The following is a 112,884-nucleotide window of genomic DNA, read 5'->3' as shown; positions in this document are numbered from 1 at the left end:
GAAGGCGCCGCCACCCAGAGCGGCGCTTGCTTCTCCCGTGTTCGACCCATCGACATGACGCGGACAAACCTACCATCGTCTCCCGTCTCTGTCGATCGTCCCTTCGGGATAGGTCCACGGGCTGCTACACCTGGCTCGCGCCCCTCACGAAGTGGGCATTCCCGGAGCATGACGGTTCGAGCCTCGATCACCAGCACGCGTTCGTCGTGGAGTATGCGGAGAACGGCGATACCGACCTCGGGTTTCACGTGGACGATAGCGAGGTGACGCTCAACGCGTGCCTCGGGCTCTCCTTCGAAGGGGCCGAGGTGTACTTTCGGGGCGCTCGTTGCGACGCGCATCGGGAGGACCCGGCGAACGACGCGGAGGCGTGGCAATGGCAGCCCGCCGCGGGCCGCGCGATCTTGCACGCGGGCGCCCACCGGCACGGCGTCCATCCCTTGCGATCCGGTCGGCGCGTGAATCTCATCGTCTGGGCACGCAGCTCCAGGCACCGCCGCCTCCACCGAGCGCCCCACGAAGGCCCCACGACGTGGTGCCCGCGGTGCGAGGCAGCCTGAGACATTGACAGGCCAAGCGGGCGCGGCTCTACTCGCGACGTGCTCGTACGTACATGTCTCCTGGTCTTTCTGCCGGTGTTGATCGGCGGATGCTCGGGCCCGCCGCCTTCCTTCAAGGAGGCGGAGAACCTCGAAGCCCAAGCCAACTTCGAAGAGGCCGCGCAGAAGTTCGAGATCGTCTGCGCCGAGGGGCCGGCGAGCCCGGAATGCCAGCAGAGCGGCCCCCGGGCCGCGGGCGCGCTCGTGACGGCCGCGACGAAGGCCGTCGAGAAAAACGAATTCGGCAAGGCTGAGCGCTTGCTCCTCCGCGCCCTCGCCTCCGCGGACGAACCCACGGCCAAGGACATCGAGGCGCGCCTCGGCAAGGAGGACCTGACCGAAGGCGTTCGCTTCGAGCAGGCCGCCGCCGATACGGACAAGGCGCGCGCGTTCGATACGATGAAGGCGCTCGCCGACGGGACCACGCCCGCGGCAGCGCTGGCGAAGGCTTGGATCGAGAAGGAGCGGCCGGGGCTGCTCGTAGCGCAGGCGAAGGCCGCGTGTGGCCCGGAGCATCAGGGCTCCTGCATCGATACGTTCGAGAAGCTTTCGGCGCTGCCCGAGAAGCCGCCTGGATTCGACGAGGCCAAGGCCGCCCACGACGCCGAGCAAAAGCGCACGGAGAAGGCGCGCGCCGAGCTCGACAGGTTCATCGGCGTCTTCATGCAGCGAGGCAAGAAGGACCTGGCCTTCACGTTCTGCATGGCCGAGAAGACCGCCGAGATCGAGGCCGAATTCCAGCGCATTCGCGCCTGCGAGGAAGACATCTACGACGACGGGAAATCTGCCTACGAGCGGTTCGACGCGCGGCAGACGGAGGACTCGCTCTTCCGCAGGCGCGTCGCGGCGCTCGGCGATCCGGGCGTCATTGCGACGTACGAGGCGCGCCGCTCCGGGGCCGTCGCGACGGGCGAGGATCCGCTGAAAGCCCTGAAAGGTGCGAAATGAGCCGACCCATTGCCCAGGCCATCGTGGTGCTCGCCCTCGCGCTCGCGGGCTGCGATGCCGCCAAGGAGCCGATGTCGAAAGCGCGAGAGGCCGAGGCGGCTGGCAAGGTCGCCGAGGCCAAGGCGCTGTATGCCGAGGTCTGCAAGGCCGCCGAGAGCTCGCCGTTTTGCCCCGTGGCCAAGCAACGAATCGAGGCCCTCACGGTCCGGGAGGCGACCACGCTCGTCGCCGAGGGGCAATACGGCAAAGCCAAGGAGCTGTCGGCGACGGTCATGGATGCGCCGGCGAAACGCGCGTTCGAGGCGCTCGCAAAGACGCGGGCGATGAGCAGCGCGGCGGCGTTCGAGGAGGCCAACGCCTCGGCGGACAAGGCCGCGGCGCGGGCCAAGATGGAGGAGCTCGCCGGGCAAAGCTCGCCGGTCGCGGACAAAGCGAAGGAGTGGCTCACGAAAAATGGCCCGGCCCTCCTCCTCGACGAGGTGAAGGCCGCCTGCAAGCCGGACGGCACCGGCTCCTGCGTCGACCTCGGCAAAAAAATCGCCAAGCTCTTCCCCACGAGCCCCGAAGCCGCCGAGGCGAAAGCGCTTGTCGATGCCGACTACAAGCGCCTCCATCCGCTCCTCAAACAGGCGGAGGCGCTGCTCGTGCAACGGCTCGAGATTTCCAACTGGAAGAGCAAATACGACCTCTGCCTGAAGCAGGCCGAGCCCTCCCCGGGCGGCTACGAGATGCAGGTGTGCAAGACGGAGGTGGGCATTCCCGAGGACCGAGGGGATCCCTTCAGCACGAGCTTCCTCGAAGGGGCGTGGAAGAAGAAGCTCACGGAGATCCACGACCCGGGCTGGGTGAAATCCCTCGAAGACCGGTGGGGGAAGATCGAAAGCAGCGGGATCTACGATCCGGCGAGCTTGCCTAAGCCGGGCGAGTCGAAGTAGCCGTCGTCCTCCGCACATTTCGGCGATCGCACGCCCCCCACATTTTCTGTGATCAACGTGCCCCGGACTGGGCATGGTAGAGACGTGGCCCCCGATCTCGCCCATGTCCTCCCTGCGTTCGCCGCGCCTTGCGTGGCCGCCGGGCTCCGTTCGTCGAAACGGAGGGTGAACACGTGACCCTCGTCTCCGACCTGGACACCCTCTTCTCGGGCGCCGAGATCTGCGAGGCGGAGGAGCCTCGCACGGTCGAGGAGGGGTGGGCCAAGGGCGGCGAGGGCGGCGCGGAGAAGGCGCGGCTCCGGGGGATGATCGACGCGCATTTCGACGCCGTGTACGTGGCTCTCCGGCGGCTCGGAGTGCCGGCGGCGGAGCTCGATGATTGCGCCCAGCAGGTGTTCGTCGTGGCGTCGGGGAAACTCGCGGCCATTCAGCCGGGGCGTGAGAAGGCGTTTTTGATGGGCACGGCCGTGCACGTCGCCTCCCACGCCAAGCGCGCGCAACGCCGGCGGCGCGAGGTCCCCGAGGCGGACGAGGTGGCGGACGCGCGGGCGGATGCAGGGCCTCGGCCGGACGAGATCGTAGAGCAGCGACGCCTGCGGGCCCTGCTCGACGAGGTGCTCGCGGCGATGCCGGAGGATCTCCGGACGGTGCTCGTGCTCTTCGAGCTGGAAGAGCTCACGATGCAGGAGATCAGCGGGGCGCTCGATTTGCCGATGGGAACGGTGGCGTCGCGGCTCCGGCGCGCGCGGGAGCTCTTTGCGAGGATTTCAGCGCGGGTCGTGGGGACCCAAGGAAGGGGGCGGCCGTGAGCGAGATGCGCAGGCTGCTCGACGAGAAGGGGGACGACGCGGCGACGGCGCTCCTGCGCTCGGCGCGAGCCGATCGGGCGCCGGCGGCATCCAAGGCGCGGGCCCTCGCGGCGCTCGGAATCGAGCCGGCGCGCGTGGCGAAGGCGCACGAGATTCCGGCGCGGGAAAACAACGGGCCTCGCCTGGCGACCCCGATGCAGCCCGAAAGGCCCGAACCTCGGCCGGTACGGGCTGCGATGGCCGGCGCGAAACGATCGGCGCAGGCGACGCCGCACATATTGTTCCAGAGCGTCCTCGGGCCGACCGGGAAGCCGGTCGGTTTTTTCCAAAAAGGGCGGCTCGGCGCTGGGCTCGTGGCGGCGGCGCAGGTGATGCTCGTCGGAATCACGCTCCTTTCGCAGCCCATGCATCGGCCCGAGGCCTCGGAGGGGCCCGCGGACGAGCCGCAGCAATACCCCGAGCTCCAGCTCGGCGCAGGAATCCCCGCGCCCGCGCCTCGCGCGGAGGCGAAGGGCCACGACGCGGAGCCCCATCGTGTCGCGGCGCCCGCGAATGCTTCGCGTGGCGTGCCGAATGCGATCACGCCGCCGCCGAAGGTGGCCGTGGCGGACGAACCTCCCTCGTCCGAGGAACCCCGCGCGCCCGAGGCCGTGCCTCCGCAGATCGCCAGGGTGGAGAACGCAGGCTCGCCCGAGGTGCTCCCGGCCAAACCCGAGGCGACGAGCGCCGCCGTGCGCCCGTTCGAGCAAGGGACCATGTCCCAGCCGAAGCGAATCGGCGGTCGGGATCCCGTGTACACGCGCGAGGCGCTCCAGGCCCGCGTGGAGGGCACGGCCCTCTTGCAATGCGAGATCACGGCGACAGGCGCGACGAGGGATTGTCGGCTCCTGAAATCCTTGCCGCACATGGACGCCGAGCTGCTCGCGGCCGCGCGTACGTGGCGATTCTCGCCGGCGACGCAGGGCGGAGAGCCCATCGCCGTGCGGTACGTCTCGAAGGTCAATCTCGTTCTGCCGAAGTGAATCGGTCTTGAAATAGGTTTCTCCGGGACGCACCCCGCTCGTCCTGGAAAGGAGGCATTCGTGTTCGAATCGGCCATGGGCCGGTACGAGGGCGCTCGTCCGCACCTCGGCACCGGAGCTCTTCTCTCCATTGGCGTGCACGCGCTCGCGGCGGTCATCGTCTTCGCGATTCCCGGCAAAAAAGCCTCCTCGAACGAGGACGAGCCGGTCGTCGTGTTTCAGGTCCCGCCCAAACCGGCGGCCTTGCTGGGATCCCCGGGCCCCGCGGCGCCGAAGCCCCCACAGGCCGCGCCGCCGAAAACGCCTCGGCCCAAGCGCCCGCAGGTCCCAATCCTGACGAACGAGCCACCCAAGGTCGAGCCGACCGAACCCGAACCAACGGACGAGCCGCCTGCCGCCGCGGTCGGGGACGGTGCGACGGCGCCGGACGGCACGGGCAATGGCGGCGATCCGAATGGCAAACCCGACGGCGTGATCGGCGGGGATCCGACCGGCACGGGGACCGCGTCGCCTCCGCCGGAGCCGCCGCCGACGAACACCACGTTGAGCTGGACCTCCGAGATGGGCCGCCCGGTCCTCCTCGCCGGCCCCGCGCAGCCGCCTTATCCGAGCGACGCGGCGCGACAGCGGATCGAAGGGACCGTCATCGCGCAATGCGTCATTACGACGGAGGGCAGGCTTCGGGATTGCCGCATCCTCAAAGGACACCCGTTCCTCGACCCGGCGGTGAACACGACGCTCGCGCAGCAGCGCTACAGCCCGATGATGTACGGCGGCCGGCCCGTCAGCGTGCGTTACATCCTCACGTTCAAATTCAAGCTCCAGTGACGCGGCGTGGATCGAGGAGACCGATGCACCGACGATCCACCCTGGATCCCGTTTGACTCAATCCAGATCACCATCATGCCCAGCCGTTGCAGCCACAATGGCTTGTTCCAGGCGCAACGCGTCATTCGATCCTCTGGCATGGACGGTGCCATTCGGATAGGATGGAGGGCCTGAACATGCGCTGGAACATTGGCTTGGGGGTTCGGTTCGGTCGGGCGGCGGCGTTTGGCGCGGCGATGTTCGCGTCGGCCTTCATCGGCGGGTGTGGCGGCGAGTCGCCGAACCAGCTCGCGGCGGCGGAGGAGACCTCGACGTCGGCGGCCAATGGGTACACCGACACGTACACGCAAACGAAATTCCCCATCGTCCTTTGCCACGGCATGGCGGGCTTCGACGAGCTGTTCGGCGTGGTCGACTATTTCCACGGCATCGAGTCGTCGCTCGCGTCGGGCGGCGCGCGTGTCTTCGTGACGCAGGTCCCCGCGTTCTCGTCCACCGAGGCGCGCGGCGAGGAGCTCCTCCAGCAGGTCGAGGAGATCGTCGCGGTCACGGGCGCCAAGAAGGTGAACCTCATCGGCCATAGCCACGGCGGCCTCGACATCCGGTACGTCGCCACGATGCGGCCCGACCTCGTCGCGAGCGTGACGAGCGTGGGCTCGCCGCACCACGGCGCCGACCTCGCCGATTTCCTCCGCGACAACATGACGGAGGGCGGCTTCTCCGAGGCCGTGCTCTCGCTCTTCGCGAACTCGCTCGGGACGATCCTCGGCCTGCTCTCCGGCCAGACGAGCCCGCAGAACTCCATCGCCGCGCTGGAGTCGCTCTCGTCCGAAGGCTCCGCGGCGTACAACGCGACCTACGGCGCGGGCTTGCCGGCGGCGTGGTGTGGCGAGGGCGCGCATGTGGTGAACGGGATCCGGTATTTCTCGTGGTCCGGCACCTCGAAGGTGACGAACGTGCTCGACGTCTCCGATTACCCGATGGGCCTCACGGGCATCCTCTACGACGACGCGAACGACGGGCTCGTCGGCCGCTGCAGCTCGCACCTCGGCGACGTCATCCGCGACGATTACAAGATGAACCACCTCGACGAGGTGAACCAGCTCTTCGGCATCACGGCGCCCTTCCAGACGAGCCCGAAGTCGGTCTTCCGCGCCCACGCGAACCGCCTGAAGACCCTCGGCCTCTGACGTCCTTCCGAGCGAAGATGCGCGTGAACCGCCGCCGCATCGCCACGGGGTTCGCCCTCGTCACGCTCTTCGCCGCCGCCGGCATCGGCGCGTGGAGACGAGGCGGGGACGAACCCGCGCGCGCGGGCGACACGACGGCCGAGGCGCGCGGCGGCCCGAGAAGCGCAACGCGAAAAATCTCGACGCCGCCCGTCCGACGCACCGAGACGAACGTCGACACCCGCGAGAAGAGCCCCTTCAAGGAAAAAGCACGCTCGCTGCGCGGCACGGACGAGGACGGGGCCTTGCGCGTCGGGCCCGACGGATCGCTCCTCCTCGGTCCGGAGATCCTGCGCCTCTTCGATTACTACTTCACCACCGAGGGCGAGGAGAGCGACGAGACGATCCGCGCCCGGATCCTGGCGGCCATTCGCGAGCGGGCCTCTGGCCCGGCCGCGCTCCAGGCCGCGGCGCTGCTCGATCAGTATCTTGCGTATCGAAAAGACAAGGACGGCCTCGCGCTGCCGAAGGACGAGGAGGCCGATCCGACGGCGCGGCTCGAAGCGCTGAAGAAGCTCCGGCGCAAGCATTTCGGCGAGGAGACCGCGGACGCGCTCTTCGGCGACGAGGAGCGCGAAGGCGAGGTAGCCGCCGAGGCGAGCCGCATTCGTCAGGACGAAACGCTGACGGCCGACGAGCAGGAGCAAAAGGTCGCCGAGCTCGAAGCGAGCTTGCCCCAAGGAGCGCGCGAGGCGCGCGAAGCCGCGACGTTGCCGCTCCGCGCGCGCGCCGAGGCGGACGCGATGCGCGCGGAAGGGGCGACGGACGAGGACGTGTACACGAAGCGCGTCGAGACCCTCGGCGTGGAGGCGGCCGACAGGCTGGCCGAGCTCGACGCGCAACGCGCAGCGTGGAAAGCGCGGATCGAGGCGTTCCGGAAGGAGCGCGACGCGCTCGCCGCGAAGACGCAGGACGAAGCTGCGTTCAAGGCCGCCGAGCAAGCGCTGCTCGATCGATCGTTCACGCCGTTCGAACAGCGCCGGGTGCGGGCGACGCTGGCCATGTCGAGCAAGTAAACGAAGCCGCACCTTGCGCGTCGCGTCCCGCGCTGGTAGGCGAGCCGCGATGCAAGGGCGTGTGCTCATCGTGGCCGGCTCGGACTCGGGCGGCGGGGCCGGTATCCAGGCGGATCTGAAGGCCGTGACGGCGCTCGGCGCGTTCGGGGCGACCGCGATCACGGCGCTGACTGCGCAGAACACGCGCGGCGTCTTCGGGGTGTTTCCGGTCCCGCCCGCGTTCCTCGCGCAGCAGATGAGCCTCGTGCTCGAGGACATCGGCGCGGACGCGCTCAAGACCGGCATGCTCCATTCGGCCGAGGTGATCGACGTCGTCGCCGACGTGCACGCGCGCCTCGCGAAGGACGTCCCGCTCGTCGTCGATCCCGTGATGGTGGCCAAGGGCGGCGCGCCGCTCCTGCTCCCGGAGGCGCGGGAAGCGCTCATCGGCCGGCTTTTGCCGCGCGCGGCGCTGATCACGCCGAACGTGCCGGAGGCCGAGGTCCTTGCAGGGCAAACGATCGACTCCGTCTCCGCGATGCGACGCGTGGCCGCGGCGCTGCTCGCGCTCGGGCCGAAGGCGGTGCTCTTGAAGGGCGGGCACCTCGAAGGGCCGAAGGTCACGGACGTGCTCGTCACGGCCGCGGGCGAACAGCTCTTCGAGGACGATCGCATCGAGACCACCTCGACGCACGGGACGGGATGCACGCTCGCCTCGGCGATCGCCGCGGGGATCGCGCAGGGGCTCGGGATGGAAGCGGCCATCACGCGGGCGCGGCGGTACCTCCGGCTCGCGATCCAGAAGGCGCCGGGCCTCGGGCACGGGCACGGGCCCTTGAATCACGCGGTGACGGTCGCGCCCTTCGACTGATTATTCGGGGATCGGTGGCTCCGAGAAGCAGCCGATGGTCGTGTCGATCCGGAAGTTCGATTCGCTCGTGTGCCGCTCGGCGAAGAAGAAATCGAGCGGGTAGGTCTTGCCCTTCTCGATGCCGAGCTCGGCCGCGCGCTCGTCGAGGTTCACCGTCGAGGTCTGCGCGCCGTGCACGCCGCCGAGGTCGATCACCTTCTTCCCGTTGATGAACGTGAAGAGGTCGTCGTCGCCCGTGAACGTGAAGATCTCACCGCCCTCGTAAATGAACTGCGTCCGCAGCTCGAGGGTGAAATGGTAGTTGTGGGTCTGGAACTCGTCGCCGAAGCCCTGGCCGTCAATGGGGAAAAACGCCGAGTTGGAGTACGTATACACCCCTTCCCCCGCGGCCATGAGCGGGATCTCGACCGGGATCGCGATGTTCACGCCCTCGACGTCGTTGAACCACTGATCGAAATTGGCTTTGCCCGTAGTCGTGGGCGTCGTCGGGTTGCCCGCATAGACGGGTTTTCCGTCCGCGCCCAGCTCGTTCGTGACGATGCCCTTGTCGTCGCCGATGAAATCCTCGAAATCCGGGTGCGCGATCTGGAAATCGCGCACGGTCGCCTTGAGGATGGGATTGCAGTTCGGATCGCCGCCGCCCGCGCCTCCGCCCGCGCCGCCGACGCCCGAAGGAAAGAGCTCGCCGCCCTCCCCGCCCTGGCCGCCCATGCCGCCCGGGCCCATGCCGCCTTGCCCCGAACCGCCGGCGCCGCTGCCGCCGGCGCCCGAACCGCCCGTGGCGCCCGTGCCGCTGTCCCCGCACGCGGTCGCCGCGCCGAGGAGGCCCATCATCCCAAGGACGAGCGCGAAGCGCCCCATCCGGCCCGCGTGTCGTGTCTTCATCATGGGGGGGATGGTATCCGCGCTTCGCGGGCCCTGTCACGCTGGAGCAAACGCGGAGGCCGTGCTCCGCCCGAACTCAGCCCGCCGAAACGAGCCCCACCGGGCAGCTCACGCCGGTGCCGCCGATGCCGCAATACCCGTCGGGGTTCTTCGCGAGGTACTGCTGGTGATAGTCCTCGGCGTAATAGAACGTCGGCGCTTCGAGGATCTCGGTCGTGATGTCGCCGTGCCCCGCGCCTTGGAGCGCCTTCTGGTAGGCGACGCGCGAGCGCTCGGCGGCCATCTTTTGCAGGAGGCCGAAGCAATAAATGCCCGAGCGATACTGCGTGCCGACGTCGTTGCCCTGACGCATGCCCTGCGTCGGATCGTGGTTCTCCCAGAAGACCGCGAGCAGCGCCTCGTACGAGACCTTCGCGGGCTCGAAGACCACGAGCACGACCTCGTTGTGACCGGTGCCGCCGGTGCAGACCTCTTCGTACGTGGGGTTTGGCGTGAGCCCCGCGGCGTATCCGACGGCCGTGGCGTACACGCCCTTCGTTTGCCAGAACTTGCGCTCCGCGCCCCAGAAACAACCGAGCCCGAACATCGCCTGCTCGGTGCCCTCGGGGAACGGGGGCACGATCCGCGCGCCGCTCACGAAGTGCCGCTCGGGCACGCGCATCGGCGTGCTCCGCCCGGGGAGGGCCTGCTCCTTCGTGGGCATCTGCAGCTTGCGAGGGTCGACCTTGAAGAACATGGGCGTATCTTGGTGCGGAAGGCTCCGCACGGCAAGATACGCCCATCGGAAGCGTGCCGCTCAGCTCGGGTCGACCACGCGACCCACGAAGAGCACGGACTTCGTCGCGATGTCGCGGATGAAGAACAGGAACGGCTTGTCGAACGTGATCGCCGCCGGCTCGGGCGCGCTCGTCTCGCCCACGATGACCGCGGTCGCCGCCGCGGCCTCGGTCCCCGCCTCGTTCACCCCGACGAACGCCTGGTGAATCACGTCCGAGATGTAGAGCCCGCCCTTCCCATTGATACCCGAGAGATCGGCCTCGCCCGTGAACGCGACGCCCATGCCGAGGATCTTCAGTTGCTCGACCAGGCTGAACTTCGACTCGAACTTGAATCGCGGCATCCGCGTGTCGACCGAGTGCTCGGAGAGAGCACCAATGACCTCGCTCAGGCGGGCCGCGTCGAAGCTGCTCTCGAACGCGTCGAGATCGTTCGGCAGCACGAGCACCATCGAAAGCTCGTTGCCGTCGTAAGGCAGCTCCACGGCCGCGTAATCCGCGCCCTGCGCGTAAGGCGCCTCGACGTAACCCTGCATCATGGGCACGGAGACCGAGCCGCCCTCGCCCGTCGTGAACGAGGCGTTCTGCGTGTTCTCCTCCTCGAACGGCGTCCGCCACGCCGCATTGAAGTACACGGCGTTCGTCAGCACGAGCCGCGTGCTCGCGTCGATCGATCCCTCCGGGAGGATGTCCTTGATCTTGCCCTCGGTCTTCTTCTCGACCCAGCCGTTGATCAGCGAGCGGGCCTCCTCCGTCCCCTCGATGTAATCGACGACGTTCATGCCGGCGCCGTAATTGAGGCCGAGCACATCGAGAAACGCCGTCTCGAAGGGAAACCCGACCTGGCCCCAGACCGCGTTCGCGATGTTGAGCCGGAAGCCCTGGCCGTCCGAGCCCTGCGCGCCCTTGCCGCGGCTCGCAAACGCGAGATCGAGCGCGTTGAACGCCGGATGGAGCTCTGCCTGCGGCAAGGTGAAGTGCAGCGCCTTCGCCATGTCCGTCTCGGTTTGCCCGCGCGCGCCGGCGAAGGTCATCGCGAGCGCGCTCGAGATCGAGTGCGGGGAATAGAAGAGGTTTCCGGGCTCGCCGCGGAGGTTCTTGTACAGATCGAGCGCGAACGCCGTGTTGCCATCGACGAGCGCGGTGAGGTGGTCGCTCGGGACATTCGGGCTCGTGATCCGCTGCGCGCCGGAGGTCACGACACAGCCGGGTGTGTTCGCGTCGTGGCAATCACCGGTATCCACGGCCCCGGGGGGCTCGGGCGGCGCAGACGAGCTGCAAGCGGGGGCGGAGAGAGAGAGAAGCAGGGAAACAAGGGGGATCGTTCGCATGCTAGGACGTCAAAGCAATCGGCATGCCGCAGCCTGTTCTCCGCGATTCCATGGCGCTCGCGACGAGAGCGCGGCAGGGATGTCGGAGAACGGCTCAGGGTGGCACGCATCCACGCCGAGGCCCGGATCCAAGGCCTGCATCGAGGGCCGAGGTGATGCGCGGCCGGGCGCTCGCCGCCGCGCGGATCAGGGCGCAGAACAGAAATGATCGGCCCTGAAAAACATACAGCCCCGGGGCTCCCCATGAGCCGCGGGGCCGGATCGCCGAGCGGGAACAATCGCGATCGATGTCATGGAAGCCCGCTCCGCCCGTCTCGTCAACTCGATTTCACCCAATGCAATTCTTTTGGCCCGAGGCTCACCGTCGCGTTATCGCCCCGGGCGGAGCACGCCCAGACGGCTTGAACCTTCGCGCAGCGCGGCATGCATTCGTGTGCGTGTCATGAATCGCGGGCGCCGCGTCGGCGCGCCGCCACGGGGGGTCATTCCGGGGCGCGAGGCCCCACCGGACGAAGCACGATACGAGGGTCGCGCCGGAAGGCCCGACCCTGGTAAGGTGGGGGCTCCCATGAAAAAGGCCGAAATCGATGCTCTCGTGCACGCTCATCGGGGAAGCGCCCGCGCCGTGGCCTTCTTGCACGTCCTCCGGCAGCCGGCGCTCGCGCCGGACGATCACACCTTCCTCGCCGAGCACGCGCACGAGCTCACCTCCGCAGATCTCCTGCGCTGGCGCGCGCGCACCTCGTCCGCGGATCGTACGCCCATCCTCGCCGCGCTCGCGAAGCTCGGTACGGACAAACCCGCCGAGTTCGAGCACGAGGTGCTGAACGCCCCCGGGCTCTCCTTCGAGGATCAGGAATGGGAGGCGCTCGCCGACCTCGTCCGCGGAAAGGTCCCGCCCGCGCTCCAGGCGCGTATCGAGCGGAAGGAAACAAGGGCGCCCGCGCCCGTCGTGGTCTTCACGCCCGCGGACGAACCCGTCGATCTCGCCGCGATGTTCGACCTCGACGAAGGCAGCGCGCCCGACGCGTCGGCCTCGAAAGAAGGGGACGGCGCGCTCTTCGGCGGCGGCGCGCTCGGCGACGACCTCGATCTCGGCTTCGGCGACGACGACGGCGATCCGCTCTTCGCCGATCCGTTCGCGGGCCTCACCGTTGACGATGCGTTCGAAAAGGTGAAGACCGGGACGAACGGCGACGAGCGCGCGATGCTGCTCGATTGGCTCGCCGCGCAAGGCGTCGATGCCGCGCAGCTCATGAGCGTCGCGCTCGCCTCGCTGCATCAGGGGCCCGTGGCCTCGCCCGTGGTCGCCTGGATCGGAAAGCGGCTCGTGTCGAAAGCGGACTGGGAGACGAACGGAGCCGCGCTCTTTCTGGCGCTCGTCCAGCGGCGCGCTTTCGCGGAGCTCCAGGAGTTCGTTGCGCAAGCCGCCGGCGCCTCGCCGGAGCTCACCGAAGCGCGGCTCGCCGCGTTCGGCCACGTGCTCCTCGAGGTCACGCAGAGCGCGATCAAAGAAAAGGACGAAGCTCGCGCGGCCGCGACGCTCGCTGCGCTCTCGGCGCTCGATGCGACGGACGAGACGCGGAAGAAGCTCGGCGCGTTGAAACAAGCGCTCCAGGAGGCCCAGGCCTCGGCGGTTCTCGTGACGCTCCTCGATCTCGTCGAGCAGCGCGCCCGCACGCACGGGAACAATCCCACGGAAGGGATGATCGCCGCCGTGCACGCCCTCTCGGACGCGCTCAGCTCGTAGCTCCGCTCAACGCTTCTTCGTCGACTTCGGCTTCGGCCCGTCCGCAGCTTTGCCCGTCGTGGCGTCGTTCTTCGGCGCCTTCTCCGGCGAACGGATCCGCACGGGCACGACGACCCAGTCGTTCGGCTTCAACATCTCCTTCGAGATCCATCCCACGGGCGCGCTCTTCGCGGTCGTCTCGACGAACGCGTACTCGCGGCCCTGGTAGCGAATCTTCTCGCCCTGCGCCGGCACCGCGACGCCGAGCATCGCGTGCCGGTGGGCATTCGAGTTCAGGAGCACGCTGTCCACGCCGATGGAGTCGAGCAGCATGTGCAAGAGCAGCGCCTTCGAATCGCAGTCGCCTTTTTTCCCCGAGACCACGAGCGCCGGCGGCAGCAGGCCGAAGGGGCGATCCTTGGGGATCTCGTAAGGGATCGCCTGGACGAACGAGGTCATGAGCTCGACCGCGTCGAGCGTGCCGAGCTTCGCCTCCTGGATGCGCGCCTTGAAGCGCGCGGCGAGCGGATCGACGTCGGGTTTGCTGCGCTCCGCGAGCGACTCGAAGATGCACTGCATGCTCGCGTCGCAGCCGGGCGGCGGCACCCACTTGAACGCGCCGTCGCCCGCGTCCTGGTATTTGAGGCGCTGCGCGAGCTCGTGGTGCGCGGCGTCGACGTCGCGTTGCTCGTCCGCGGCGAGCGCGTAGCCGGCGCGATAGACGGGTGGTTCGAGGCGACGATCCCGCCACGCATACTTCGTCGCGCCGGACGCCGGCGTCGCTTCGGGATACACCGCGACGCCGAGATCGACGCCCGGCGTCGTCGCGGACGGCTCCTCCTCGCCGCTCGGCGTGAGCAGATCGTTGATGTCGAAGGCGCAGCAGCAGCAGCCCGCGACGAACACGCACGAGGTCGCGGTGAGCGCGAGGAGCGTTCGCCCGCTCATGACGGCGCCATCACCTCGTCGCGCGCGAGCTCGGGCAGCGGCAAGAGACCGTCGAGGGCGGTCTCGAGCCCCGGCGCGGCCACGAGCGCGGTCACCACCATCACCGCGCCGAGCACGAGCGCGGGCGCGACGTTGCCCTTCCGGATCTCCGCGAGCTCATCCACGCCCCGCGTGAGGCGCACGAAGACGAACGTGCCCACGGCGATCGCGGCCGCGCCCACGGCGAGCGAGAACGCGACGTGCGCGAGGCCGTAAAAGACGAACCTGCCGAGCATCACCGGCGCGAGCTTCTGGCCGCGGTACATGAGGTCCATCGCGGCGAACGTCGCCGACACCGCGTGCTGCGCGAGGAGCCCGAGCGAGAGCAGACCCGCGGCCGAGATCACGGCGACGCCCGTGTTGCCCTTCCCGAGCTCCGCGTCGATCTCGCCGAGGCGCAGGGCCCGCCCGAGCACACGCGAGCCGAGCCATACGCCGAGGGCGCCGACGACGATGCCAAAGAGGATCTTGCCGATCCCGATCAGGAAGAGCGCGACGTTCACGGCGCGAGCGTAGCGGAATCGTGCGGCCCTCGAAACCGGCGAACGAGCACGGGACCCGAAGGCCCGGTACCACGGAAAGCGATGGAGTTTCGATCCGTTCGCCCTCCGAGGGCTCGCTCTGCCGCGTCGCCCGGCTCACGGACGAGGGTTCACGCCGAACTCGTCCGGATGTCGCGCGCCAAGCGTTGCGCGACCCGAGCGACGATCGTACGTAGCAAGGACAAAGACGTCCCCTGGGGAGACGCGCGCCCACGAGAGCACCGACCATGCCCGAATCTCACGAAAATCCGCTGCTCGGCCTCGGCTACGAAATTCCTTTCGATCGCATCCGCGGCGAGCATGTGCAGCCCGCCGTGAAAGAGCTGCTCGCCGAGGCGAAGGCGCGGCTCGACGCCCTCGCGGCGGCCGCGGGGCCCCGCACGTTCGAGAACACCATCACCGCGCTCGAACGGGTGACGGAGCAGCTCGATTTCGTGATGGGCGTCGTCGGTCACCTCGAGTCCGTCGCCACGACGCCCGAGCTCCGCGCCGCCTACTCCGCGGTGCAGCCCGAGGTCAGCGAGTTCTTCAGCGGCATCGCGCTCTCCGAGCCCGTATGGAACGCGCTCAAGGCGTACGCCGCGACGGACGAGGCCAAGGCGCTCACGGGGACCCGCAAGCGGCTCCTCGAAAAGACGATCGCCGATTTCAAGCGCAGCGGCGCCGACCTCGATCCGGAGGGAAAGAAGCGCCTCGCGGAGATCGACGTCGAGCTCGCGCAGATCACGCTCCGTTACGGGCAGAACGTGCTCGACGCGACGAACGCGTTCGAGCTCGTGATCGGCGAGCGCGACGGGCTCGCGGGCCTGCCCGAGGGCGCGGTGCTCGCGGCGAAGGCGAGCGCGGAGGCGAAGGGCCTCTCCGGGTATCGCTTCACGATGCAGGCGCCGAGCTACCTGCCCGTGATGACGTACCTCGACGATCGCTCGATCCGCGAGCGCATGTACAAGGCGTACGCCACGCGCGCGACCGAGGGGCCCTGGGACAACCGCCCGCTCTTGCAGCGGATCCTCGTGCTCCGGCGCGAGAAGGCGCGCCTGCTCGGCTTCGAGAGCTTCGCCGACCTCGTGCTCGAAGATCGCATGGCCAAGTCGGGGCACGCCGCGCGCACGTTCGTGCAGACGCTCCGCGACAAGACGCAGACGCACTTCGATCGGGAGAACGCCGAGCTCCAGGCGTACCGCAAGGAGATCGAGGGCCCGGACGCGCCCGCGATCGAGCCGTGGGACGTCGCGTATTACGCCGAGAAGCTCCGCCACGCGCGTTACGATTTCGACGAGGAGTCGCTCCGCCCTTATTTCTCCGCGGAGAAGGCGCTCGATGGAGTCTTCGCGATCGCCTCGGCGCTCTACGGCGTGCGCATCGAGCCTTCACCCGAGACGAAGGCCTGGCACGAGACCGTCTCGACGTACCGCATCGTGGAGCCGAACGGGCACGCGAGCGCGGTGTTTTACGTCGACCTCTGGCCACGCGAGTCGAAGCGCGACGGCGCCTGGATGCAGGGGCTCGTGACGGGCGTGGGGTCGCCCAAGGTCGCCGCGTCGCACCTCGAAGTGCTCGCGGGCAACCTCACGCCGCCCATCGGCGACCGCCCCGCGCTGCTCAACCACCGCGAGGTCGAGACGCTCTTCCACGAGTTCGGCCACCTCATGCACCACGCGTCGAGCTGCGTGGAGGTGCGCACGCTCGCCGGCACGAACGTGGCGTGGGACTTCGTCGAGCTGCCCTCGCAGATCATGGAGAACTGGTGCTGGGAGAAAGAGGCGCTCGACCTCTTCGCGCGGCACCACGAGACGAACGAGCCGATCCCGGCGCCGCTGCTCGAGCGCATGCGGGCCGCGCGCACGTTCCGCACGGCGAACGCGATGATGCGGCAGCTCGGCTTCGCCGAGGTCGATCTCGCGCTGCACGTGGACTGGGATCCGGCGCGAGACGGCGATCCCACGGCGTATGGCCGCGAGATCCTCTCACGCCACTCGCCCGCCCCGCTGCCCGGCGACCACGCGATGCTCGCCTCGTTCTCGCACCTCTTCTCCAGCCCCGTCGGGTATGCCGCGGGGTATTACTCGTACAAGTGGGCCGAGGTGCTCGACGCCGACGCCTTCTCACGGTTCAAGCGCGAGGGGCTCTTCAGCCGCGAGGTCGGCGAGGCCTTCCGCTCGGAGATCCTTGCGCGAGGTGACAGCGAAGATCCCATGGTCCTCTACCGGCGCTTCATGGGGCGCGAACCAACCCTGGAGGCGCTGCTCGAACGCGACGGCCTCATCGCGTCCGGGACGGCGGTGGCCGTTTGATGAGCGAGCGAAACGTCACGAACAAGCAAGCCGACAAAGTCATCCGCGCGATGACGAACGACGGCGCGTTCCGGGTCATCACGGCGCTGACCACCGAGACCGTGCGCGGCGCGATCGCCTCGCAGAACGCGAAGGGCACGGTGGCGGGACGCTTCGGCGAGCTCGTCACGGGCGCGCTCCTGATCCGCGAGGCGATGAGCCCGAACCTACGTGTCCAGGGCATCTTGAAGGGCGCGAGCGGCAAGGGCAGCATCGTGGCCGACGCGCACCCGGACGGCACGAACCGCGGCCTCGTCGGCTTCAGCGGGACGACGGGCGAGGACATGGCGGGTGGCAAGGGCGCGCTGCTCAAGATGATGCGGACGCTGCCGAACGGCTCGCTCCACCAGGGCATCGTGGAGGTCTCGTTCGAGGCGCAGGATGGCGGGATCTCGGGCGCGCTCATGTCGTACATGCAGCACTCCGAGCAGATCGTCTCCACGATCGCCGTGGCCACGCTGCTCGAAGGGGACGAGGTCGTCGCCGCGGGCGGCTACATCGTCGAGCTCTTGCCGGAGGTCGAGCGCGGGCCGCTCATGATCATGACCCAAAGGCTCGAAGACTTCCCGAAGCTCGACGACTTGCTCCGCAAAGGGGACCTCACGCCGAACGCGCTGATCGAGGATCTCCTCTATGGCATGCCGTACACGCTGCTCGCGGAGTCGGACCTCCGGTATGCGTGCCATTGCAGCGAGCTCCGCGTCCTCTCCAGCCTGGCCACGCTCCCGCGCTCGGACATCGAGGACCTGCTCCGCGACAACAAGCCCCTGGAGATCACCTGCGATTATTGCCGAAAAGAATACGGCATTCAGCCTTCGCAGCTCCAGGCGCTCCTCATGGCGAGCTGAATCCCCCCGCACGTCCCGGCCGCTCCCCTTCCGGCCTGCACGACGCCGCGCATTCGCGTTTCGCCGGCTTGACCCACCTTTCTTCGGATGCCACCTCTCCCGGGCACGGGGGGCAACCAATGGATCTCTCTTCCCACGAGCGCGAGGTCACTCGCGTCGCGACCACCATTCGTGTTCAGGCCGGCCGGGGCGGGCCCGTCCGTATCGACAAGGGCGGCGTCTCCCATTTCGTCCCCGTCCCGGGCGATCCCCGCGAGCACGCCGCGGCGATCGACGCCTCCCGGTTCCGGCGTGTCCTCGCCATCGATCCGGAGCGCCGCATCTGCGTCGCCGAGCCCGGCGTCACGTTCGCCGAGCTCGTCCCGCGCACGCTCGAACATGGCCTCGTGCCTGCCGTCGTCCCCGAGCTCGAAGACATCTCGCTCGGCGGCGCGGTCGCGGGCTGCTCCATCGAATCGAGCTCGTACCGATATGGCGGCTTCCACGACGGCTGCCTCGAATACGAGGTCATCTCCGGCGACGGCGAGATCGTCACCTGCTCGGCCGAGAAGGATCCGCTCCTCTTCGACATGATCCACGGCTCGTACGGCACGCTCGGCGTCCTCTCGCGCATCACGTTCAAGCTCGTCCAGGCGAAGCGCTTCGTCCGGATGCAATACCGCCACTTCGACGGCTTCGACGCCTTCCATGCGGCCATGGCGGAGCGCTGCCGCGTGGGCGATTTCGAGTTCATCGACGGCATCGTGCACGGCCCGCGCTCGTTCGTGCTTTGCCTCGGCGCGTTCGTGGACGAGGCGCCGTTCACGTCGAACTATCGCTGGCTCGACGTCTATTACAAGAGCACCCTCGGGCGCACGGAGGATTATCTCACGACGCCCGACTATTTCTTCCGCTACGACGCCGAATGCCACTGGCTCAGCCGCACCGTTCCGGGGCTCGAAACGCGGCCCGTGCGCTGGCTCGTCGGCCGCCACGTGCTCGGCTCGCGCAACCTCATTCGATGGTCGAAGCGCCTCGATCGCGTGCTCGGCATGAAACAACGGCCCGACGTCGTCTGCGACGTCTTCGTGCCGCAGCGCAACTTCTCCGCGTTTTACGAGTGGTACGCGCGTGATTTCGACTTCTGGCCGCTCTGGGTCGTCCCCTACCGCATGCCGCGCCCCTATCCGTGGATCCGCGAATCCCACGCGAAGCACAGGGACGAGCTCTGGATCGACTGCGCGGTCTATGGCAAGCCCAATGACGACCCGCTCGTCGACGGCTCCGAGGTGCTGGAGCAGAAGACCTACGAGCTCGGCGGCGTGAAGACGCTGATCTCGCGCAATCATTACAGCGAAAATCGCTTCTGGGAGATCTACGATCGCGAGCGTTACGAGGCTGCGAAGCGTCGGCTCGACCCCCATGGCGTCTTCCCGGGCCTCTACGAGAAGTGCCATCGCGTCCGCAAAAGCTGACGCTCCGCTCCTCCGTCCGGCGTGATAGTCTCGCGGCCGGAGGAGCTTGCCATGCTACCGTCTCGGACTCTTGTCGCTTGCCTCATGACGTTTGCCGGCCTCGCCGCGCTCGGATGCTCAGACGACGCGGTGACGCCCGCGGGGCCCCCGCCGCTCGCCGTCCCCGAGGGGTGCAACCCCATCGCATTCGAAAACGACTGCCTTCTGCCTTATCCGTCCGATTTCTATCTCCAGGACGACGCATCCATGCCGAGCGGCAAGCGGGTCGTGATCCCCGAGGCCGCGCAGATGAAGGACAAGAACGAAACGCCCTTCGATTTCACGAAGGCGCACCCGATCGACGGGTTTTCGCATCACCAGCCGATCCTCGTGCACTTCAAGGAGGGCGTGAGCACCGAGGGCGTCGTCTTCCACACGGACGAGCCCGAGAAGAGCCTCTCGCCCGAGAGCAAGGTGATCCTGCTCGACGCGACGACGGGCAAACCCGTGCCCGTCTGGGCCGAGGTCGACAAGAACACGCTCGAACCCTCGGAGCGGGCCTTCCTCCTCCGCCCCTTCGTGCGGCTCGACAATGGCAAGCGGTACATCGTCGCGCTCCAGGGGCTCGCGCCGGAATCGGAGGCGGCTGCCGGCCCGCTGCTCGCGCCGCCCGAGGGATTCAAGCGAATCCGCGACAAACAGACGTCCGCCGATCCGGTCCTCGGCCCCATCGCGAGCCGCTACGAAAAAGACATCTTCCCGGCGCTCGTGGCCCATGGCGTCGCGCGCGAGACGCTCCAGCTCGCCTGGGATTTCACGACGAGCAGCGAGGAGGTCAACACGCGTGACCTCCTCACGATGCGGGACGACCTCCTCGCCAAGCTCGAAGCGAATCCGCCGGCCGTGGGCAATGTCAAGGTCACGGAGACCACGCCCGCCGAAAACGAAAACATCTGGCTCCGGATCGAGGGCACGATCAAGGTGCCGCTCTACATGGAGAGCGTCGAGCCGGGCGCGCTGATCCATAGGGACGCGAGCGGCAAGCCGGCGCAGAACGGCGACGCGGACGTCCCCTTCATCCTCCAGGTCCCGCATAGCCTGATGCCCGCGGACGCGAACTTCGAGCCGGCGCGTATTCTCCAGTACGGGCACGGCTTCTTTGGGCTCGCCGAGGAGATCAATTACGGCTTCATGCGCGGCTACGAGAACGAGCGCAAGTACATCGCCGCCGCCGTCGACCTCTGGGGCATGGCCGAGCCGGACATCGAGATCGTGCTGCAAAAGGCCTTCGGCGACCCCGGCACCGTCTTCAGCTTCATCGACCGCATCCACCAGGGCATCATCAATTACATCGCCCTGAGCTACGCCCTGAAGGGCCCGATCGCCGCGCTGCCCGAGCTCCAGCGATTCGACAAGCCCCTCTACGACACGAACAAGCTCTTCTATTACGGGATCAGCCAGGGCTCGATCTTCGGCGTCACCATGCTCGCCGTGAACCCGATCCTCGATCGCGCGGCGCTCGGCGTCGGCGGCGGCCCGTACTCGCTCATGATGTCGCGCTCGGCGAGTTATCAGCAGCTCTATGGCGTGCTCCAGGGCCAGCTTCAAAACCCGCTGACCCTCATGAAGCTGATGGCCCTGAGCCAGGGCACCTGGGACCGCGTCGACCCCATGACCTACGCGCCGCACCTGCTCAAGGACACCTACCCGAACAGCCCACCGAACCGGCACGTCCTCATGCAGATCGGGATCGGGGATCACTCGGTGAACAACCTCGCGAGCCACCTCGTCGCGCGCGCGACGGGCATTCCCCTGCTCGACCCCGCGCCGCGGCCGATCTGGGGCCTCGAGAGCACGACGTCGCCCGCCGACGACGCGCTCGTCGTCATCGACTTCAAGCTCGCGACCGAGCCCGGGCTCGAATGCAGATTGCCCACGGAGGCCGAGAAGAACGACGTGCACGAGGGCGTGCGGCGCAACGTGAAGGTCAAGGACCAGCTCGACCTGTTCTTCCAGCCTGACGGACAGATCCAGAACACCTGCGACGGCGCCTGCGATCCCGAATAGCGGACCCATTGCGTCCGGCCTCGCTCCTGCGCTACGGTTCGTCCGCGCGCAGAGGAGGACCGGGCATGGCGACGTCATACAAGACCAGGGCGACCACGACGAAGAAGACCCCCACCACGAAGAAGGCCGCTCCCGCGAAGAAAGCGGCCGCTCCCGCGAAGAAGGCCGCCGCGCCGGCGAAAAAGGCTGCGGCGGCCCCCGCTCCGGCCAAGCCGGCCGCGGCGACGGGCGGCGGCGAGGCGGCCCCGGCCTTCTCGCTCCTCTCGGACGCGGGGACGACCGTGTCACTCTCCGATTTCGCCGGGAAACGCGTGGTCCTTTATTTCTACCCCAAGGACGACACGCCCGGGTGCACGCGCGAGGCGTGCGCGTTCCAGGACAACCTCGCGACGTTGCAGGGCAAGGGCGCCGTCGTGCTCGGCGTGAGCCGCGACAGCGTCAACTCGCACGTGAAGTTCAAGGCGAAATACAGCCTCGGCTTCCCGCTGCTCGCCGACACGGACGGCGCCGTGCACCGCGCCTACGGGGCGTGGGGGACGAAGACGAATTACGGCAGGACGTTCGAAGGCGCGCTGCGCACGACGGTGATCATCGACGCGCAAGGCCGGATCGCGAAGCGGTTCGCGAACGTGAAGGTCGACGGCCACGCCGACCAGGTCCTCGCCGCGCTCGCCGCGCTCTGAGCGGCCCCGTCAAGCAGGCAGAAACTCGTCGCAGAACAGCCGATAGTTGTCGGCGTTCTTGATCGCGCTCTTCGGGCTGTTCGCGGCGAGGAATCTGCACAGGTTGTAGCCGTACATCGTGACCCCCTCGCTCGTCAGGTCGATCGTCCCGGCGACGTGGTGGCTGAGCTCGTGGACGATGACGCCCGTGTATCCGATGACGTAGTCGTCCTTGAAGGCAGCGACCAACGCTTTGCGTTTCGCGTCGATGTTGACCTCGATCTCCCTGAAGCCGGCCTCCGTCACCGCGTTCTGCTTGGCCACGTCGGAGAACTTCTGCGCTTCTTTCAGGACTGTGGCTTCCGCCTTGGCCTTCTCGTCGTTGAGCTCCATCACCTTGTTCACGGCCGCGCCGTACGTGGGGAGGTCGTAGACGTTGGACCGGGGCCGCCGCCCCGCGTTCGAGCCGAAGAACTTGTCGCCGAGCGCGATCAGGGCTTCTCGCTTGCCGCTGTATCGCTGGAAGGTTTGCTTCTCCGTGCTGCCGAAATCGGGGGTCGCGAGGTAACGGATCACGACGGGCTTCGCGTGGGCGGCGAACACGAGGTTCGAGATGTTCCCCTTCACGGTGTCGTATCGGGCCGCATCCATGGTCCCGAACCACCGCGTATAGGCGGCGCTGCATTGCCCGGCGTCGAGGAGGAGCTTTGCTTTTCCGAGGACGAACTTCGCCGTCTCGAACGCGTCCAGGATGCTCGCCTTCGCGAAGCCCGCCTCCGCGATCTTCGTTTGCAGGGTCGCATCGAGGACGACCGAGCCCGGGAGGTAGGGCTGGCGGGCGATCGCCGCGTTGAGCATCGTCAGGACCTTCGCACCAAAAGCGCCCTGCGGCACTGCGAGCAGCTCCTGTCGAAGCAGACCCACCTGGGCCTCGCTTTTGTTCTCGCACGTGGCCGAGAGGAGCAGGAAGGCGCGCGCGAGCTTCCGATCCGCGGGCAGGGGGCCGTGGGTGTCGAGGGAAATGCGGGCTCCGATCGTCGCCCGGGCCGTGTCCCTGTTCGGCTGCTTCTGGAGCCAGTGGAGCACGCCGAAATACGCGCTCGGGTTCTGCCTTTGCACGCAGAAGTCTTCCAGCGTCTTCAGCGCTTCGTCGAACCTATCGGTGGCGGCCTTGCTCATCCGGATGCTCTCCCCGTGGCCATCCTAACCGCGTTCGCGCGCGAGATCGAGCGCTCCGTACGCCACGAGGCGCCTCCGGCTTGGCGACCTTCGTGGACCTGCGATGCCCTCCCGGAAAGGAGCATCGCAAGTCCACGTCGGTGCGGGATGAGGATTCCGCTCAGCCCCGGGTGGAGGGCTCGGCGGCGGGCGGGGCGGCGTTCTGCTGGTTCTTGCGGCGGGTCGCGGCGCTCTTCTCCGCGTATTGCGCGCGGTACCGGAGCGTCGATTCGAACGTCGCGAGCAGGCCGGGCTTGTCCTCGCCCTTCGCGGTATCGACGACGGCCTTGCCGACCCTGCTGATCAAGACCTCGAGTTTGTCTTCATAATAGGCCTCGCTCTCCCGAAGGACCTCGGCGAGCTTGTCGGCCTCGGGGCGCTGCGCGCGGATCGCGTCGAGGGTCTGCTTGACCTCGACGATCTCGGCATGCCAATCCGGATGGATACGGGCCTCGTCGCCGTGCTCGGGCATCGCCTTCGCGAGGTCGACGAGCACGCCTGCGCAGCCCGGCTTCGAGCGCTTGAGCTTCGGCATATCGCCGCGCTTGAGGTCGACGAGTTTGTGCTTGAATGGCGACGCGTCGACGACACCATCACCCGTGTACTTGCCAATCGAATTCTCGGACATCAAATCCTCCTTGTGCAGGGGAGTGGGCCCTGTGTGCGCGTTCGACGGAGCACGGGCATTCTTCCTTTGGCCAGAGCACACTTTTTCATGTCCGAGTGGACCGTGAACGAGGTCGAAGACCGCGTTCACGCTTGCCGTCGCTCCGTACGCGATACGCCGTTCTCTTCGGCACACGTACGGTTGTCTCCTGCCTGCTTCTCCTGTGCGTGAGAGGCTCGGCCCCCCGCGTCATGAGGAGCGAGCTTCACGACCCCCTGCCGGCGCGCCCGTCGCCCGCGGAGGAAGGGCACGCGCGCGACACGAAGCTCGGCCGCCTCGTCGCCATCAAGCCCCTCCACGGCGGCGGACAAGCCGCGCCCCGCCTGCCACGCGAGCTCGGTGTACAAACGCTCGTCGCGGTTTGTAACGTAGAACCCGCCGACGAAAAAAAATCGACATGGCCTGCATGGAAACGCCTCTGAGCTGTCCAGTAGAGGTGTGACCACCGAACCTGTCCCCTCGCCGTCGTTCCTCGACCTTTACCGGAGGTACGCGGAGTTCCTGCCGAGGTGGTTCCGATATCTTCGGCTCTGCGACCGGGATGCGGCGGATGCCGCGCAAGATGTATGGGCCGAGGTCGGGAAACACCCCGAGCTGATCCCTGCGACCCCGCGCGAGGCGCAGCTCGCGTTGTTCAAGCTCGCGGCGCGTGTGGCCGACCGTCTGCGACACCGCGCGGCGCGGGAAGCCGCCCGGCTGGACGAGACGCTCGCGCCGGACGAACTCGCCCCCGAGGGGGACATCGAAGAGCAGGCCGCCGAGGCTCTCGCCTTGATGGAGGCCCTCGACGCGCTCGATCCGCAAACGAGGCGTCTGGTCGTGGCGAGCAGGATCTACGACCGCACCGATCGAGACATCGCCGAGGAAGAGGGCCTCACCCCGTCCAGCGTGCAATCGCGGGTTTGGCGGACCTGTTCGGAGCTCGGGCGACGGATTCGCGGCCATAGCGACGAGGAAAAGAACCGTCGGCGCGGCGCGCTCCTGCTCCCGGGCCTGCTCGCCATCCGGCCCGAGTTCAAGGCCGCGATGTGCGCCATCTGGGAGGCCGAGGGCCGTTTGCCCTCGTTTGGGGGACCAGGCGGGCCTGGGGGTCCTGGCGAGCCTCCGCATCCCCCGGCGCCACCACCGCCATCCCCACCGAGAGTGCCGGCCACACCCTCCGTCCTCTCCATGGGTCCGGTCGGGGTCCTTCTGGCCCTCCTCATCTTGGTGGTGGTCGTCGGGGTCGCTCCCGCCGGCCTCGTGATGGTCACCCTGCAGTTGGACGACGACGACAAACCCCGCCAGGCTTGCGCGGGTCTCGACGTGCCGCCGTTGGTGTTCGATCGCGACCTGACCGGCGCGGCGCCGCCGCCGCATTCGCATCCCACGGAGGCACCCACGCCCTCTTCGCCGCGCTCCGCGAACTCCGCTTCCGCGTCGACCGTGAGCCCAAGCGGCACGCTCTCCCCGGAGGCGCTGAAACGATTGCGGGCCACGAAACCCCCGCTGAAGCGAGGTCGGGAGTAAGGCCACCCGAATCCACGAAACCACCACGCCCTTCAAGGTGATCATCATGCCCAAACGTCAACCCCAGAGCCAAACCGCAGCCCCCTCGACCCCACGCCCGCGGAGGGCCACGCGCACCACGAAGCCCGACGAATCCAAGGTCGCCGGGGTCCTCGAAGACGATGCCCCGCCCGCGGTGATCCCGACGGAGTTTGCCTTCGGCACCGACGGGTGCCTGTACATCAACACCAAGAGCCTCAAACCAGGGCAAGAGCGGAATCGCGCCAAGTTTGTCGGGTATCAGCTCACGGAAGAAGAGAAGGAGCACGTGATGGACACACTCCACCTCGTCGCGTGGAATGCGACAGCCGGCATCTTCGACCGCAAGAAGCGGCGGGGATGAAGCTTCGTTCCTCCGGCGTGGTTCGTCCCCGGATACGATCGAGCTCGATGCACCTTCGCCTCGCGTGGCTCGTGCTCGTGCTGCTCCTCGTCTCCAGGCTCGCGCGCGCCGACGATGGACCGAGTTCCTCGCCGAGCACGAGCTCCGCGGCCGTTCGCGCCGCGCGCTTCGCGGAGCTCTCGCGCAAGGGCGACAAGGCCCGCGCCGCGGGCAGGCTCTCCGAGGCGGTCGAGGCCTACTCCGACGCGCTCCAGATCCGTGACGACGCTCGGCTCCGCGGCCGTCTCGGGCTCATTGCCCTGGAGGGAGGGGCGATCGCAGAGGCCGTGCAACACCTCTTCCTGGCGTTCATCGACGGACACGACATCCCGCCCAGCGAGCGGCGGCAGATCGTCGCGGCGTTCGAGCGGGCTCGCCCGCAGGTGTGTCGCCTCGACATCACCGTCTCTCACCTCGGCGCGGAGGTGTGGATCGATGGCGAGCTCGAACCTGCGTCGATCGGGAGAAACGATTTTTATGTGTTTGTCAAGCCAGGGCGTCACGAGATCCGCGCGAGGCTGTCGGGGTTCAAGGACGCGGTGCAGACGGTCGATGCGTCGAAGGGAGGGCGTGAGACCGTGCCGCTGCTCGTGCTCGAGCCCATTCCGCCGCCGTCCTCGTCGAGCTCTGCCCCGCCGTCAGCGCCCGCGATGCCCGCGGCGGCAACCTTGGCGCCATCGCCGCTCGCAGCGTCCAGCTTCCCGAACTCCGCGCCGTCCAAGCCCGCAGCGAGGCCCCCAAGCTCGCCGATGGAACGGCGCTGGTCCTTCGGTGCGGGCGGGATTCTCGTACTCGGTGCAGTTTCGCAGCTCCCCGCATCGGGCTTCGTCGTTTCGGTCGATCGCGAGGTGGCGCCGCCCGTGTCGGTTCGCCTCGATGCCCGCGCCGCATGGTCTCCGTTCGAGATCGAAGGGTGGCCTATCCGAGGCGTCACAGTAGGCGTATTGCCTGCCCTTTGCGTGACGCGCACCCTCTTCTTCGGGTGTTTTTTGGGGCATCTCGGCGGCATTGGACATGAGACGAACACCATACGGATGCCGCCATCGTCTGCATGGAGGTTCCGCGGGGGTGCTGGCGCCAGTGCAGGCATCGAGCTTCAGGCATGGGGACCCTTCCAGGTCCGTTTCACCGCTGACGTCGTCGTCCTTCGAGATAGGACGCCGCTACGTTCTGGCAGCATGGAGGAGATATGGAGCGGTCCCAGCGTGATGGGCGGGTTCAGTCTGGCCGCGGTTTGGCGTTCTGGAACCTGAACGTTTTGTGGTATGATAGCCTGTATGAAGACCAAGCCCGCGCTTCTGCTCGCGATCTCGGCGATGACGGGAACCCTCCTCGCGTTCGTTGTGCACGGGTGCAACGGCGACGCGGGAACCAGCTTCCCCTGCGGTCCAGATTTCCCGTGTGTTTACGCTGATAGCTTATGCATTGAGGGGGTCTGTTACCGGCCCGACGCCGGACCGGACGCGAACGACGCCAGCACCTCCTCCGCCATCGGCTGCGCAGGCCCCTGCATCCCGCCCCCCCCCGACGACTGGGACCTCCGCGCGCTCTGGCACGGTCCCTCGACCGAGGCCCCCACACGCTGCCCCGCACTTGGTGCCGACGGAGAGGAGGCCTTCCCGGTCTTCCTCGGCCACGCAGACGTCTCCGCCCCGCCGGCGAACTGCGATCCGTGCAAATGCACCGAACCGACCGGCGCCTGCACTACGCTCCCCGAAACCATCGAGATCCGTTCCGCGATCTGCGATGCCGCGGGCACGAGCTTGCCATTTGGCGGACCGGAAGGGTGGGACGGCTCCTGCACCGATGCGCACGCCCTCGCCGCGGGCGCGATGTGCGGCTCCGCCTTGTGCGCGCAGTCGATTGTCGTCTCGCCCCTCGGGCCTCCCGTCGGCGAAGCATGCGAGCCCTTCGCAGAGCCGCTCCCCGTCGCTCACTACGGCCTGCCCGAGCCCACGTGGAAGACCTCGGCGATCGGCTGCCTGATCCCGACGTGCAACGCCACGAGTCTCTCGTGTCTACCGTCGATCCGCCCCATGCCCGACGCGTTTCACACGTGCGTCAAGCGGACGGGGGAGCACACGTGCCCCACGGGCTGGGACAAGGGCAAGCGGTTCGTCGTGTACGAGGTGACGAACGAGCGGCAAGGCTGGATCGAAGGACGCGCGTGCACGGCATGCGCGTGTGGCGCAGCCGGCGGCGGCGGATGCCTCGCGCGCGTCCGCACGTTCGAGGATGGCGCGTGTTCGAAGCTCCTCTCGGACGACCCAATCGCGTCCTTCGGCGAACAGTGCACGAACGTGTTCCCCACAGGCCTGCCGATCGGCAGCAAGGAGATCACGCCGCCAGCGTATCTCCCGGGCGCGTGCGAGCCGAGTGGTGGAGCGCCGAGCGGAGACGTGCAGGAAGACCCCGAGCAGGCGGTGACCTTTTGCTGTCGACCGCCGGATACATGAAGCGGCGGCCTTTTCCTCCGCGAGGGAGCCGCGCTCAATAGGAACAGGTGAGGCGCGGCTCCAGGCGGGCCGCGTAGTTCCAACCCCAGTTGCTATCCCAGTTGCCGTGGGATTCGGCCGCGACCTGAATGTCCCACGCGTTCTGCGCGCCATTCTGGTTGAACGCCCAGTAGAACAGGTCCGCCTCCGTGGGCGTCATGTCGCCACAGACCCATTGCCCGCTCGAATAGGGCGGGAACGTGAGCCCGTCGCAGACCGAAGACCCACCATATCCGCCATTGCTACACCAGACGCAATTACGCGGGCCCGAATCGAGCACCACGTACGCGTCGTCATTCGTCCCGGCGCTCGCCGGCAGGAACGCGTCGTTGCCGTTGAGTTGCACGTAGATGTTGATCTCGTTGTCCGGATACATGTCGCGGAGGTATCCGCGGTAGGCGACCGTGAGCAGGGCGTGGGCATCATAGAGGTCCACGCTGTTCCGGAGGATCTCGAAAGGTCCGGTCTCGACGCTGTCGACGATGCCACAGGTCGGATAGCTGGGCGGATACATCGAGGCGTCGGCCTCGCGCGTCGAGAGGCCGAGTGCGAGCGGGAGTGCGAGCAGGAAGAATTTGGTTTTCATGGGGAGATCCGGCCTAACGAACCCCACGGCCGGCGTCAAGGGCATGACCCGTGAACGGGGTCCGGGGACTCCGATCACGGGCTCGCTGACTTCGATGTCGAAGGGGCAGCACTCCGATCACGGGCTCGCCGACTCCGATGTCGAAGGGGCAGCACTCCGATCACGGGCTCGCCGACTCCGATGTCGAAGGGGCAGCACTCCGATCACGGGCTCGCCGACTCCGATGTCGAAGGGGCAGCACTCCGATCACGGGCTCGCTGACTCCGATGTCGAAGGGGCAGCACTCCGATCACGGGCTCGCCGACTCCGATGTCGAAGGGGCAGCACTCCGATCACGGGCTCGCCGACTCCGATGTCGAAGGGGCAGCACTCCGATCACGCCGAGCGCCGCTGCCATCGTCTGCACGCCCGCAGCGTGCCATAGGGCCGGCCCGATCGCCCGCGCAGCGGAGGCGCCCCGGGGCGGGCCTCGTCAGAGTTCCGCGACCCGCCCGCCCATCATCACCTTGCGGACCCCTTGGAGGACGACGTTGATGTCCGCCAGAGGGTCGCCCTCGACCGCGATGATGTCGGCGTAATAGCCCACGGCGACCTTTCCGACCTCGTGCGCGGCGCCGATGCTCTCGGCGCCATGGAGGGTGGCGGCGCGGAGCGCTTCGAGTGGGGTCATCCCGGCCTTCACGAACCAGGCGAGCTCCTGCGTATTTTCACCGAATCCAGTGAACACGGCGTCCGAGCCCATGGCGATCTTCACGCCCATCAGGTGCGCCTGGGTCACGCTGGCGAGGTTCTTCTTTATGTACGCGTCGAACTTCGCCTCCATCTCGGGGGCGTAGCCGAAGAACACGAGGTTGTCCTTGTAATAGCGGTTGTGATCGACGGTCGGCACGTAGATCGTCCCCCTGTCGATCATGTTGCCGCAGTCCACCACATCGAGGCCCTCGGGGTGCTCGATCGAGTCCGGGCCGGCCATGATGGCGAGCCGGGCCGTGTCCTCGTGGTACGCGTGGATCGCGATGGGCAACCCCTCCTGATGGGACGTGTCGACGAGCAGCTTGAGCTCGTCGAACGTGAACGTCGGCACGCAGTCGAGCGTCTTGTCGCTGCACCCGTCGGCCCACACTTTCACGAGATCGGCGCCGCGCAGCACCTGGAGCTGCACCCAGCCCTTCAAGGCATCGGGGGGAATCGCGCCCGGGTATTTTTGATTGGAGATCCCGCCGATGGAGTTGTACATCCGCGGGCCCGGCGTCTTGCCGGACCTGATCTCGGCGCGCAAGGGGTTCAGGATGAAGTCGCTGCCGCCCTTGTCGATCGCGGTGGTGACGCCGGTCTTGAGCGTCGCCAGCGCCGCGCCTCGGGCGAGGTCCAGGAGCTTGTAGGGGTTGTTGTTCATCAACCAGGGGGCCCGGGTCCACGGGAGCGTGCCCGGCGCCCGGTCGGTCTGGTAGGTGAAATGGACATGGGCATCCACGAGGCCGGGGAGACCGGTGTACGCCGTCCAATCGAGGACGCTGGCCCCGCACGGGATCTGCTTTTCATCCGTGCCGACGTAGCTGATTCGATCCTCGTGGATCACGACGATCGCCTTGTCGAGGACCCTGCCATCCTCGGGATTCACGAGCTTGCCCAGCCGAAGGGCCTTGTCGTTGCTCGTGCATGCGCCGCCGCCGGTGTCGCCGGGGGGGTTCTCCTTTCCCGGGCCGCAATGGACGGTCGCGAGGAGGGCGAAGGCGAACGAGGATCTTTGGAATGCTGTTTTCCACATGGGAAAGCTCGGGCGACCACGGACCGGAGCAGCAAGGACCGTACCGATCCGGCCGACGGCTCTCCGGGTTTCGCGAGGCTGCCAGACAAGAGGCGCCCCGCGCAAGCTGTCGCGGGCGCGCAACAATTGTCACGCGGCCATGACGGCCCCCGTGACGTCGTCATGACAGAAACGCCGTCACACTCCGGGAGGCCCGAACGATGTCCGGGCGTGCGAAGCCTGGTCCTGCTCCCCGTGCTGTCCCTCCTCCTCGCCTGTGGCGCCGCGCCGCCCGCGGCCCCGCTCGATTCATCGGCCCCGGAGGCCGGCAAACGCGCCGCCGTGCACCCGCCGGGGTGTCGTGGGTCGGGTTCCGCCGTGGCCCCGCCTGGGTCCAACGAAGCCACGCGGCAACGAGCCGCGGCGGCCGCGCGAGCGACGGACGGCTGGGGCAAGGGCTATCGGGCGCTCCAGCCGCCGCCGGGCTTCCACGCCGTGCCTGTCGCGAAAAACGTAGACGACGGCGCCGCGGACGAGGACGAGGACGAGGTCGAGACGCCCGCGAACCTCGTGATGAAGTACGCATACGACGATCACGAATTCATCTCGGTCGTCGTCGAGGTGTTCGACCACCGGGCCGCGCGGCCGGAGGGGCAAAGCCTGTTTCGTCATGCGGTCAGGTCGTTCGACGCGAATGGCGAGGACGTGACCGACGAGATGGCGGACGCGAGCTTCGTGAACTGGTTCGACCGCGTCGCCGAGCTTCGGGACGAGAAGGGCCGGCGCATCGTGGAATGGGCGTACGTCGAGAAAGGCTGCGACCGCGCCGAGCTTTACGAGCGCTTCATCGAGGAGGGGGAGCATCTCTGGCACGTCCGCATGGAAGTCATGCCCTCGGCGCCCGAGGAGGATCTGCTCCGCTGGATGGCTCATTTCTTCGACGCGCCGCTCGCGGGCCCCGCGCCGGCCGATCGTCGGGGCCTGGCCGGGAAAGAGACGACGCGCTGACGAGCCGCGGCTTGTTCGATCTCAGGAGGCGAGCGCCACCGCATCAGGACCGGCCGGAAAACGGAGGGTTCCCGTCGCGTCGTTCGCGGCACGCCATACCCCCTCGGCCACGTCGGACGCGCTCGTCACGGCAGTGAGCTGCCCGAAAGAAGCGAAGATGCGCCCTGCAAAAGGCGCGTACGCCTCGGGGATCAGCCCTTCCATGCGGGCCCCCCCGTTGCTCGTGAAGCTCGTGTTCGGGCAATAACCCGGCTCGACCAGCTTGACCCGCACGTTGAATGCCTCGAGCTCGAATGCGAGCGACGCGGTGAACCCTTCGATGGCCATCTTGCTCGCCGTGTACACGGCCACCAGCGGCATGGGCGCGAGCGTCGCGCTCGACGTCACATTCACGATCACGCCCGACTTGCGCGCGCGGAATTGGGGGAGCACGGCCTGCGTCATGGCCATCACGCCGAAGGTGTTGGTCTCGAACACCTCGCGCACCGTGGCCATCGGCGTGACCTCGAAGGCGCCCAGGAGCCCGATGCCCGCGTTGTTGACGAGCACATCGATGGGCCCACTCGCCTCGAGCGCAGCGGCGATACGCTCGGGCTTCGTCACATCGAGCGCAAGGACGCGCAGCCGGTCCGAACGGGGGAGAACGTCCTCGCGCGGCGTTCGCATGGTGGCGACCACGTTCCAGCCCTGCGCGTGGAAATGGCGCGCGGTCTCGAGGCCATAACCCGAAGAGCAACCCGTGATGAGCACCGTCTTCATCGCTCGACTCCTTTGCCGCAGCCCGCGGCGTTCATGGGGGAGAACGTAGTCGCGACATGCCGGACGATCTACCATGGAGAGTCCACGTTTCATTTGCTAGAGTCCGGAACGTGAACGATCCTCTCTCGGAAGTCATCACGCTGCTTCAGCCGCGCGCCGTGTTCTCGAAGCGCATCAGCGGCGCCGGTCGTTGGGGGGTTCGCTACGAGGAGTTTGGCCAACCGAGCTTCTGTGTCGTGCTCGAAGGCCGCTGCCTCCTCGCGGTCGACGGTCAGCCTGCCGTGACACTCGAGGCCAATGACTTCGTCCTCCTGCCGGCGACGCCGGGTTTCACGCTGTCGGGCTTCGAACCGGTGCTGCCAACGCGCATCGACCCCAAGCTCACGCCCGCGCCGACGGGGGAAGTCCACCACGGCACGCGTGGCGCCCGCCCCGACGCGCGGCTGCTCGGCGGTTATTTCGTGTTCGACTCGCCGGACGCGGCTCTGATGGTGTCGCTCCTGCCGGCGCTCGTGCACGTGCGTGGTGTCGAGCGGCTCTCGGTCCTCGTGCGGCTCGTCGGCGAGGAATCGAATGCGCAGAGATCAGGGCGCGACCTCGTGCTCACGCGGCTCGTGGAGGTGCTGCTCATCGAAGCATTGCGATCGACCTCCGGCGACGACGCGCCGCCGGGGCTCCTGCGCGGGCTCTCCGATGCGCAGCTCGCGCCGGCGATACGCCAGATGCACGGTCAGCTCGCGCGCTCGTGGACCGTGGCCCAGCTCGCGAAGACGGCGGCGCTCTCACGCTCGGCGTTTTTCGAGCGTTTTACCCGCACCGTGGGCCTGCCGCCGATGGAATACCTGCTCGCCTGGCGAATGGCCGTCGCGAGGGATCTGCTTCGCCACCAAGACCTCGGAATCGCCGAGGTCGCCGAGCGCGTCGGCTACGGCTCGGCGAGCACCTTCAGCACGGCATTCAGCCGATACGTAGGACAGCCGCCGAGCCAGTATGCGCGGGCTGGATAGAAGTCGTCACATCCACCATCCCGTAGGGCCATCAGCTCCACGCGTTCGGCGAGAAGTTCGCGAGATGCCAGCGCGCTCTCTCGGATCCGAACGCGCGCGTTATTCGGCGGGCGGGCCGAGGACGTAGCGCGGCTCGTGGACGAGCGTGACGGCCATCGCGCCGGAGCCGTCGTTGACGGGCGTCGGCAAACCGCCGCCATCGCCGAGGTACCCGGAGATTCCGGCACACGCGATCGCGCCGCTCTCGAGCCGCGCGCACAGGCGCCCGCTGCCGCTCGCGATCTCGATCGGCTTGCCGGCGAAGGACAGCGGCTCGCCGCCGAGCACATCCCTGAACTTTCCCGCGCACGTCACGCGGCTCGCGCCGTCGACCGCGCAGACGAATCCGTCTCCGATCGCGACGTCGCGCGCGCGCTCGAACGGCATCTTGGCAGGACCGTCATCGAAATCGGCGCCCCAGCAATATGTGTCGCCCGTGCGTGTGATCGCGCAGGTCGTCACGCGGTTCGACTCGAGGTGGACGACGCCATCGAAGGCCGCCACGCGGTGCAGAACGCCGTCGTCCTGCTCTTTGCCGTGTGGCACGCCGAGGACGCCAAAAGAATTGGCGCCCCAACACCACACCGCACCAGCGGCATCGGTCGCGCACGAGAACCCGGAGCCGGCCGTCACGAGCGTTGCTCCGCGAATCGACACCTTGCCCCGCGCGTATTCGCCGCCCGCGCCCGCCGGCGCCCGCTTCGCCTCGCGGCCGCCAGGATTCGCGAGCACCGGCGCCACGCCGTGCGAAAATACGGGTGCCACGCAAACGACCTCACCACGAACGATGGCGCAGATGTGGTAGTCGCCGACCGCAATTCGTGAGGCGCCCGCGAGCGCCGCGACCTCTCCGCTCCCGCAGGCGTGATCGTCGCACAGCGCGGTGAAGATTCCTTCCGTGCAGCGGACGGTGCCTTGCGAGAGCGTGCACGTACCTTCCATCGAGGTCGCGACCTGGTCCCCGCGTTCGAACGGTAGCTCGACGGCCAGAGCCGCGTGCTTGCTCTCGCAAAGATTCATCCGACCACGCTTCTCGTCGCGCCCCCAACACGCCACGCGACCGCCGTCGAGGAGCGCGCACGTGTGGAGCTCGCTCGCGACAAGAGCCGTGGCCTTCGCCGACCGATCGGCGAGCGGCGCCGCGCAGCCAAGCGGCGGCGCGCCGGTGAGCGCGGGAGGCGGCGGCAGCGAGGGCGCAGGAACCGCCGGATGCTCGGGCGCGCCCCCGCATCCGGCGGACGCCATGAGAACGAAGGCGGCGGCTGTGCAGGAGCGAGCGAACTGGATGGAGGCGAAGGACGGCACAGGCTCGGGAGGGTAGTTAGCGCGGAGAACGTTTGCAAGGCCGCCTGCGGGCCTGGAGGCGGCGGTCAAGGAGCGGGGGGAATCGCGCCGGATGAGAGGCTCCACGGCGCAGCGAAAATCCATCGGCCCCACGGGACGCCCCCCCACGGGCATCCCTCTCCGCAATCAGTTCCCGTCAGAACGCACAAACCTCATTCGACGCCCGCATCGTGCACACCATCTCGTTGCACCGGAGCGTGCCGAGGCAGTCTCCGTCATCCGTGCACGCCTCGCCCTCGATCGCCAGCCGCTTGCACGTGCCGGCGTCGCAGAAGGAATATTGCAGGCACTTGTTGTCGTCGGTGCACGGCTCGCCGTCCTTCGGGAGCTGCACGCATTTGCGGTCCGTCGGGTGGCAATAATCGTCGAACCGGAAGCACGCGCCCTGCTTCAGCGAAGGGTTGCACTGGCCGCCGCGGTTTTGCAGGAGGTAGCAGGTCTGCGGATTGCCGCCGACGTCGCAGCGCATCCCGTCCTTGCATTGGTCGACCCCGTCGCACGCGTCGCCGTTGCCCCCGCGCGCCTTGCACGTGAACGGCATTTCGGCCTGATCGCAGTAGGCCGACGCGACGCACGGGTTCGTCGTGCAGTCGCCGCCCACCGCCACCAGCGCCGGCCGCTTCGTGCACGCGCCGAGGCAACACACGCCGTCGCCCGTGCACATCGACGTGTCGCAGAAGCTGTCGCCCGCGCACTCCTCCGCGAGCAAGCACGCGTCGCCCTCGGGCACCGTGCCGACGAACATCCCCGCGCACGCGTCGGAGGAGCCCTTCAGCGCCGAGGCGCGCGTGTCGCACGCATACGCGCGGACCGCCTCGACGCACGTGCGCCCCGCCGCCGGGTCGTACGTCACGCGCCCGAGCACCGCGTCCGTCAAGAGCTGGAGCGTCGACTGCGCGTCGCCTTGCGTCGCCTCGCACGTCGCCTTGTCCGGCGAAAGCCCGCACCGCACGTGTTGCTCGCACGTCGCCAGCGCGAGCTCGTCACGCAGCGCGTCGAGCGGAATCGGACCAGGAGGCGCCGGGCCCTCGTCCCCGCACGCGGCGAGCGGCGCGGCGAGCAGCAAGAGCGCCGAGAGCCGAAGCGCGAGCCTGGTCGTGATGCGAGGCAAAGAGAAAGAACGTGAGTGGTTTTGCATGATGCGCGAGTGTACCGGCCTCCGCGCCCTGGAAAAGGTTTTCCGCGCGGGCCCGGCCTGGAGTAGCTTCCTCGCAGGAGGTCTCCCCCCATGGTTCGCTCCCTCGCCGCCCTCACCTTCGTACTCGCTCTCTTGCCGGCCTGCGGCCCGGCGAAGGAACCCGAAACGCCCGAGGGAAGCGGCGAAAACGCCGCGAAAGAGGCCGCCCCCGCGGAGACGAAGCCCGCGGAGGAGACCCCCGCGGCCGAGGCGAAGCCCGAGAGCGAAGCGCCCGCAGCCGAGGCGAAGGCGCCCGAGCGCAAGCCCGCCGAGGCGAAGGCGCTGAGCGAGTCGGAGTCGCTCGCGAAGGAGATCATCAAGGGCGGCGGCCGGCGCATCGGCTGGTCCGCGTCGAAGAAGCTCTTCGTCGTGCCGATGGAGAAGCGCACGGAGTCGACCGGGAGCCTCGACATCCACTTCTACGGAGACGACGGGCAGAGCCGCGATCCGATGCGCATCTGTCAGCCCGGCGAGTGCGAGGAGCACCTCGACGAGAAGGTCGCGGAGGTCCTGCCGAAGCTCGCGGCGAAGCTCGAAGAAGGCGGGTTCGTGGCGATCCGCGGCATCGGCTGGCCGGACAACCGCGACGACCTCGACGTGTCGAGCCTCTCGATGAAGCTCAAGTGGTCGAAGGGCAAGATCGAGGGCGTGAAGGAGGGGGAAAAAAAGACCGTCGCGTTCACGGCCGTCGGCGGCAGGCTCGACATCTCGGCGCTGAAGGCGATCTACATCGTGCCCGACTCGAAGCTGCTCGGCGTGTTCGGGACGCCCTCGAAGCCGGGCTTCGTGCAGACGTTCCACGTCGTCAAGATGCCCTGAGCGTCCTGCCTCCCCCCCAACCCCTCTCCGTCCGGGAGAGGGGCGTCGGACACATTTCCTCTTCTCCAGGGAGAGGGAGCTGGGGGTGACGCGGGGTGACGCGAAGACCATCGTTCCGTAGCGCTCGGTGATGTCCTAGGATGCGCGGTCATGACCGACGACATCTCCGAGCTCACAGCGAGGTATACCTACGGCACCTGGCGCGCGCAGCGCGGCTGGAAGCCCCTGCACGTCACGAAGGCCGAGGGCTGCCATTTCTGGGACGCCTCTGGCAAACGATACCTCGATTTCTCGTCGCAGCTCGTCTGCTCGAACCTGGGCCACCAGAACCAGGCGGTCATCGACGCCATTTGCGCGCAGGCGAAGGAGCTCGCGTTCATCGGCCCCTCGTACACGTGCGACGTCCGCGCGAAGGCCGCGCAGAAGATGCTCGAGGTCATGCCGAAGGGGCTCGAGAAGTTCTTCTTCGCCACCTCCGGCACCGAGGCGAACGAGGCCGCCATCAAGATGGCCCGGCTCTACACGGGCAAACACAAGATCATCGCCCGTTACACGTCCTACCACGGCTCGACCGCGGGCTCGATCGCCGCGACGGGCGACCTGCGCCGCTGGTTCGTGGAGCCGACCGGGAAGATCCCGGGCGTGATATTCGGGCCCGAGGCGAATTGTTATCGTTGCCCGCTCCAGCAAAAGCAGGGGACGTGCGGGACGGCCTGCGCCGATTACCTCGCGTACATGATCGACCACGAGGAGAACGTGGCCGCGATCCTCGTCGAGCCGATCGTCGGGACGAACGGCGTGCTCGTGCCGCCCCCGGACTACCTGCCGAAGCTCGCCGAGCTCGCGAAAAAGCGCGGCGTGCTGCTCATCGCCGACGAGGTGATGACGGGCTGGGGCCGCACGGGCAAGTGGTTCGCCGTGGAGCACTGGGGCGTGACGCCCGACATCCTGACGACGGCGAAAGGCGTGACGAACGCGGCGGTGCCGCTCGGCGTGGTCGCGACGAGCCGCGCGATCGCCGATTTCTTCGACGACAACTACTTCGCACACGGCCATACCTACGAGGCGCACCCGCTCACGCTCGCCCCCGCGATCGCGGCGATCAACGAGTACAAGCGGCTCGACCTCATCGAGCGCTCGGCGAAGATGGGCGAGCTGCTCGGGCAGAAGCTCAAGGCGCTCGCCGCGAAGCACCCGTCGATCGGCGACGTGCGTGGCCTCGGGCTCTTCTGGGCCGTGGAGCTCGTCAAGGACCGCACGACGAAGGAGCCGTTCAACACGCCGCAGGACAAGGCGGCGCGCAAGCCGCTCGTCATCGACGCGGTCGCCGCCGAAATGACGAAACGCGGCGTGACGGTGCTCGCGTGGGTGAGCCACCTCGTGATCGCGCCGCCGCTCATCGTGACGGAGGAGGAGCTCGACGAGGGCATCGCCGCGCTCGACGCCGCGCTCACGATCGCTGACGAAAAGCTCGCGTAGCCCGAACCCCGGATGACGGATCTCGCGCCCCCGACCGAGGCTCCACGCTCGCTCGCCTCCGGACGAAGCGCCCTCGCCGTTCCCCCGGCCGAGGGCCTCGCCCGGAGGACGATCAGCGACAACCTCGCGCGCGAGATCCTCATCAGCGAGCGCTTCCGGGCGCAGCTCCTCGCAGGGGCGTTCGGCGGCGCGCTCATCGCGTTCCTCGCGCTCTCGGCGTCGTACCCCGGCGCGATGGCCGAGTTCTTCCACAGCCGGCTCGACCGCGTCCGCGTGGGCCTCTTGCTCGGCGGATTCGCCGCGTACGAGCTCGTCGCGCTGCGCGGGGTCGAGAAGCTCATCCAGAGCCGCAAGAAGCCGCCCGCGGCGCGGCGTTACGTGGACACGCTCGTGGAGACGAGCCTGCCGACGCTCGCGATCATCTATTACATGTCGATCGTCGAGCCGTTCGAGGCGCTGCTCTTGCCGCCGGCGTTCGTCTATTTCGTATTCATCCTGCTCTCGACGCTGCGGCTCGACCCGAAGCTCTGCATCTTCTCGGGAATCGTGGCCGCGACCGAGTATACGCTGCTCGCGTTTTTCACGCTCCAGGGCGCGACGGCGAGGGCGGGGAGCCCGCTCGCGTCGGCGGCGCATCACCTTGGAAAGGCGCTCATCCTGCTCGGGAGCGGCGTCGCCGCAGGGTTCGTGGCGCGGCGGCTGGAGAAGGGGTTCCGGCGGACGCTGGAGTCACTCGAAGACCGCGGCCGGATCCTGAGCGTGTTCGGGCAACACGTCTCGCCCGCGGTGGTGGAGCAGCTTCTCGCGCAAAAGGCGGACGTCCGGAGCGAGCTGCGCGAGGTGTGCGTGATGTTCCTCGACGTCCGCAATTTCACGGCGTTCGCGGAGCGAAAGAGCCCGGAAGAGGTCGTGGGGTACCTGAACGCCCTCTTCGATTTCATGATCGAGAGCGTCAACGCGCACCACGGCATCGTGAACAAGTTCCTCGGCGACGGCTTCATGGCCGTGTTCGGCGCGCCGCTGCGGGGCGACAACGATTGCAAGAACGCGATCGAGGCGGCGCTGGAGATCGTATCGAGGCTCGAAGCGCTGGTCGCCGACGGATCGATCCCGGCGACGCGGGTCGGCATCGGGATCGCGTCGGGCAAGGCGCTCATCGGAAACGTGGGTTCGTCGGAGCGAAAAGAATATACCGTCATTGGCGACGTGGTGAATGTCGCCTCCCGCGTCGAGGGGCTGAACAAGGAGCTTGGCTCGCAGATCCTCGTGACGGCGCGGGTGTTCGAGGCGTGTGGGCTCGATCTGCCCGAGGCCGCGGCGACGGCGCCGCTGCACGTGCGTGGTCGAAAAGAGCCCGTCAGGATCTTTCGGTTGGCTTGACGATCCGCAGGCCGGCCCGCCCGAGCGGGATTTCCGCGGCGGAGAGCGCCTCGGCGAGGAGGACCACGAGCTCGCTCGCCGCACCCACGCCGGCGCGATGCGTGGTGACCCGATAACAAGCGCCTTCGGCGTCGAGCCGCACGAGCTCGACGCGCGGCCGGCTGCCGACCGCGCCCGCCGCCTCGCGCAAGAGCTCGCGCGCTTCGTCGTCGAGGGCCACCTTTTCGAGCGTGACCTCGACCGAGACGGGCGGCTCCGGTCCGAGGAGGCGCGTGGGCCTTACGAGCGAATAAAGGTGCGGGATCCGAAAGGTCCCGTCCTCCCCTTCGAGCTCGACTTCGAGGAGCGAGACGGCGCGCACCCTGCCCGCGCGGCCGCCAATTTCGGCGTGATCCCCGACCGAGAGCCGGCGTCCGTACACGACGACGATGCCGACAGCCGCGCTGGCCGCGACGGGCGTGGTGGAGAGCGCGAGCGCCGCAATCACGGCCGTGCCGGCGCGCACGAGGGCGCCGTCGTCATTGCCGAGGACGAGCGGGGCGGCGACGAGGAAAAACCCGATGACGACGGAGGCCCGGACGAGGATGCTCGTCGGCGCGGCGAGGTCGGCCGGGAGCCAATCGAGGGTCGTTTGCCCACGCGCGACGCCCTCGAAGAAGAGGCCAATGAAGCGGACGAGGACGATGAGGGCGATCGCGGCGATGACCGCGACGACGAGCAAGGGGAGCGAGCCGATGAGGCGCGCGAGGAGCGAATAAAGGGGGCCAAAGACGAACCCGCTGAGGCGCTCGGCATAACCACGCGTGGGCTCGAAGAGCGAGAGGCCGATGAGGACCCAGCCATAAGCAATGCCGAGCCGGAAGAGGATACGCCCGGCCTTCGTGGCGATGAGCATGGCGGCGCGGAAGGACTCCGGCCGGACGACCTCGATCGATTGCAGGCGAATCGCCGGGATCCGCTCGGGATGCTCCTCCAGGAAGGCGCGCGCCCGGTCGGCGATCTGGCCGATTTTGCGGGCGAAAAAGAGGGCGACCATGCCCGAGAGGACGACGAGCGCGACGGAGAGCAAGGTGAGGAGCGCGGCGCTTCGCGATTGCTCCTTGGCGAGGGCGACGCGGACGCGGCCGGCGACGTCCTCGGCGAGCGCGACCACGCTGGGCTGGCCGGAGGCCGCGGCGTCGTCGGGGCCGATGGTGACGATCGTTCGAGTGCCCACGAGGACGGCGGCTTCATCGCCGCGCCGCTCGACCCGCACGGCGGCCTCTTCGCCGCTCTCGGCGGCGGCGCGGAGGGCCATCGTGGCGGCGCGCGCGCGCTCTTCGGGAGATTCGCCCGCGCGGGGGACACGGAGGGAAAAGAGGCGCGCATCACGGAGGCGGACGGGGGCGCCTTCGGGGATGGGAGGGGCGGTGGAGGCCGAGGCGGAGGGGGATGCGGGAGCGGAGTCGGAGGCGGAAGCGGAAGCGGCGGCGGGTGCGGGAGCGGCGGCGGAAGCGGAAGCGGCCTCGGGCGCCAGCACCGCAGCATCGGGCGCTGCGTGGGCGCCGATCGGCAGCGCCAGGCACATCAGCGCGAGGAGGACGCCTCGGAGCGGGCGGAACGGGGGCACGTGGCAAGCTTCGGCCGGCGGGCCGGCAAGGTCAAGTGCGACGGGCGATTACTGGCAGATGCAGGTCATGCGCTTGCATGCGTATTGACAGAAGCATACACCCAAGAACCCCGGACCCACGACGCCGCCCTCACTGACAGAGGCAGGTGATGCGCCGGCACGCCTCGCCCGACCAACCACACGACGCCTCCACGGCGCCCGCGGTGAACGACCTCGGTTTGTCCACCTCGACGGTGCACGCCGTGCCCTCGATGAACGTACAATCATCGGTCTTATTGTCGCAATTACCCCAACACGAAATGAAGGCGCAACACTCCTGAACGGGAGCCTTGCACCCGCCGCTGCCATTACAAACCCACTTACCACCACACGGCGCGCAGATCCCCCCGCAGTCGACCTTGAGCTCGGCGCCGTCCTGCAGGCCATTCTCGCAACGACATTTCCCCCCGAAACAGACGTCCGACTCTCCACAATCCATGTCGGGGTTCGACCCGTCGATCACCGGCGCACACACGCCGTTCGCTTGCCCGGTCTTCTGGTTGGAGCAAGCCATGCACTTGCCGGAACACTCGTTCTCGCAGCAGACCCCGTCGACGCAGGAGCCGCTCGTGCAATCGATCGCCTCCTGGCAAGCCGACCCGTTCGGCTGTTGTTCGAGGGGCTTGCAGAACATGTCGTCCTTGCAGCCGAATCCAGGGCTGCACATCATGTCGCATACGCCGTCCGTGCACGATCGGCAGCCCGTCTCGCAGGGCGTCCCGTTCGCCGCGGGCTCGTGCACGGTGACGCCGTCCTTGCAGATGTCGTCCTTGCAAGAATCTCCGTCGTCCATCGGATCCTGAAACGAGAGGGTGACGACATTCCCATCGCCGTCGCAGACCTCGGCCAGGCAATCCCCCTTCACGGTGTCCGTGACGAGGGTCCCCCGGGGCGTGTTGACCCGGAGGCAGACGCCTTCCGCCGTGCACGACCATTTCACGCACGGTCCGTCGTCTCCGCAATCGGTGGCCGCCGTGCACCCCGCGCACGACCCGAACCCGTCACACACGAGCCCTTTGCCGCAAGGTGCGTCGTCCGCCACGGGCACGAAGAGCGGCGTCCCATCCACGCACTTGTCCTCGGTGCACTCGCTCGCATCCTTGGGGGGCTGATCCGACGCCGGCTTCGAGACCGCGTGGCCCGCTCCGTCGCACGTCACGTCCTGGCAATCGTCCACCGGCTGGCCGAGGGGTTTCACCCCCGCGGGTTGCACGTTCACGAACGTACACACGTTCTGCTCGCACTTCCGCGTGCCGCAGAACGTGTCCTCGCCGGGGCAATCCTCGTCTTTGCTACAAGGGATCGGCGGCTTTCGGTCGAAATCGTATCCGAGCGCGATACACCCGCCTCCGACGAGGGCGACGATCGACGAGGCAAGGATGGAGCGCAGCGCGCGGTGCGTGCTCGTGGAGGACATCAAAAGCTCCCTCGTACCCCGACGAAGCCCGGCCCCACGAGGAGGGACTGCGTCGGCCCTGTTTTTTCCGCCTGCTTCTTGTTGGCCAGCAGGTAGAGCACCGCTCCGGCGCCCGCCCCGGCGATCCCCACGCCCCACGCGACGGTGTTCACGACGAGCAGCGTTTGTCCGCTCTGGGCCGCTTCGTACGCGTCTTTCGTGGCGCAGCGCCCGCCCCCGCAATTTTTCTCGACGTCGTTATACGTCGAGACCACGAGCCCGCCCGTGATGCCCGCGGCGACGAACCCGAGCGCCCCGACGCCGAGCAACGAGACCGCCGCGATACGCCGCTGCCGGATGCTCAAGAGATCCGCCGGCGTGAGCCGCGGCGGCTCGACGATGACCTTGCCCGCGCTGACGAGCAGCTCCACCTGCTCCGCCTCGCCGACCTCGACGAGGTACGTCTCCTCCGTGTGCTTGGGCGCGAGCACCGCAATCGTGCGTTTGCCCGGATTGACGGGCAGCGCGACGCCGACGCCCTCGGCCTCTTTGCCGTCGATGGTGACGCGCGTGTCCTTCGGCAGCTCCGTCTTGGGCTTGATCGTGAGGAAGGGGATGCGCGGCTCGATCTCCGCGAGCTTTTTCTTCGAGGGCGCGAGGCGCGGGTCGCCGGGGTCGAGGACGACGATGCCTTCCTTGTAATAACGCATCGCCGTGACGAGGCGCCCCTCGTGCTCCTCGCATTGCGCGAGGTTGAAGAGGGTGCCGGCGCGGCGGACGAGCGCGAGGCTCTCCTCGAACTTGGGGCACGCCGCGGCGTAATCGTTCCTGTCGATGGCCGCGCGCGCCTCTTTGAAGAGCTCCTCGGCGCGGAGCGCGTCGTCGTCGGTCTTGTCGGCGGCCGCAGGGCGCGCGAGCAAGGACACGAGGAGGGCCGCGCCGATCCCCACGACGCGCAGCTTGCGTCGGTCCCAGGTCGAGCGGTCGTTCATCGAGGTCACCATTCGCTGAAGATGTCCTTCGAGCCGCCTTGTTGCGGCGGCTTCGTGCTCTTCTGTGGGGTCGGCGTGGGCAGGGCGCGCGTCCCCGCCGTCGCCTTGGGCGCGGCGCTCGCCGAGGGCGCAGGCGTGGGCGCGGCGGCGAGGGTCGCCGCGGATGCAGGCGGCGCGAGGGCCGCGGAAGGTGCAGGCTCGGGCACGGCGGCAGGAGCAGTGGTCGCCGGGGTCGTCGTCGCTCCGCGGACGCGGACGAGGAAAAACCCGACGCCGCCGAGCACGAGGGCCGCCGCGAGCGAGAGGCCGACGAGGAGGGTTTTTCGGGAGGGCAGCGGCGACGCGGACGCGTCGCGCGAGAACGGCGCGCTCGTGATCCGCGCCGCGCCGGGCCCCTGCGCGCCGCCGGTCGCAGGCCCCATCGTGATCGGCGGCGCCGGCGGCATGTGCTGCATCGCCGCCTGGAGCGCGCGCTGCATCGTGCGCGCGTCGGGCCAGCGGCGCTGGCGATCGAAGGCGAGCGCGCGATCGACGACCTCGCAGAAGGCAGGCGGGAGGCCGGGCACGATCGAGCCGATCGGCGGTGCTTGCCGTGTCATCGCGGCGAGCAGGACCTTGTTCACGGTCTCGGCCTCGTGGACGAGCCTGCCGGAGAGCGCGTAGAACATGACCGCGCCGAGCGCCCAAAGATCGGTGCGCGCGTCGATCTCGGCCGTGTGCCCGAGCGCCTGCTCGGGCGGCATGAAGGCCGGCGTGCCCATGATGCTGCCGACCTCCGTGGCCCGACCCGCGCCCCCGACGGCCGTGTTGTCCCGCATGCGCGCGATGCCAAAATCGAGGATCTTCACGGCGCCCGCGCGCGTCAAAAAGACGTTCTCGGGCTTCATGTCCCGATGCACGATGCCCTTGTCGTGCGCGGCCGCGAGGACGTCGAGCAGGCGCTCCGCGACGAACGCGACCTCGGACGGATGCAGGCGACCGCCGAGCTGCGAGCGCCCGCGCTCTTCGAGGTTCTGCCCTTCGAGGAGCTCCATCACGAGGAAGACCGCGCCGTCCTCTGCGCTGTCGTCGTCGAGCACGGCGACCGCGCCCGGATGCTCGATCCGGTTCGCGACGTAGCCTTCGCGCAGGAAGCGATGGCGCGCTTCCTCGTCGGTGGCGAACTCGGGGCGGAGGAGCTTCACCGCGCCGCGCTTGCCGTTCCGGTGCGTCGCCGCATAGACGCACGCCGTACCGCCGACGCCGAGCAGGTGGTCGAGACGCCACTTGCCGCGCAAGACCTGGCCTACGCGCGCCCGGGCTCGCTGGAAGACGTCGTCGGCCACGTGCTCCATCGTGCCGATCGAACCGTCTCGCCGCGAGACTGTCAAGACTAGTGCCGGCTTTTCACGGGCGCCGGGCTCACTTCTTCTTTTGCTTCGCGAGCCCTTCGAGAATCTGAAGGAACCGCTGGCACTTCTTGCCGACCTCGAGCCCGTAGGCCGCACGACCGTTGCAGAGCTTCTCGGCGCGCTCCATGGCCACGGCGTCGCCCTTGATCGCCCGTGACGCGACGTCTTCGGCGTCCGGCGCGATGCCCTCTTTGTAGGCCGTCTCCTTTTCGAGCTCCTTCGAAGCGAGGGCCTTTTTGAGGTCCTCCGAGATCTCCGGCACGTCGGCCCACGCCGCCGTGGAGCGCGCCGCGCCGCGCGCGTACGCGAGCCAGATGCGGCCCTTCGCCTTCGTATCGCCGCACGGCATCTCGGACTCTTTGGCCAGGAGATCCGCGGCGACGAGCTTCCCTTCTGCGGCGCGTTCGAGCTTCTCGGCGGCGCCCTTCGCGGTCGCCTTGTCCTCCGCGGAGAGCTTGCCCGACTCGACGGCCTTCACGAGCGCGTCGCACGAGGCCTCGTACCGCTCGCGCGCCCGCCGCTCCTCACAGGCCTTTTTCTTCTCGTCGATCCGCGCGAAATGCTCGGGCAGCGCGTGCCGCTTTTCTTCCTCGTCGATGTCCGTGATCGAGCACGGGTCGGTCGCGGCCGTGATACGCGCGTCGAGCTTCTGGCGCGCGGCGGCGATGCGGCGCTCGCGGATCATGAACGCGCCTGCGACCGAGCAGATCGCGAAGATCAAGAACACGAGCGAGACACGAAAGAGCTGCCGGCGCTGCAGGTGCCGATGGACGAGCCGGCTCCGATCGATGAGCTCCCCGGCCTTCTCCATGGCCTCTTCCCAGGCTTCGAGCTCGGCCGCGAGCACCTTCAGCGGGCCCACGAGCGCGCGCTCGCGCGAGAAGCGGCGCGCGACGTTCGTGAGCGTCTGCGCGGCGCTCTTGCGCTTGGGATCAACCTCCATCGTGGCGCCCGCGAGGCCCGTGAGCAGGCCTCCGACGGAGACGGCGTACTGATCGAAGACGGTCTGCGCTTCGACGCGCGCGCGTTCGAGCTGCTGGAGCTGGCCCATGTACCCGGCCCACGGGAGGATCGCCTCGACGTCGCGGGCCTTCAGGCCGAGCCGCTTCGCCGTGACCGCGACGGCGGAGGTGAGTGCGCCGAGCAGCCTTTCGTGCGAGACCTCCGCGAGGCCCTGCGGGACGCGCACCTCGCGAAAACACTCGAACGCCCTGTACGTCGGGGCGAGCGCCAATTCGCTCAGCGTGTGGCCGAAGTCGAGTCGTGCGGCGGTCAAGGGCTCCCTCGCGGTTCGCGGGAGACCGGATGGTACGGGGGTTCGAGACCCAGCGCAACGACGCGTTCGTCCCGCGAAGCCAAGGGTCTACCCCTCCGCGTACGGCCCTTGTACCATCCGCGCCGATGCTGCCCCGAACGATCGCGCCCCTCGCGGGTTTCGCCCTCTCGATCGCCCTCACGTCGCTCGTCGGATGTGACGAAAAGAAGCCCGACGCCGCGGCCCCGAAGCCGAGCGCCGCGCCCGTCGCCGCGGCCCCGAAGCCGAGCGCCGCGCCCGTCGTCTCTGCCGCACCGGCACAGGCGCCCACGTCCGCGCCCACGCCGAGCGCCGCGGAGCCGGCCCCGCCGCCGAAGAAGAAGGACGTCGTGTGCTCGAAGGACGCGACAATCACGTTCACGGATCCGAAGTTCGAGGCGGTCGTGCGCGTGCAGGCGCAGAAGCCCGAGGGCGCCTTGACGAAGGCGGATCTCGGCAAAGCGAAGACGCTGAACCTGACCGAGGCGAAGCTCGACGAGCTCGACCCGTGCATCTTCCCGCTGTTCACGTCGGTGAAGGGCCTCTACCTGCCACCCGGGAAGATCGACGATCTCAGCCCGCTGAAGACGCTCACGACGATCGAGTCGCTGCGCATCGCGGCCACGCAGGTCAAAGACCTCACGCCGCTCGCGGGCCTCGCGAAGCTCGATCGGCTCGACATCGGCCGCACGCCGATCAAGGACCTGACGCCGCTGTCCGGGCTGACGAGCCTGACGGAGCTGCAGATCGACGAGACCGAGGTGACGGATCTGACGCCGCTCTCCAAGCTGACGAAGCTCGAGATGCTACAGATGAAGCGCACGCGCGTGACCGATCTCGCGCCGCTGAAGGAGCTCAAGAGCCTGAAGAACCTGCACATCGGAGGTTCGGCCGTGAGCGGTCAGGCCGTGATGCTGGGGATCCCGGGGCTCAAGGTGCACGACGAGTGAGGCGTGAGCGGCTCTCCTAATTGACCTTGACGACCGGCGCGCCGAGGGCGGCCCGCGCCGCGCCGGTCTCCGCGTGGATCACGCGGATCTCGCGCTGGGGGTGGGGCACGTCGACGCCGCACTCGCGATATGCCTCGAAGATCGCGCGATAAAGGCCGAGGAGCGTCTGCTCGTACTCGGGGACGGGCACCCAGGGGCGCACGGAGACGGTGAGCGCGGAATCACCGACCTTGCGAACGCCGATGAGCGGCGCGGGCTCTTTCAGGACGCGCGGGTCGGCGAGGACGGTCTCCGTCGCGACGTCGATCGCTTTGCCGATATCGGAGGCATATGCAATGCCGATCTCGATGTCGAGCTGCCGCTTCGTCCCGTAATTGTGCAGGATTTCTCCGGCGATCTGGCGGTTCGGGATGACGATCAGCGATTGATCGGTGTGGCGGAGGGTGGTCGAAAACAACGTGATGTCGACGACCTCGCCGTGCTCCTTGAGGACGTCGATGTATTCGCCGACCCTGAAGGGTTTGAGGAAAAAGATGGTCATGCCCGCGATGAGGTTCGAGAGCACGCCCTGCATCGCGAGGCCAATGCCAACGCCGGCGACGCCGAGGCCAGCGATGAGCGAGGCGACGGGGACGCCGATCTTCTCCGCGGCGATGACGATCGTGGCGCCCACGACGACGAAGCGGAGCAGGCGGACGATGAGGCTCCGGAGCGCGACGTCGATCGTGGTCTTCTTTTCGAGCCACGTGTCGAGCATGCGGGTGAGGTATCCCGCAGTCTTGAACCCGACGAGGACGATGACGGACGCGCCGAGGATCTGAAACCCGTACCGCACGGCGAATTCGACGAGCGTGGTCTTCAAGCTCGTGAGGGTCGCGCTGACGTGGTTCATCGTTTCCTGCATGGGCGCGATGGTCGCACCGCGGCCGCGGGAACGTCAACGCGCTCCGGAGGTGGTGGTGTGCTCTCTCGCGCGCGGGTGGCTACACGTCCCCCGACGTCACCGCGTGGTCCCAGTACATCACGCCGCCCTCCTTCCATGTGACGAAGCGGACCCAGCCGTCCTGGGAGACGACGATCACGAGCGCGCCGTGAATGTGCTGGCAAAGGCGATAGGCGGAGCGGTGCCTCGTCCCGACGGTCTCCGTCGGCTCGATCGAAAAACGCGTCCCTTCGACGTCCAGCGCCCGCCTCACCGACGGCACCTCGGACAAATCCCCGCCGATCTCGCAGCCGAACCCGAGCAGCTCGAGGCGCCTCGTCAATACGACGGCTCCATCCACGTCCGCGAGGCCCGCGATCAGGGTCGAGAGCTCGGAGACGGCTTCGTCGAGACTCACGAGGTGCGGGTCGGTGCTGGACTCGTAGAAGTCCCAGCCGACCGACGCCGAGTGCGAGGCCCACGCCTTGCTGCGCCCCGCGAGCACGTCCATGGTCGCGAGGAACAACGTGCGATAACGACGCCGCGGCTCTCCCTCGCTAAACTCGTATTTGATGCGAAGCAGGTCCGCCGCCTCGCCCACCTCGCCCGGCGGCAGGATGACCAGCGTGCCGCCGTGGTGCGCCCGGCGAATCGTGGTGATGAGGCGCTTCAGCATTTGCCAGGTGATTCGCCGCGTCACTTCGGGCTCGAGCTCCGCACCGGGGGCGCGCGCGAAGGGCCGGGCCTCCTCGTGCAGCGCCACGAGCTCGGCGTGCACCTCCTCGAATCCCTCGGAAAGCCAGCGCGCCTCGAAGAGGTCCATCGCCGGCCCCATGAGCCTGCCGCCCTGCAGCTCGCCCAGCGTGATCGACCCCCTCGCCACCGCGAGTTGCCCCGGTCCCGACGCGCGAATGACGAGCGCCCACGGCGGCAGGCTCGACCACGAACCCCGCCCGCCTTGCGCCGCGTGGAGCCAGCGGGGACCCGAATGCAGGATGCCCCATATCTCGAATCCGCCACGGCCATCCTCGCGCACGCCGATGAGCGCGCGGTGGTATTTGATGGCCGGCGACAGCCGCCGCAGCTCGTGCGCGTCGAGCGAGCGGGTGCGCGTGAACACCAGGCGGTGCAGCCCCCAGGGTGGGCCGGCTTCGGCCGGATACCCCTCGGCGTCCCCGAGGATCAAGCGGAACGTGACCGGCCGCTCCTCCTCGCGGAGCAGGCTCGCCTGATAACAGATCGAGAGAAGCTCCTCGAGCGCCTCCTGCCCCGGGAGCCGTGAACTCCCGACCGCTGCCACCTCGTCCCATCGCTCACGCACGAGCCTGGCGAGCTGGGGTGGATAGGAATGCAGCACAATCGATCGTAAGGCCCGCGGGACGTCCTCCCAAGGGGGCACGCGCCGCGACGGCCACCTCAGCGGGCGGCCGGTCGCCGAGGTCCCTCGCCGTCGAACGGGAGCCGCATCGTGAACGACGTCCCGCGTCCACGGGCGCTCACGACGTCGACGCTCCCGCCGTGGGCCTCCGCGACGCCGCGGACGACGGCGAGCCCGAGCCCCCAGCCGCCCGGCGACGCGTGCTCGTGGCGCGCGCGGGTAAAGGGCTCGAACAGCGTGGCCTGCTCGTCCGCGGGGATAGGCGGGCCCTCGTTGTGCACCTCCACCTCGACTTGGTCCGGCAGCGACCGCACCGTGAAACGCACCGGGTCCGCCGATCCGTATTTGAGCGCATTCGACGCGAGGTTCCAGAAGGCTCGTCGGAGCTCCTCGCAACCAAAATTTCCCGTCGTGGGCCCTTCGGGCGCGACGACGACGAAACGATCGCCGTGCTGCTGGGAGAGCTCGGCCACGAGGTCTCGCACGATATCGAGGACATCGCAGCGCTCGCGTGCAATCGGGAGGCGCTCGCCAGCCTGGACGCGCTGCGCGTCGAGCAGGTCGCTCACCATGCGCTCGGTGCGGTCCAGGCTCCGGAGGACGGTCGATGTCCAGCGTTTGAGCTTGGGGTCTTCGGTCGAGCGGTCCGCCATCTGCGCGGCCACGCGCGCCGCAGCGAGGGGGCCGCGGAGGTCGTGCACGAGGATCGACGAGAGGACGTCCCGCATCCGCTGCTCTTGGTGCAGCGCCGCGATTCGCTCCTCCAGCATGTTGTAGAGCTCCACGTTCTCGATGAGGAGCGCGAGCTGCTCGGCGATCGCCTCGATGCGCCGCTTCTCCCGCGCCGAGAAAGGCCGATGCTCGCGCAGGCCGACGTACATCACGCCGAGGAGCTCGCGCTGGAGGGGGATACGGACCCCGAGGAGCGCATGGATGCCGCTGTGGCGGAGGTTGTCGGTGACGTCGAGCTCGGTCGTCTCGGCGTCGAGGAGGGTCGTCGTCTCGTCGCACGACGCGATCTTCCCGGCAAACGAGGAGAGCGCGAGCGAGCGGGCGTACTGCGTGAGGCGCTCGTCGGCGATCCCCGCGGACGCAGTCATCACGAGCTTTTCGGTCATGGGCTCGCGAAGCAGGATGGCCGCCGTCGCGGCGCCGAGCGCCTCCATGACGATCGGCATGGCGGCGCCGAGCCGCCCGGCCAGGGTCGGGGACTTGCGGAGCACGTCGGACGGCTCGCCCGTGAACGCCTGTCGTATCAGCCGGGAAAACCGCTTCTCCGATTGCGCGTCGTCGAGGAGGTGTCGGACGAACATATCGGATAGCAGCATGGTCGACGCGTGCACGACTTCGAGGATCCTGTCGACCTCCAGCGGGTCGCACCGCTCCTCGGGCGGCACAGCCGCCCACGCCTGGAAGACGCAGCGGCCGAGAAGCGCGAACTCGCTCTGGAGCTCGACGAGATCAAAGCCGGAACGGAGGCGGGCAGCAAGGTGGCTCTCCACGAGCTCGAGCTGACGGCCGCTCGGCACAGGCCCGTCGGGACCGACCAGGGACGCGAGGTAGAGCGGCATGATGTTCATCAACTCGGGCCGCGAAAGCCCACGCGCTGACGCCGTTTTCTGCGCCTCCTCGGCCCACCGTTCGAGGATGCGGCCTCCTTGCGTCTCGATGATGTGCTTGATCGTCGGCACGAACGCCCCTCCCGCGCGACACAAATAGCACATGTCGCGCGAGGATGGACGCTGCCGAGCCCGCTTGCGCGGGCGCTCCCACGTCCGAGCGAGACACGTCAGGGTGCCGGAGGATCCGGTTCGCTGACGAATTCGGTATCGGTAAAGCTCTTCATGAAAGCGACGAGATCCGCCTTCTCGTCCGCCGTGATCACGAACCCCTTCACGAGCGGATTCTTGTTCGGGTTCTGGCTGCCGATGCCCGCGAAGGGCCCGTCGGGGAGGGTTCGTCCACCCGCGGCATAGTGATCCACCACGTCCTCGAGGGTCGCGACGCTTCCATCGTGCATGTAGGGCGCCGTCAGCTCCACATTCCGCAGGGAGGGGACCCTGAACTTTCCCTTGTCGCGGGGATCCCCGGTGAACTCGAACAACCCTTCCCCGCCGGGCGGATACGCGCCGTCCGCGCCGAGGTTGTAGAGCCCCGTGTTGTGGAAGTCCATCTCCTGGTGCTTCGTGTCGGCGCTCCTGTAGGCGGTCGTGAAGTTCACGCCGCTATGGCAATGGTAACACTCCATGCGCTCGGAGAAGAACAGATCCATTCCCCGGAGAGCGGCTTCGGACATCGCGTCCGCCTTGCCGCCATACGTGTACTGGTCGTACGGCGAACGGCCCGAAAAGAGCGTTCGCTCGTAGGAAGCAAGGGCCTTCGCGATGTTCGCGAAGCCGATCGGCGCCGCTTCCCCCGGGAATGCAGCCGCGAAGGCTTTTATGTAGTCGTCGTCCGCCTTCAACCGGCCGAGGACGATCTCCTCGGCGCCCGTGACCCCGAGCTCCACGGGGACCTCGCCGAACAAGGGCACGAGGGCCTGCTGTTCGAGCGTCGTCAGCGTGGGATTGCCCCAGGTGAGCTGCGGGAACCAGGCGACGTTCGCCAACCCCATCGCGTTCCGCGGCACGAGGTCGCCCGTGGAGCCCGTGGGCTTGGCTTTCCCATCCGCGAATCCCTTCGCCCGATCGTGGCACGACGAGCACGACATCGTCCCATTGCCGGAGAGCCGCGCGTCGAAGAAGAGCCGGCGCCCGAGCGCGACCTTCTCCGCGCGCATGGGGTTGTCGGGAGGAACCCAAGGGTCGGCAAAGCCTGGCGGCAAACCGAAATCGTAGCTCGGCGGCGGCGGCGCCTCCGGCTCCCCTCCGCAGGACGCCACCACGAGCGCGGCGACGAGGCCCGATCTCACTCCACGCGTACGCGCTGCGCCCCCACGTGACATACGTTGCAAGCTCCGGAGATGGTGGGAAATGGCATGAACGCCGTGCCGCCGGCCCCAGGCGCCCGCACGAACGGGAAGAGGGATTCGTCCGGGAAAGGCAAGGGTTCGGTGGAGAAGAAATTGCCGTTGTCGTCGATCTCGAGCGCAAGCACGAGGTCCCCTTGGCCATTCGGCGCCGTGCGCAGCTCCACGGTTCCGCCGGCGAGGGGCACGTCCGCCGGTCCGATCGCGGTCCCCGCGGCCGTGAAGCGCCCTTTCCCCGGGCCGTGCGCCTGGTGGCAATTCATGCAGTTCAGGCCCATGTTGTGGCTCCGCGCCTCCCCATGGGCGCTGATGTTGTCCACGTCGAGCGCCGGATCCCGGACAAACGCGGGATCCCCCGGAGCGGGGACCTCTTCGGGCTCCTCGTCCGCGGGGCCACACGCGGCGAGGGGCACGAGGAGCAAACCAGCAAACAAGGTCGATGCGATACGTGCTTTCACGTCGCCTCACTCCACCCGGAAAGCGGTCTGCTTCCCGCTGCCCGAAGCCTGTCCCTCGAAGGGCAACCCCAGCGCCTCGAAGACCGGCGGGCATTCGGGATCTCCCGAAAACGACATGCAGCCCGAGATGCTATCCGTCATGGGATCGATCTGGAGATCCAGATCCGAGCCGGCGTAAAACGACGCGACGTCGAACACGATGGTCTTCGAGGTCGGATCGAATCCATCGAGGCGAATCTTCGCGTGGTTCGACGCCGCGCAGGAGAAGCCGTCCTTGACGGTCCCCTCGCAAGACGTGGAGCCGAGGTGGAAGAAATACGTGGGGTTCGCCGTCGTGCGAAGCTCGAGCCGCACGAACTTGTAGCCGCCTTTCCACGACCACCACATCCCCGGAATGTTGAGCGGCGCCGGCGCCGTGGCCGCGTCGAGGTGGTTCAGCTCCGGCGGCAAACCGACGTCGAACGCGACACCGACGTATTCGCCGGGCGCGACGTCACCGACGATCTCGGTGCGCGTCTCGGGGCTCCCCGTCGTACAGGTCGCCGTCCCATCTTCGAAATCCAGGAATGCGATGTTGTCGCGCTGCCAGCGTTCGTCCTGCTCCAGCGCGAGCGGCACCTCCGCTCCGTCGGCGCGGACGAGGCGCACGTCATGCACGTACATCCGGAAATCGAGCGGGTTTGCCGTGGACTTCGTGGTGCCGAGGCCCTCGAACGTGGTGGCGCACGCGAAGGGCTCGTCGCCCACTTTGGCGGCGAATTGGAGCGCGACCGTCTGCGGGCTCTCGTCCGCGTCGCCGCCACAAGCGGTCAACGCCACGAGCGAGATCACGCCGAGCGTGGCACGGCGGATCGGGAGTCGATTCATGCATCACCTCTTCGAGCCGGGAGTGTAGGCGGCTACCGTGGGATGGGAACGCGACATGTTGTCGCAGGAAGGAATCCCCAGCGACCGCCTCACATCCGCGCGACGATCGCGTCGACGAGCCGCGCCGCAGCGCCCTCATTCCAGCGGAAATACAGGCTCGGCTCGGTCAGCTCGAGCTCGATGAGCTGGAGCGCGCCGTCATCGCTGCGCACGAGGTCGACCCGGGCATAGAGGAGCGGTTTGTCCACGGCCGCGAAGGCGGCGCGGGCGACGGCGAGCGCCTCGGCCTCGATCGGCGCCGCCGAGACGCGGCTCTGAAACTCCGGCTGCGAGCGGAAATCCCCGGCGCACGGGACCTTCCGGACCGCGTGGCTCGCCTCGCCGTCGAAGAACACGACGCTGAGCTCCCCCTCGGATTCGATCGAGCGCAGGTACGGCTGCACCATCACCTCGCCGGTCGCCGTGAGCGACGCCGCGTGCGCCTCCGCTTCGATCGGGTTCGTCCGCGCGTCGATCCGCAACGCGCCCACCGAGCCCGCCGAGACCGCCGGCTTGATCACGACCTCGGACCAACCACGCGACGTGATGCGCTGCGCGAGGCCCACGGCGCCTTCGCCCGGCGCGAGCCAGAGCGTCGGGATCACGGACACGCCGGCCGCTTCGAGCGAGCGCAGGTAGGACTTGTGCGTGTTTTCGCGGATGACGTCGGGACCGTTCCAGAGCGGCACGCGCGCGTGGGTCCGCTCGGCCCACGCGACGAACGCCTCCCTGCGGCCGGGCCCGTCCCAGTAATCCCACGGGTTGCGAAGCAGCGCGAGATCGGCTTCGTCCCAGGGCGCGGACGGATCATCCCATACGTAACAACGGTAGGAGATCCCTCGCGCGTCGAGGGCCTCGCAAAGCCGCGCGTCGTCGACGTCGAGCTTCGGCAGACGGGCGCACGTGGCGATCGCCAAGCGGGGTCGGTTCATGTCGCCTTCTTGCCTCAAAGCCGCCCGCAAAGCGAGCGGCGCGGGCGCGGCGACGCTTCCGGTGTCATCCTCGGCCCCCCCCATGACCGACGCCGCCGCGCACCTCGTGCCCGTCGAGCAGACCCCCTCGCTTCGGAGGCTGCTCGATCTCGCGTGGCCGATCATCATCTCGCGCTCGGCGCAGGTCGTGGTGAGCGTGTCCGACGCCGCCATGGTCTCGCACCTCGGGCAGGACAGCCTCGCCGCGACGACCACGGGCGGGCTCAACTTGATGGCCTTCTTCCTCCTGCCAATGGGGGTGGTCTTCATCGTGTCGAGCTTCGCCTCGCAGCTCTACGGCCGCGGCGATCACGCCGGGGCCCGCCGCTACGGGTATTATGGGCTCGCCGTGGCTGCGATGGCGCAGCTCCTCTATTTCGCAGGCGCCCTCGTCATACCGCGCGCCGTCGCGGCGATCGGCTATACGCCCGCCGTCGCGACGCTCATGCAGCAATGGCTCACCGTCCGCCTCTGCACGGGCGGCGCGGCGATCGGGCTCGAAGCGCTCGGCAACTATTACGGCGGGCTCGGCAACCCGCGCCTGCCCATGGCCACGCAGGTCCTGTGCATGGTGCTGAACGTCGCGCTGAACTGGGTGTTCATCTCGGGGCACCTCGGCGCGCCCGCGCTCGGTGTGGTCGGCTCGGCGCTGGGGAGCGCCCTCGCGACGTTGACCGCCTTCCTCGTGCTCCTCGGGTGTTTCCTCGCCGGCGTCGGCGAGCACCCGAGCGCCCGCCAAGGCAAGGCGCAGCTCCGGTTCGCCGAGCTCGTGCGCATGTTGCGGTTCGGCATTCCCTCGGGGCTCAACTGGTTCGTCGAGTTCGGCGCGTTCTCCTTGTTCATCAATGTGGTGATCAACGGGCTCGGCACGACCACGCTCGCCGGGTTCATGGCCTCGATGGAGGTGAACCAGGTCGCGGCCATGCCCGCGTTCGGCCTGACGAGCGCGGGGGCGATCCTCGTGGGGCAAGCGATCGGCGCGAAGAACCTGGATCAAGTGCCGAAGACGGTGAAGCTCACGGCCCTCGTGGCGTGTGGCTGGATGGGCTTCGTGGGCCTCGTCTACCTCGTGTTCGCGCGGTACTGCATGCTCCCCTTCGCGCCGCCCGGGGCCGAGCGCGAGGCCTTCCTCGACATCGCGGCGCAGCTCCTCACGCTCTCGATCACGTGGCAGATGTTCGACGCGACCGTGATGACGCTGGCCGAGGCGCTGCGCGCCGCGGGAGACACGGCCTTCACCGCCTGGGTCCGCGGGATCGTGGCGTGGTGTGTCTTCGTGCCGGGCTCGTTCATCTCCGTACGGGTGCTCGGCGGCGGCATCGGGTGGGTCGTCTTCTGGCTCACGGGGTACATCGCGATCATGGCCTTCGTGCTGTTCTTGCGTTTCCGGAGCGGCGCATGGCGCAAGCTCGATCTGGCAGGGACGGAGATACCGGCCCTCTGAAGGGCCGTGCACGAATGAAAGGCGCGGCGGGGGGTGCGTCGCAAATTCGAAAGGCGCACGCGCTCCTCGGCCCTGAATCTCGCGGCGCCGGCCCGTGCACGATTTTCGCTTGTCCCACGCGGGTATGAGCGCAGAGACCCGACGCCCTTCGGAAGAACACCCCCTCGCTCTCTTCCGCGACGCGTTGCTCGCGCAGAAGGACGTCCTCATCGATCGCGCCATCGAACGGACGAAGGCGTTCATCCCCTTTCTCGACGAGCTGCCCCGGGACGCCCTCGTGGACTCGATCGGAGAGGACGCGCTCGCGTATGCGCACGCGCTCGTGGCGGCTGATTTCACTGATCTACGCGCCCGGGCGCGCGGCTGGTGCGAGAGTCAGATCACCCTGGACCAGGGCAGCGCGCTCGTGCTCCAGACCGTCGAGGCGGTCCGGAAGGACTACCTGGAGCTCACGCTCGAAGCGTTCGCCCGGGGCGTCCCCGGCGCCCGCGAAGGCGCGCTTCGGTTGATGGATGCGTTCGGCGCGGTCCACGCGGAGCTCGACGCGTGTTACCACGGCGCGTCGGAGCAGGAGGTCGCGGGCGATCGGCTCTTCCGGAAGTTCGTCGACGCCTCGCCCGATCCGGTGGCGCTCACGCTGCGCAGCGAGGGCGTGCTCTACGCGAACGCGGCCTTCAAGCAGACGTTCGGCGAGGACATCCCAGGCCGAATGCTCGCCTCGTTCGTCGAGGACGACCAGAGAGAAGCGTTCGCGAAGCTGCACGATGCGGTGGATCGGACGGGGCGCGGGCGCGGCGAGATCCGCATGCGGCGCGCGGACGGCGGCGTGTACAGCGCGGATGTGACGGCGTTCGACGCACGCGCCACGGGTGATCGAATCACGGCGCGATTCATGTTGCTCCGCGACAAGGGCCCGCTCGTCGCGGCGGAGGAGGCGCGCATGCAGCTCCAGATGCAGCTCCAGGAGGAGCTCATCGCCTCGCAGGCGGCGGCGATCCGCGCGCTCTCGACGCCGCTCTTGCCCATCGCGCCGGGCGTGCTCGTGATGCCGCTCGTGGGCGCCCTGAGCGAGCAGCGCGCCGAGCAGATGCTCGAAACATTGCTCGAAGGCATCTCGAAGCGGGGCGCGCGCGTGGCGATCGTCGACATCACGGGCGTGAGCGACGTCGACTCGCACGTGGCGCACGGCATCCTGCGGGCCGCCCGCGCGGCGGCGCTGCTCGGCGCGCGGGTGTTCCTGACAGGCATCCGCGGACCCGTCGCGCAGACGCTCCTCGCCCTCGACGCGAACTTCGGCAACCTCGGCCTCGTCACGTGCAGCACGCTCCAGGACGGCGTCGCCCGCGCGCTTCGCGGGACCGAACAGGCGTATGCTCCGCGGCGATGGACCGGTTGATCCTCGCATCCACGTCTCGCTTCCGCCGCGCGCTGCTCGACCGCCTCGGCCTCCCCTACGAAGCCCGCGCGCCCCACTTCGATGAGATCCCGCCCGAGGGCATGGCGCCCCGGGATGTGGCCCGCGTGTTCGCCGAGGGCAAAGCGAAGAGCCTCGAGCCCACGCCGGGCGCGTGGGTCATCGGCGCCGATCAGGTGCCCGAGTTCGACGGCCGCATCCTGCGAAAAGCCGAGAGCCAGGACGAGTGCCGCGCGCAGCTCGCCGCGCTCGCCGGCCGCACGCACATGTTGCATACGGCCGTGGTGCTCTGGTCGGCCTCCGAGGGCCGGATGCTCGGCGAGACGGTCACCGTCGAGCTCACGATGCGTCCGCTCTCGGCGGCCTTGATCGATCGTTACGTCACGCTCGATGATCCGGTGGGGAGCGCGGGCGGGTATCTCTTCGAAAAACGCGGCATTGGGCTCTTCGAATCCGTGCGCGGCGGGGACGAGTCGGCCATCGTGGGGCTGTCCTTGCTCTCGCTCTGCCGCCTCCTGCGCGAAGCCGGGATCGAGCCGCTCGATCTCGCGAGGTGACGAAATGACCCCGATGGATCACGCAGAGATCCTGCGCAAAGGCATCGAGGACTTTCGTCGGTTCGTCAATCCGCTCGTCGCCGCGCGGGTGGTCATGACGGGCGAGCCGCACCGCATGGCGGGAACACGGGACGGAAAGCTCGTCGAGGAGGGCGGGCAGCTCATCGAGGATTTGCACGGCACGCAATCCCTCGGGCACCGGGTCGCGGCCGTGGCGGACGCGGTGCGCGATTGGCTCGCGACCGACGCGCCGTCCTGGTATCCGTCGCGGGTCAATCCATACGCGGGGCGGCTCGGGCGCGCGCTCTTCGAGCGGACGGGCTACGACAACGCGTTTTTCGGGATGTCGGGCAGCGACGCGGTGGAGGCGGCGATGAAGCTCGCGCGCGCCGCCACCGGGCGCCCGCGCGTGCTCTCGCTGCTCGGCGCCTACCACGGCACCACGATGGGGAGCTGCGCGCTCATGAACCCGGGGATGTTCCGGGATCCGTTCGCGCCCCACCTCCCCGACGTCGCGCCCGTCCCGCGCGAGGACGTGGACGCCCTCGCGCGCGCGCTCGCATCCGAGGACGTGGCCGCGATCATCGTGGAGCCGATCCAGCTCGAAGGAGGGGTGTTCCCTTTGTCGGAGCGATACATTGCGGCCCTGTGCGAGCTCACGGAGGCGCACGGCACCTTGCTCGTGGCGGACGAGGTGCAGACGGGCCTCGGCCGGCTCGGGCGATTCCTCGGGACCTCGACGTGGCCGCGCCGCCCGGACGTGATCGTGCTGGCGAAGGCGCTCGGCGGCGGCCTCTTGCCGTGCTCGGCCATGCTCACGCGCAAGGAGATCTTTTTGCGCGCTTATGGGAAGGACATGGCCACGGCGGAGGCGCACAACGTGACGTTCGGCGGCAATGCGATGTCCTGCGTCGCGGCGCTCGCGATGCTCGACCTGCTCTCGCCCGAGGTCCTCGCCGTGGCCAAGGCGCGCGGCGACCATTTTCAGGAGGCGCTCGGGCGCGGGCTCGCGGGCTCGCCGCTCGTCGTGGAGGTGCGCGGCGCGGGGCTCATCGCGGGCGTGGAGCTCACGGCGACGGACCACCCGTGGCTCTCGTTCGAGCATTTCGGCATGGAGGAGCTCCACGGGCATTCGCCGATCGGCCTGCTCGTTTGCCACCGCATGTACAAGCGGGGTTACTACTGCTTCGTGTGCGGTCACCGCTGGAATACGCTGCGGCTCCAGCCGCGGCTCGATATCTCGGAGGCCGAGATCGACGCGTTCGTAGCGGCGCTGCGCGCGGAGATCGATTCGATCGCGGAACTCGTGTAGGGGCGCGCGCCGAAGTTTTTGGAAAAGGCTGCCGCCGCGGAAAGGGCGGCGGCGTCGGCTCCTTCCTTGCATTCACCGCAGTGGGGGAGACCATGCGCATGCCGCGCACGCCACACCTTCCGCGATCCCACGGATTCCGCATTTTGATGAGCGCGATCTTGGCGCTCGCCGCGTGCACGGGCAGAGGTTATGCAGATCCACGCACGGACGTCGCGCCCTTACGGCACGCCGCTCCGTCCCCTGCCCCCGAGCTTCTGCGCTTCGACATCATGTCTGGATCCATTTCCAATCACTTCTATCGCCGCGGCGCGGTCGCGGCGCACCTCCTCACGACGTCCGGCTCCCCCCCCCGCCTCCTCGTGGCGTTTCCCGCGGGCAATGCCGGCCTCGTCCTCGGCTTCGCGCCGCTCGCGCAGCCTGCGGCGTTCGACCTCGCGCCTTCCACCACGCTCGAAGGCGTCGAGCTGCCCGATGGAATGCGCGGCGTCACGGCGCATCTCGCCGCCCGCGCGCCCGCGTTGCGCGTCGACCACGCCCTCTTGGCCGGGATCCGATTTCTGCGCGACGATATGGCCGGAGGCCTCGGCCCTGGGGCGCCCTCACTCGCGCATGAGGTCGATCCCGAACCGCCCCTCACCCTGCGCCGCACCATGCTCGACGGCCGACGCATCGAGCTCCGCATCGAGCCCGTGGAGGGGTCGACGCTCGCGCTCGAAAACAACGATATCGTCCTGCACGCCGGCCCCAGCGGCGACCTTCACTTCTTCGTCACGGCCCTCCACGACGAGCCGCCGCTCGCGCCGTTTCCAGTCGAGGATCTCCTCGATGCGCAGGCAGCAAACGATCCGCAGGCGCGCAAGGCCCTCGCCTTCCTCGCATACCGCGAGAAGTTCCTCGCCGGCTCCTGGCGCTTCTTGACCTATTTCGGGCGTGACACGCTGCTCGCGCTGTACATGCTCCAGCCCGCCCTCGAAGCCCCTGCCATCGAGGCCGGGCTCGGCTCGGTGCTCGATCGGCTCGCCCCGGACGGCGAGGTCGCGCACGAGGAGGCCATCGGCGAATACGCGGTGTGGCTCCATTCCATGGCGACCCCACGCCCCGCGGATCTACGCGCGCCCGTCCTCGATTACAAGATGATCGACGACGACTTCCTCCTCGCCCCCATGGCCGCCGCGTACCTGCTCGACATGCCCGCGGGGAGCGCGCGCGCCCGAGGATTCCTCGCCCGCAAGACGCCTTCGGGCGTGCTTTATCGCGACGCGCTGCGGAACAACCTCGCGCTCGTCCTCGTGCGCGCGGCCCCCTATGCAGCGCACCCGGGCTCGGGGACGCTGGTCGCGCTGAAGCCGGGCCTTCGCGTGGGCAACTGGCGCGACTCGGAGCAAGGCCTCGGGGGTGGGTTGATCCCGTTCGATGTCAATGTGGCGCTCGTCCCCGCGGCCCTGCGCGCCGCCGCGCGCCTCTTCGCGAGCGACCTTCTCGGCCCGGACCCCGCTGCGGCCGACGAGGCGCGAGCCTACGCCGACGCATGGAAAGGGGTCGAGCGCCATTTCAGGGTGGAAATCCCCACGGCGACGGCACGCGCGCGCGTCAACGAATACGCGGTCTCGGTGGGTCTCGACGGTGCCGCCGCCGTCGCATCCATCGATACCCCGGTTCGCTTCTTCGCCCTCGCGCTCGATGCTGCGGGCCAACCGATCCCAGTAATGCATTCGGACACGGCGTTCGTTTTGCTCTTCGACGACCCCTCGCCCGAGGCTCTCACCCTCGTGGCCCACGATCTCCTGCGCCCCTTCCCGGCCGGGCTTCACACGGATGTCGGCATGCTGGTCGCGAATCCTGCGTATGCGGGTGATGCTGCCCTCGCCGCAATGTTCACGCGCGCCGATTACCACGGGACCGTGGTCTGGTCGTGGCAACAAGCCGCGATGGCCGCGGGCCTTTCCCGGCAGCTCGCGCGTAAGGATCTACCCGCCGCCACGCGCGAAACGCTCGTCCTGGCCGAGCGCGTGTTGTGGGAGGGCATCGAGGCCACCCACGCGCGGCGCGCCGAGGAGCTGTGGAGCTGGGAGCCTGCGGGCGGCAAGGCCGTGCTCCTCCCGTTTGGTCAAGCGCGCGGCCACGTGGACGAATCCAACGCGCTGCAGCTCTGGAGCACCGTCTATCTGGCGCTCCGGCCGCCGCCCAGGCATTGACATCCCGTCGGAAGCGGCACGGGCGTCGCAGCTTCCTCCTTTCGTCCCGACCTTTCGCCAGGAGGCCCCCTGCGGAACCTGATCGACGGATTGACGTCATGTCGGCCGGCACAAGGTGCGTTGCAGAGCCGTGCGCCGCTCGATTCAGCGCAGATGGGCGACGACGACGGTTTCCACCCAAATTGCCGACAGAAAAGGGGAGTCGTGAATCATGAAAAAGCTGCTCGTGACCAGTCTCTTTGCAATCGCTGGCGGGCTTTTGTTCCTCCGTACGGCCATGGCGTTCGACGTCAACGCGGGCCCCATCTGGAACAACGCCGACGCGCAGAACAAATGCCCGGCCGTCTGTAGCGGCCTGCAATGGAACGGGCAGTGGACGACCACCGTGCCCAATCAAATGTCGGTCTGCGGCACGGTGCAGGGGGTCGACGTGCCGGTCGGGCCGATCTGGAACAACGACGACGCGCAGACGAAATGTCCGAGCCAGATCAGCCGCGTGACCTGGAGCGGTCAGTGGACGACCACCGTGTGGGGCCAGATGTCGGTCTGCGGCTGCAACCCGCCGCCTCCGGCGAGCTAGCCGTTACCGCCGGAGCCCCGGCGCCTCGTGCCCGCTCGTGGCCACGTATTCGAGGTAGCCGCCGCCGTACTTGTGCACGCCCTCCGGCGTCAATTCGAGCACGCGGTTCGAGAGCTGCGCGAGGAAATGGCGATCGTGGGAGACGAACAGCATCGTCCCCTCGAAATTCGAGAGCGCCTCCACCAGCATCTCCTTCGTCGCGATGTCGAGATGGTTCGTCGGCTCGTCGAGGACTAGGAAATTCGGCGGATCATAGAGCATCCGCGCCAATACGAGCCGCGCCTTTTCCCCGCCGGAGAGCACGCGGACGGGCTTGTCCACGTCGTCGCCCGAGAAGCCGAAGCACCCCGCGAGCGTGCGCAGCGTGCCGAGCGAGGCATCGGGAAAGGAATGGATGAGCGTGCCGACCACCGTGAGCTCCGGATCGAGCACATCCATCGCGTGCTGCGCGAAATACCCGAGCTTCACGCTCGCCCCGAGCGAAGCGCCTCCCGCGTCGGGCGCGAGGTCACCGGCGATCATCTTGAGCAGCGTGGATTTCCCCGCGCCGTTGACGCCCATCACGCACCACCGCTCGCGCCGGCGGACCAGGAAATCGAGCCCGTCGTAGACCGTGCGGCTCCCGTAACGCTTCACCACGCCGTCGAGCTTCGCGACGTCCTCGCCCGAGCGCGGCGGCGCGCGGAAATCGAACATCTGCGGCCGCTTGCTCTTCTTCGGCGGCTCGAGTTTGTCGATCTTGTCGAGCTTCTTCACACGGCTCTGGACCTGCGCCGCCTTCGCCGCGTGGGTCTTGAACCGCTCGATGAAGCGCATCTCCTTGGCGAGCATCGCTTGCTGGCGCTCGTATTGCGCCTCGGCCTGCTCGGCGGCGATCGCGCGCTGCCGCTCGTAGAAATCGTAATTGCCCGTGAACGTGGTGAGCTCGCCGCCGTCGATCTCCAGGATCTTCGTGCAGATCCGGTTCATGAACGCCCGATCGTGGGCGGTGATGACGAGCGCGCCCTCGTAGGACTTCAAAAAGCCTTCGAGCCAGATGATCGACTCGATGTCGAGGTGGTTCGTCGGCTCGTCGAGCAGGAGCACGTCGGGCCGGAGCAGGAGGATCCGGGCCAGCGCCACGCGCATCTTCCAGCCGCCGGAGAGCGTCCCGACGTCGCGATCCATGAGCTCGTTCGAGAAGCCGAGGCCCGCGAGGATCTCCCGCGCCCGCGCGTCGAGCGCATACCCGTCGAGCTCGCTCCATTTCGCCTGGGCCTGCCCGTATCGTTCGAGCAGCTCCTCCATCTCGCCTACCCGGTCCGGATCGGCGAGCGCCGCTTCGAGCTCGGCGAGCTCGGCCGCGATCTCGGAGACGGGGCCGACGCCGTCCATCGTCTCGGCGACGATGCTCTTGCCCTTCATCTCGCCGACGTCTTGCCGGAAATACCCCACCGTGACGCCACGATCGATGGAGATCTGCCCCTCGTCCGGCGCCTCCTCGCGGGTGATCAAGCGGAAGAGCGTGGTCTTGCCCGAGCCGTTCGGGCCGACGAGGCCGATCTTCTCGCCGCGGTTGACGGCGGCAGAGGCCTCGACGAAGAGGATCTGCTTGCCGTGGCGCTTGCCAATGGAGTCGAGCCGGATCATGCGGGGCGCCTACTTAGCGGACCGCGGGCCCTAACGCATCCGAAAAAAACACGCCGTCCTCCGGAGGATGGAGGAACGGCGTGCGGCTCACGCGCCGCGCGGCGCGCTCGGCTTCCAGGTACGCCTGCATTCTTCGAGGTAGGCCCGCGCCTCCGCCATTGTCCCGAAGAACCGCAGCGTCGCCACACCGCCCGTGAGCAGCTTCGTGGCGCGCGCGAGGAGCTCGATCACGACCTGGATCGAGTAAGGCGCGCCGACGACGGCCGCGATGTGCGGCGGCAAGGACTTCGGCCGGCCGAGCCCTTCTCCTTTCGCAATGCGCGACATGCCCGCGGCGTGCCGAACGTCCGCGAGCACGAAGATACGGCCGAGCGCGAGGAGCCGCTCGTCGTGCACCCGCCACATCGCGGCCATCTCTCCCGACTCCAGATCGCCATGGAACTCCATCACGAGCAGGTCCTCCTGCTCGAAGCGGAGCACGTGCCTGCCGATGTGGATGTCCTCGTGCATCGATTCAATCGGCGGTCACGGCATCGGGCAGCGCGGGTCCCCGTTTTGCGTCATCTGGATGACGTCGTCGCCGATGGGCAGCGGATCGCAGCCGTGACCCTTCTCGCAGATGAAATCGAACTCGGGCGTGGCCTTCGCGTGGCAATCAAGGCAATTGCCGTTGAACTGGTTCACGACGTCCGTGACGCCGCGCTTCACGATCTTCGTGCCCATCTCCGAGACTTCCAGGAAGAAAAACTCCCAGTCGCCCGACTCCACGGCGAAGCCCGGCGCGCGCTTGACCATCGCCTCGGTCGGGATGAGCTGGATCACGGTCCCCACGGGGTAATCCGTCGTGCCGGGGGCATTGGCCGCGGTGAGCGTAGCGTCGAGGTTGCCGAGTTTGTTCGTGATGCGGAAGGAGCGGACCTTCTCCCAATCGAGGATGCAATCGAAATCGGCGTCGGTCATGACGAGGTCCGCGCCGCCGGTGCCGCCGCTGCCTCCGCTGCCACCAGTGCCGCCGCTGCCGCCGGTGCCTCCGCTACCGCCCGCGCCTGCATTGCCCCCCGCGCCTCCGCTGCCGCTGTTGTCGTCGCCGCATGCGGCGACGGACGCGCACACGAGGACCAATCCGAGGATCGAAGCAAAACCGAGGCGGAAAGGGATCATGTAGAAGCTCCTTTGAGAGGCTTACGCGAGCGTCGCGTCGCCCCGTTTCGCCTTCTACAGGCTTTCCCGCCCCATCACAACGGCAATTCTTTGCGTGAGGCGCGGCTCAAAGGGTCTTCGCCGTGCGGCGCTTGTCGCGGAGCCAGGCGAGGCCCGCGTCGAAGACGACGTCGTGCCCGCCCTCGAAGAGCACGAGCGTGGCGCTGCCGGAGGTGCGCGTGAGGTACGACGGGGCGCCAGCGCGCTCATAAAGATCATGGGAGGAGGAGGTCGACACACGCCGTGTCGCCGTGGGAGCGAGGAGCTTGACAAGCACATCGTCCCCCACGCGATCGGCCGGCTCGGCGAGATCATTGAAGGCGGAGATCGAATGCCGCGGGGGCACGACGTCGTCACGAATGCCCGTGGCCACATAGACCGGCACGCCGGCCTGCTTCGCCTTTGCGAGGAGCGCGCTCGGGCTGCGGCGGGAGCACTCGTGGAATGCGCGCGTGTCCGGGCGCGGCGCGCCTCCGCACACGCCCTCGATGAAACGCGCATAATGCCGCTTCGGGGCGTGCTTCCGGTTGTACACGTACCAATCGGGGATGTCGTAGACCGGCGCCCACGCCACGACGCCCGCCCATAGCTCCGGGTGCCGCCCCGCCATCGCGAGCGCGGTCATGCCACCGCCGGAGAAGCCCGCGAGATAGATGCGCGTCTCGTCGACGTGGCCGCGCTGCTTCGCGTAGGCAATGGCGTCGAGGATGTCCTGCGCAGCGAGGTCCGAGGCGGCGGCCTCGGGCCGGAGGTACGGCCCCCGGAAATCGGGGTGCACGAAGACCCAGTCGTTTTGCGCGGCGAACATGGCATACGGGATGCCGATGTTCTGCCGCCAGTCGGTGCTCCAGCTATGCAAGACCACGAGGAGAGGACGCTTGCCGGCCGCGCCCAAATCGAAGAACATGGCCCGCTGCGCCGCGCCGTCGGCAGACGATTTGAGCGTCACGGCCTCGATCCCGGGGACGCGCTCTTTCCACGCCCCGAGGCCCGAGGCGCCCTCGCCGCCTGGAAATCGGGAGGCGAGCGTGAACGCGGGCTCCACGCGCTTCACGCCCTCGGCGCGCGCAGGCCCCTCCGTGATCGAAAAAAGCGCCACGAGCGCCACCAGGGCAAGGAACCGAACACGATTCTGGGTACGATGCATGCGGTCGTCTCTCGGAGCGCGGGTATAGCGGCTCCACCCAGCCGAGGCCATGCATCACGCATGAATTGCGAATGCTGCGTTCGCTCGTCCGCGCCACGGAACGACGCAATGAGGCACGGCGATTGCGTTCTCTACGGGCACGGGACGAACGTATCCAGGCGCGCGAGGCCGCGCAGGGAGGGTGCAATGCCAAGCCCCATCGTTTCCATGCTGGTGCTCCTCGCGGGGATCCTCGTCTCCGGGTGTCGGGAAACCCCCACGGCGCACGCGGAGCCCCACGCACCTCCGCAGGCGTCCACGCCTCGGCCGGCGCCCATGCCAGGCGAGCGCACGCGAGAGCCGCTTTCGTTGATTCCGGAGTTCCCACGCGCGGCCGGCGGCCCGTTCCCGTTCGGCGCGCAGGATTTCTCGGTATGGCAAGCACGCATCCCACGGATCGAGGAGGTTGAGATAAATTCGTCCCTCGACGGGAGCAAGCAGCGCGCGCTGCTGTACGATCCGGGCCGACCCGAGCCGCGCCCGCTGCTCGTGGCGCTCCATAGCTGGAGCGAGAATTATTTGCAGAACATCGGCATTCCGTACGGGATCTTCGCCGAGCGAAACGGTTGGGTGCTCATCCATCCCGATCACCGCGGGCCCTACCGGTCCCCCGCGTCGACGGCCTCCGCGCTCGCGCAGAGGGACGTGCTCGACGCGATCGACTACGCAAAACAACGCGCCCGCGTGGACCCGACACGGATCTATCTCGTCGGGTATTCCGGCAGCGCGATGACGTCGCTCGTGCTGGCGGGGCGGTACCCGGAGATATGGGCCGGCGTCGTGTCCTGGGTGCCCATTTACGACCTCGTGGACTGGTACGGCTGGCTGCGCTCGAACCTGCCCGAGCGCCATTACGCGCACGAGGTCGCCGCGGCCTGCGGCGGCGCGCCCCGGCCGGGCACGGCCGCCGCGGACGAATGCCGCCGGCGGAGCCCGCGCTCGCACCTCCAAGCCGCGCGCGGACGGGTGAACGTCTATCTCGGCGTGGGGCTCTGGGACCAGCTCGTCCCCCCGGATCACGCGCTGCGCGCTTTTAATGACCTCGCGGCGCCCGCGGATCGGGTGCCAGTGGAGGACATCGGGCGAATCACCAAGACGCGCAGCATCCCGGAGACCCTCGGCGCCCCGGAGGCGCGCCCGCTCTACGAGGCCGCGAAGGCGAAGGTGGTCTTCGAGCGCACGAGCGAACGCGCGACGGTGGTGGTTTTTCAGGGCGGGCACGACGTGATCTACAACGCGGGGCTCTCGTGGCTTTCCAGCCAGCGGCGAACCGTGCTTCCATGAGCGTCGACAAACCCATGGCCACCTTGCTCGTCAACATCGACGTCGATGACCTCGACCGCGCGATCCACTTTTACACGGGCGCCTTCGATCTCCGCATCGGCCGCCGCTTCGGCGGCGCCGGCGTGGAGCTCGTGGGCGCGAACGCCGCGATCTATCTGCTCGTGAAGCAGGCGGACCGCCCTCCCTTTCCCGGGTCGACCTCGCCGCGGTCGTATGCCCGCCACTGGACGCCGGTCCACCTCGATTTCGTGGTGGAGGACCTCGACGGCGCGCTCGTGCGGGCCGAGGCCGCCGGGGCGGTTCGCGAAGGCGACGTCGCCGCGCACGCCTGGGGCCGGATCGTCCTGCTCGCCGATCCGTTCGGGCACGGGCTCTGCCTGATTCAGTTTTCCGAGAAGGGATACGACGCGATCGCCACGAATGCGTGAGGGAGCGGCGTCACTCGACCTCGGCGAGCCGCGTCCCCGCGAGCCTGCGCCAGAGCGAGGGGCGCGCGTCCTCGGGCGCGCGCGGAGGACGAGCGCCCGGGCGCAGCCGCGGCGCGCGCTGGGGTTCGTCGAGGAAACGGAAGAGCTCGGACAGGATCTCCGGCACGGCCTCGCGGTGCGGATAATGGCCGACGTTCGGGAAACGCCGGACGATGGCGCCGTCGACGTAATGGTGCACGGTCTCCGCGTGCTTGACGGGAATCACCGGATCCCGATCCCCCCAGTACACCGCGAGCGGCGGCAGCTCGCGCAGCCGGTGGGCGTGATCGAGCAAGTGCTCGCGTTGCCCCCGCAAATCGACGGCATTGCGCAGCGTCCGGAAGAGAGCGCGCGCCGAGCCCGGGCGGCCATTCATCTCCACGAGGTGCCTGCGCTCCGCTTCGTCGAAATTGCCGCCGAGCACGCGCACGCCCGCGTTCGTGCCGAGGCCCATGAGCACGGGCGCCGCGAGGTCGAGCAGGCCCGTCGACGAGGCGAGGCGTAGCGGCGCGGCGACCTCGAGGCCGAGCCCCCCGGCGGCGACGAGCGCCAGCCGATGCACGCGCCCCGGCTGTTCGAGCAGCACGTGCATCGCGATGCCGCCGCCGAGGGAATGGCCAATCAGATCGAAATCCGACAGTCCCAGCGAACGAATCCATTCGACGACGAGGCTCGCGTACCAGGAGACGTCATACGACGCGTCGTACCGGCTCGACTGCCCGTGCCCCGGCAGATCGAGGGCATAAAGCCGCCGATCCCGCGCGAGCGCCGGGGCGATCTTGTTCCAGGTCCGGGAGGTATCTGCGAGGCCGTGCACCAGAACGGCGGGCCTTTGACGCTCGTGGGCATGCCCGGCATGCGGAGCCCACTCCTCCCAGAACACGTTGCCCCCCCGGAACGAACGGCGATGGCTGCGGCAAGCGACGGACGTCATGGGCGAGGTTAAGAATAAAGCCACGCGCGCTCGGCTGTCCACGATTTCGGCACTTTTGCGTCGCGAAAACGTCACGATGCAACCCATGGTTTGCACCGCGGCGTCATGGAGCGAAGAGGGATACGCGGCCGCGTGATCCAGCGTGCGGATCACTGTGACGATCTCATCCGCCTTCGTTTGGGCCAAACCGCTCCGCGAAAACACGCGCGAGCTTTCGTGATTTGCGGGCGGAGACGATCTCGCCCACCCGCGACGTGAGCCGGGTGTCGTGCCGGTGGAGCGAGAGCGCCTGGATCACGTGGATCGCGCGGCTCTCCGGGGCCTCGGCGAGGAGCTCCAGCAAATACGTCAAGGCGTCGTCGGTGCGGAGCAAGGCCACGCCGAGGAGCACGGTCTTCTCCATCTCGGCGTTCGCGTGCGCGAGGGCATCCTTGAGCACCAAAAGCGCTTCCGGCAAGCGCGACTCACCAAGCGCGAGCGCCGCGGTTTCGACCCCGGCTTCGAGCGCGGCCGCGACGACGGGCAAATACTGGCGTGGTTCGAGCGCGAGCATTCCTCGATAACACGCGCCGAGCACGTCGGGCTCGGGATCGCCCACGAGGACGCGTGTATGAAGCACGGCCGCGCAGACGACCTCACACGTGTCCCGGAGCGCTTCGGCCGCGGCGACGCGGGCCTCGGGCGTTTCATCGAAGAGGAGCGGGGTCACTTCGAGCGCGGCGCGCGGAAAGTTCGTCCGGACGAGCGCATGCGCCGAGAGGCCGCGGACGAGCCCCGCCGTATCGACGGGCGGGCCCACGGTGACCTCGATCTGCACGTACCGGAGGCCCTTTCGATAGGTGTCCCACACATCGGCTTCGAGCGTGATCAGCGCCTCCAGGACCTTCTGTTTCGCGTGGCAGCCGCGATCGGACATCGCAGGCATGCCGAGGAGCCGATCAAAAGCCGCGACGAGGTCGGGCGCGAGCGCGCGGAGCTCGAGATCGGCTGCGACCTTCGCCGCCTCGCCCACGAGAAAGGGGTTCGGATCGGAAAGGAATCGCGCGAGATCGGGCGTGGCGGCCGTCGGCGGCTCGGCGCGGGCGAGCTCGCGAATACGAGCGAGTTTGTCGTCGAAGGTGTTTTTCCGGGCCGCCATCAGGGCTCCGCCGCTTGCGAGGGTGCAGCGAGCGCCTTGTCCAGGGAGCGGCGCGCAATCCGCGAGGTGACGACGAGCGCGCCGAGCGTCACGACGAATCCGAGGACGAGCGTGATCCAGCCGAGCGACCCGGGCGCCTTGGCCTCCCCCGAGAGCAACGCGGCCGCGCTCTCCACGCTCGCGCCGACGTAAACGTGAAAAAGCGTGGCCGGCAAGAGGCCGAGGAACGAGCCCGCCGCGAATTCACGGAGCGAGAGCGGCGTGGCCGAGAGCATGTACGTCCCGATGTTCTGCGGAAAGGCGAAGGTGACGCGCAGGAGGAAGGTGATCTTGAAGCCGTCGGCGCGGACGGCGCGCTCGACGGCGCGCCAGAAATGGGCCTCGCCCGCGCGCATCGAGAGGAGCTTGCCGATCGAGGCGCGGCCGAAGAGGAAGCAAAGGCAAACGCCGAGAGTGACGGCCGGCCACGCGATCATCATTCCCTTGCTGAAGCCATACGCGTACCCCGCGAGGCCCGACATGACCCAAAGGGGCGTGGTGATCGCGAGGGCGAGGACCTCGACGCCGAGGAACAGGAGGGCGCCGGCCGCGCCCGCCTCGCGCATGTACCCGACGAGCGAGACGAGCGCGTTACGCACGGCCGGCAGGCGCAGGAGCACGAGCGGAAGGGCGAGCAGCCCGAGGAGCAAGAGGACTCGTTCGAGGCGGCGCCGCATCAGGCGCGCACCCTACCACACGCAGGCGGAAGGGGGGCTACGCAGAGGCCGGTGCCACCGAGACCACGCCCGAGCTCCGCGAGGTCTTCGCGCGTCGGAACCCTTCGAGGAACGCATCAACGCCCTCGGGGCCGCGGAAGATCCGCCATTGCAAGGCAGGGTTGTCCAGGTTCGAGGCGAACGCGTCCGCGATGCGCTGATCCCGCGACGCCGCCGAGAAGATCGCCATCGTGTGCGGCGGCGGCGGCGAGAGGAAGGCGTTCGTCCACTCCATCGAAGGGCCGACGAGGGACCAGAGCCGCTCGTCGACGCCCTCGCAGAACCTGCGATCGAGCGGACGCGCCGCGGCGAGCGCCTGGACGATCGACTCGCCGAGCGCCCACGCGCTGCGCGAGGCCGCGTTCGCGCCCTGCCAGAGCACGGGATCGTGCGTGGCGAAGGCATCCCCGACCGCGACGGCGTAACGGCCTTCGCCGAGCTCGACATACGCGCGCCGCGCCGTCGGGACGATCGCGGCCTGCATGCAATCGCGCGGGCGCGTCAGGTGAAACGTCTGGCGATCGACGCGGGCATGGACGTTCGGCGCGTTCGCTTCCAGCAAATCGAGCACGAGGCTCTCGACCACGTGCGGATCGTCGTCGCAGGGGACACGCGTGAGGGCGTCGAGCGCGCCGCCAGGGATGGCCTCGAAGAGGAGGCAACTGACGGGCCCCTCCGCCGTGAGGAGCTGGCTCTCGAAGATTTCGCCGTGCCCCGGGACGATCTGAAAGAGCAGTCCGAGCTCCTGTGGAAAATCGATGCCCCGAAAGAGGCCCGCGAAGAGGCGGCGCTGCGGTTCGAGCCAGGGAGAACGATGGTAGTCGCGCGGGAACACGGTGCCGAGATCGCCGCGGCCGGTCGCCACGACGACGAGGTCGTGCGCGTCGCCGAGGCGCGCGAGGTTCGACGCCGGAAGGACGCCGGAGCGGATCACGCGGCCGCCGCGCGCCTCGAAATCTTCGAGCAGCCGGGGGAGGTAGAGGCGCATGTCGATGAAAAGCGCCGGTGGATCGATCCGGCCCTGCGAGGAGAGCTCGGGCAATCCTTTGACCCGCACGTCGACGTGAAAACATCCGAACGCCGCGTCGTCCCAATGGTTGGTGCCGAGCTCGCGATCCCGCGCGCGCGTCGATCCGAGCAGCGCCGCGGTGCTCGGCAGGCGCGAGGATCGGATCTCGTCGCTCGATCGGTCCGTATAAAGGGTGCAGGAGATGCCGCGGCTCCGGAGGTACAATCCGAGCTGCAACCCCGCGATGCCGGCTCCCACGATGCCAATGCTGCTCATCGAAGCCCCTTCCTGCGCTGGATGGCTGCGTCGCGAACGAGCCGAGACGCGCCCCCAAACGTGCCTATCAGGAACGCACGATATACCCGTCCACGGCGGCGGTCCATCGTCCAAGACGTCGGGCGATTGCTGACGTCTGCCCAAGGACACGCCCCAGGAGGTGTACGTACACGGACATGGTGCACACGAATTCCACGGGAACCCGCTGGATCGCATGTGTCCTCGCATGCCTGCTCGTCGGTTGCGCACAGGCACGCGCCACGACGACGCCGCCGGAAGGCCCGTCCCTCGGCACCGCCACGGATTGGATCACCTCCCTCGACCAGGAAAACGCAAAAACCACGCCCTCGCAGATCGAAGGGTTGCGCGCGAAAGCAAGAGCTGTATGTCCGGATCCGCCAGGAACAGGAGGTACGAACACGCTGTCACGCGGGGCACAGCATTTCGGGGCGATGTCGCGGCGAGGTTGCCGGGGGCTGCCGCTCGCCAAGGAGCTTCAGCTCCTGGAGCGGCTGCTCCGCGCGACGCCGAAGGAGCACGCGGACTGGATCCGCATCGTGGACCGGATGGCGCAGACGGCATTCGCCATGGAGGACGAAGCGTTCCGTGCCTGTAGCGAGCTCGAGCGTTCGCCGCCCCGAGATCAAAAGCAGCTCGCGTATGGCGAGAGCACGCTACGCACGATCGAGGGGACGCTCGCGTACGCCCGGCGCACGACGAGGTTCGCCTGCGATACGCTGGCGCGGCACCCGAGCCACCGAGCGAACGCGCCCTGCGACGAGACGCTGCCGCCGCCCCCCACGAACCCCACGCAGGTATGCGCGGAGACGAACGCGTCGTTCCCGGCCGAACCGCCGGCGCCAGGTTGCGAAGCGGTCGCGCCCTGAAGCGCGAGGCCCAGCGCGGCATGGATTGCCCATCCCCGCCCCCTTTGTCATGATGCGCCGCCCCCGAGCCGGGGGCCGCTGCCCATGACCATCGCCGTCGTCGCCGAAAAGCCGTCCGTGGCCCGGGACATCGCCCACGTGCTCGGCGCGAACAAGGCGAGCGAAGGTGCGCTCGAAGGCGCCGGTTACGTGGTGACCTGGGCGATCGGTCACCTCGTGGCGCTGGCGCAGCCGCACCAGATGGACCCGGCCTGGAAGCGCTGGGACCTGCGGACGCTACCGATGCTGCCGCCGACCTGGCCGCTGACGGTGCTGGAGGAGACGCGCAAGCAGTTCGACGTGGTGAAGAAGATCCTGCTCCGCGCGGACGTGGAGTGGGTGGTCTGCGCGACGGACGCCGGGCGAGAAGGCGAGCTGATCTTCCGCTACATCTACGACGCCGCAGGCAGCAACAAGCCAGTGCGGAGGCTCTGGATCTCCTCGCTGACGGCGGACGCGATCCGGACGGGCTTCCGGAAGCTCCGGGACGCGCGGGACTACGACGCGCTGGCGGACGCGGCGCGCGGGCGGAGCCGAGCCGACTGGCTCGTCGGGATGAACCTGTCACGGGCCTACTCGCTGTCGCTCGGGCACGATCTGTCGGTCGGGCGGGTGCAGACGCCGACGCTCTCGATGGTGGTCGAGCGAGAACAAGCGATCCGCGCGTTCGTGCCGGAGGACTACCTGGAGGTGCGCGCGACGTTCGCGCCGGAAGGAGCGCCGGACGGGCCGGACGGGCGGTACGAGGGGATCCTGCTGGATGTCCCGGAAAAACCAGGCGGCCCGGAAAAACCGAGGCGGCTGCCGCCGGACGGGGAGGAGGCGGGGCGGATCACGCGGCGGGTGAGCGCGGGGCGCGCGGTGATCACGAAGGTGTCGGCGGAGACGCGCCGGATCCCGTCGCCATTGCTGTACGATCTGACGGAGCTGCAGCGACACGCAAACCGGCTGTTCGGGTGGAGCGCGCAACGAACGCTCGACCTTGCGCAATCGCTTTACGAGCGGCACAAGCTGATCAGTTATCCCCGCACGGACAGCCGGCATCTGTCGACGGACGTGGCGCAGACGCTGCCGTCGGTGGTGAAGACGATCGAGGGGAACTACCAGGGGCTTCTGGCGCCGGGGACGGGGCAAAGGCCGCTCGGGCGGCGGTTCGTGGATGACACGAAGGTGACCGACCACCACGCGATCGTGCCGACGACGACGGCCGCGCGCGGATCGCTGTCGGCGGAGGAGCAAAAGCTTTACGACCTGGTCTGCCGGAGGCTGCTCGCGGCGTGGCACGAGGATCTGATCGAGCGAACGACGACGGTGATCACGGAAGTGACGTCGCCGGAAGCGGTGGATCGATTCCGATCGGCGGGGACGGTGGTCGAGCAAGTGGGCTGGAAGGTGCTGGACCTCGGGGGGGCCGGTACGAAAGCGGGGCCGAAAAAAAGAAAGAAGGGCGAGGCGGAGGGGGCCGAGGAGGAAGCGGAGGCGCAAAAGCTGCCGCGAGGGCTTTCGGAAGGAAAAACCGCGCGGGTGCTGGGGGCCAAAGCGGAGAAAAAGACGACGAAGCCGCCGAACCGGTACACGGAAGCGACGCTCTTGACGGGGATGGAGACGGCCGGAAAGACGGTGGAGGAGAAAGAGCTGTCGGACGCGATGAAGGACACGGGGCTCGGGACGCCGGCAACACGCGCGGCGATCATCGAGACGCTGATCAAGCGGGAATACGTGGTCCGGATGGGGAAGAGTTTGGCGGCGACGGACAAGGGGATTCTGCTGGTGGGGTCGGTTCATCCGCATGTGAAGAGCGCCGCGATGACCGGGGAATGGGAGGCGCGTTTGGCGAGGTTGTCGCGTGGGGAGGGAGATTTGAAGGCGTTCATGCGGGGGATTGAAGCGTATGTGAAGTATGTGGTGGGCGCGGTGCAGGATGGGGACGATCGGCCCGCGGGCGCCGGGGCTTTGGAGGGCCGGGGCGGTTCCCCCGAACTCGGGCCCGCAAAGCGGGCCCTCAAACAACAGGACCCACCACCCCGGCCCTCCAAAGCCCCGGCACCCGCGGGCCTCGAACCAGTGGCGGCTCGCGCGAAGAGTGCGCGGAAGGAGAAGGAGGGGGTGGGGAAGAAGGGGAAGGTCGATCCGGGGGTGGTGCCGAGCAAGGTGACGGCGTTTGCTTCGGCGGGGGTGGGGAAGGGTATGGGACAAGCGCGGGTGTTGAATGGGCAGGCGGAGTTGCCGCTGGCGGAGCGGCGAGAGGTTCGGGCGGATGCGACGCTGGGGGAGATTTTAAGGGATCGTTTTGGGTTTCCTGGGTTTCGGCCTTATCAGGAGGCGGTTTGTCGGGCCGTGACCGAGGGGCAGGATGTGCTCTTGGTGATGCCCACGGGGGCCGGGAAGTCGCTTTGTTATCAGTTGCCGGGAATTGCACGACGGGGGACGACGCTGGTGGTGAGTCCCCTCATTGCTTTGATGGAAGATCAGGTGGGGAAGCTGCGGGCGCAAGGGTTTGCCGCGGAGCGGATTCATTCGGGGCGGGATCGGCAGAGCTCGCGGGCCGCTTGTGCAGAGTATTTGGCGGGGCGGTTGGATTTTTTGTTCGTGGCGCCGGAGCGGTTGCGGGTGCCGGGGTTTCCCGAGATGCTGGCCCGGCGGAAGCCGACGCTGGTCGCCGTGGATGAGGCGCATTGTATTTCCCATTGGGGGCATGATTTTCGGCCGGAGTATCGGATGCTGGGGCAACGGTTGCCTTCGCTCCGGCCGGCGCCGGTGGTGGCGCTGACGGCGACGGCGACGCCGATGGTGCAGGACGATATCGCGCGGGAACTCGGGCTGTCCGAGGCGGCGCGGTTCATTCACGGGTTTCGGCGGACCAACATCGGGATCGAGGTGGTGGAGCTTTCGCCGTCGGCGAGGGCGGACGCGGTGAAGAAGCTTTTGGCGCCGGAGGAGCGGCGGCCGGCGATCGTGTATGCGCCGACGCGGAAGCACGCGGAGGAGACAGCGCGGGAGCTCACGACGCTGGGGGCGGCGGCATATCACGCGGGAATGGAGACGGGGACGCGGGACCGGATCCAGTCGGCGTTTCTGGGCGGGGAGCTCGAGGTGGTGGTCGCGACGATCGCGTTCGGAATGGGGGTGGACAAATCGAACGTGCGGACCGTGGTCCATCTGGCGCTGCCCGGGAGCGTGGAGGCGTATTACCAGGAGATCGGGCGCGCCGGGCGGGATGGGTTGCCGTCACGGGCCATCTTGATGCATTCGTTCACGGATCGACGGACGCACGAGTTTTTCTTCGAGCGCGATTACCCGGAGCCGGCGCTGCTCTCGGCGCTGTTCGCCGCGCTCGGGACGCGGCCGCAGACGAAGGAGGCCTTGGCCCCGCGGGTGGAGTCCGATCCGGAGAAATTCGAGAAGGTGCTCGAAAAGCTCTGGATCAGCGGGGGCGCGATCCTCGACGCGGACGGGGGGATCCGGCGGGGGAGCGAAGATTTCCTCGGCGAGTACGTGGCGCAGCGGAAGCACAAGCAGGAAGACCTGGCCAAGATGGCCCGGTACGCCGAAGGGCACGGGTGCCGGATGCTGCACCTGGTCCGGCATTTCGGCGACCAGGAGGACGACGGAAGGCCCTGCGGGGTGTGCGACGTGTGCGCGCCGGACGGGTGCGTCGGGAGGAAGTTCCGCGAGCCGAGCCGCGCCGAGACGGCGGCGATCCAGAAGATCCTCGACGCGCTCGCCGACGAGGACGGGCAGCCGATGGGGCGGCTGCATCGCGAGACGTTCGGCGAGTCGCTCGATCGGCGCTCGTTCGAGCACCTCGTGAACGGGCTCGTGCGCGCAGGGCTCTGCGAGGTGCGCTCGGACTCGTTCCAGAAGGGCGGGGAGTGGATCGAGTTCCAGCGGGTGTCGTTGACCGAGGAAGGACAAACCCACGGAGGCGGCGCGCCCACGCGGTTCGTCACGCTCGACGAGGCGCCGAAGAAGAAGGCGCGCGGGAGCGGGAAGGCGAAGGGGAAGCGCAGCGGAAGCTCGAAGGCGTTCTGGGCCTGGAAGGCGCGGCAGAAGAAGGGTGGGTAAGAGATGTGGCCGCAAAAGGGCGCGGTCTGTTAGAGTGGCGACGGCCTCATGACAGGAGGGCACGCGGGCGCGCGCAAGGTCGGTCGGTACGCCCTCTACGGCGAGATCGCGTCGGGAGGCATGGCCACGGTCCATTTCGGGCGCCTGCTCGGGCCGTCGGGGTTCGCGCGGACGGTCGCGATCAAGCGGCTGCACCCGCAGTTCGCGAAGAACCCCGAGTTCTGCACGATGTTCCTCGACGAGGCGCGCCTCGCCGCGCGGATCAAGCACCCGAACGTGGTGCCGATCCTCGACATGATCGCCGAGGGCGGCGAGCTCTTGCTCGTGATGGACTACGTGCACGGCGAGAGCCTCGCGCGCGTGCTCCGGAACATGGAGCGCGACGGGTCGCAGCGGCCGGCGCTGAAGATCGTGTCGGGCGTGATGACGAGCGTGCTGCACGGGCTTCACGCCGCGCACGAGGCCGTCGACGAGCGCGGTGAGCCGCTCGGGATCGTGCACCGCGACGTGTCGCCGCAGAACGTGATCATCAGCGCCGAGGGGACGGCGCGCGTGCTCGACTTCGGTGTGGCGAAGGCGATGGGCCGCGCTCAGGTGACGCGCGAGGGCGAGCTCAAAGGGAAATACGCGTACATGGCGCCGGAGCAGATCAAGCACGGCAGTCGCGTGGACCGGCGCGTCGACGTGTTCGCCGCGGCCATCGTGCTCTGGGAGATGCTCGCGGTGCGCAGGTTGTTCAACGGCGACAGCGAGCTCGCGATCATCGCGCAGGTGACGATGAACGAGATCCCGCCGCTGAAACAGATAGGCGTCGAGGTGCCGCCCGTGCTCGAAGCCGTCGTGATGCGAGGGCTGTCGCGGGATCCGGCCGAGCGCTTCCAGACCGCGCGGGAGATGGCGATGGCGCTCGAAGCCGCGGTGCCGCCGGCCCCCGCATGGGAGGTCGGCGAGTGGCTCGCGCAGGTGGCGCCCGAGGGGATCACGCGGCGCGCGCGCGAGGTGCAAGCAATCGAGAACGCGTCGCTGTCGGACGCGGACGTGCCGTTGCCGGCGTCGCACGACGGGAGCGTGGACGCGGCGAGCATGCCGTCGGCGATGCGCTCCTCGCAGGTCTCGGGGATCGCGGTGCCCCATGCGCCGCAATCCGTGGCGCTTCCTCGATCCGTCGTGATCCTCGCGGCCGCCGTGCTCGTCGTCGCGCTCGGAGGCGCCGCCGTGCTCTGGCTCGATCGAGGGCGCGCGGAGCATGCGACGGGGATCCAGCCGGTCGCGCCCACGAGCGCCGCGACGACGGCGAGCGCGTCTGCAAAGCCGCCCGAGCCCACGGTCACGCCCGCGCCCCCGGAGACGACGACGGCGAGCACGAGCGCGCCCGTCGCGACGACGGCGGCGACGCCGCGATCGACGGCGAAGAGCGCGCCGACGGGCGCGGCGACAGCGACGACGACGAGCGGAAAGACGGCGCCCCGCGCGGAGGGCTGCAGCCCGCCGTACACCATCGACGCGAAGGGGATCCGCCGCATCAAGCCGGAGTGTTTGTGAAGACCCGAGCCCTTGTTTTCTTCGCCGCAGCGACGATCCCGCTCGTGGCCCCCGCGTCTGCCACGACGAAAAAAGAGTGCGTGGCGTCGTACGAGCAAACGCAGTCGCTGCGCAAGGAAGGCAAGCTCGCGCAGGCGCGCGAGGCGGCGCTCGTCTGCTCGGACAACACCTGCCCGCGCGTGGTGCGCGGCGACTGCGCCGAGTGGCTCGCCGAGATCGAGAAGAGCCTGCCGACCGTGGTGATCGTCGCGCGTGACGACAAGGGCGACGAGACGGCGGACGTGCGCGTGTTCGAGGGGGACAAACTCGTGCGCGATCGGCTCGATGGGAAGGCCATGCCGATGGATCCCGGCGAGCACGTGCTGCGCTTCGAGCGGGACGGCGCAGAGCCCGTGACCCGCAAGGTGATCGTGCACGAGGGGGACAAACTCGTGCGGATCGAGGCGTCGTTCAAGAAGGAGCCGAAGGCCCCGGAGCCTTCGCCCGAGGGCGAGAAGGGCAGCGGCGTGCCGATCGCGCCGATCGTGATCGGCGGCGTGGGCCTCCTCGGGCTCGGCGCGGCCGGGGTGATCGGGCTCCTCGCGCTCTCGGCGAAATCGGACCTCGAAGCATCGTGCGCGCCGCGCTGCACGGACGCGGCGGTGGATCCCGTGCGTACGAAGCTCTTGGCGGCGGACATCACGGCCGGGGCGTCGCTCGCCCTCCTGGGGGCGGCGGCGGTCGTGTATTTCGTGTCGAAGCCCAAGCCGACCGACGAACAGAAGAGCGCGATGCCCCGCCTGGAGTTTGCCCCGACGATCGGCGGCGGATTCGTGGGCCTTCGAGGAACCTTCTGATGAAGACGCACCTTTTCGCAGCGCTCGTCCCCCTCTCCTTCACGCTGGGCTGCTCGGCCCTCGTCGATCTCGACGCGCTCTCGTCGGGGGGCGGGAGCGGGAGCGGGAGTGGACCCGTCGAGCTGCCGGATGGGACGCTCGAATTCGTGGACGACGGGTTCGACGGCGAATTCGAACTCGGGTCGTTCTCGGACACGGAGTGGGCGGCCGCGCGATTGCGCCTGAAGGCGAGCTCGCTCGACGGAGCGTTTCGCTCGCGGGTCTTCGACGCGGGCGAGCCCGTCGACTGGACCACGTTCACCTGGACCCCGGCGGGGCCGTACCTGAAAGCATTACCGGATTCCCGTGGCAAGGAGGTGGGGTACGCGGAGGGGTCGATGGACATGTCCGCGAACGTCCTCCTGCTCCACCTCGACGGCGCAGGCGCACTGACCCCGGGGGCCGCGGCGATGGATACGTCCGGCCAGAAGAGCAACGCCGTCGTGACCGCGCCCGTGGGCACGACGCTCTCGTTCGAGGAGGGTCCGATCGGGCAGGGCCTCGGGGACAAACTCAATTCATACCTCGCGCTCGACACGATCTCGGGGGATTACGATTTCAACCAGGGGGATTTCACCTGGGCGCTCTGGGCCAAGACGGAGTCGAATTGCTCGGGGAACAAGGTCTTCCTCGGCGTCGACACCGGGTTCAGCGGCCCGCACCTCTGGCTCGGCTGCGCGCCGGCCGACTTCGGACCTTGCGGCGAGGGCTCGCCCGAGGGCCGCGCCGCAGGCACCTTCATGTCGAACTTCGATGACCCGAGCGACGGTGTCCCGTTCTGCGGCGCGAGCCAGATCAACGACGGTCAATGGCATCACCTCGCGGCCGTCAAGAAGGGGCACGCGCAGGCCCAGGTCGTGCTTTATGTCGACGGGCTCGCCGAGGCGACGCTCGGGACCACGTTCAACACCCCCATCTTCCTGACCGGCGACGACTTCAGCGTCGGCGCGCTGTCCGAAGGTGATTTCCAGGCCGAGGGGGCCTACGACGAGGTCGCCATCTGGAAACGCGCGCTCGGGCCGGACGAGGTGATGTCGATCTACCGGCGCGGCGGGGCGCGGCTCGCGCTGCGCGTGCGCGCCTGTAGTGACCCGGCGTGCGAGGACGGCGATCCGCCGTTCGTGGGTGCGGACGGGAGCGACGGTTGGTTCGTCGATCCGACGGGCACGCTGGGCCCGCCCACGGACATGCAGCTCGTCGTGCCGAGGGCTCGTTACTTCCAGTACGAGGCGAGCTTCGAAGGCTACCGCGAAGGCGACGGCCCGGGGCTCTTCGCCGTGAAGGTCCACGCGAAGCGCTGATTTTCCCTTTCGCCCGCCGGGGTGTCTAGAAGCGCGAACGAGGTGTGAAACGCGCCGGAGGGGCGCGCGTACGCTCTCGTTCGAATGACGATCCTCCGCCACGCGCGGAGGATCGAAGGGAGAGATCTCGGCATGAAATGGCTTCGTTACACGCTCTCGAGCCTCGTCCTTTCTTCGGCCCTGGCGCTCGCCGGCTGCGGCGGCGGCAGCACTGAGCCCGACCCCGACGCGTCGGTCGATCCGATCGCCCAGGACGAGATCGTCGACCTCGGCGATCTGATCCAGCAGGACCAGGACGCGGCCGCGGCGGCGGAGATGATCGGGGATCCGGCGACGCTGCTCGCTGAGGGCCAGAAGCAGGGCGACAAGGCGCGCGGCGACGTCGCGGCCGTGCTGAGCTTCATCAAGGAGGCGGCCCAGGGCGAGCCCACGCGCAAGGGCGCGACGGCGGACGGCCGTGTCTACGCGCAATGGGTGAAGACGATCCAGAGCGTGGAGATCACGTTCTCCGTCGTGCGCACGACGCAGGATCGGCTGCGGTACCTGGTGCAGGGCAAGGCCGCAGACGGCGCGAAGAAGCCGCTGCTCACGGGCATTTTCGTGAAGAAGGGCCCGAAGACGGGCGGCGGGCGGTTCCACGTGAACCTGACGAACGTGAGTGATCTCTACAATGCCCCGGGCGCGGACGGGTCGGTCCATTTCTGGTTCGCGAACCACAAGGGCGACAAGCGCGGCAGGCGTATCGCGTACGTAAATGTGGTTCGTCGGGACGACCCGCAAATGCAGAAGGTCAACTACGGCGCCGACCTCGTGCGGCTCGTGGGCGTGGGCGGCCGGTTCCGGGCCGTCGGCGTGGGCGATGCGATCCCGGATCTGCCGGGCCAGGAGGCCATCGGCCTGCGGATCCTGTGGAAGGCCGGCGAAGGCGGGCGCGCCGCGGCGGCCGTGGCCTCGCTCGGGCCGAACCCGAAGCTGCTCGGCACGGCGCACGAATGCTGGGACAAGGATGGCCTGCGCACGGCGTACAAGGACGACAACCCGAACAACGACGCGATGAACCCGGACGAGGGGACGGTCGAGATGTGCGCCGGCTTCGCCGAGGAAGCGCCGCCGGATCAGGCCGACGTGAGCGCGGACGGGCTGGACGCGGATCCGGAGCTCGACGCATTGCTCGAGGAGTCGGGCTCGATGGACATCGACGCGGCCGAGGCGGACGCGGCCGATCCGATCGCCCCGTGAAAGCATGAACCGGGCGCGCGCCGTCTTCGTGTTCGTCCGGGCATCCCTCGGGGTGCTCGTGGGCCTTTTCTTCACGCCTCCAGCCGGGGCTTACGAAACCGGACGATCCGAGTACGGCGCGCGCCTGCATTTTCCTTCGCTTCCGGCACGGGTGCGTCTTGCCACACCCGTGCCGGGTGTTTCCGACGGGGGCCGCGGCGCCTTGCGCCGGGCGACGGCGACATGGTCGGGCGTGTTTTGCGGGTCGCTCGGGGGTTCGGTTGTCGAAGCGAATGTGGGGGAAGACGCGTCGATCGAGGTGCGGGTCGTGATTTCGGGGTGGCGTCACGGCGCGGCGATCGCGGCGCATACGGATGTCGAGAGCGACAAATGGACGGGCGAGATCCGGCGCGTGGAGATCGAGCTCGACGCGACGCGGCGGTGGAGCGATACGGAGCGCGTGCCGGCGGATGCGCTCGATCTGGAGACGGTGCTGCTCCACGAGCTCGGGCACGCGGCGGGGCTCGCGCACAGCGGGCAAACGACGGCCGTGATGCGCGCAGGGATCAAGCCGGGGCACGCGGCGAGGCGCGCGCTCGATCCGGACGACGTGGCGGGGATATGCGCGGTCTATGCAGCGCCTGCATCGATACGGAAGGACGAACCGTCGGTCCGGACAGACCCGGGCGGTTCGTTCGTGTCGGCCCCGCGGGCCTTCTTCTTTTCAGCGGCAATCGGCGCCGTGGGCGCGGGGATCTTCGGGTGGAGGAGGCGGCGAAACGCCCGCGCGCTCAAGCGTTCGGATCCGGGATCAACCCCCGCAGACGCTTGATGCCGTGGTGAAAGTTCACCTTGGCGCTGTCCTCACTGCAATCGGCGAGGACCGCGATCTCGCGGAAGCTGAGCTCGTGGAAGAGGCGTAACTCGACGGCGAGGCGCTGCTTCGGGGGAAGCTCTTCGAGGCGCTGCACGACGCGGCCCCATACCTCGGCCGCGACGAGCCGGCTCGTCTCGAGGGAGTTCGTGAACGCAGGCAGATCATCCATGTCGGCGAGCGGGCCTTCCCGCGAGGATCCACGGACGTGGTTCAGCGCGACGTGGACCGCGATCCGATACAGCCATGTCCGGAAGCTCGATTCGCGTCGAAAATCGGCGAGTTTTTCGAACGCATTGAGGAAAGCCCGCTGCGCGACGTCCTCGGCGTCCTCGGGGCGCCGGACATACCGGCGCACGAGGCGCAAAATCCCGGCCTGGTGTTCCTTCACGAGCGCGTCCGCCGCGCTCCGATCCCCCGCGAGGACCCGCTCGACGAGCGAAACGTCGCCCTCCTCTGCCGCCTCGCTCATCGATGTCCTCCTCGGCGCCGCGGCGCTCGTTCGTTCATGCTTCAGCGCCACAGAATAGCGGAATCGTCCCGCTTTTGCCACGCGAGCTCGACCAGGAAGCCACCGCGCTGCCGTCGAACGTGATGCGGATGCTGATGCCGAGATCCTTCTTCTCGTGCACGATCTCGCCGCCGGCCGCGGGGCATTCTCCCGCGCAGCGCGCGAAATCGCTCACGGCGGTGCGGAACACCCGCGCGCCCACGCGGGTCTCGAAATCACCTTCGAACGTGGCGCATTTCTCCGTGGCATTCCAGGTGACCGTGTAGTCGCCTGCGCGCTCGACGCGATGCCCCCGCGGTCCCTGCCCCGCCCCGCTCGCCTCGACCACGAGGCGACGCGTCTGGCCGTCCGGGTCCAGCGAGAAAAACCCCTCGGAGTCGATGTCGAGGATCGCCCGCGAGGCACGCAGATCCCGCGCGGACGCGAGCGCGTGCAGGCCACTCGCGCCGACCGAAAAGACGACGTCGAGCTTCCCGTCGAGTTTCCCCGTCTTGAACGGGCCGATGCAACCGGAGAGCAGGTACTTCACCGTGTTGTCTTTTCGCGTCGACGTGACGCAATCCATGGGGCGGAAAACGAGGCCCGCCGTCGCCGCCGCTTTCACGGCGGCGAGGTCGGGATTCGTGTTCTTCGGATCGAGGCGCGCGATCGAAGCGATGACGAGCGCCGCTTCGTTCTGCGAGACGTCGAACGCGTCGAGGGCCTGCTCGACGTCGACGCTCTCGTCCTCGCTCTCGGCAGGGCCGCAGGCCGTCGCCGCAAGGAGGAGCCCGACGATGGACGCACGAGTCGCTCGAGAGGGAAGGACAAGATGTGTCATACCCCTGCTCCCCGCGCCGGAGGGAGCCTCGGCGCGCTCGGAAGGCGTGGTATCTTATCGCGGAATGCACCTCCTCGCCCGCTCCGTTTCTCGAAAAAGAGCCGGCCTCGTCGTGTCCACGCTCGCGCTCCTCGCGACGCCGGCGGAAGGCGGGATCGCAGCAGCGCAGGCCGAGGAGCACGCGGTCACGGCCGAGGATCGCGCCGCCGCGACGCGCGCATTCGAGGAGGGCGAACGCGCGTATCGAGCCGGTGATTTTTCAAGAGCAGCCGAACGCTTCGAGGAGGCGTACCGAAGAGCCCCGCACCCGGCGCCGCTCTGGAACCTGGCGCGAGCATGGGACAAGGCCGGCGAGATCGCGCGCGCGGCGAACGGCTACGCGCGGTATCTGCGCGAGGCGCCGCAAGGCGCGCCGGATCGCGACGAAGCCGGCAAGGCGCTCGCAGAACTCGCGGCGAAGCTCGGGCGGATCGAGGTGTTCGCGCCCGAGGCCGAGGACGTGCAGGTCGATGATCAGCGGCTCGATGGGACGAGCGTCTACGTGCACCCTGGAACGCACGTGATCAAAGGGCGCGTGCGTGGGATCGCGGTGCAGCGGACGGAGGCGCTCGAAGCAGGGAGCGTGCGCAGCGTGGCGCTCATCGCGGAAAGTGTTGCTTCGACACCGAACAAATTTCCCCAAGAACCGACGCGGCCGGCCGCGAAAGCCACGCGCCTGCCGGCCAAACCCACACCGGCGCCCGCGCCGCGCGCCGAAAAACCTTGGCTCGTGCCGGCGCTCGTCGCGAGCGGGGCGGCGACGGTCGTGAGCGCAGGGCTCGTCGTGTGGTCGGGGGTCGACACGCTGGACGCGCTCTCGGACTTCGACGCGGCGCCGACCTGGGACAAACTCTACGATGGTCGGGACAAACAGTTCCGCACGAACGTGCTGATCGGGGTGTCGCTCGGTCTCAGCGCGGTCACGGGCGCGCTCGGATCGATCTGGCTCGTGGATCGCAGCGGGCGGGACGTGAAGATCGGGCTCATGCCGCCCGTGCTCGGAAGCCCGGCGTTCGTCGAGGCCACGGGGAGCTTCTGAATGGCGCGATCGATCGAGCGGATCGGTCCGTACGAGGTGATCGGCGAGCTCGCCTCCGGGGGCATGGCGACGACGTACCTGGCGCGCAAGACGGGCGAGGTCGGCTTCGAACGGCTCGTCGTGATCAAGCGCGTGCATCCGCACCTGCTGAAGGAGCCGAACCTCCGGGACATGCTGGCCGACGAGGCGCGCGTCGCGGCGTCGATGCGGCATCCGAACGTGGTGCCGGTGGAGGACGTGGTGAACGCGTCGGGCGAGCTTTGCCTCGTGATGCCGTACGTCGAGTCGCTCTCGCTCGGCGCGCTGGTCGACGCGGCCCGGCGCGCGGGCGAGCGGCTTCCGCCCGCTGTGGTGAGCCGGATCCTGCTCGACGTGCTCGCCGGGCTCGACGCAGCGCACGAAGCGAAGGATCTGCGCGGCGAGCCGCTCGAGATCGTGCACCGCGACGTGAGCCCGCGGAACGTGCTCGTCGGCACGGACGGGCGCGCGCGGCTCATCGATTTCGGCGTGGCCAAAGCAGCGCGGCGGATCACGCAGACGGGCAGCGGGATCATGAAGGGGACGATCGCGTACATGGCGCCGGAGCAGCTCCGGCGTCGTGAGCTCGATCGGCGCGCGGACGTGTTCGCCGCAGGCGTGGTGCTGCACGAGGCGATCACGGGCGAGCGGCTCTTCGACGGGCACGACGAGGCCGACGTGCTGATCGGCGTGCTCGCAGACGAGATCCCACGGCTCTCGGAGGGGGCGCTGGGCCTCTCGCCTGCGATTGACGAGGTGCTCGAAGCGGCGCTCTGCCGTGATCCCGAGGAGCGCTTCGCCTCGGCGGCGGCATTCGCGGACGCGCTCGAACGCGCGCTCCCGCCGGCGCCGGCGCGCGAGGTCTCTGCGATCCTCGCGCGGCTCGGGGCAGTGGAGATCGAGCGGCGGCGGGAGGCGGTGCGCGTTTTTCTGGACCAACCAAGGGTCGAGGCCGCGGAGAACAAGCCGCGCCGGCGATCGTCGTCGCGGTCGATCTTGATGATGGCCTCGGCGGCGGCGCTCGCGGGAGGTGGGTTCCTCGCGCTCTTCGCCATGCGACGGGCGGCGCCGAGCCCTGCACACGCGAACGCGGGCGTGGAGGCGCGCGTGGCGTCGGCGCGGGATGCCGCGGGGATTGCCGGGATGAATGCGCCGGGCGAGGAGGCGCCGGGCGAGCGCGGGCCCGTTCCGACGGCGGCGACGGCCGAGGCGAGGCCGTCTTCGGGCAGTGCGTCGGGATCGGCGCGCCCGAAAGCACCGGCGCCGCGGTGGGATTTGCACGCGAATCCGTATCGGGCGGGGGAGATCGGCGACAATCGTCGGTGATGCGTGGAAAACTTTTGGCTTGGCTCTTCCTCGGGCTCCTCGGATGCACCGTGTTCGATGGGCTCACGGTGCCCCCGCAGGCGAACGCGCTGCCCGGGTACCTCTCGATCGAGGAGGGCGCGCGGGCGTGCAGCCTCGTCTTCCGCTGTCCGAGGCTCTCCGAGGCGATCGCGCGGTCGATCGGCGTGCCGGCGAGCGCGACGCGGTACTCGACGTGCCTCGGGTGGCTCGCAGGTCCCTTGCCGCCGAACCGGTTCGGGCTCTCGGCGCAGGCGAGCCTGCTCGGCTGCGTGAGCGAGGCCGAAGGGTGCACGGAGGCGCTCGCATGCGCCTTCGTCGAGCCGCTCGCCGAGGACGACGCGCGTTGCGCGGGCGTGGCGGGCGACGCGTGCGCGTCCGAGGGGATGCTCGTCGATTGCACGAGCCGGTACGCCGAGCGTTGTGTATCGCCGCATTGGGGCGCCGGGAGCGAATGCCGGCTCGGTCTCGGGAGCGAGGGGCGATGCGCGCTCAGCGGGTGCTTGCCCGATACGGCGGCGCCGCCGCGCTGCACGTCGGGGGTGTACGTGCGGTGTGATCCGGCGTCGAACCTGAAGGTCGCGAAGGATTGCGATACGGTGGGGCTCACCTGCCCGGAGGGCGCCGAGGGCGCGGACGCGCAATGCGCGACCGAAGACGGGGTGTTTCCGTGCGACGAGCCGGGCACGACGTCCTGCGCGCCCAACGAGGCGCGGGTGCGCGTCTGCGACGGCTCGCTCGCCTCGGAGTTCGATTGCGCGGCGATGGGCGCGAATTGCGCCGAGGAGGACGGGGGCGCGCGTTGCGCGCGGTCCGGGGAAGCATGCTCGCCGGTCGATCCCGGGATCGACGTCTGCAATGGCTCGTCGATCGCGGCCTGCGTGGCGGGATCGAAGGTCACGATCGATTGCGCGACCCTCGGGCTCTCGTGCATGCCGCCGGACGGGACGTCGAGCGGGCATTGCGGGTAGTCACGGCAGGCGCAAAATGGCGGCGGCGCGGGCGCGGCCCTCGTAGGAGACGAAGTCGTCGAGGAGGCGCGAGGCGTCGCCGCGGCCGACGAGGTTCGGGGCGAGGAGCTCGAGCGCGCGGAGGCGTGATTCTTCGAATGCGAAGCGAGCGATCAGATCGTGCGCTTGCCCGACGGTGACGGCGCGATTCCCGAAGACCTCGCCAAGAAACGCGAGACGGCTGCGATCGTCCCGCAAGGCCTCCAGGTCGGCCATGGTGGTGCGGAACGGGATGGCCGAGAGGGGCTGTTCGAGTTCGAAGGCGGGCGGCGGATAGCCGCCGTGCGAGGGCGGGGGCGGGATTCGCTCGACGAGCGGGGCGCCGTAGCGGTCGAGAGAGAGGGCCACGACGCCGGGCGTGGCCTGGACATGGCCCTGCCAAACCCTACGATCGCCGCGGGTCATGACGACGCCGTACGCGCGCCCCTCGGGGACGAACAGGACGCCCGGGCGCCCCTCGATCGAGCCGACGAGGGTGTCGCCGTCGTAGATCCAGGCCATCCCGCCGAAGGCCGGCGCGATGCGGAGCTCGGTGTAGCCGGGGGACGCGTACCCGTAGCGCCTCGGCGTGGGGACGGGCCCATATTGCGGGCGCGGGACCGATCGCGGACCATAAGGCCGCACCGCCGGGGGAGCCGTCTGGACGGGCGGTTGCACCTGGACGGGCGGTTGCCATTGCACCGGCGTCCGCATTTGCGCGGGCGTCCTCATCTGCATCTGCGCCTGAAACGAAGCATCGATCCCGACGTCCGCTCGAGCCTCCATCGCCGGTCCGAGCAGAGGGGCGCAGAATGCCAGGATCGTCGCGTACTTCTTCATTTCGAATCCTCCACGCAGCCATGACGTCGGCAGCGACTTTTCGACGCCGCGCGACGCGGGCGATTCACGCTCAGCAGGACGATTTCGTCGTGGACGCGTCGATCGCCTGGCAGGAAAAACGGCTACACATTGAAACCGTGGAGCGCGTGGAGAGGATCCGGACGGGTCCTACCGGTACGGATCGTCGACGAACCGGTCATTGACGATGGGCGGGAGCGGCGGGGTCGCGTGCGGCTGCGGCGAGGCCGTACCGAGCAACCGTTCGACTTCCTGCGGGCTCTGCTTCTCGACGATTTGTTTTTCCGCTCTTTTCTGCGGCCATCCCTCGGCCCGGCACCAGTCGAGATCGAGCTCCATGCGGGAGCCGTCGCGGAGCTCGATCTTCACGACGACGGTCGATTTGCAGGCGTTGACCGTGACCGCAGCCTCGAACGACGGCGCGTTGCCGCCGACGAGCTCGCTCTTCGCGATGTAAAAGACCGGGTTCAGATCGTACACGACGCGCTTGATCATCTCCTTCTGCGCCTCGGGCACGTCGAGCGAGAGGAGGACGTCGAACACGAAACTGCCGCGCACGCCGGGGCGCTGCGCCACCCTCACGCGCGGCGTCGGACGCAATCCCTCGGGGACCTTGCCCTCCTCGGCCAGCACGACGCTCTCGGGGGTATCGGTGGTGCGGGGCGCCCCCGCTGTTGCCCCAGCGGTGGCGGAGGGGTGCAATTCCCCCCGCTGGTTGCGCAGGTACGCTTCGAGGTCATTTTTGCGATCCTCGAGACGGCGGGTCTCCTCTTCGAGCTTCTTTCGTGATTTCTCGACCTCGTCGAGCTTGGCCTGCCCCTCGCTGAGCCTCTGGTCGAGCTCTTCCCTGGCCTTGCGCGTGTCGTAGAGCTCCACGTTCTTCTGGGCGATGTCGATCGCGAAGTACACGACGATGAGCGCCGTCAGAAGGACCGGGACGAGCGTCACGAGCATGCTCCGCTGGCGCCGCGAGCGCGCGCGATGTTCGAGCGCCGAGAGCTCCGCTTCCAACTTGTCTTTTTCGTCCATGCTCATGGCTCGCCCTTCAAATGAGCCGTTGGAATCGCTCGTCGAGCACCCGCACGAGCTCGTCGTCGCGGTGCGACGCGCAACGCTGATAACCGTCTTTCAAGAAATGAAGCCTGTCGATCGCATCGCGATACGACGCAAGGCGCATCGGCAGCCCAATCGAGCCCGCGAAGAGGAGCGCGAAGCCGCCCGAGACCGAGAGGACCGGCGGCAACATGCGGAAGAGGTAGGCCGCGAGCGCGACGGCGAGGAAGACGGCGGCGCCGAGGCTCACGAGCTGCACACGGAGCGTGCTGCGGTGCGAGTCGATCGCGCGCTCGAGGTGCTGGATCTTGACGGCGATGCGGCCCTTGCGCGTGAGGCTCGGCGGGGCCGCTTCCTCCGGGGGAGGGGCCTTGGCTTCTTGCCCTTCCCGCGCGGGGCCCGAGGAGACGGCCGCGTCCGCAGGGCCGAACCGGAGGGCTTGGGTGTCCTCGCCGCGGCCCGCGTCGGCCCATTCCATGGTTTGCGGATCGTATTCGCGGCGAATGCGGCGCCCGCGCGTCGGGCCCTCGACGACGAGGATCTGGTAGGCAATGGGGAGCGCCCATTCCTTGCGGCCATACTCGGCGACGCCCGCGCTCGCCGCCGCGGCGATGGCGAGGAACCAGCCGTCGAGCTCGCGTACGTCGTGCCAATCGACATGCTGGTGGCCGTGGAGCGCGAGCTGGAATCGCTCGCGCGCGAGCCAGCGCCGCATGCCGCCCGCGTCGGTCATCACGCTGTAATCGGTGCGCCCGACGCCCGCCGGGCTCTCCAGGTGGTGGTGGACGACCGCGATCCGGAAGTGGCCCTTGCTCCGCGTGCGCCGGAGGAGCCCGTCCGCGTGGTCGCGCTGGCCAACGCCCACCGACCCGTGCTCCTTCTGCGCGCTCGCTTCGAGCTCCTCGCAGGAGTTGAACGCGACGACCTCGACGTCGAGGTCCTCGAAGACGTGGTGCTCGACGCGCTTGTGCGGCGGCGTGCCCTCCGCGAAGGCCGGGCGCGTGTCGCCGTAGAGCGCGGCGCGGATGCGGTCGTACAGGACGTACCGGCCCGCGGGCTCACCTCCGCGCAGGACGTCGTGGTTTCCCGGGGCGATCACGAGCCGCGAGACCGACAGGCCGAGGCCCTCGGCGAGGGCCTTCAGGAACACGACGACGGGCTCGACGCCGGTCTCGTTGCCGCGGTCGAGCAGATCGCCGGAGACGACGACGAGATCGGGCGTGAGGCCCTCGTTGCGGAGGTCGTAGAGCAGGCTGCCGAGCAGCCCGCGGCGGTTGTGGGGCGCGACGGCGAGCTCGGTGGCCTCGGTGTTCCAGTAGTGGCCGCGCGCCTCGGTCGCGCAGAAATGCAGGTCCGAGATGTGGAGCACGCAGAGCCTCGGCCCACCCGACGGCATGGGATCATGAAACGCGGACGGCGCGCGGACGTCAAGGCCCACCGCCCTGCTCAATCCGCGCAGCAGAGCACGCCGCCGCCCTCGGGGCCGGGCTTCGTGACGTTGTGCGCCTCGGCGCAGAGATCCCCGTTCCCGCATTGCCACGGCCAGAACAGCGCGCCGCAACCGTTGTTCGAGGTGACGTTCAGGACGCCGCAGTTGTCGTGGAACTCGCCGAGCGTGCCGCAGCCGAAGAGGTCGTTCGCCGTGAGTTCGGTGGTCTTGCAGTTCCCGCCGCAGCTACAGCCATTGCAGATGTCGGGATCCTCGTCGGTGCCGAGCGTGCAGATGCCGCAGCCGGTCGAGCCCTGCCGCGTGGCGAAAAAGACGTTCGGCGGGAAGCCCACGCCAGAGCAGCCCCCGGGCGAGCGCGAGGCGACGTCGTCCGAGCCCTTGCAGATGTGGAAGCCTGGCGAGCAGAGATCGGCCGCGCTGCAGCCGTCACCGCTCGGATTCGGGCTCGTGTCGCCGGCGAGGTGATTGCATTGCGGGAGGGAACCCAGGCCTGGGATGCTCCATCCGCCCGAACAAGCGGCGAAGTGCGGGAATTGCTGCTCGTCGACGAACACCTCGCGTGTATCGTCGCTGCAGCCGTTGCCCTTGGCGCAGGCGTCGTCGATGATGCCGTTGCAATCCTCGTCGATGCCGTTTCCGCAGATCTCCGGCTTCGGGTCCTGGTCCGGCGCGCACGCGAGGGCGCCTCCGGTGCAGACCACCGTGCCGTCCTTGCAAATGCCAGGGAGGTCCGTGATGCAATCGGCGCCCGCGTTCTGGCTCTCCTCGTCGATCACGCCGTCGCAATCGTCGTCGACGCCGTTGCAGAGCTCGACGGTGCAGACGGGAGGACCGCCGCCCGCGCCGCCCGCGCCGCCGCCGCCCCCGCTCCCGAGATCGAATTCCGTGGGATCGCTGCGAGCGCCGCAGGCGAGGAGCAGGGCGGGCACGGCGAGGGCGAGGGCGAAGGTGGACACGCGCATGAACAGGATCGGCAGGATGCCTGGATCGTGGGGGGGCCGCAAGAATGCCGGGAACTTGGAGCGCGCGGCGCTGTCCGTGAGGAGCCGCTCGCCCCAGGACCACGACACATGGACATGAGCCCCGCCCTCCCCTCTTTGAAGTCTGTCGTCCCCGCGCTCTGCCACGGCTTTTCTCTGGCCGCGCACGTGCTGCTTCTCGGCGGGGCGGCGCTGCTCGGGCCGCAGAATTCGTACGACGCGCCGTCGAGCGAGGAGCACCTCCCGCGCGCGCAGACGCTGCTGCTTGTGACCGCCGTGCCGGGAGAGGCGGTCGCGGACGAGCGAGGCGGCGAGCGCGAAGTGAACGGGCGTTACGACGAGGGCACGATGGGGCCGGTGCGGAACGACGCGGAGCACGCGGTTCCTCCCGGCGAACCCGCCGAGGCGTATAAAGTGGACCACCCCGACGCGAACGACGTGCCGGCGGCCATGTTCTACCCGGCGCTCGATCCGGGCACGGGCCCCTCGAACTGGTTCAACGGAATGGGCAACGGCACGGGAGGAACGCAGGACGCGAAGGTCGACCGCGGCGAGCGTATCGAGCCGGAGACGCCGGCCCAGCGGCGCGAGCGCGGGGCGGCGAAGGCCACGAGCCCCGCAGGCGGGCCGCGGAAGACACGCGTTTGCCCGCCGTCGCAGTCCGGCGAACGTGCGGTCTTCTGTCGCACCACCCTCACGGCGCAGCGCTGACCAACTTCTTTTCGTCCTCACGAAGGGCGAGCACCACACGCCCGTGGATCGCTCCTTCATTCATCCGCGCGAAAACATGGTTGATCGCCTCGAGCGGCTGGACCTCGGTGGTGGGTTTGATCCCGTTGTGCGCGGCAATCTCCAGCGCTTCCTTCAGGTCCATGCGGGTGCCCACGATCGACCCACGAAGCGTCAGGCGCTTGAGCACGACGTCGAAGATCGGCGTCGGGAAATCGCCGGGCGGCAGGCCGACGAGCACACACGTCCCGCCGGAGCGAAGGGTCCCGAGGGCCTGGCGGAAGGCGCCCGGCGAGACCGCCGTGACGAGCGCCCCGTGCGCGCCGCCGATGTGCCGCTGGACCTCGGCCGCCGGGTCGGCGTGGAGGGCGTCGACGACCAGCTCGGCGCCGAGCTCGCGGGCGAGCTCGAGTTTGTCCGCGCCCACGTCCACGGCCACGACGCGCAGGCCCATCGCTCTCGCATAAGGAATCGCGAGGTGCCCGAGGCCGCCGATGCCCGAGATGACGACCCATTGCCCCGGGCGCGCCTCCGTCTCCTTGAGGCCCTTGTAGCTGGTCACGCCGGCGCAGAGGATCGGCGCCGCCTCGACGAAGCTGAGCGCGTCCGGAATCCGTCCCACGTACGCCGCAGACGCGACGGCGTATTCGGCGTGGCCGCCGTTGACCGAATAGCCCGTGTTTTTCTGCGACGGGCACAACGTCTCCCAGCCGGTGATGCAAGAATCGCAAGCGCCGCAGGCGTTGTGGAGCCAGGGGACGCCGACGCGGTCGCCCTCTTTCAGCGTGGTGACGCCGGCGCCGAGCGCGGCGACGTACCCGACGCCCTCGTGGCCGGGGATGAACGGGAGCGCGGGTTTGACCGGCCAATCGCCGTTCGCTGCGTGGAGGTCGGTATGGCAAACCCCGCTCGCCACGATTCGAACGAGGACCTCGCCGGCGCTCGGCGCGGGGACGGGGACCTCCTCGATGGCAAGCGGTTGTCCAAACGCCCGAACGACCGCGGCCTTCATCGTACGTTGCATCATCGCTCTCCCGGTGCAGGTGGCTTTTGCGCCAACCCCTCGGCAAGGGCCATGCCATCTCCACGAATGCCTGTGTTTCGGCGGGAGGGCGGAGCGAGCGGGCTGGGGAGGCGCGCGCCTTGCGTGGCGGCGCAGATGCTGCGTTCCGCGCGGAGGCGGGCTACTCGAAGCGCATCGTGGGCGGAGGCCGCACCGTCGCCCGCTCCTTGAGCCAGCGCTCGGCGAGCTCGATCTCCCTCGGCCGGTGCTCATATCCGTCCGGCGGCGTCGCATACCCGTACGCGAGGAAGCTCGCGACGATCTTGCCGAGGGACGTGGCGAGCGGCTCGTGGCGGAAGCCGAGCTCGGCCTCGGCCTTCGAGGGATCCAGCATCGACATCCATTTGCTGCTGAACGGCGAGACGGCGCGGAGGTCGAGGCCCGCGGCGAGGACGTCCGCGGACGCGACGGGCGCGAGCTTGGCCCGGGATCCGAGCATTCCTTGCAGCATCGCGAGCAGCTCCAGGAGGGAGGGCGTCTCCTTTTGGCAGACGTTGTACGCTTTGCCGAACGTCGGCTCGCGGCCGAGGATTTCCACGAGGAACCGCGCGACCTCGCCCGCATAGACGTGACGAACCGGCTGCGTCCCACCATCCGGGACGATGACCGGGCCGCCGTCGACGAGGCGGAGGAGGTAACGGTCGAGCCGGCGATAATGGTCGCGCTCGCCGTTCACGATGGGGATACGGACCCGCGTGGAAGGGAATCGCGATTTCTCGAAGGCCTCCACGAGCGCGTCCTCGCAGTCGCGTTTGCCCGTGCCGTACTCCCAGTTCGCGAGCTCGTCCTCGTCCGTGGGGCGGGGCATCACGGGGCCGTCATAATCGATCTCGCGTGAAGGCCGCGGGGCGCCCTCGCGCACGAGGTAGACCTGGCCCGTGCTGATGAAGACGTAGTGCCCCACGCGGCCGCCGAGCGCCTCCACCGCGCTGCGCGTGTCCTCCCAGCGGTAGGCCGCGAAGTCGACCGCCGCGTCGAAGTGGCGGTTTTGCATGAGCCGCGACAGATCCGCCGTCGTCCGATCGCCCTGGAGCCGCTCGATCCGCGCGCCGAACGGATCCGGCAGGGTCCCGCGATTGAACAAGGTCACCTGGTGCCCCCCCGCGAGCAGCCGGTGCACGAGGAGCGGCCCGACGAACCGCGTCCCGCCGATGACGAGAACGTGCATGGCTCCCCTTCTAGCAGCGAAGCCGAAGCCGAACCAACGGAACGGCGGAGCAGGGGTGGATCAACGAGGATCCATCCTGCCACAATTTCGTCGCATTCATTCCACGAGTCTTCCGCGAGGAAGGCAGAGGAGCGCCAAACCGGCGGGATACGAAAGCGAGGTCTGGCGCGGCCACGGCCGCGAGCACCGGAGGAAAGATGCAAGCCCACGCCTCGTACGTCGATGCCCTCGCGGGCGACGCCCCGCCCGAACCCCAGGAAGTCACGCCCCCGGATCCGCCCGAAGAGACGCGCGTCGCGCCGCCCATGCCCGCAGACGAGGGCACGCCGTCGTTCGCGAAGTCGCTGCTCGGCGGCGGGCCGGAAGGCGCCCCGGGCGCGCTGCGCGACGACGCGCAGAGGTTTGCCACGGCGCTCGCGCTGTCGGCGCTCTATGGGCTCTCGATCGGGACGCGGGACGGCGGTCTTTCGATCCTGAAGCACGCGGCCGCCGTGCCGCTCGCGCCGCTCGCCGTCGCGGGGCTCGGCGTGCCCGCGCTCTTCATCGTGCTCACGCTCTTCGATGCGCCGATCGACCCGCCGGCCGCGGTGAAGGCCGCGGCGCGCGGGGCGGCGACGACGGGCCTCGTGCTCGGCGGCCTCGCGCCCGCGATGGCCCTCTTCGTGACGACGTCGAGCTCGCGCATCGGCGCCGCGTTCTCCGCGGGGCTCGGCCTGATCCTCGCCGGGGCCTTCGGGCTGCGCGCGTTCCTCGGGGCGATCGGGACGCCGCTCGGGCGCGCCTCCGCGGGCGTGCGGACGATGAGCGGGTTCGCGCTCGCCGGCTTCGCGATCTTCGCGACGGCGCTGTCGGCGCGGGTCTGGTGGAGCACGCTGCCGATCTTCGGAGGTGCCCCGTGAGCGCCACCGTCCTCGCCCGCTTGCTTCGCGCGCCCGGAGACATCGCCCGCGCTTGCCGCGACGACGACCCGGAGGTGCGCGCCATCGCCGCGACCTCGCTCGCCTCCATCGCGCTCGGCGCCGCTGCGTTCGGCGGCGTGATCGGGAGCTTCCGCGGCGGCGCGCAGATCTTCTACGGCGCCGCCAAGGTGCCGCTCGCCGTGCTCGCGACGCTCGCGCTCTCGGTGCCGGCGTTCCACGCGCTCGCCGCGGTGCTCGGCCGGCCCTGGCCGATGCGCTCGATCGTGGCGCTCGCGCTCGCGTCGGCGGGGCGATCGTCGCTCGTGCTGCTCGCGTTCGCGCCCGCGCTCTGGCTGATGCTCGATCTCGGCATGGGCTACCACACGGCGGCGATCGTGGCGTCGTGCGCGTACGCCGTGGCCGGGTTCGCGGCGCTCTCCTTGCTCGTGCGAGGGCTCGGCGATGGGAAAGGGCGCATCACGACGGCGATCGCGTTCATCGGCGTGTTCTTCGCGGTCGGAGGACAAACCGCATGGATCCTGCGTCCGTACCTGGTGCGGCCGCGCGCGACGAACATCCCGTTCCTGCGGGAGCGCGAGGGCAGTTTTGCCGAAGCCGTGCTGACGAGCCTGACGTCGGCCGCGATCTACAGCGACCGGCCGTATCGGATCGATGCGCCGCCTGCCCCTGCGTCCGATGCGTGGGAGCGCAACCAACGCACGCGGTCGCGCGAGGTGCTGGAGGAGGACAACGACGCGGAGGAGGGTGGGCAATGAGCCTGCGGGATCTGTCGGTGCTCTACCTCGTCGCGGGGATTTGCTGCGCGGTGGCGATCTACCGATCGTCCCCCGCAGGTGGCTCGCGCGCGGCGATGTCGGCGGCGCTGGCCGTGCCGCTCTGGCCGCTCTGGGCGCCGATCGCGCTGACCGCGAAGCGCGCGGTGGATGTGCCGAAGGGCGCCGCGGAAAACGCGCTCGTCCGTGTGAAGACGGCGCTCGGGGAGGCCGTCGCGGCGTCGCGGGGGACGCCGCTCGCGAGCGTGCTGCCGGCCGAGGCCGCGGCGCGGATCGAGGCGGAGGTCGAGCGGCGCGTGCAGCGGCACGCCGAGCTCGAAGCGCTCCTCCGGAAAGACGCCTTTGATCTCGGGCGGGCCGAGGCGCGCGTGCGCGAGATCGAGCGCGCCTCGGGATCGAGCCGCGCGCTTGCGACGGCGCGGCTCGACCTCGACAACGTCCGCCGTCTGTCTTCGCTGCGCGACCGGGACACGCGCGCCCTGGAGGAGCTCTGTGCGCTCGCCGAGGCGCTGCGCACGCAGGTCACGGTGGCGCGCTTCAGCGGATCCTCCGCGGCGGACATCGGTGGTATCGTCTCGGAGGTGCAGGCGCGGGTCGAGGGCCTCGGCGCTGCCCTCGAAGCTGAAGAGAGCCTCCGGGCCGAGGAGCCGATCGAGACGTGAGCAAGCACATCCTGGTCGTCGACGACGAGGCGCGCATCCGGGAGGTTTTGCAGTACGCGCTGCACAAGGAGGGCTACGAGGTCTCCGTGGTGACCGACGGCCGCGAGGCGATCGAGGCCGTCGCGAAGGGCTCTGTGGACCTCGTGATCCTCGACGTGATGCTCCCCGAGGTCGACGGCCTCTCCGCGTGCCGCCACATCCGCGTGGAGAGCCGCGTGCCGATCCTGTTCCTGTCCGCGCGCAGCGACGAGATCGATCGCGTGCTCGGGCTCGACCTCGGCGGCGACGACTACCTCACGAAGCCCTTCTCCGTGCGCGAGCTCGTGGCGCGCGTAAAAGCCTTGTTCCGCAGGCTCGAAGCGCCGGGCGAGGCGGCACGCAAGGTGCTGACGCACGGCCGGATCGAGGTCGACGTCGAGCGCCACGAGGCGCGGCTCGACGGCGCGCCCGTGACGCTCACGGCGACGGAGCTCGGCCTGCTCGGCGCGCTGCTCGAGCGCCCCGGCATCGTGCTCTCGCGCAGCCAGCTCATGACGCGCGCCTACCGCTACGACAACCTCATCACCGAGCGCACGATCGACACCCACGTCCGCAGGATCCGCGCGAAGTTCCGCGCGGCCGGCGGCGAGGACCCGATCGCGACCGTGCACGGCGTCGGGTACAAGGTCGCCGGTGCGTAGGCTGCTCGTCCTGCTCGGCCGCATCCGGGTGCGGCTGCTCGCGGTGAACCTGCTCGCGCTCTTCGTGCCCGCGATCGGGCTCGAATTCGCGCGGATCCACGAGCGGGAGCTGCTCGACGCGCTCGAGCGCGACATGTCGAACCAGGCCGTCCTCGTGCGATCGTTCGTCGAGCAAGACCTCGCCGCGGGCCGCGCGCTCGGGGACCCGGCGCACGAAAAGATCCTCGCGACGGCGGCGCAGCGGACGCGGACGCGGATCCGGCTCGTGGACAAGGACGGCGAGGTGAGGGCCGACTCGCACGCGGAGGGGCCGCCCGAGGGGCCGGAGCCGCCGCCGCCGTTGAGGCTCCCGCGCCCGCGGGACGTGCGGCGTGCCCTCGACGTGCCCGCGGCGCCCGGCGAGCAGTGGCCGGCGCTCGCGGAGCGCTTCGAGGTGCGCTCGGCGCTCGCGGGCAAAAAGGCCACACGCACGCGCATCCGCGACCGCGACCCGGGCGTCATCCTCTTCCTCGCAGAGCCGATCCGCGTAGGCGGCGTGGTGACGGGCGCCGTGTACGTCGCGCGCTCGACACAGCCCGTCCTCTTCGAGCTCTACCGCATCCGCGCGGGCCTCGGGCGTGTGCTCCTCGTCGCGCTCCTCGGCACGGGCCTCGTGACGCTCGTGCTCGCGTGGAGCATCTCGCGCCCGCTCGGCCGGCTCTCGCGCGCGGCCAAGCGCATCGCGGCGGGCGAGCGGGACGTGGTCGTCCCGATCGGCGGCGGCGGCGAGATCCGCGAGCTCGGCGAGTCGTTCGCGGCGATGAAAGAGCGGCTCGACACGCGCATGCGGTACATCTCGGAGTTCGCCGCGGACGTGGCGCACGAGTTCAAATCGCCGCTCACCTCGATCCGCGGCGCGGCGGAGCTGCTCGGGGAAGGCGCGCACGACGACCCGGAGGCGCGCGTGCGTTTCTTGCGGAACATCGAGCTCGACGTCGAGCGGCTCGATCGGCTGGTCTCGCGCCTGCTCCAGCTCTCGCGCATCGAGGCCTCGGCCGAGCCGATGCGCGCGTGTGACCTCTCGGCGCTCGCGCTCGCCGCGAAGGAACGCGCGTCGGGTCCGGATCAGCCGGTCCTCGTCGAATATGCGGCGCGCGTGCGCGACGTGCTCTGCCGGCCCACGGACGTCGAGACGGCGCTCGGGAACCTGCTCGACAATGCGGTGCGATTCTCCCCGCCGGGCGAGCCGGTGCGGCTCCGCGTCGAGGGAGGGCCGCCCGAGGCCGTGATCCGCATCTCCGTGGAGGATCGTGGCCCCGGCGTGCCGCCCGCGATCCTGCCGCGTATCTTCGACAGGTTCTTCACGACGGACGCGGATCGCGACGGCACGGGGCTCGGGCTCGCGATCGTGAAGAGCGTGGCGGAGGCGCACGGCGGGCGGGTGATCGTCGACAATCGCCCCGGCCACGGGGTCACGTTCACGCTGGAGATTCCCTGCCGCCGGTGAAAGTGCCTCCTCGCCGCCGCGCGGAGCACCTACCTTGCATCGGATGACGTGGGTGGATCCGGAGCCGCGTGTCCTCGAGCGAGAAGGCTGTCCGCTTCACTATTGGCTCGTCGGCGACGCGGGGCGCCCGCTCGTCGTGCTCACCCACGGCGCGGGGCTCGATCATCGGATGTGGCGCGACAACGTCGCGGCGCTCGCCGAGCACCATCGTGTGCTCCTCTGGGACGTGCGCGGGCACGGGCTCTCGCGACCGATGGGGACACGCTTCACGGTCGAGACGGTGATCGACGACCTGGTGGCGCTGCTCGACGCGATCGGCGCGCCACCGGCGGTGCACGTGGGGCAAAGCATGGGAGGGAACCTCGCGCAGGAGCTCGTCCGGAGGCATCCCGATCGCGTGCGCGCGCTCGTGCTCGTGGATTGCGCGTGCAACACGGCGGAGCTCTCCTGGATGGAGCGCCTCGGCGTGCGGCTCACGCCCGCAATGCTCCGGCTCTATCCCTACGACGCCTTGCTTAGGCAGAGCGCGCGCTCGATCTCGGCCTTGGAGAGCGTGCGTGAGTCCTGCTTGGAGGCGATGAGGCGCCTCGAAAAGCACGAGACGCTCGAGGTGATGATGGCCGTCCTCGGCTGCATCCGTGACGAGCCGGACGCCCGCATCCCGAAGCCGTTCTTGCTTGTGCGCGGGGCGCTGAGCCGCGCCGGATCGATCGCGAAACAAGGGCCCGCGTGGGCCCGGCGGGATCCCTCGTGTCGCGGCGATGTGGTGATCGCGGACGCGAACCACTGCGTGAACATGGATGCGCCTCGAGCCTTCGACGACGCCGTGCGCTCGTTCCTCGCGACGCTCGCGTGATGGGAAGATGGACAACGAAGGCTTGACGCCGGCCCGTTGATTCATTGAGGTATCCGGGCTCTTCGCTTGCAGAGGCCCTCGGGTATGCGTCTCGGCGCAGGCGTCGGGCGAGACATCGCTAACCATTGGGAGCGAAGAATCGCGCATGACGAGGCTAACGAGGCACTTTGGAATGGCGCTCGTGCTCGGCCTTGGATCGTTCGGATCCATGGGCTGCGAGCTGATCGCGGCGGTCGATCGGAGCCAGATTCCGCAAGGACAAGGCGGATCCGGCGGTCAAGGCGGCGGCCCTGGCGGCATGGGGGGTGAAGGCGGCGTCGGCGGCGTCGGCGGCGAAGGCGGCCAAGGCGGCGGCGGCATGGGCGGCATGGGCGGCCAAGGCGGCCAAGGCGGCCAAGGCGGCCAAGGCGGCGGCGGCATGGGCGGCCAAGGCGGCCAAGGCGGCATGGGCGGCCAAGGCGGCGGCGGCATGGGCGGCATGGGCGGCCAAGGCGGCATGGGCGGCTCGATGGACGTCTGTGGCGACGGCGACCTGACCGGCGCCGAGGCATGCGACGACGCGAACACCACGGCCGGCGACGGCTGCGACGCCACGTGCGCGCAGGAAGCGGGCTGGATGTGCGCGGGCGCGCCCAGCGTGTGCGTCAGCGAATGCGGCGACGGCATCGTCGTTGGCGCCGAGGCGTGCGACGACGCCAACGCGACGGACATGGACGGTTGCAGCGCGTGCGTCCTGGAGAACGGCTGGACCTGCACGGGTCAGCCGAGCGCGTGCAACACGACCTGCGGCGACGGCATCGTGGCCGGCACCGAGGCGTGCGACGACGGCAACACGAAGGACCTCGACGGCTGCAGCTCGACGTGCGTGGTCGACACCTTCACGGAGACCGAGCCGAACAACAACACGGCCACGGCGAACGGCCCGTTCTCGCCGGGCGTCCTGATCAGCGCCGCGATCACCCCCGGCAGTGACGCCGATTGGTACCAGATCACCGTGCCCGCCACGGTCGATCTCCACATCGAGACCTACGACGCGAGTGGCCCCACGAGCTGCCTCAACATCGACACGCTCGTCACGCTCTACGGGTCCGACGGCACCACGGTGATCGCCTCGGACGACGACAACGGCACGAACGCGTGCTCGCGCCTCGACGGCACGGCGAACGCGGCGCTGCGGCACCTCCCGGCGGGCACGTACTACGTGAAGGTCGAGGAGACCGGCAACGACAAGACCATCCCTGGCTACAAGCTCGCCGTGACGTACGACGCGCTCTGCGGCGACGGCACCGTGAGCGGCGCCGAGGAGTGCGACGGCGGCGCGGGCTGCGCGGCGACGTGCGACCGCGTCCCGGTCTGCGGCGACGGCTTCGTCGACGCGCCCGAGACCTGCGACGACGGCAACACGATGGACGGCGACACCTGCAGCGCGACCTGCGAGACGTCGATCCTCATGGAGACCGAGCCGAACGAGACGAGCGCGCAGGCGTCCGGCGGCTTCGCCCCGCCCGTGCTCTACCAGGGCGCGATCACCCCGGCGACCGACGTCGACGTCTATGCGATCAAGCTCGACCAGACGAGTGATCTGACGGTCGAGTCGTTCGACGTGAACGGCCCCGGCTCGTGCGTCGGCGTCGACACGCTGCTCCGCCTCTACGACACCAACGGCACCACGGTCCTGCTCGAGCGTGACCTCGGCGGCCTCGGCGCGTGCGGCAAGATCGATTCGAAAAAGCCCGGCGACAGCGCGGCCCGGCACCTGCCGGCGGGCACGTATTTCGTCTCGGTCGAGGACTTCCTCAACAACAACGAGATCCCCGGCTACCGCCTGCTCGTCACGCTCGACGCGACGTGCGGCAACGGCAAGGTCGAGGGCGCCGAGGCGTGCGACGGCGGCGCCAACTGCGCGATGACGTGCGATCGCATCGCGGTCTGCGGCGACGGCAAGATCGACGCGCCCGAGACGTGCGACGACGGCAACACGACGCCCGGCGACGGCTGCGACGCTACGTGCATGAAGGAGTCGACGCCGGAGATCGAGCCGAACAACACCTCGGCGACCGCGAGCGGCCCCTTCACGCCGTACGCGATCGTCAGCGGCGCGATCAACCCGGGCAGCGACATCGACTTCCACAGCTTCACGCTGAGCGCGACCTCGGACATCCGCCTCGAAACGTACGACGCGAACGGCCCCGGCTCGTGCGCGCTGCCGCTCGACACCGTGATCACGCTCTACGGCCCCGACGGCACGACCGAGCTCGCGAACGCGGACGACGGCGGCATCAACATCTGCTCGCGCATCTCGGGCAAGACGCACGCGGGCGCGCGGCGCCTCGCCCCGGGCACGTATTTCGTCAAGGTCGAGGACTTCGAGAACAACACGGTCATCCCGGGCTACCTGCTCGAAATGGCCATCGAGTCCACCTGCGGCAACGGCGTGGTCGAGGGCAGCGAGGAGTGCGACGGCGGCGCCGGCTGCGAGGCGACCTGCGATCGCATCCCGACCTGCGGCGACGGCCTGCTCGACGGCACGGAGGCCTGCGACGACGGCAACCTGATGGACGGCGACGGCTGCTCCGGCATGTGCGCGCTGGAGGTGCTGGGCGAGATCGAACCGAACAACTCGACGGCCCAGGCGGACGCCGGCCTGCTGCTCACGGGCAGCGCCAACGTGGTCGGCTCGATCGCCGTGGCCGGCGACGTCGACCTCTTCCGCATCGACCTCGCGGCGGACGCGGCGCTCGTGCTCGAGACGCTGAACGACACGGGCATCGGCTGCGGCTTCACGTCGACGCTGAACCTGTTCGATGCCGCCGGGGTGCTCCTCGAAACGGACAACGTGAGCGGCGAGGGCACCTGCTCGGCGCTCACGCTGAACCTCGCCGCGGGCGTGTATTACGTCGGCGTCGAGGAGGCGAACAACGATGGGACCATCGCCTCGTACATGCTGCGGGCAAAGGTGCTCGCCGACGGCGGCCCCGAGAACGAGCCGAACAACCAGCAGGCCGAAGCGACCGGGATGACGGGCTGGGACACGGTCGTCTCGGGCTTGCACATGGCCTTCGACGATGACGATTACTTCGAGATCACGGTCCCGGCGGGCAAGTCGCTCCGGGCCGAGATCATCGAGGGCACGGCCGCGGAGTCGTGCGCGAACGGGGCCGATCCCATCGATAGCTACCTGATGCTCTTCGATGCGACGGGCCTGGAGCTCGGCGTGGACGACGACGGCGGTCGCGGGTATTGCTCGGCGATCGACGGCCTCGGCGCGACGCCGCCGCATGCGTTCGCGAAGAACCTCGCGGGCGGCACGTACTACCTGCTCGTGCAGGCCTCGCCCTTCTCGGCGACGCCGGGCAACCCCATCGCCGTGTTCGATTACAAGCTCGCGATCACGATTCGGTGATCCCCCCGCGAAGCCCCCGCGATGGCCCGCAGCAGCGGAACATCGCGGGGCCTCCTTCGCGCTTCAGCGCTTGCGGCGGCGCCCGAAGAGGACGCCCAGGGCCACGAGGGCCGCGAGTCCCCTTCCGCTGTTCTCCATGGATCCGGCTGCGGCGCGGCAGCCGCCGCCCGGCACCTCGTCGCCACCGGCGCCGCCCGCGCCGCCGGTGCCGCTCACGCCACCCATACCGCCGGAACCGCCGGCGCCGCCCATTCCACCCGCGCCGCCGGAGCCGCCCATTCCACCCGCGCCGCCGGCGCCGCCGCCCATTCCACCCTCGCCGCCCATTCCACCCGCGCCGCCCATTCCCCCGGCGCCGCCCACGCCTCCGCTTCCGCCGCTGCCCTCCGGGGTGACGCCGCCCTCGTAAATCTCCGCGCTTCCGTGGGCCTCGGGGTCGCCGTCGCCGGACGAGCAACTGCCCAGGAGCCCCCCGAAGACCAGGACACGATTGCCTTCGAGCTGCACGGCGGACGGGTAACGGCGGGTCTTGCCCATGGCCGCCACCGTCGACCAGCCATTCGTCGCGGGGTTGTACACCGCGGCGCTGCGGAGGTCGCACTGGTTGCCGCCTCCCCATTCCGTGCCGCCCGCGATCAGCACCAGGCCATTTCCGAGCAACGTCGCCGTGTGACGTCGGCGCGCGACGTCCAGGGGCCCGGTCACCGTCCAGTCGTTCGTCGCCGGATCGTAGACCTGCGCGTGCGGGATGTTCTGCGCGCCCGTGACCAGCACCCGACCCGTGCCGAGCAGCGTCGCCGTGAACTCGGCGGGCGGCATCAGCAACGCCTGCGTCGGCGTCCACGCATTCGTGGCCGGGTCATATCGATCGGCGCCATTGCCGCTCACCACGAGCACGCGGCCGTCGAGCAGCCGCGTCGCCTGGTGCCCGGCATGCGCGAACGTCAGCGTCCCGGCCGGGGAGAAAGTCCCCGTGGCCGGATCGTAGAGCTCCGCCGTCGCCGGATCCCCCGCGCCGCCGCTCACCAGCACCTTCCCGTTTTGCAAGAGCACCGCCGAGGCCCCCCCGCGCGAAACGGAGAGCGAGCCCGTCGCGGTCCATGCTTTCGTCGCCGGATCGTAAAGCTCGGCGACGTCCGTCCCGCCGCCCGCGACGAGGATCCGCTCGTCGGGGAGCCGCACGAGAGCGGCGCTCACATCGTGGTGCGCGACCATGGAACCGGTGAGCGTCCACGTCTGGCTCGCCGGATCAAAGACCTCGGCCGTCGAAGGCCCATCCCCGCCCACGACGAGGATCTCGCCGGTCGAGACCCGGATCGACGCGGCGCTGCGGCGCACCTGCGAGAGCGGCGCGACGTCGCTCCAGGCGTTCGTCGCCGGATCGTAGAGGTGCGCGGAGAGCGTATCGGTCCAGTTGTTGTCGTACCCTCCGGCCACGAGCACGCGGCCGTCCGCGAGCTCGGCCCACGTGCCTGCTTGCCGAGGCACGGGCATGCTCCCGGCCGGCGTCCACCCGAACTGGCAGCCGACCGGCATCGCCCCGACGCACGCACCCGCCTCGCAGACGCCGTTTGCCGTGCACCCGTCGGCGCTCCCGCACACGGCGCCGCTCAGCGGCGTGCACGTGCCATTCGCCGACGCGCCCGCGCTCACCGCGCACGCGTCGCACGCGCCCGCGTCGCACGCGGCATTGCAGCAGACGCCGTCGACGCAGAAGCCGCTCGCGCATTCGCCCGCGAAGAGGCAAGCCTCGCCCGGGGGGGCGAGCGTGAGCAGCTCGACGCTCGTGCTCCCGCCGCCGGCCACGAGCACACGCCCGTCCGCGAGCGCCGTCGCCGTGTGGTCGCTCCGGTTCGTATGGAGGAACTTGCCGAGCGACCATCTCCCGGTCGCCGGATCGTACGCCTCCACGGTCGCGCCGCCGCCCGCGACCAGCACCCGGCCATCGGCGAGCAGCGTGGCCGTGTGCAGCTCGTGGACGACGCCCATCGGCGCCACGACCGACCAGGCCTGGCTCGCCGGATCGTAGAGCTCCGCGCTGCGGTTCGGGGCCTGGTAGCCCTCCCCGCCGTAATCGGTGTATCCGCCGGCGACGAGCACCTTGCCATTCCCGAGCAGCGTCGCGGTGTGGTTGTAGCGATTCTCGACCGCGCCCTCGGGGGCCCACGTGTCCGTTGCCGGATCGTAGAGCTCCACGGCCTTGAGCGGGTCGCCGCCTTCGTCCATCCCGGCCACCACGAGGACCTTGCCGTTCGGCAGCAGCGTCGCCGTGTGGGAGGTGCGCTCCCGCGCCATCGACGCCGCGGCGGTCCACGTATCCGTGGCGGGATCGTAGATCTCGCTCGTCTTCAACATCCACCCCTCGAATTCGCCGCCGGCCACGAGGATCCGGCCATCGGGCAGCAGCGTCGCGGTATGACGTTCGCGTTGCGCGAGGAGCGACGCGGCGGGCATCCACGTATTCGTGGCGGGGTCGTAGATCTCGACGGCGTCGGTGTTGCCGCCGGCCACGAGCACCTTCCCGCTCGGCAGCAGGGTCGCCGTCGGGCGCGTGCGCGCCGTCGCCATGGGCGCGACGAGCGTCCATGCATTCGTGGCCGGGTCGTACACCTCGGCCGTCGCGCTCCCTCCGCCGGCCAAAAGGACCTTGCCATCGGACAAACGTGTCGCGGTGTGCCCGCTCCGGGCGACGTTCATGGGCGGGGCCACGTCCCAGCGTGGCGCCGTGAGCGCCGAGGCGGCCTCGCCGAGGCCGTGCGCCGCGGCGCGACGTGGCGGGGCCTCGGCGCCATTGCACCCGAGCGCGGCGGCGAGCGGCACGACGAGGAGAACAGGGGCGAGGTGACGAAAAATGAAAGTCGTACGCATGCGCGACGATATCCGCGTCAACCCCTTGACCGTCAAGGGAAAGTGGCCGCGGCGGAATCTTCTCCCATTTCATGACCGGGACGGGCCCGCCTCTCGGGTTCGAATCCGAAATCTTGACGCAGCGCGGATTCGAGCGACAACTGGCGCATGCTTCCCCGCCTCGTCGCGCTCGCGGCGCTCGTCCCCCTCTTCGGCTGCGCGCAAGGCTCCGAGTTGCCTGATTTCACGTCCGGGGCAGGCGCCTCGATCGCCGCGAGCAGTTCGTCCTCGTCGTCCTCCGCGAGCAGCACCGGAACGGGCGGCGCGGGCGGTGGGAATGGCGGAATGGGCGGCAGCGGCGGCGTGGGTGGAATGGGCGGCGCGGGCGGCAGCGGCGGCGGCGCCGGGGGAATGGGCGGCGCGGGCGGCGCGGGCGGTATGGCTGGCGCGGGCGGTATGGCTGGCGCGGGCGGTATGGGCGGCGCGGGCGGCGCGGGCGGCGCCGGGGGCGGGAATCCCACGGGTACGATGCTCGTGCTCGCGGGCCCGGGCGCGGGGGAAGCCCATTACGATCCGGCCGCCGGCTGGGCCACGGGCTCGATCAACCTCCAGTTCTCCGCGGCCGGGCTCGCGCCCCGCGCGGAGGGCGTGGTCGCGGTCCTGCGGCGCCAGAGCGCGAATGCGGCCGAAAACAACGAGCTCTTCTGGGCGACGTGGACGAAGGCCGGGGGCTTCGGGGCCGTGCAAAAGGTCGGCAGCTTCGGATTCGCGCAGGATGGGCCCGCGGCTTCCCCGCTCGGCGTGGCCACGCTGATGACGTTCCTCGGCACGGACAACAAGCATTACTTCGCGCAACACGAGGGCGGCGCCTTTGGCCCGTTCGGGCCGATGCCCGCGGGCATGGTGCAATTCCAGGCCTTCGGCCCGAGCGCGACGGCCCTCGCGAGCGACGGCGCGGCGGGGGTGTACGCGGTGTATGCGGGCGACGACGCGCACCTTTATTCCCTCGCGAAGATCGGCCCCGGGAGCGCGTGGACGCCTTCGGCGCAGGTGCCGACCTCGCTCGTCGCGAATTGGCTGCGCCCCTTCGTGCTCGTCGACGCGGATCAGGACGTGCGCATGTTCTACGTGCGGCAAGGCGACAATCGGATCTGCATGGTCAAGCTCGTCACCCCGCAGAATACGTGGTCTGCGGAGGAGACCGTGGGCACGGCGACGACGGGGCTTTCCCCGGCCGTGGCTGCGACGGCCGCGGGGGATTTCGTCGTGGCGTATCGCGGCGTGCTGAACGACGGGATCTACTTCGTGCGCGGAAAGGACGGGGCGTGGGGCGCGGCCACGACGATCGAGGTCCCGCAGACGCCGTCCTCCATGCCGGTCGTGCTCCCGGGGTTGTCAGGGGCCGACGCGGAGATCGTGTATACGACGGGCGGGACGCTGAAACATGCGCGGGTGAATGGGGCGCAGGCGACGCTGGCGGCGGTGCCCGGGGTGGCGAATGTGACGCATGTGGCGGCGACGATGGTGCCTTGATCAGCGGAGCACGATGAATGGGGGATGCAACGCCTCCCAGGTGCGGATGGACGCGTAGATCTGCGTCGTGGCGAAGAGCCCCTCGTCGTAAGCGAGCATCAGCATCCGCTCGACCATCGACCCATCGAGCTTGCCTCGGTCGTTCGTCGCCCACGCCTTGCGCAGGGCGAGCGCCAGGATCTCGGTCAGGTGGTGCCCGCAGCACACATGCCAGGGATCGTGGGCGTCGTCGTGCATGGCCGTGAGCCGGGCGAGGAACGCCTCGCCTTTGAGGTCGAGGCGCTGCGAGTGATTCGCGACGGCCTTGACCATCTCCGCTGGATTGAGAAGGAGCGTCTTCTCGTTGATGAAGTCGCCCAATGTGAGCCCCTCGAACTTGAGATTGAGCCCGTCCTTCCGGGACAGCCAAAGCAAGTAGCCGAGCTCTTTCCCGCATCGGAGGAGGCACGCGCGCAGGTCACCGTGCTGCTCGCGAAATTTGTCGACCTTTTCCTCTTTCGCGACCTGCAAAAGCAGCTTCTCGAAGGCCGGCGAGGCGAGGAGCATGGTTTCCAGGTCGTGCGTATCCGTGAAAACCACGCTCACGGAAGGAGGGCTCCGGCCTTCGAGGATGTCGAAATCGGCGTCAAGGACGAAGAGAACGCCGCCCAGGGGTGGAGTCTGCAAGCGTTGAAGCGCATCGAGCGCCTTGTCGCGCCCGTAGGCCACGACGATCTTGCATGCGCCCTTGTCGATGAACCAGTCGAAGAACCGCTTGTCGCTCTCCCCCTCCACGACGAGGAAGGACCCGCGGTGATGAGAGCGCAGCATCCGGATGCTGTTGGCGATGTACGCACCGTCAATAGCATCGCGCATCGCGTTGCTCATTCGGCGGCCTTGGCGGGCAACTCCGGGCCCTTCAGCTCGACCGTCAGGTCCCAGCGATCGTTGATGATGGCCGGGGAGTGGGTGGCGACGAGAACGTCGAAGCCGCCCAGCTTGACCATCTCCAAGAGATCGTCGAGGAACTCACTTTGCCAGGCGAGATGGAGAGAAATTTCCGGCTCGTCGATGAGGACCAGGACACCAGGGCTCACGTGGAAGAGCAACGTGGAGAGGAGGACGAGTTCGTGTTGCTCGCCCGAAGAAAGGCTCTCCAGCGGGATGATCGACCCGTCGAACAAGGAGTGGAACACGAAGCCATCCTCCCGCGAGATGCTCATACGCTTGTAGGCGAAACGCCTGTTGATGGCTGCCGTGAGTAGATCGATCCGCCGCGCGAGGTCTTCGAGCACCTCGAGCTTGCTCTCCGTATGATCGAGGTACACCGTAAGAACGTCGCGCTTCGATTCTTCGAGCGGCGGTAGCTTCCTGGGAGCTTCGCGCTCGGGTTCGAGCACCCCGAGTCGAATCAGCCGCGCTCGCTTCTCCTCGAGATGCTGCAAGCGGACCTCCGCCTCGCCGACGGAGAGCACCTGCTGCGGTTGAAATAATCGATCGAGGAACGTGCTATCCAGCACCTGGGCATGCGCCGCGTATGCCGCGAGTTTTACCTGGATAAGTTGCACGACGGCGTCCGAATGCCCGAGGACCGCGGGGACGATCTGTTGCTCGAACCGGGAGGGACGATGTTCCTGAAGGAGGCGTTGGGTAACAATCGATAGGGTCCTCGTCTCACCACACCTCTCGCCGATCCATTCGTGTACCTGACGCGAAGCCTTCGCCCTCAAATCATCGAGATCACCGAACGGAAGCTTGGGGAGGAGATCAGCGCCTTCCATGACCTCCGGCTTCATTGCAGGGGACCGCTGGTAGGTTACGACAAGCCCCGCGAGGTCCGTAAGCCCTTCATAGAGGCCGTCCGAATGACAGGTATGAACCACCTCCAGGATCCCGCCCGCTTCGAACTCAACCGCAAATGATTCGAAAGGTACGGATGTCAGCTCATCGAGCGGTCCATCCAGGAGCGCATCCACCATCTCCAGGATCTTCGTCTTCCCATACCCGTTCGGCCCATGCAGGATCGTGATCCGCTCAGCCATATTGAGCGGAATCTCATGGTCGAAGATCCCGAACAGACCCTTCACCTTGATCCGCCGTACCCGCGGGCTGGTCGTCATGGTGGACGCCAGCCTACCCGGATCACCCAGCGACCGCTACCTCGCGCCGCTTTCGGCTCGCCGCCCCTCCCCGCCCCCCTACCTCGCCGCCCGGCAGCTCCTCCGCGACGCCCCCTTCCCCGTACATCGGCGCTCCCTCGCCGTACCTCGGCGCCCGGCAGCTCCTCCGCGACGCCCCCGTCCCCGTACCTCGACGCCCGGCAGCTCCTCCGAGACGCCCCCGTCTCCGTACATCGACGCCCACGAGTTCCTTCGAGACGCCCCCTTCCCCGTACATCGGCGCTCCCTCCCCGTACCTCGACGCCCCGAACCTCCTCCGAGACGCCCCGGCCCCGCTTCGAGGCACCTCCCGTCAACTTCGAGACGCCCCCCAGCGCTCCAGAGCACAATTCCGTCCTTTCCGAGACGCCCCGGTGCGTTACCGTCATCACGCGACATCACGCCTCGCCTTCCTCTCACGGAAAGGACACCCCATGCCCCTCGATACAACCACCATCGCTCCCAAGGCACGCCAGGAGTACCTCCGCATCGGCAAGCAGTTCGGCTCCACCGATACCCTGAACCAGGCCAACAAGACCCTCGAAGCCCTCCACAAGTACGCCCCCGCCCTCGAACACCACGGCTTCAATGCCGCCGACGGCGCCCGGCTCTCGGACGCGCGCGGCTCCCTCATCGATGCCGGCGTCGGGCGCGCCGAGGTCGCAGGACAACGCAAGCTCACGAACAAGGGCTTCGTCGCTGCGCTGAAGGAAGGGAAAAGCGTCCGCGAGACCGCCCGCAGCATCCTCCACACCGGCCGCAATACGCTCGAAGAAAAGGGCGACGAGACGGCCGCCCATTCGATCGAGGTCGCCCTCGATCAAACACGCGCTTCCCAGGACGACGCCGAAAAGCTCGCCATCCAGCTCGACACCCTGCGCGAGGCCTTGAACCAGCAAGGCGTGGCGGCCGTCGTGCACGACCGCGGCGGCCCGGACGCCATCGCGCGCCTCGGGAAAGCCGCGAGCACCTTGCGCGCCGCCGCCAAGGAGCGCGAAGGGCAAAGCACCGTGGCCGCGACCGAGCAGCTCGATCTGATCGACGGGATCATCGTCACGCTCGCCCGCTCCGCCCGCAAAGCCGCGCGCGCGGCGGCCCGCGAGGCGAAACAACCCGCCCTCGCCGCCGCCTTCGAGCTGACGCACCTCTACGGCCCGCGCGGCGATCGCAGCCAGGCGCCCGAAGAGGCCTCCGGCGCGCCCGGCTGACGCATTCGATCAATCCCGAATTCGCACCGCTCCCAGCTTCGCCCCCGCCTCGATCACCCGCTTCGCAATCTCCATTCCCTCCCCGCGCCGATCGAGGTGCTCCGGAACGAGCCCTCGATCGAGCACCTCCCGCAGCTCCGCGTGCGCCTCCGTGTTCTCGCGGCGCGCCAGAAGCTCGGCCATCGAAATGTCCACCGGCGGCAGCTCCACCGGGGGCCGCGGGTCCGCGAAATACGCCGGCTGGAGGCACGACGAGAGATCGTTCGCCGCGGCAATCCGCTTGTTCCACGTCGGCAAACCAAACCTCCGGCACAAGGTGCGAATCACCGAGACGTGCTCGAAGGTCGTGCCCACCGTGCATCCCTTCCGCGCGAACGGGCCGGCCACGAGGGAGGGCACGCGGAAGCCGAGTTGCCTGAAGTCGTCCTCGTCGTCCTGTGTCGTCGGCGGCGCGACGTGGTCGAAAAACCCGCCGTGCTCGTCGTAGGTGAGGATGAACATGCACCGGCCCCATTGCGGGCTCTTGGCGAGCGCCGTGTACACGCTCGCGAGGAGCGCCTGCCCGAGCCGGATGTCGTGATCCGGGTGGTCGTCGTTCGCGCCCGCGCCAAAGAACTGCGGGTCGAGGAAGACCACGTTCGGTAACGTGCCCGCCGCCGCGTCCTCGAAGAACTTCTCGATCTTGGCGAGCCCGCTCGTCTTCAGATACGCGCCCGAGCACCACGCGATGTCGTGGTAATAGACCTTGTGGCTCACCTTGGCTTCGTCGAGGTACTTGAAGACGCTGTCATACCCGAAGACGGGCAGGTTCCCCTTTTGCCCCTTGCTCGTCGCGCCGTGCAGGTAATACCGGTTCGGCCAGGTCGGTCCCATGACCGAGGCAAACCACCGCTCGCACACGGCATGCGCGTCGGCCAGCGCATACAGGATCGGGAGCTGCTCCCGGATATGATACCCCATCACGTCCGCCTGGGCCGATCCCGCATGCGCCAGGACGAACCCATCGTTCTTGCCGCCATTCCACTGCGTATGCGCGGCGTCCCAGTTGTGCGGCGGGTCCTCGGGGGTGAAATCGGCGAGCTTCCAGACGGGGACCGACGATCCGTCCGGCGCCGGGTTCTTTTCCGTGCCGTCGAGGCCGATCACGTCGCGGCCTTCGACCAGGCGCAAGCTGCCGAGGTAATGGTCGAACGAGCGATTCTCCATCATCAGGATCACGAACGTGTCGATCGGCGCGAGCAGCTCCTCGGGCGTGAGGCCGCCCGTATCCGTGCAGCTTTCGCCCGGATCGCCGCCGCCCGCGCCGCCCGCGCCGCCCATTCCGCCCGCGCCGCCGGCTCCGCCCGCGCCCCCCGCGCCCCCCGCGCCGCCGACGCCC

98 protein-coding genes are annotated in these 112,884 nt (G+C 68.8%); 54 read left to right on the top strand and 44 right to left on the bottom strand.

The genetic code is table 11. The features are described from left to right. From E8A74_RS31720 to thiD, 9 genes are all read left to right on the top strand, one after another. On the top strand, window positions 1-560 hold a 560-nt coding region (locus E8A74_RS31720), incomplete at its 5' end, for a 2OG-Fe(II) oxygenase family protein (RefSeq protein WP_211365488.1). Window positions 561-599: 39 nt separating this feature from the next. Further along, window positions 600-1,547, top strand: coding sequence for a hypothetical protein (locus E8A74_RS31715; RefSeq protein ID WP_136932849.1), 948 nt, complete (start codon window positions 600-602; stop codon window positions 1,545-1,547). Next, a complete protein-coding gene (locus E8A74_RS52935) occupies window positions 1,544-2,482 on the top strand; it encodes a hypothetical protein (protein WP_170229525.1) in 939 nt (312 codons plus the stop codon). Before E8A74_RS31715 ends, E8A74_RS52935 begins: the two co-directional genes overlap by 4 nt. Before the next feature lie 173 nt (window positions 2,483-2,655). Next, window positions 2,656-3,291 (top strand): RNA polymerase sigma factor, encoded by a 636-nt coding sequence (locus E8A74_RS31705; protein WP_136932848.1) that lies wholly within the window; start codon window positions 2,656-2,658, stop codon window positions 3,289-3,291. 5 nt (window positions 3,292-3,296) lie between these two features. Continuing rightward, on the top strand, window positions 3,297-4,313 hold the full coding sequence (locus tag E8A74_RS31700) for an energy transducer TonB (RefSeq protein WP_232379838.1): 1,017 nt from the start codon (window positions 3,297-3,299) through the stop codon (window positions 4,311-4,313). Window positions 4,314-4,373: 60 nt separating this feature from the next. Further along, a complete protein-coding gene (locus E8A74_RS31695; RefSeq protein ID WP_136932846.1) occupies window positions 4,374-5,141 on the top strand; it encodes an energy transducer TonB in 768 nt (255 codons plus the stop codon). Between the two features lie 236 nt (window positions 5,142-5,377). Further along, window positions 5,378-6,331 (top strand): esterase/lipase family protein, encoded by a 954-nt coding sequence (locus E8A74_RS31690; protein WP_136932856.1) that lies wholly within the window; start codon window positions 5,378-5,380, stop codon window positions 6,329-6,331. Window positions 6,332-6,354: 23 nt separating this feature from the next. Continuing rightward, window positions 6,355-7,386 (top strand): lipase secretion chaperone, encoded by a 1,032-nt coding sequence (locus E8A74_RS31685; RefSeq protein ID WP_170229524.1) that lies wholly within the window; start codon window positions 6,355-6,357, stop codon window positions 7,384-7,386. 49 nt (window positions 7,387-7,435) lie between these two features. After that, window positions 7,436-8,236 carry a bifunctional hydroxymethylpyrimidine kinase/phosphomethylpyrimidine kinase gene (thiD, locus tag E8A74_RS31680; protein ID WP_136932844.1) on the top strand — a complete coding sequence of 267 codons (801 nt, stop codon included), beginning with the start codon at window positions 7,436-7,438 and terminating at the stop codon, window positions 8,234-8,236. On the opposite strand, the gene E8A74_RS31675 is transcribed toward thiD, so the two are convergent. From E8A74_RS31675 to E8A74_RS31665, 3 genes are all read right to left on the bottom strand, one after another. Further along, a complete protein-coding gene (locus E8A74_RS31675) occupies window positions 8,237-9,124 on the bottom strand; it encodes a fibro-slime domain-containing protein (RefSeq protein ID WP_232379837.1) in 888 nt (295 codons plus the stop codon). A gap of 73 nt (window positions 9,125-9,197) precedes the next feature. Further along, window positions 9,198-9,857, bottom strand: a complete 660-nt coding sequence (gene msrA, locus E8A74_RS31670) for a peptide-methionine (S)-S-oxide reductase MsrA (RefSeq protein ID WP_136932843.1) — start codon at window positions 9,855-9,857, stop codon at window positions 9,198-9,200. Window positions 9,858-9,917: 60 nt separating this feature from the next. Further along, window positions 9,918-11,228 carry a serpin family protein gene (locus tag E8A74_RS31665; RefSeq protein WP_136932842.1) on the bottom strand — a complete coding sequence of 437 codons (1,311 nt, stop codon included), beginning with the start codon at window positions 11,226-11,228 and terminating at the stop codon, window positions 9,918-9,920. A 568-nt stretch (window positions 11,229-11,796) separates the two neighbouring features. Between E8A74_RS31665 and E8A74_RS31660 the strand changes: the two genes are divergently transcribed. Then, the gene (locus E8A74_RS31660; RefSeq protein WP_136932841.1) at window positions 11,797-12,978 is read left to right on the top strand and encodes a hypothetical protein; all 1,182 of its coding nucleotides are present in this window, start codon (window positions 11,797-11,799) and stop codon (window positions 12,976-12,978) included. 6 nt (window positions 12,979-12,984) lie between these two features. Here the strand turns inward: E8A74_RS31660 and E8A74_RS31655 are convergent, their stop codons facing one another. Both E8A74_RS31655 and E8A74_RS31650 read right to left on the bottom strand, forming a co-directional pair. Beyond that, complete coding sequence (locus tag E8A74_RS31655) at window positions 12,985-13,905, bottom strand: hypothetical protein (protein WP_136932840.1); 921 nt, start codon at window positions 13,903-13,905, stop codon at window positions 12,985-12,987. Next, a complete protein-coding gene (locus tag E8A74_RS31650) occupies window positions 13,902-14,447 on the bottom strand; it encodes a DUF350 domain-containing protein (RefSeq protein ID WP_136932839.1) in 546 nt (181 codons plus the stop codon). Before E8A74_RS31650 ends, E8A74_RS31655 begins: the two co-directional genes overlap by 4 nt. Before the next feature lie 266 nt (window positions 14,448-14,713). On the opposite strand from E8A74_RS31650, the gene E8A74_RS31645 reads away from it, so the two are divergent. From E8A74_RS31645 to bcp, 5 genes are all read left to right on the top strand, one after another. Continuing rightward, on the top strand, window positions 14,714-16,780 hold the full coding sequence (locus E8A74_RS31645; RefSeq protein WP_136932838.1) for a M3 family metallopeptidase: 2,067 nt from the start codon (window positions 14,714-14,716) through the stop codon (window positions 16,778-16,780). After that, a complete protein-coding gene (locus E8A74_RS31640; RefSeq protein WP_136932837.1) occupies window positions 16,780-17,667 on the top strand; it encodes an Hsp33 family molecular chaperone HslO in 888 nt (295 codons plus the stop codon). The genes E8A74_RS31645 and E8A74_RS31640 overlap by 1 nt, the downstream gene beginning before the upstream one ends. Window positions 17,668-17,786: 119 nt before the next feature. Continuing rightward, on the top strand, window positions 17,787-19,121 hold the full coding sequence (locus tag E8A74_RS31635; protein WP_136932836.1) for an FAD-binding oxidoreductase: 1,335 nt from the start codon (window positions 17,787-17,789) through the stop codon (window positions 19,119-19,121). Between the two features lie 84 nt (window positions 19,122-19,205). After that, window positions 19,206-21,167, top strand: coding sequence for a hypothetical protein (locus E8A74_RS31630; protein WP_136932835.1), 1,962 nt, complete (start codon window positions 19,206-19,208; stop codon window positions 21,165-21,167). Between the two features lie 65 nt (window positions 21,168-21,232). Further along, window positions 21,233-21,850, top strand: coding sequence for a thioredoxin-dependent thiol peroxidase (bcp, locus tag E8A74_RS31625; RefSeq protein WP_136932834.1), 618 nt, complete (start codon window positions 21,233-21,235; stop codon window positions 21,848-21,850). 9 nt (window positions 21,851-21,859) lie between these two features. On the opposite strand, the gene E8A74_RS31620 is transcribed toward bcp, so the two are convergent. Then, window positions 21,860-23,008 (bottom strand): M35 family metallo-endopeptidase, encoded by a 1,149-nt coding sequence (locus E8A74_RS31620; RefSeq protein WP_136932833.1) that lies wholly within the window; start codon window positions 23,006-23,008, stop codon window positions 21,860-21,862. Window positions 23,009-23,168: 160 nt separating this feature from the next. Continuing rightward, the gene (locus E8A74_RS31615; protein ID WP_136932832.1) at window positions 23,169-23,675 is read right to left on the bottom strand and encodes a hypothetical protein; all 507 of its coding nucleotides are present in this window, start codon (window positions 23,673-23,675) and stop codon (window positions 23,169-23,171) included. A gap of 230 nt (window positions 23,676-23,905) precedes the next feature. On the opposite strand from E8A74_RS31615, the gene E8A74_RS31610 reads away from it, so the two are divergent. From E8A74_RS31610 to E8A74_RS31590, 5 genes are read left to right on the top strand one after another with little or no spacing between them, the layout of a single operon-like run. Further along, complete coding sequence (locus E8A74_RS31610; RefSeq protein WP_136932831.1) at window positions 23,906-24,136, top strand: hypothetical protein; 231 nt, start codon at window positions 23,906-23,908, stop codon at window positions 24,134-24,136. Window positions 24,137-24,152: 16 nt separating this feature from the next. After that, on the top strand, window positions 24,153-25,223 hold the full coding sequence (locus E8A74_RS31605) for a sigma factor-like helix-turn-helix DNA-binding protein (RefSeq protein ID WP_136932830.1): 1,071 nt from the start codon (window positions 24,153-24,155) through the stop codon (window positions 25,221-25,223). Window positions 25,224-25,269: 46 nt separating this feature from the next. Further along, window positions 25,270-25,605: a hypothetical protein gene (locus E8A74_RS31600; protein ID WP_136932829.1), complete on the top strand. Its 336-nt coding sequence runs from the start codon at window positions 25,270-25,272 to the stop codon at window positions 25,603-25,605. 47 nt (window positions 25,606-25,652) lie between these two features. Beyond that, window positions 25,653-26,897 (top strand): peptidase associated/transthyretin-like domain-containing protein, encoded by a 1,245-nt coding sequence (locus E8A74_RS31595; RefSeq protein ID WP_136932828.1) that lies wholly within the window; start codon window positions 25,653-25,655, stop codon window positions 26,895-26,897. Window positions 26,898-26,921: 24 nt separating this feature from the next. Continuing rightward, on the top strand, window positions 26,922-28,100 hold the full coding sequence (locus E8A74_RS31590) for a hypothetical protein (protein WP_136932827.1): 1,179 nt from the start codon (window positions 26,922-26,924) through the stop codon (window positions 28,098-28,100). A 34-nt stretch (window positions 28,101-28,134) separates the two neighbouring features. Here the strand turns inward: E8A74_RS31590 and E8A74_RS31585 are convergent, their stop codons facing one another. Then, the gene (locus E8A74_RS31585) at window positions 28,135-28,725 is read right to left on the bottom strand and encodes a hypothetical protein (RefSeq protein WP_136932826.1); all 591 of its coding nucleotides are present in this window, start codon (window positions 28,723-28,725) and stop codon (window positions 28,135-28,137) included. 472 nt (window positions 28,726-29,197) lie between these two features. Further along, on the bottom strand, window positions 29,198-30,493 hold the full coding sequence (locus E8A74_RS31580; RefSeq protein ID WP_136932825.1) for an amidohydrolase family protein: 1,296 nt from the start codon (window positions 30,491-30,493) through the stop codon (window positions 29,198-29,200). A gap of 210 nt (window positions 30,494-30,703) precedes the next feature. On the opposite strand from E8A74_RS31580, the gene E8A74_RS31575 reads away from it, so the two are divergent. After that, window positions 30,704-31,480 carry a hypothetical protein gene (locus E8A74_RS31575; RefSeq protein ID WP_136932824.1) on the top strand — a complete coding sequence of 259 codons (777 nt, stop codon included), beginning with the start codon at window positions 30,704-30,706 and terminating at the stop codon, window positions 31,478-31,480. 21 nt (window positions 31,481-31,501) lie between these two features. Here E8A74_RS31575 and E8A74_RS31570 read toward each other — a convergent pair whose 3' ends face one another. Further along, window positions 31,502-32,239: an SDR family oxidoreductase gene (locus tag E8A74_RS31570; protein WP_136932823.1), complete on the bottom strand. Its 738-nt coding sequence runs from the start codon at window positions 32,237-32,239 to the stop codon at window positions 31,502-31,504. Between the two features lie 110 nt (window positions 32,240-32,349). On the opposite strand from E8A74_RS31570, the gene E8A74_RS31565 reads away from it, so the two are divergent. Further along, on the top strand, window positions 32,350-33,246 hold the full coding sequence (locus tag E8A74_RS31565; protein ID WP_136932822.1) for an AraC family transcriptional regulator: 897 nt from the start codon (window positions 32,350-32,352) through the stop codon (window positions 33,244-33,246). 99 nt (window positions 33,247-33,345) lie between these two features. Here E8A74_RS31565 and E8A74_RS31560 read toward each other — a convergent pair whose 3' ends face one another. Further along, window positions 33,346-34,530 carry an RCC1 domain-containing protein gene (locus E8A74_RS31560; RefSeq protein WP_136932821.1) on the bottom strand — a complete coding sequence of 395 codons (1,185 nt, stop codon included), beginning with the start codon at window positions 34,528-34,530 and terminating at the stop codon, window positions 33,346-33,348. 235 nt (window positions 34,531-34,765) lie between these two features. Beyond that, the gene (locus E8A74_RS31555) at window positions 34,766-35,767 is read right to left on the bottom strand and encodes a hypothetical protein (RefSeq protein WP_136932820.1); all 1,002 of its coding nucleotides are present in this window, start codon (window positions 35,765-35,767) and stop codon (window positions 34,766-34,768) included. 90 nt (window positions 35,768-35,857) lie between these two features. On the opposite strand from E8A74_RS31555, the gene E8A74_RS31550 reads away from it, so the two are divergent. From E8A74_RS31550 to E8A74_RS31540, 3 genes are all read left to right on the top strand, one after another. Further along, complete coding sequence (locus E8A74_RS31550) at window positions 35,858-36,625, top strand: hypothetical protein (RefSeq protein ID WP_136932819.1); 768 nt, start codon at window positions 35,858-35,860, stop codon at window positions 36,623-36,625. 150 nt (window positions 36,626-36,775) lie between these two features. Beyond that, the gene (locus tag E8A74_RS31545; protein WP_136932818.1) at window positions 36,776-38,104 is read left to right on the top strand and encodes an aminotransferase class III-fold pyridoxal phosphate-dependent enzyme; all 1,329 of its coding nucleotides are present in this window, start codon (window positions 36,776-36,778) and stop codon (window positions 38,102-38,104) included. A 12-nt stretch (window positions 38,105-38,116) separates the two neighbouring features. Continuing rightward, window positions 38,117-39,484: an adenylate/guanylate cyclase domain-containing protein gene (locus tag E8A74_RS31540; RefSeq protein WP_136932817.1), complete on the top strand. Its 1,368-nt coding sequence runs from the start codon at window positions 38,117-38,119 to the stop codon at window positions 39,482-39,484. Here E8A74_RS31540 and E8A74_RS31535 read toward each other — a convergent pair. From E8A74_RS31535 to E8A74_RS31510, 5 genes are all read right to left on the bottom strand, one after another. After that, window positions 39,462-41,093 carry a mechanosensitive ion channel gene (locus tag E8A74_RS31535; protein WP_170229523.1) on the bottom strand — a complete coding sequence of 544 codons (1,632 nt, stop codon included), beginning with the start codon at window positions 41,091-41,093 and terminating at the stop codon, window positions 39,462-39,464. The two genes, E8A74_RS31540 and E8A74_RS31535, sit on opposite strands and share 23 nt — an antisense overlap. 130 nt (window positions 41,094-41,223) lie before the next feature. Beyond that, window positions 41,224-42,549 (bottom strand): hypothetical protein, encoded by a 1,326-nt coding sequence (locus E8A74_RS31525; protein ID WP_136932815.1) that lies wholly within the window; start codon window positions 42,547-42,549, stop codon window positions 41,224-41,226. Continuing rightward, complete coding sequence (locus E8A74_RS31520) at window positions 42,549-43,520, bottom strand: tetratricopeptide repeat protein (protein WP_136932814.1); 972 nt, start codon at window positions 43,518-43,520, stop codon at window positions 42,549-42,551. Before E8A74_RS31520 ends, E8A74_RS31525 begins: the two co-directional genes overlap by 1 nt. A 5-nt stretch (window positions 43,521-43,525) precedes the next feature. Further along, window positions 43,526-44,854: a serine/threonine-protein kinase gene (locus tag E8A74_RS31515; RefSeq protein WP_211365487.1), complete on the bottom strand. Its 1,329-nt coding sequence runs from the start codon at window positions 44,852-44,854 to the stop codon at window positions 43,526-43,528. Window positions 44,855-44,921: 67 nt separating this feature from the next. Beyond that, window positions 44,922-46,187 carry a hypothetical protein gene (locus E8A74_RS31510; RefSeq protein ID WP_136932813.1) on the bottom strand — a complete coding sequence of 422 codons (1,266 nt, stop codon included), beginning with the start codon at window positions 46,185-46,187 and terminating at the stop codon, window positions 44,922-44,924. A 125-nt stretch (window positions 46,188-46,312) separates the two neighbouring features. On the opposite strand from E8A74_RS31510, the gene E8A74_RS31505 reads away from it, so the two are divergent. Further along, the gene (locus tag E8A74_RS31505) at window positions 46,313-47,155 is read left to right on the top strand and encodes a leucine-rich repeat domain-containing protein (protein ID WP_136932812.1); all 843 of its coding nucleotides are present in this window, start codon (window positions 46,313-46,315) and stop codon (window positions 47,153-47,155) included. Between the two features lie 16 nt (window positions 47,156-47,171). Here the strand turns inward: E8A74_RS31505 and E8A74_RS31500 are convergent, their stop codons facing one another. The 7 genes from E8A74_RS31500 to E8A74_RS31470 all read right to left on the bottom strand — a co-directional run bounded on the left by E8A74_RS31500 (window position 47,172) and on the right by E8A74_RS31470 (window position 54,719). Continuing rightward, on the bottom strand, window positions 47,172-48,059 hold the full coding sequence (locus tag E8A74_RS31500) for a mechanosensitive ion channel family protein (RefSeq protein WP_136932811.1): 888 nt from the start codon (window positions 48,057-48,059) through the stop codon (window positions 47,172-47,174). 79 nt (window positions 48,060-48,138) lie between these two features. Then, complete coding sequence (locus E8A74_RS31495) at window positions 48,139-49,434, bottom strand: putative sensor domain DACNV-containing protein (protein WP_136932810.1); 1,296 nt, start codon at window positions 49,432-49,434, stop codon at window positions 48,139-48,141. A 59-nt stretch (window positions 49,435-49,493) separates the two neighbouring features. Beyond that, a complete protein-coding gene (locus E8A74_RS31490) occupies window positions 49,494-51,146 on the bottom strand; it encodes a sensor histidine kinase (protein ID WP_170229522.1) in 1,653 nt (550 codons plus the stop codon). Window positions 51,147-51,244: 98 nt separating this feature from the next. Then, a complete protein-coding gene (locus E8A74_RS31485) occupies window positions 51,245-52,399 on the bottom strand; it encodes a methanobactin export MATE transporter MbnM (RefSeq protein WP_136932808.1) in 1,155 nt (384 codons plus the stop codon). Further along, on the bottom strand, window positions 52,363-52,881 hold the full coding sequence (locus E8A74_RS31480; RefSeq protein WP_136932807.1) for a hypothetical protein: 519 nt from the start codon (window positions 52,879-52,881) through the stop codon (window positions 52,363-52,365). The genes E8A74_RS31485 and E8A74_RS31480 overlap by 37 nt, the downstream gene beginning before the upstream one ends. 6 nt (window positions 52,882-52,887) lie before the next feature. After that, a complete protein-coding gene (locus E8A74_RS31475; RefSeq protein WP_136932806.1) occupies window positions 52,888-53,748 on the bottom strand; it encodes an MbnP family copper-binding protein in 861 nt (286 codons plus the stop codon). A gap of 89 nt (window positions 53,749-53,837) precedes the next feature. After that, window positions 53,838-54,719 (bottom strand): ATP-grasp domain-containing protein, encoded by an 882-nt coding sequence (locus E8A74_RS31470; protein ID WP_136932805.1) that lies wholly within the window; start codon window positions 54,717-54,719, stop codon window positions 53,838-53,840. 82 nt (window positions 54,720-54,801) lie between these two features. On the opposite strand from E8A74_RS31470, the gene E8A74_RS31465 reads away from it, so the two are divergent. From E8A74_RS31465 to E8A74_RS31440, 6 genes are all read left to right on the top strand, one after another. Then, window positions 54,802-56,202 (top strand): MATE family efflux transporter, encoded by a 1,401-nt coding sequence (locus E8A74_RS31465; RefSeq protein WP_170229521.1) that lies wholly within the window; start codon window positions 54,802-54,804, stop codon window positions 56,200-56,202. Window positions 56,203-56,326: 124 nt separating this feature from the next. Beyond that, entirely contained in the window at window positions 56,327-57,598 is a 1,272-nt protein-coding gene (locus E8A74_RS31460) for an STAS domain-containing protein (RefSeq protein WP_136932803.1), read from the top strand. Then, window positions 57,586-58,173, top strand: coding sequence for a Maf family protein (locus E8A74_RS31455; RefSeq protein ID WP_136932802.1), 588 nt, complete (start codon window positions 57,586-57,588; stop codon window positions 58,171-58,173). The genes E8A74_RS31460 and E8A74_RS31455 overlap by 13 nt, the downstream gene beginning before the upstream one ends. Before the next feature lie 13 nt (window positions 58,174-58,186). Further along, a complete protein-coding gene (locus E8A74_RS31450; protein WP_170229520.1) occupies window positions 58,187-59,485 on the top strand; it encodes an aspartate aminotransferase family protein in 1,299 nt (432 codons plus the stop codon). A 146-nt stretch (window positions 59,486-59,631) separates the two neighbouring features. Next, on the top strand, window positions 59,632-61,680 hold the full coding sequence (locus E8A74_RS31445) for a hypothetical protein (RefSeq protein WP_232379835.1): 2,049 nt from the start codon (window positions 59,632-59,634) through the stop codon (window positions 61,678-61,680). A gap of 211 nt (window positions 61,681-61,891) precedes the next feature. After that, on the top strand, window positions 61,892-62,260 hold the full coding sequence (locus E8A74_RS31440) for a mannan-binding lectin (RefSeq protein WP_136932800.1): 369 nt from the start codon (window positions 61,892-61,894) through the stop codon (window positions 62,258-62,260). A gap of 3 nt (window positions 62,261-62,263) precedes the next feature. Here the strand turns inward: E8A74_RS31440 and E8A74_RS31435 are convergent, their stop codons facing one another. From E8A74_RS31435 to E8A74_RS31420, 4 genes are all read right to left on the bottom strand, one after another. Continuing rightward, window positions 62,264-63,889 carry an ABC-F family ATP-binding cassette domain-containing protein gene (locus E8A74_RS31435; protein WP_136932799.1) on the bottom strand — a complete coding sequence of 542 codons (1,626 nt, stop codon included), beginning with the start codon at window positions 63,887-63,889 and terminating at the stop codon, window positions 62,264-62,266. Between the two features lie 87 nt (window positions 63,890-63,976). Then, entirely contained in the window at window positions 63,977-64,399 is a 423-nt protein-coding gene (locus E8A74_RS31430) for a hypothetical protein (RefSeq protein ID WP_136932798.1), read from the bottom strand. Window positions 64,400-64,414: 15 nt separating this feature from the next. Then, a complete protein-coding gene (locus E8A74_RS52930) occupies window positions 64,415-65,050 on the bottom strand; it encodes a hypothetical protein (protein WP_170229511.1) in 636 nt (211 codons plus the stop codon). A gap of 106 nt (window positions 65,051-65,156) precedes the next feature. Continuing rightward, window positions 65,157-66,236, bottom strand: a complete 1,080-nt coding sequence (locus E8A74_RS31420) for an alpha/beta hydrolase family protein (protein ID WP_170229519.1) — start codon at window positions 66,234-66,236, stop codon at window positions 65,157-65,159. 186 nt (window positions 66,237-66,422) lie between these two features. Between E8A74_RS31420 and E8A74_RS31415 the strand changes: the two genes are divergently transcribed. Next, window positions 66,423-67,559, top strand: coding sequence for an alpha/beta hydrolase family protein (locus tag E8A74_RS31415; protein ID WP_170229518.1), 1,137 nt, complete (start codon window positions 66,423-66,425; stop codon window positions 67,557-67,559). Continuing rightward, complete coding sequence (locus E8A74_RS31410; protein ID WP_232379834.1) at window positions 67,556-67,987, top strand: VOC family protein; 432 nt, start codon at window positions 67,556-67,558, stop codon at window positions 67,985-67,987. The genes E8A74_RS31415 and E8A74_RS31410 overlap by 4 nt, the downstream gene beginning before the upstream one ends. A gap of 10 nt (window positions 67,988-67,997) precedes the next feature. On the opposite strand, the gene E8A74_RS31405 is transcribed toward E8A74_RS31410, so the two are convergent. The 4 genes from E8A74_RS31405 to E8A74_RS31390 form a co-directional block, all read right to left on the bottom strand. Continuing rightward, a complete protein-coding gene (locus E8A74_RS31405) occupies window positions 67,998-68,960 on the bottom strand; it encodes an alpha/beta fold hydrolase (protein ID WP_136932795.1) in 963 nt (320 codons plus the stop codon). A gap of 163 nt (window positions 68,961-69,123) precedes the next feature. Then, on the bottom strand, window positions 69,124-70,098 hold the full coding sequence (locus E8A74_RS31400) for a hypothetical protein (RefSeq protein WP_136932794.1): 975 nt from the start codon (window positions 70,096-70,098) through the stop codon (window positions 69,124-69,126). Next, on the bottom strand, window positions 70,098-70,814 hold the full coding sequence (locus tag E8A74_RS31395; RefSeq protein ID WP_136932793.1) for a TVP38/TMEM64 family protein: 717 nt from the start codon (window positions 70,812-70,814) through the stop codon (window positions 70,098-70,100). Before E8A74_RS31395 ends, E8A74_RS31400 begins: the two co-directional genes overlap by 1 nt. Before the next feature lie 37 nt (window positions 70,815-70,851). After that, window positions 70,852-72,138, bottom strand: coding sequence for a styrene monooxygenase/indole monooxygenase family protein (locus E8A74_RS31390; protein WP_136932792.1), 1,287 nt, complete (start codon window positions 72,136-72,138; stop codon window positions 70,852-70,854). Window positions 72,139-72,590: 452 nt separating this feature from the next. Between E8A74_RS31390 and E8A74_RS31385 the strand changes: the two genes are divergently transcribed. The 7 genes from E8A74_RS31385 (at window position 72,591) to E8A74_RS31355 (ending at window position 82,897) form a co-directional block, all read left to right on the top strand. Then, complete coding sequence (locus E8A74_RS31385; RefSeq protein WP_136932791.1) at window positions 72,591-73,025, top strand: hypothetical protein; 435 nt, start codon at window positions 72,591-72,593, stop codon at window positions 73,023-73,025. Window positions 73,026-73,109: 84 nt separating this feature from the next. Next, the gene (locus tag E8A74_RS31380; protein WP_136932790.1) at window positions 73,110-77,129 is read left to right on the top strand and encodes a DNA topoisomerase 3; all 4,020 of its coding nucleotides are present in this window, start codon (window positions 73,110-73,112) and stop codon (window positions 77,127-77,129) included. 48 nt (window positions 77,130-77,177) lie between these two features. Then, window positions 77,178-78,671, top strand: coding sequence for a serine/threonine-protein kinase (locus E8A74_RS31375; protein WP_136932789.1), 1,494 nt, complete (start codon window positions 77,178-77,180; stop codon window positions 78,669-78,671). Beyond that, window positions 78,668-79,507: a hypothetical protein gene (locus tag E8A74_RS31370; RefSeq protein ID WP_136932788.1), complete on the top strand. Its 840-nt coding sequence runs from the start codon at window positions 78,668-78,670 to the stop codon at window positions 79,505-79,507. The genes E8A74_RS31375 and E8A74_RS31370 overlap by 4 nt, the downstream gene beginning before the upstream one ends. Further along, window positions 79,507-80,847 (top strand): LamG domain-containing protein, encoded by a 1,341-nt coding sequence (locus tag E8A74_RS31365; RefSeq protein ID WP_136932787.1) that lies wholly within the window; start codon window positions 79,507-79,509, stop codon window positions 80,845-80,847. The genes E8A74_RS31370 and E8A74_RS31365 overlap by 1 nt, the downstream gene beginning before the upstream one ends. A gap of 132 nt (window positions 80,848-80,979) precedes the next feature. Beyond that, complete coding sequence (locus E8A74_RS31360) at window positions 80,980-82,086, top strand: hypothetical protein (protein WP_136932786.1); 1,107 nt, start codon at window positions 80,980-80,982, stop codon at window positions 82,084-82,086. Window positions 82,087-82,360: 274 nt separating this feature from the next. Further along, a complete protein-coding gene (locus tag E8A74_RS31355) occupies window positions 82,361-82,897 on the top strand; it encodes a matrixin family metalloprotease (protein ID WP_170229517.1) in 537 nt (178 codons plus the stop codon). On the opposite strand, the gene E8A74_RS31350 is transcribed toward E8A74_RS31355, so the two are convergent. Continuing rightward, the gene (locus tag E8A74_RS31350; protein ID WP_136932784.1) at window positions 82,857-83,411 is read right to left on the bottom strand and encodes an RNA polymerase sigma factor; all 555 of its coding nucleotides are present in this window, start codon (window positions 83,409-83,411) and stop codon (window positions 82,857-82,859) included. The two genes, E8A74_RS31355 and E8A74_RS31350, sit on opposite strands and share 41 nt — an antisense overlap. A 34-nt stretch (window positions 83,412-83,445) precedes the next feature. Continuing rightward, a complete protein-coding gene (locus E8A74_RS31345; protein WP_136932783.1) occupies window positions 83,446-84,270 on the bottom strand; it encodes a hypothetical protein in 825 nt (274 codons plus the stop codon). A 112-nt stretch (window positions 84,271-84,382) separates the two neighbouring features. Between E8A74_RS31345 and E8A74_RS31340 the strand changes: the two genes are divergently transcribed. From E8A74_RS31340 to E8A74_RS31330, 3 genes are read left to right on the top strand one after another with little or no spacing between them, the layout of a single operon-like run. Further along, window positions 84,383-85,348, top strand: coding sequence for a tetratricopeptide repeat protein (locus E8A74_RS31340; protein ID WP_136932782.1), 966 nt, complete (start codon window positions 84,383-84,385; stop codon window positions 85,346-85,348). Beyond that, on the top strand, window positions 85,349-86,692 hold the full coding sequence (locus tag E8A74_RS31335; protein WP_136932781.1) for a serine/threonine-protein kinase: 1,344 nt from the start codon (window positions 85,349-85,351) through the stop codon (window positions 86,690-86,692). It begins immediately after the preceding gene. Further along, complete coding sequence (locus E8A74_RS31330) at window positions 86,692-87,681, top strand: hypothetical protein (RefSeq protein WP_136932780.1); 990 nt, start codon at window positions 86,692-86,694, stop codon at window positions 87,679-87,681. Before E8A74_RS31335 ends, E8A74_RS31330 begins: the two co-directional genes overlap by 1 nt. On the opposite strand, the gene E8A74_RS31325 is transcribed toward E8A74_RS31330, so the two are convergent. The 4 genes from E8A74_RS31325 to E8A74_RS52925 form a co-directional block, all read right to left on the bottom strand. Further along, entirely contained in the window at window positions 87,682-88,539 is an 858-nt protein-coding gene (locus tag E8A74_RS31325; RefSeq protein ID WP_136932779.1) for a proline and serine-rich protein 1 family protein, read from the bottom strand. It abuts the gene before it with no gap. A gap of 168 nt (window positions 88,540-88,707) precedes the next feature. Continuing rightward, the gene (locus E8A74_RS31320) at window positions 88,708-89,592 is read right to left on the bottom strand and encodes a coiled-coil domain-containing protein (protein WP_136932778.1); all 885 of its coding nucleotides are present in this window, start codon (window positions 89,590-89,592) and stop codon (window positions 88,708-88,710) included. A gap of 10 nt (window positions 89,593-89,602) precedes the next feature. After that, window positions 89,603-90,979: a metallophosphoesterase family protein gene (locus E8A74_RS31315; protein WP_170229516.1), complete on the bottom strand. Its 1,377-nt coding sequence runs from the start codon at window positions 90,977-90,979 to the stop codon at window positions 89,603-89,605. 77 nt (window positions 90,980-91,056) lie between these two features. After that, window positions 91,057-92,130, bottom strand: coding sequence for a MopE-related protein (locus E8A74_RS52925; protein ID WP_170229515.1), 1,074 nt, complete (start codon window positions 92,128-92,130; stop codon window positions 91,057-91,059). A 6-nt stretch (window positions 92,131-92,136) separates the two neighbouring features. Here E8A74_RS52925 and E8A74_RS52920 point away from each other — a divergent pair, with 6 nt between their 5' ends. Next, window positions 92,137-92,751, top strand: a complete 615-nt coding sequence (locus tag E8A74_RS52920) for a hypothetical protein (RefSeq protein ID WP_170229514.1) — start codon at window positions 92,137-92,139, stop codon at window positions 92,749-92,751. Here E8A74_RS52920 and adhP read toward each other — a convergent pair. Both adhP and E8A74_RS31300 read right to left on the bottom strand, forming a co-directional pair. Beyond that, complete coding sequence (gene adhP, locus E8A74_RS31305; RefSeq protein WP_136932852.1) at window positions 92,735-93,793, bottom strand: alcohol dehydrogenase AdhP; 1,059 nt, start codon at window positions 93,791-93,793, stop codon at window positions 92,735-92,737. The genes E8A74_RS52920 and adhP overlap by 17 nt on opposite strands. 160 nt (window positions 93,794-93,953) lie before the next feature. Next, window positions 93,954-95,000, bottom strand: a complete 1,047-nt coding sequence (locus tag E8A74_RS31300; RefSeq protein WP_136932775.1) for an NAD-dependent epimerase/dehydratase family protein — start codon at window positions 94,998-95,000, stop codon at window positions 93,954-93,956. A 197-nt stretch (window positions 95,001-95,197) separates the two neighbouring features. Here E8A74_RS31300 and E8A74_RS31295 point away from each other — a divergent pair, with 197 nt between their 5' ends. From E8A74_RS31295 to E8A74_RS55065, 7 genes are all read left to right on the top strand, one after another. Beyond that, window positions 95,198-95,899, top strand: coding sequence for a hypothetical protein (locus tag E8A74_RS31295; protein WP_232379832.1), 702 nt, complete (start codon window positions 95,198-95,200; stop codon window positions 95,897-95,899). Beyond that, entirely contained in the window at window positions 95,896-96,675 is a 780-nt protein-coding gene (locus E8A74_RS31290; protein WP_136932774.1) for a hypothetical protein, read from the top strand. Before E8A74_RS31295 ends, E8A74_RS31290 begins: the two co-directional genes overlap by 4 nt. Further along, on the top strand, window positions 96,672-97,355 hold the full coding sequence (locus E8A74_RS31285) for a hypothetical protein (protein ID WP_136932773.1): 684 nt from the start codon (window positions 96,672-96,674) through the stop codon (window positions 97,353-97,355). The genes E8A74_RS31290 and E8A74_RS31285 overlap by 4 nt, the downstream gene beginning before the upstream one ends. Then, window positions 97,352-98,035 (top strand): response regulator transcription factor, encoded by a 684-nt coding sequence (locus E8A74_RS31280; protein WP_136932772.1) that lies wholly within the window; start codon window positions 97,352-97,354, stop codon window positions 98,033-98,035. Before E8A74_RS31285 ends, E8A74_RS31280 begins: the two co-directional genes overlap by 4 nt. Further along, window positions 98,028-99,521 carry an ATP-binding protein gene (locus E8A74_RS31275; protein WP_136932771.1) on the top strand — a complete coding sequence of 498 codons (1,494 nt, stop codon included), beginning with the start codon at window positions 98,028-98,030 and terminating at the stop codon, window positions 99,519-99,521. Before E8A74_RS31280 ends, E8A74_RS31275 begins: the two co-directional genes overlap by 8 nt. 43 nt (window positions 99,522-99,564) lie before the next feature. Further along, window positions 99,565-100,377, top strand: coding sequence for an alpha/beta fold hydrolase (locus E8A74_RS31270; RefSeq protein WP_136932770.1), 813 nt, complete (start codon window positions 99,565-99,567; stop codon window positions 100,375-100,377). Between the two features lie 145 nt (window positions 100,378-100,522). Next, window positions 100,523-103,780, top strand: a complete 3,258-nt coding sequence (locus tag E8A74_RS55065) for a DVUA0089 family protein (RefSeq protein ID WP_232379831.1) — start codon at window positions 100,523-100,525, stop codon at window positions 103,778-103,780. A gap of 63 nt (window positions 103,781-103,843) precedes the next feature. Here E8A74_RS55065 and E8A74_RS31245 read toward each other — a convergent pair whose 3' ends face one another. Continuing rightward, window positions 103,844-106,648: a Kelch repeat-containing protein gene (locus E8A74_RS31245; protein WP_136932769.1), complete on the bottom strand. Its 2,805-nt coding sequence runs from the start codon at window positions 106,646-106,648 to the stop codon at window positions 103,844-103,846. Window positions 106,649-106,795: 147 nt separating this feature from the next. Between E8A74_RS31245 and E8A74_RS54150 the strand changes: the two genes are divergently transcribed. Beyond that, a complete protein-coding gene (locus tag E8A74_RS54150; RefSeq protein ID WP_211365486.1) occupies window positions 106,796-108,160 on the top strand; it encodes a hypothetical protein in 1,365 nt (454 codons plus the stop codon). On the opposite strand, the gene E8A74_RS31230 is transcribed toward E8A74_RS54150, so the two are convergent. Together E8A74_RS31230 and E8A74_RS31225 are read right to left on the bottom strand one after the other, a co-directional pair. After that, window positions 108,161-109,015: a DUF4435 domain-containing protein gene (locus E8A74_RS31230; RefSeq protein ID WP_170229512.1), complete on the bottom strand. Its 855-nt coding sequence runs from the start codon at window positions 109,013-109,015 to the stop codon at window positions 108,161-108,163. It lies immediately after the preceding gene. Between the two features lie 8 nt (window positions 109,016-109,023). Continuing rightward, window positions 109,024-110,259: an AAA family ATPase gene (locus E8A74_RS31225; protein ID WP_136932766.1), complete on the bottom strand. Its 1,236-nt coding sequence runs from the start codon at window positions 110,257-110,259 to the stop codon at window positions 109,024-109,026. A gap of 473 nt (window positions 110,260-110,732) precedes the next feature. Between E8A74_RS31225 and E8A74_RS31220 the strand changes: the two genes are divergently transcribed. Next, a complete protein-coding gene (locus tag E8A74_RS31220; protein WP_136932765.1) occupies window positions 110,733-111,506 on the top strand; it encodes a hypothetical protein in 774 nt (257 codons plus the stop codon). A gap of 9 nt (window positions 111,507-111,515) precedes the next feature. On the opposite strand, the gene E8A74_RS31215 is transcribed toward E8A74_RS31220, so the two are convergent. After that, window positions 111,516-112,884: alkaline phosphatase family protein (locus tag E8A74_RS31215; RefSeq protein WP_136932764.1), on the bottom strand; the 1,369-nt coding region annotated here is incomplete at its 5' end.

The organism is Polyangium fumosum, from assembly GCF_005144585.1.
GTDB classification, from domain to species: Bacteria; Myxococcota_A; Polyangia; order Polyangiales; family Polyangiaceae; genus Polyangium; species Polyangium fumosum.
Note: the sequence above shows the minus strand (reverse complement) of the source record. Positions and strands in the feature narration are given on the sequence as shown.

What these genes read in the sequence shown, in the direction of transcription:
- E8A74_RS52935 (WP_170229525.1), top strand. Translation starts at nt 1,544, where the DNA reads ATGAGCCGACCCATTGCCCAGGCCATCGTGGTGCTCGCCCTCGCGCTC.
- E8A74_RS31700 (WP_232379838.1), top strand. Translation starts at nt 3,297, where the DNA reads ATGCGCAGGCTGCTCGACGAGAAGGGGGACGACGCGGCGACGGCGCTC.
- E8A74_RS31690 (WP_136932856.1), top strand. Translation starts at nt 5,378, where the DNA reads ATGTTCGCGTCGGCCTTCATCGGCGGGTGTGGCGGCGAGTCGCCGAAC.
- thiD (WP_136932844.1), top strand. Translation starts at nt 7,436, where the DNA reads ATGCAAGGGCGTGTGCTCATCGTGGCCGGCTCGGACTCGGGCGGCGGG.
- E8A74_RS31675 (WP_232379837.1), bottom strand. Translation starts at nt 9,124, where the DNA reads ATGATGAAGACACGACACGCGGGCCGGATGGGGCGCTTCGCGCTCGTC.
- msrA (WP_136932843.1), bottom strand. Translation starts at nt 9,857, where the DNA reads ATGTTCTTCAAGGTCGACCCTCGCAAGCTGCAGATGCCCACGAAGGAG.
- E8A74_RS31665 (WP_136932842.1), bottom strand. Translation starts at nt 11,228, where the DNA reads ATGCGAACGATCCCCCTTGTTTCCCTGCTTCTCTCTCTCTCCGCCCCC.
- E8A74_RS31660 (WP_136932841.1), top strand. Translation starts at nt 11,797, where the DNA reads ATGAAAAAGGCCGAAATCGATGCTCTCGTGCACGCTCATCGGGGAAGC.
- E8A74_RS31655 (WP_136932840.1), bottom strand. Translation starts at nt 13,905, where the DNA reads ATGAGCGGGCGAACGCTCCTCGCGCTCACCGCGACCTCGTGCGTGTTC.
- E8A74_RS31645 (WP_136932838.1), top strand. Translation starts at nt 14,714, where the DNA reads ATGCCCGAATCTCACGAAAATCCGCTGCTCGGCCTCGGCTACGAAATT.
- E8A74_RS31640 (WP_136932837.1), top strand. Translation starts at nt 16,780, where the DNA reads ATGAGCGAGCGAAACGTCACGAACAAGCAAGCCGACAAAGTCATCCGC.
- E8A74_RS31635 (WP_136932836.1), top strand. Translation starts at nt 17,787, where the DNA reads ATGGATCTCTCTTCCCACGAGCGCGAGGTCACTCGCGTCGCGACCACC.
- E8A74_RS31630 (WP_136932835.1), top strand. Translation starts at nt 19,206, where the DNA reads ATGACGTTTGCCGGCCTCGCCGCGCTCGGATGCTCAGACGACGCGGTG.
- bcp (WP_136932834.1), top strand. Translation starts at nt 21,233, where the DNA reads ATGGCGACGTCATACAAGACCAGGGCGACCACGACGAAGAAGACCCCC.
- E8A74_RS31620 (WP_136932833.1), bottom strand. Translation starts at nt 23,008, where the DNA reads ATGAGCAAGGCCGCCACCGATAGGTTCGACGAAGCGCTGAAGACGCTG.
- E8A74_RS31615 (WP_136932832.1), bottom strand. Translation starts at nt 23,675, where the DNA reads ATGTCCGAGAATTCGATTGGCAAGTACACGGGTGATGGTGTCGTCGAC.
- E8A74_RS31610 (WP_136932831.1), top strand. Translation starts at nt 23,906, where the DNA reads ATGAGGAGCGAGCTTCACGACCCCCTGCCGGCGCGCCCGTCGCCCGCG.
- E8A74_RS31600 (WP_136932829.1), top strand. Translation starts at nt 25,270, where the DNA reads ATGCCCAAACGTCAACCCCAGAGCCAAACCGCAGCCCCCTCGACCCCA.
- E8A74_RS31595 (WP_136932828.1), top strand. Translation starts at nt 25,653, where the DNA reads ATGCACCTTCGCCTCGCGTGGCTCGTGCTCGTGCTGCTCCTCGTCTCC.
- E8A74_RS31590 (WP_136932827.1), top strand. Translation starts at nt 26,922, where the DNA reads ATGAAGACCAAGCCCGCGCTTCTGCTCGCGATCTCGGCGATGACGGGA.
- E8A74_RS31585 (WP_136932826.1), bottom strand. Translation starts at nt 28,725, where the DNA reads ATGAAAACCAAATTCTTCCTGCTCGCACTCCCGCTCGCACTCGGCCTC.
- E8A74_RS31580 (WP_136932825.1), bottom strand. Translation starts at nt 30,493, where the DNA reads ATGTGGAAAACAGCATTCCAAAGATCCTCGTTCGCCTTCGCCCTCCTC.
- E8A74_RS31570 (WP_136932823.1), bottom strand. Translation starts at nt 32,239, where the DNA reads ATGAAGACGGTGCTCATCACGGGTTGCTCTTCGGGTTATGGCCTCGAG.
- E8A74_RS31560 (WP_136932821.1), bottom strand. Translation starts at nt 34,530, where the DNA reads ATGGCGTCCGCCGGATGCGGGGGCGCGCCCGAGCATCCGGCGGTTCCT.
- E8A74_RS31555 (WP_136932820.1), bottom strand. Translation starts at nt 35,767, where the DNA reads ATGCAAAACCACTCACGTTCTTTCTCTTTGCCTCGCATCACGACCAGG.
- E8A74_RS31550 (WP_136932819.1), top strand. Translation starts at nt 35,858, where the DNA reads ATGGTTCGCTCCCTCGCCGCCCTCACCTTCGTACTCGCTCTCTTGCCG.
- E8A74_RS31545 (WP_136932818.1), top strand. Translation starts at nt 36,776, where the DNA reads ATGACCGACGACATCTCCGAGCTCACAGCGAGGTATACCTACGGCACC.
- E8A74_RS31540 (WP_136932817.1), top strand. Translation starts at nt 38,117, where the DNA reads ATGACGGATCTCGCGCCCCCGACCGAGGCTCCACGCTCGCTCGCCTCC.
- E8A74_RS31525 (WP_136932815.1), bottom strand. Translation starts at nt 42,549, where the DNA reads ATGTCCTCCACGAGCACGCACCGCGCGCTGCGCTCCATCCTTGCCTCG.
- E8A74_RS31520 (WP_136932814.1), bottom strand. Translation starts at nt 43,520, where the DNA reads ATGAACGACCGCTCGACCTGGGACCGACGCAAGCTGCGCGTCGTGGGG.
- E8A74_RS31515 (WP_211365487.1), bottom strand. Translation starts at nt 44,854, where the DNA reads ATGGAGCACGTGGCCGACGACGTCTTCCAGCGAGCCCGGGCGCGCGTA.
- E8A74_RS31505 (WP_136932812.1), top strand. Translation starts at nt 46,313, where the DNA reads ATGCTGCCCCGAACGATCGCGCCCCTCGCGGGTTTCGCCCTCTCGATC.
- E8A74_RS31500 (WP_136932811.1), bottom strand. Translation starts at nt 48,059, where the DNA reads ATGCAGGAAACGATGAACCACGTCAGCGCGACCCTCACGAGCTTGAAG.
- E8A74_RS31485 (WP_136932808.1), bottom strand. Translation starts at nt 52,399, where the DNA reads ATGTCACGTGGGGGCGCAGCGCGTACGCGTGGAGTGAGATCGGGCCTC.
- E8A74_RS31475 (WP_136932806.1), bottom strand. Translation starts at nt 53,748, where the DNA reads ATGAATCGACTCCCGATCCGCCGTGCCACGCTCGGCGTGATCTCGCTC.
- E8A74_RS31470 (WP_136932805.1), bottom strand. Translation starts at nt 54,719, where the DNA reads ATGAACCGACCCCGCTTGGCGATCGCCACGTGCGCCCGTCTGCCGAAG.
- E8A74_RS31465 (WP_170229521.1), top strand. Translation starts at nt 54,802, where the DNA reads ATGACCGACGCCGCCGCGCACCTCGTGCCCGTCGAGCAGACCCCCTCG.
- E8A74_RS31460 (WP_136932803.1), top strand. Translation starts at nt 56,327, where the DNA reads ATGAGCGCAGAGACCCGACGCCCTTCGGAAGAACACCCCCTCGCTCTC.
- E8A74_RS31455 (WP_136932802.1), top strand. Translation starts at nt 57,586, where the DNA reads ATGGACCGGTTGATCCTCGCATCCACGTCTCGCTTCCGCCGCGCGCTG.
- E8A74_RS31450 (WP_170229520.1), top strand. Translation starts at nt 58,187, where the DNA reads ATGGATCACGCAGAGATCCTGCGCAAAGGCATCGAGGACTTTCGTCGG.
- E8A74_RS31445 (WP_232379835.1), top strand. Translation starts at nt 59,632, where the DNA reads ATGAGCGCGATCTTGGCGCTCGCCGCGTGCACGGGCAGAGGTTATGCA.
- E8A74_RS31440 (WP_136932800.1), top strand. Translation starts at nt 61,892, where the DNA reads ATGAAAAAGCTGCTCGTGACCAGTCTCTTTGCAATCGCTGGCGGGCTT.
- E8A74_RS31435 (WP_136932799.1), bottom strand. Translation starts at nt 63,889, where the DNA reads ATGATCCGGCTCGACTCCATTGGCAAGCGCCACGGCAAGCAGATCCTC.
- E8A74_RS31430 (WP_136932798.1), bottom strand. Translation starts at nt 64,399, where the DNA reads ATGCACGAGGACATCCACATCGGCAGGCACGTGCTCCGCTTCGAGCAG.
- E8A74_RS52930 (WP_170229511.1), bottom strand. Translation starts at nt 65,050, where the DNA reads ATGATCCCTTTCCGCCTCGGTTTTGCTTCGATCCTCGGATTGGTCCTC.
- E8A74_RS31420 (WP_170229519.1), bottom strand. Translation starts at nt 66,236, where the DNA reads ATGCATCGTACCCAGAATCGTGTTCGGTTCCTTGCCCTGGTGGCGCTC.
- E8A74_RS31415 (WP_170229518.1), top strand. Translation starts at nt 66,423, where the DNA reads ATGCCAAGCCCCATCGTTTCCATGCTGGTGCTCCTCGCGGGGATCCTC.
- E8A74_RS31410 (WP_232379834.1), top strand. Translation starts at nt 67,556, where the DNA reads ATGAGCGTCGACAAACCCATGGCCACCTTGCTCGTCAACATCGACGTC.
- E8A74_RS31405 (WP_136932795.1), bottom strand. Translation starts at nt 68,960, where the DNA reads ATGACGTCCGTCGCTTGCCGCAGCCATCGCCGTTCGTTCCGGGGGGGC.
- E8A74_RS31400 (WP_136932794.1), bottom strand. Translation starts at nt 70,098, where the DNA reads ATGGCGGCCCGGAAAAACACCTTCGACGACAAACTCGCTCGTATTCGC.
- E8A74_RS31395 (WP_136932793.1), bottom strand. Translation starts at nt 70,814, where the DNA reads ATGCGGCGCCGCCTCGAACGAGTCCTCTTGCTCCTCGGGCTGCTCGCC.
- E8A74_RS31390 (WP_136932792.1), bottom strand. Translation starts at nt 72,138, where the DNA reads ATGAGCAGCATTGGCATCGTGGGAGCCGGCATCGCGGGGTTGCAGCTC.
- E8A74_RS31385 (WP_136932791.1), top strand. Translation starts at nt 72,591, where the DNA reads ATGTCGCGGCGAGGTTGCCGGGGGCTGCCGCTCGCCAAGGAGCTTCAG.
- E8A74_RS31380 (WP_136932790.1), top strand. Translation starts at nt 73,110, where the DNA reads ATGACCATCGCCGTCGTCGCCGAAAAGCCGTCCGTGGCCCGGGACATC.
- E8A74_RS31375 (WP_136932789.1), top strand. Translation starts at nt 77,178, where the DNA reads ATGACAGGAGGGCACGCGGGCGCGCGCAAGGTCGGTCGGTACGCCCTC.
- E8A74_RS31365 (WP_136932787.1), top strand. Translation starts at nt 79,507, where the DNA reads ATGAAGACGCACCTTTTCGCAGCGCTCGTCCCCCTCTCCTTCACGCTG.
- E8A74_RS31360 (WP_136932786.1), top strand. Translation starts at nt 80,980, where the DNA reads ATGAAATGGCTTCGTTACACGCTCTCGAGCCTCGTCCTTTCTTCGGCC.
- E8A74_RS31350 (WP_136932784.1), bottom strand. Translation starts at nt 83,411, where the DNA reads ATGAGCGAGGCGGCAGAGGAGGGCGACGTTTCGCTCGTCGAGCGGGTC.
- E8A74_RS31345 (WP_136932783.1), bottom strand. Translation starts at nt 84,270, where the DNA reads ATGACACATCTTGTCCTTCCCTCTCGAGCGACTCGTGCGTCCATCGTC.
- E8A74_RS31335 (WP_136932781.1), top strand. Translation starts at nt 85,349, where the DNA reads ATGGCGCGATCGATCGAGCGGATCGGTCCGTACGAGGTGATCGGCGAG.
- E8A74_RS31330 (WP_136932780.1), top strand. Translation starts at nt 86,692, where the DNA reads ATGCGTGGAAAACTTTTGGCTTGGCTCTTCCTCGGGCTCCTCGGATGC.
- E8A74_RS31325 (WP_136932779.1), bottom strand. Translation starts at nt 88,539, where the DNA reads ATGAAGAAGTACGCGACGATCCTGGCATTCTGCGCCCCTCTGCTCGGA.
- E8A74_RS31320 (WP_136932778.1), bottom strand. Translation starts at nt 89,592, where the DNA reads ATGAGCATGGACGAAAAAGACAAGTTGGAAGCGGAGCTCTCGGCGCTC.
- E8A74_RS52920 (WP_170229514.1), top strand. Translation starts at nt 92,137, where the DNA reads ATGAGCCCCGCCCTCCCCTCTTTGAAGTCTGTCGTCCCCGCGCTCTGC.
- adhP (WP_136932852.1), bottom strand. Translation starts at nt 93,793, where the DNA reads ATGCAACGTACGATGAAGGCCGCGGTCGTTCGGGCGTTTGGACAACCG.
- E8A74_RS31300 (WP_136932775.1), bottom strand. Translation starts at nt 95,000, where the DNA reads ATGCACGTTCTCGTCATCGGCGGGACGCGGTTCGTCGGGCCGCTCCTC.
- E8A74_RS31295 (WP_232379832.1), top strand. Translation starts at nt 95,198, where the DNA reads ATGCAAGCCCACGCCTCGTACGTCGATGCCCTCGCGGGCGACGCCCCG.
- E8A74_RS31285 (WP_136932773.1), top strand. Translation starts at nt 96,672, where the DNA reads ATGAGCCTGCGGGATCTGTCGGTGCTCTACCTCGTCGCGGGGATTTGC.
- E8A74_RS31270 (WP_136932770.1), top strand. Translation starts at nt 99,565, where the DNA reads ATGACGTGGGTGGATCCGGAGCCGCGTGTCCTCGAGCGAGAAGGCTGT.
- E8A74_RS55065 (WP_232379831.1), top strand. Translation starts at nt 100,523, where the DNA reads ATGACGAGGCTAACGAGGCACTTTGGAATGGCGCTCGTGCTCGGCCTT.
- E8A74_RS31245 (WP_136932769.1), bottom strand. Translation starts at nt 106,648, where the DNA reads ATGCGTACGACTTTCATTTTTCGTCACCTCGCCCCTGTTCTCCTCGTC.
- E8A74_RS54150 (WP_211365486.1), top strand. Translation starts at nt 106,796, where the DNA reads ATGCTTCCCCGCCTCGTCGCGCTCGCGGCGCTCGTCCCCCTCTTCGGC.
- E8A74_RS31230 (WP_170229512.1), bottom strand. Translation starts at nt 109,015, where the DNA reads ATGCGCGATGCTATTGACGGTGCGTACATCGCCAACAGCATCCGGATG.
- E8A74_RS31225 (WP_136932766.1), bottom strand. Translation starts at nt 110,259, where the DNA reads ATGACGACCAGCCCGCGGGTACGGCGGATCAAGGTGAAGGGTCTGTTC.
- E8A74_RS31220 (WP_136932765.1), top strand. Translation starts at nt 110,733, where the DNA reads ATGCCCCTCGATACAACCACCATCGCTCCCAAGGCACGCCAGGAGTAC.